111 protein-coding genes and 1 pseudogene (2 of these 112 running past the window's edge) are annotated in these 113,083 nt (G+C 69.1%); 63 read left to right on the top strand and 49 right to left on the bottom strand.

What is annotated here, in order from left to right; genetic code table 11:
- The 4 genes from ACIRG5_RS20780 to ACIRG5_RS20765 form a co-directional block, all read right to left on the bottom strand.
- On the bottom strand, positions 1-581 hold the 5' portion of the coding sequence (locus ACIRG5_RS20780; protein ID WP_402906796.1) for a universal stress protein. 271 nt of this gene lie to the left of the window's left edge; 581 of the gene's 852 nt are visible here — the first part of the coding sequence; the start codon lies at positions 579-581; the stop codon falls past the left edge of the window.
- Positions 582-641: 60 nt separating this feature from the next.
- Complete coding sequence (locus ACIRG5_RS20775; RefSeq protein ID WP_402906794.1) at positions 642-3,944, bottom strand: CARDB domain-containing protein; 3,303 nt, start codon at positions 3,942-3,944, stop codon at positions 642-644.
- Between the two features lie 52 nt (positions 3,945-3,996).
- On the bottom strand, positions 3,997-7,758 hold the full coding sequence (locus ACIRG5_RS20770) for a discoidin domain-containing protein (RefSeq protein WP_402907093.1): 3,762 nt from the start codon (positions 7,756-7,758) through the stop codon (positions 3,997-3,999).
- 365 nt (positions 7,759-8,123) lie between these two features.
- Positions 8,124-9,380, bottom strand: coding sequence for an alpha/beta hydrolase family protein (locus tag ACIRG5_RS20765; RefSeq protein WP_402906792.1), 1,257 nt, complete (start codon positions 9,378-9,380; stop codon positions 8,124-8,126).
- A 68-nt stretch (positions 9,381-9,448) separates the two neighbouring features.
- Between ACIRG5_RS20765 and ACIRG5_RS20760 the strand changes: the two genes are divergently transcribed.
- Complete coding sequence (locus ACIRG5_RS20760) at positions 9,449-9,736, top strand: hypothetical protein (protein WP_402906790.1); 288 nt, start codon at positions 9,449-9,451, stop codon at positions 9,734-9,736.
- Here the strand turns inward: ACIRG5_RS20760 and ACIRG5_RS20755 are convergent.
- Positions 9,733-12,810, bottom strand: coding sequence for a S8 family peptidase (locus tag ACIRG5_RS20755; protein ID WP_402906788.1), 3,078 nt, complete (start codon positions 12,808-12,810; stop codon positions 9,733-9,735). The two genes, ACIRG5_RS20760 and ACIRG5_RS20755, sit on opposite strands and share 4 nt — an antisense overlap.
- A 106-nt stretch (positions 12,811-12,916) precedes the next feature.
- Between ACIRG5_RS20755 and ACIRG5_RS20750 the strand changes: the two genes are divergently transcribed.
- Positions 12,917-13,507, top strand: coding sequence for a TetR/AcrR family transcriptional regulator (locus ACIRG5_RS20750; RefSeq protein ID WP_402906786.1), 591 nt, complete (start codon positions 12,917-12,919; stop codon positions 13,505-13,507).
- Here ACIRG5_RS20750 and ACIRG5_RS20745 read toward each other — a convergent pair.
- The gene (locus ACIRG5_RS20745) at positions 13,497-14,738 is read right to left on the bottom strand and encodes a cytochrome P450 (RefSeq protein WP_402906784.1); all 1,242 of its coding nucleotides are present in this window, start codon (positions 14,736-14,738) and stop codon (positions 13,497-13,499) included. The two genes, ACIRG5_RS20750 and ACIRG5_RS20745, sit on opposite strands and share 11 nt — an antisense overlap.
- Before the next feature lie 97 nt (positions 14,739-14,835).
- Positions 14,836-15,252 (bottom strand): VOC family protein, encoded by a 417-nt coding sequence (locus tag ACIRG5_RS20740; RefSeq protein ID WP_402906783.1) that lies wholly within the window; start codon positions 15,250-15,252, stop codon positions 14,836-14,838.
- Between the two features lie 50 nt (positions 15,253-15,302).
- On the opposite strand from ACIRG5_RS20740, the gene ACIRG5_RS20735 reads away from it, so the two are divergent.
- Positions 15,303-15,944 carry a GntR family transcriptional regulator gene (locus tag ACIRG5_RS20735; protein WP_402906781.1) on the top strand — a complete coding sequence of 214 codons (642 nt, stop codon included), beginning with the start codon at positions 15,303-15,305 and terminating at the stop codon, positions 15,942-15,944.
- A gap of 107 nt (positions 15,945-16,051) precedes the next feature.
- Entirely contained in the window at positions 16,052-17,134 is a 1,083-nt protein-coding gene (locus ACIRG5_RS20730) for an oxygenase MpaB family protein (protein ID WP_402906779.1), read from the top strand.
- Here ACIRG5_RS20730 and ACIRG5_RS20725 read toward each other — a convergent pair.
- The 4 genes from ACIRG5_RS20725 to ACIRG5_RS20710 all read right to left on the bottom strand — a co-directional run bounded on the left by ACIRG5_RS20725 (position 17,131) and on the right by ACIRG5_RS20710 (position 20,020).
- Complete coding sequence (locus ACIRG5_RS20725) at positions 17,131-17,736, bottom strand: DNA-binding response regulator (RefSeq protein ID WP_402906777.1); 606 nt, start codon at positions 17,734-17,736, stop codon at positions 17,131-17,133. The two genes, ACIRG5_RS20730 and ACIRG5_RS20725, sit on opposite strands and share 4 nt — an antisense overlap.
- Positions 17,733-18,794 carry a sensor histidine kinase gene (locus ACIRG5_RS20720; protein ID WP_402906775.1) on the bottom strand — a complete coding sequence of 354 codons (1,062 nt, stop codon included), beginning with the start codon at positions 18,792-18,794 and terminating at the stop codon, positions 17,733-17,735. Before ACIRG5_RS20720 ends, ACIRG5_RS20725 begins: the two co-directional genes overlap by 4 nt.
- Before the next feature lie 10 nt (positions 18,795-18,804).
- The gene (locus ACIRG5_RS20715; protein ID WP_402906774.1) at positions 18,805-19,509 is read right to left on the bottom strand and encodes a hypothetical protein; all 705 of its coding nucleotides are present in this window, start codon (positions 19,507-19,509) and stop codon (positions 18,805-18,807) included.
- Positions 19,510-19,624: 115 nt separating this feature from the next.
- Complete coding sequence (locus ACIRG5_RS20710; protein WP_402906773.1) at positions 19,625-20,020, bottom strand: ATP-binding protein; 396 nt, start codon at positions 20,018-20,020, stop codon at positions 19,625-19,627.
- Positions 20,021-20,110: 90 nt separating this feature from the next.
- Between ACIRG5_RS20710 and ACIRG5_RS20705 the strand changes: the two genes are divergently transcribed.
- From ACIRG5_RS20705 to ACIRG5_RS20695, 3 genes are all read left to right on the top strand, one after another.
- A complete protein-coding gene (locus tag ACIRG5_RS20705; protein WP_402906771.1) occupies positions 20,111-21,394 on the top strand; it encodes a hemolysin family protein in 1,284 nt (427 codons plus the stop codon).
- Between the two features lie 66 nt (positions 21,395-21,460).
- Complete coding sequence (locus ACIRG5_RS20700; RefSeq protein WP_402906769.1) at positions 21,461-22,399, top strand: RNA polymerase sigma factor RpoD/SigA; 939 nt, start codon at positions 21,461-21,463, stop codon at positions 22,397-22,399.
- Positions 22,400-22,561: 162 nt separating this feature from the next.
- The gene (locus ACIRG5_RS20695) at positions 22,562-24,379 is read left to right on the top strand and encodes a S8 family peptidase (protein ID WP_402906767.1); all 1,818 of its coding nucleotides are present in this window, start codon (positions 22,562-22,564) and stop codon (positions 24,377-24,379) included.
- On the opposite strand, the gene ACIRG5_RS20690 is transcribed toward ACIRG5_RS20695, so the two are convergent.
- Positions 24,376-24,669 carry a hypothetical protein gene (locus tag ACIRG5_RS20690; RefSeq protein WP_402906765.1) on the bottom strand — a complete coding sequence of 98 codons (294 nt, stop codon included), beginning with the start codon at positions 24,667-24,669 and terminating at the stop codon, positions 24,376-24,378. The genes ACIRG5_RS20695 and ACIRG5_RS20690 overlap by 4 nt on opposite strands.
- Between ACIRG5_RS20690 and ACIRG5_RS20685 the strand changes: the two genes are divergently transcribed.
- Positions 24,644-27,427, top strand: a complete 2,784-nt coding sequence (locus tag ACIRG5_RS20685; RefSeq protein WP_402906763.1) for an AAA domain-containing protein — start codon at positions 24,644-24,646, stop codon at positions 27,425-27,427. The two genes, ACIRG5_RS20690 and ACIRG5_RS20685, sit on opposite strands and share 26 nt — an antisense overlap.
- Here the strand turns inward: ACIRG5_RS20685 and ACIRG5_RS20680 are convergent.
- Positions 27,392-28,891 carry an alpha/beta hydrolase gene (locus ACIRG5_RS20680; RefSeq protein ID WP_402906761.1) on the bottom strand — a complete coding sequence of 500 codons (1,500 nt, stop codon included), beginning with the start codon at positions 28,889-28,891 and terminating at the stop codon, positions 27,392-27,394. The genes ACIRG5_RS20685 and ACIRG5_RS20680 overlap by 36 nt on opposite strands.
- A gap of 36 nt (positions 28,892-28,927) precedes the next feature.
- Complete coding sequence (locus tag ACIRG5_RS20675; protein WP_402906759.1) at positions 28,928-30,421, bottom strand: alpha/beta hydrolase; 1,494 nt, start codon at positions 30,419-30,421, stop codon at positions 28,928-28,930.
- Positions 30,422-30,846: 425 nt separating this feature from the next.
- Here ACIRG5_RS20675 and ACIRG5_RS20670 point away from each other — a divergent pair, with 425 nt between their 5' ends.
- The 7 genes from ACIRG5_RS20670 (at position 30,847) to ACIRG5_RS20640 (ending at position 37,664) form a co-directional block, all read left to right on the top strand.
- Positions 30,847-31,830 (top strand): ribose-phosphate diphosphokinase, encoded by a 984-nt coding sequence (locus tag ACIRG5_RS20670; RefSeq protein ID WP_402906757.1) that lies wholly within the window; start codon positions 30,847-30,849, stop codon positions 31,828-31,830.
- Between the two features lie 43 nt (positions 31,831-31,873).
- Positions 31,874-32,626: a DUF427 domain-containing protein gene (locus ACIRG5_RS20665; protein WP_402906756.1), complete on the top strand. Its 753-nt coding sequence runs from the start codon at positions 31,874-31,876 to the stop codon at positions 32,624-32,626.
- 73 nt (positions 32,627-32,699) lie between these two features.
- Positions 32,700-33,323 (top strand): TetR/AcrR family transcriptional regulator, encoded by a 624-nt coding sequence (locus ACIRG5_RS20660; RefSeq protein WP_402906754.1) that lies wholly within the window; start codon positions 32,700-32,702, stop codon positions 33,321-33,323.
- Positions 33,320-34,870 (top strand): MDR family MFS transporter, encoded by a 1,551-nt coding sequence (locus ACIRG5_RS20655; RefSeq protein ID WP_402906753.1) that lies wholly within the window; start codon positions 33,320-33,322, stop codon positions 34,868-34,870. The genes ACIRG5_RS20660 and ACIRG5_RS20655 overlap by 4 nt, the downstream gene beginning before the upstream one ends.
- A gap of 96 nt (positions 34,871-34,966) precedes the next feature.
- On the top strand, positions 34,967-36,178 hold the full coding sequence (locus ACIRG5_RS20650; protein ID WP_402906751.1) for a serine hydrolase domain-containing protein: 1,212 nt from the start codon (positions 34,967-34,969) through the stop codon (positions 36,176-36,178).
- Positions 36,175-37,038, top strand: a complete 864-nt coding sequence (locus ACIRG5_RS20645; protein ID WP_402906750.1) for a sensor histidine kinase — start codon at positions 36,175-36,177, stop codon at positions 37,036-37,038. The genes ACIRG5_RS20650 and ACIRG5_RS20645 overlap by 4 nt, the downstream gene beginning before the upstream one ends.
- The gene (locus tag ACIRG5_RS20640; protein ID WP_402906748.1) at positions 37,035-37,664 is read left to right on the top strand and encodes a response regulator; all 630 of its coding nucleotides are present in this window, start codon (positions 37,035-37,037) and stop codon (positions 37,662-37,664) included. The genes ACIRG5_RS20645 and ACIRG5_RS20640 overlap by 4 nt, the downstream gene beginning before the upstream one ends.
- On the opposite strand, the gene ACIRG5_RS20635 is transcribed toward ACIRG5_RS20640, so the two are convergent.
- Positions 37,665-39,110, bottom strand: a complete 1,446-nt coding sequence (locus tag ACIRG5_RS20635; protein ID WP_402906746.1) for an aldehyde dehydrogenase family protein — start codon at positions 39,108-39,110, stop codon at positions 37,665-37,667.
- A 30-nt stretch (positions 39,111-39,140) separates the two neighbouring features.
- Positions 39,141-39,902, bottom strand: coding sequence for an IclR family transcriptional regulator (locus tag ACIRG5_RS20630; protein ID WP_402906744.1), 762 nt, complete (start codon positions 39,900-39,902; stop codon positions 39,141-39,143).
- A 138-nt stretch (positions 39,903-40,040) separates the two neighbouring features.
- Between ACIRG5_RS20630 and ACIRG5_RS20625 the strand changes: the two genes are divergently transcribed.
- From ACIRG5_RS20625 to ACIRG5_RS20610, 4 genes are read left to right on the top strand one after another with little or no spacing between them, the layout of a single operon-like run.
- On the top strand, positions 40,041-40,898 hold the full coding sequence (locus ACIRG5_RS20625; RefSeq protein WP_402906742.1) for an aminoglycoside phosphotransferase family protein: 858 nt from the start codon (positions 40,041-40,043) through the stop codon (positions 40,896-40,898).
- Between the two features lie 34 nt (positions 40,899-40,932).
- The gene (locus tag ACIRG5_RS20620; protein ID WP_319979824.1) at positions 40,933-41,085 is read left to right on the top strand and encodes a hypothetical protein; all 153 of its coding nucleotides are present in this window, start codon (positions 40,933-40,935) and stop codon (positions 41,083-41,085) included.
- A gap of 16 nt (positions 41,086-41,101) precedes the next feature.
- Positions 41,102-41,269 carry a hypothetical protein gene (locus tag ACIRG5_RS20615; RefSeq protein WP_177320962.1) on the top strand — a complete coding sequence of 56 codons (168 nt, stop codon included), beginning with the start codon at positions 41,102-41,104 and terminating at the stop codon, positions 41,267-41,269.
- A 22-nt stretch (positions 41,270-41,291) separates the two neighbouring features.
- Positions 41,292-42,287, top strand: a complete 996-nt coding sequence (locus ACIRG5_RS20610; RefSeq protein WP_402906741.1) for a YdcF family protein — start codon at positions 41,292-41,294, stop codon at positions 42,285-42,287.
- On the opposite strand, the gene ACIRG5_RS20605 is transcribed toward ACIRG5_RS20610, so the two are convergent.
- Complete coding sequence (locus tag ACIRG5_RS20605; protein WP_402907091.1) at positions 42,284-42,781, bottom strand: DUF305 domain-containing protein; 498 nt, start codon at positions 42,779-42,781, stop codon at positions 42,284-42,286. The genes ACIRG5_RS20610 and ACIRG5_RS20605 overlap by 4 nt on opposite strands.
- Before the next feature lie 58 nt (positions 42,782-42,839).
- A complete protein-coding gene (locus ACIRG5_RS20600; RefSeq protein ID WP_402906740.1) occupies positions 42,840-43,172 on the bottom strand; it encodes a hypothetical protein in 333 nt (110 codons plus the stop codon).
- An 80-nt stretch (positions 43,173-43,252) separates the two neighbouring features.
- On the opposite strand from ACIRG5_RS20600, the gene ACIRG5_RS20595 reads away from it, so the two are divergent.
- Complete coding sequence (locus ACIRG5_RS20595) at positions 43,253-43,705, top strand: DUF4396 domain-containing protein (RefSeq protein WP_402906738.1); 453 nt, start codon at positions 43,253-43,255, stop codon at positions 43,703-43,705.
- Between the two features lie 35 nt (positions 43,706-43,740).
- Here the strand turns inward: ACIRG5_RS20595 and ACIRG5_RS20590 are convergent, their stop codons facing one another.
- Both ACIRG5_RS20590 and ACIRG5_RS20585 read right to left on the bottom strand, forming a co-directional pair.
- Positions 43,741-43,929 (bottom strand): hypothetical protein, encoded by a 189-nt coding sequence (locus ACIRG5_RS20590; protein ID WP_402906736.1) that lies wholly within the window; start codon positions 43,927-43,929, stop codon positions 43,741-43,743.
- Between the two features lie 70 nt (positions 43,930-43,999).
- Positions 44,000-44,446 (bottom strand): hypothetical protein, encoded by a 447-nt coding sequence (locus ACIRG5_RS20585; protein WP_402906734.1) that lies wholly within the window; start codon positions 44,444-44,446, stop codon positions 44,000-44,002.
- A 148-nt stretch (positions 44,447-44,594) separates the two neighbouring features.
- Here ACIRG5_RS20585 and ACIRG5_RS20580 point away from each other — a divergent pair, with 148 nt between their 5' ends.
- Genes ACIRG5_RS20580 through ACIRG5_RS20570 form a run of 3 tightly spaced genes read left to right on the top strand, consistent with a single transcriptional unit; the run spans position 44,595 to position 47,831 of the window.
- The gene (locus tag ACIRG5_RS20580; protein ID WP_402906732.1) at positions 44,595-46,913 is read left to right on the top strand and encodes a glycosyl hydrolase family 18 protein; all 2,319 of its coding nucleotides are present in this window, start codon (positions 44,595-44,597) and stop codon (positions 46,911-46,913) included.
- A gap of 50 nt (positions 46,914-46,963) precedes the next feature.
- Positions 46,964-47,398: a helix-turn-helix transcriptional regulator gene (locus ACIRG5_RS20575; RefSeq protein ID WP_319979819.1), complete on the top strand. Its 435-nt coding sequence runs from the start codon at positions 46,964-46,966 to the stop codon at positions 47,396-47,398.
- 10 nt (positions 47,399-47,408) lie between these two features.
- Positions 47,409-47,831 (top strand): VOC family protein, encoded by a 423-nt coding sequence (locus ACIRG5_RS20570; protein ID WP_402906730.1) that lies wholly within the window; start codon positions 47,409-47,411, stop codon positions 47,829-47,831.
- Here ACIRG5_RS20570 and ACIRG5_RS20565 read toward each other — a convergent pair.
- Positions 47,818-48,570, bottom strand: a complete 753-nt coding sequence (locus ACIRG5_RS20565; protein ID WP_402906728.1) for an MBL fold metallo-hydrolase — start codon at positions 48,568-48,570, stop codon at positions 47,818-47,820. The two genes, ACIRG5_RS20570 and ACIRG5_RS20565, sit on opposite strands and share 14 nt — an antisense overlap.
- Before the next feature lie 14 nt (positions 48,571-48,584).
- A complete protein-coding gene (locus ACIRG5_RS20560) occupies positions 48,585-49,820 on the bottom strand; it encodes an ABC transporter substrate-binding protein (protein ID WP_402906726.1) in 1,236 nt (411 codons plus the stop codon).
- A gap of 149 nt (positions 49,821-49,969) precedes the next feature.
- On the opposite strand from ACIRG5_RS20560, the gene ACIRG5_RS20555 reads away from it, so the two are divergent.
- The 4 genes from ACIRG5_RS20555 (at position 49,970) to ACIRG5_RS20540 (ending at position 53,932) form a co-directional block, all read left to right on the top strand.
- The gene (locus ACIRG5_RS20555; protein ID WP_402906725.1) at positions 49,970-51,232 is read left to right on the top strand and encodes a sensor histidine kinase; all 1,263 of its coding nucleotides are present in this window, start codon (positions 49,970-49,972) and stop codon (positions 51,230-51,232) included.
- The gene (locus ACIRG5_RS20550; RefSeq protein WP_319979814.1) at positions 51,229-51,876 is read left to right on the top strand and encodes a response regulator transcription factor; all 648 of its coding nucleotides are present in this window, start codon (positions 51,229-51,231) and stop codon (positions 51,874-51,876) included. The genes ACIRG5_RS20555 and ACIRG5_RS20550 overlap by 4 nt, the downstream gene beginning before the upstream one ends.
- A gap of 56 nt (positions 51,877-51,932) precedes the next feature.
- On the top strand, positions 51,933-53,261 hold the full coding sequence (locus ACIRG5_RS20545) for a ferric reductase-like transmembrane domain-containing protein (protein WP_402906723.1): 1,329 nt from the start codon (positions 51,933-51,935) through the stop codon (positions 53,259-53,261).
- A gap of 125 nt (positions 53,262-53,386) precedes the next feature.
- Positions 53,387-53,932: a hypothetical protein gene (locus ACIRG5_RS20540; RefSeq protein ID WP_402906721.1), complete on the top strand. Its 546-nt coding sequence runs from the start codon at positions 53,387-53,389 to the stop codon at positions 53,930-53,932.
- On the opposite strand, the gene ACIRG5_RS20535 is transcribed toward ACIRG5_RS20540, so the two are convergent.
- The 5 genes from ACIRG5_RS20535 to ACIRG5_RS20515 all read right to left on the bottom strand — a co-directional run bounded on the left by ACIRG5_RS20535 (position 53,882) and on the right by ACIRG5_RS20515 (position 56,576).
- Positions 53,882-54,055: an alpha/beta fold hydrolase gene (locus ACIRG5_RS20535; RefSeq protein WP_402906719.1), complete on the bottom strand. Its 174-nt coding sequence runs from the start codon at positions 54,053-54,055 to the stop codon at positions 53,882-53,884. The two genes, ACIRG5_RS20540 and ACIRG5_RS20535, sit on opposite strands and share 51 nt — an antisense overlap.
- Before the next feature lie 95 nt (positions 54,056-54,150).
- Positions 54,151-54,717 carry a GNAT family N-acetyltransferase gene (locus ACIRG5_RS20530; RefSeq protein ID WP_402906717.1) on the bottom strand — a complete coding sequence of 189 codons (567 nt, stop codon included), beginning with the start codon at positions 54,715-54,717 and terminating at the stop codon, positions 54,151-54,153.
- 10 nt (positions 54,718-54,727) lie between these two features.
- Positions 54,728-55,081: a VOC family protein gene (locus ACIRG5_RS20525; RefSeq protein WP_402906715.1), complete on the bottom strand. Its 354-nt coding sequence runs from the start codon at positions 55,079-55,081 to the stop codon at positions 54,728-54,730.
- A 9-nt stretch (positions 55,082-55,090) separates the two neighbouring features.
- The gene (locus ACIRG5_RS20520; RefSeq protein WP_402906713.1) at positions 55,091-56,029 is read right to left on the bottom strand and encodes an RNA polymerase subunit sigma-70; all 939 of its coding nucleotides are present in this window, start codon (positions 56,027-56,029) and stop codon (positions 55,091-55,093) included.
- Between the two features lie 10 nt (positions 56,030-56,039).
- Complete coding sequence (locus ACIRG5_RS20515; protein WP_402906711.1) at positions 56,040-56,576, bottom strand: RBBP9/YdeN family alpha/beta hydrolase; 537 nt, start codon at positions 56,574-56,576, stop codon at positions 56,040-56,042.
- Positions 56,577-56,636: 60 nt separating this feature from the next.
- On the opposite strand from ACIRG5_RS20515, the gene ACIRG5_RS20510 reads away from it, so the two are divergent.
- Positions 56,637-57,227 (top strand): maleylpyruvate isomerase family mycothiol-dependent enzyme, encoded by a 591-nt coding sequence (locus ACIRG5_RS20510; RefSeq protein WP_402906709.1) that lies wholly within the window; start codon positions 56,637-56,639, stop codon positions 57,225-57,227.
- On the opposite strand, the gene ACIRG5_RS20505 is transcribed toward ACIRG5_RS20510, so the two are convergent.
- Entirely contained in the window at positions 57,220-57,663 is a 444-nt protein-coding gene (locus tag ACIRG5_RS20505) for a MarR family winged helix-turn-helix transcriptional regulator (protein ID WP_402906708.1), read from the bottom strand. The genes ACIRG5_RS20510 and ACIRG5_RS20505 overlap by 8 nt on opposite strands.
- Positions 57,664-57,718: 55 nt before the next feature.
- Between ACIRG5_RS20505 and ACIRG5_RS20500 the strand changes: the two genes are divergently transcribed.
- The 3 genes from ACIRG5_RS20500 (at position 57,719) to ACIRG5_RS20490 (ending at position 61,842) form a co-directional block, all read left to right on the top strand.
- Positions 57,719-59,695 (top strand): MMPL family transporter, encoded by a 1,977-nt coding sequence (locus ACIRG5_RS20500; protein WP_402906706.1) that lies wholly within the window; start codon positions 57,719-57,721, stop codon positions 59,693-59,695.
- 15 nt (positions 59,696-59,710) lie between these two features.
- The gene (locus ACIRG5_RS20495; protein WP_402906705.1) at positions 59,711-60,814 is read left to right on the top strand and encodes a winged helix DNA-binding domain-containing protein; all 1,104 of its coding nucleotides are present in this window, start codon (positions 59,711-59,713) and stop codon (positions 60,812-60,814) included.
- A gap of 68 nt (positions 60,815-60,882) precedes the next feature.
- On the top strand, positions 60,883-61,842 hold the full coding sequence (locus tag ACIRG5_RS20490; RefSeq protein WP_402906703.1) for a zinc metalloprotease: 960 nt from the start codon (positions 60,883-60,885) through the stop codon (positions 61,840-61,842).
- On the opposite strand, the gene ACIRG5_RS20485 is transcribed toward ACIRG5_RS20490, so the two are convergent.
- Entirely contained in the window at positions 61,824-62,666 is an 843-nt protein-coding gene (locus ACIRG5_RS20485; RefSeq protein WP_330276761.1) for a helix-turn-helix transcriptional regulator, read from the bottom strand. The genes ACIRG5_RS20490 and ACIRG5_RS20485 overlap by 19 nt on opposite strands.
- A 101-nt stretch (positions 62,667-62,767) precedes the next feature.
- Between ACIRG5_RS20485 and ACIRG5_RS20480 the strand changes: the two genes are divergently transcribed.
- The gene (locus ACIRG5_RS20480; RefSeq protein ID WP_402906701.1) at positions 62,768-63,613 is read left to right on the top strand and encodes an alpha/beta hydrolase; all 846 of its coding nucleotides are present in this window, start codon (positions 62,768-62,770) and stop codon (positions 63,611-63,613) included.
- Here ACIRG5_RS20480 and ACIRG5_RS20475 read toward each other — a convergent pair.
- Both ACIRG5_RS20475 and ACIRG5_RS20470 read right to left on the bottom strand, forming a co-directional pair.
- Positions 63,610-65,124, bottom strand: a complete 1,515-nt coding sequence (locus tag ACIRG5_RS20475) for a hypothetical protein (protein WP_402906700.1) — start codon at positions 65,122-65,124, stop codon at positions 63,610-63,612. The genes ACIRG5_RS20480 and ACIRG5_RS20475 overlap by 4 nt on opposite strands.
- Entirely contained in the window at positions 65,121-65,741 is a 621-nt protein-coding gene (locus ACIRG5_RS20470) for a uridine kinase (protein ID WP_402906698.1), read from the bottom strand. Before ACIRG5_RS20470 ends, ACIRG5_RS20475 begins: the two co-directional genes overlap by 4 nt.
- Positions 65,742-65,881: 140 nt before the next feature.
- On the opposite strand from ACIRG5_RS20470, the gene ACIRG5_RS20465 reads away from it, so the two are divergent.
- The 12 genes from ACIRG5_RS20465 to ACIRG5_RS20410 all read left to right on the top strand — a co-directional run bounded on the left by ACIRG5_RS20465 (position 65,882) and on the right by ACIRG5_RS20410 (position 78,216).
- Entirely contained in the window at positions 65,882-66,019 is a 138-nt protein-coding gene (locus tag ACIRG5_RS20465) for a hypothetical protein (RefSeq protein WP_402906696.1), read from the top strand.
- Positions 66,016-66,114, top strand: coding sequence for a K(+)-transporting ATPase subunit F (gene kdpF, locus ACIRG5_RS20460; protein ID WP_319979798.1), 99 nt, complete (start codon positions 66,016-66,018; stop codon positions 66,112-66,114). Before ACIRG5_RS20465 ends, kdpF begins: the two co-directional genes overlap by 4 nt.
- Positions 66,114-67,736 carry a potassium-transporting ATPase subunit KdpA gene (gene kdpA, locus ACIRG5_RS20455; RefSeq protein ID WP_402906694.1) on the top strand — a complete coding sequence of 541 codons (1,623 nt, stop codon included), beginning with the start codon at positions 66,114-66,116 and terminating at the stop codon, positions 67,734-67,736. Before kdpF ends, kdpA begins: the two co-directional genes overlap by 1 nt.
- 23 nt (positions 67,737-67,759) lie before the next feature.
- Positions 67,760-69,724, top strand: a complete 1,965-nt coding sequence (gene kdpB, locus ACIRG5_RS20450; protein WP_402907089.1) for a potassium-transporting ATPase subunit KdpB — start codon at positions 67,760-67,762, stop codon at positions 69,722-69,724.
- Between the two features lie 4 nt (positions 69,725-69,728).
- Entirely contained in the window at positions 69,729-70,256 is a 528-nt protein-coding gene (locus tag ACIRG5_RS20445; RefSeq protein WP_402906693.1) for a potassium-transporting ATPase subunit C, read from the top strand.
- Complete coding sequence (locus ACIRG5_RS20440; RefSeq protein ID WP_402906691.1) at positions 70,234-72,750, top strand: DUF4118 domain-containing protein; 2,517 nt, start codon at positions 70,234-70,236, stop codon at positions 72,748-72,750. Before ACIRG5_RS20445 ends, ACIRG5_RS20440 begins: the two co-directional genes overlap by 23 nt.
- A complete protein-coding gene (locus tag ACIRG5_RS20435; protein ID WP_402906690.1) occupies positions 72,747-73,436 on the top strand; it encodes a response regulator in 690 nt (229 codons plus the stop codon). Before ACIRG5_RS20440 ends, ACIRG5_RS20435 begins: the two co-directional genes overlap by 4 nt.
- Before the next feature lie 54 nt (positions 73,437-73,490).
- Entirely contained in the window at positions 73,491-74,405 is a 915-nt protein-coding gene (locus tag ACIRG5_RS20430; protein ID WP_402906688.1) for a glycoside hydrolase family 16 protein, read from the top strand.
- An 80-nt stretch (positions 74,406-74,485) separates the two neighbouring features.
- Positions 74,486-75,973: an amidohydrolase family protein gene (locus ACIRG5_RS20425; RefSeq protein ID WP_402906686.1), complete on the top strand. Its 1,488-nt coding sequence runs from the start codon at positions 74,486-74,488 to the stop codon at positions 75,971-75,973.
- Positions 75,974-76,083: 110 nt separating this feature from the next.
- The gene (gene lysA, locus ACIRG5_RS20420; protein ID WP_402906684.1) at positions 76,084-77,394 is read left to right on the top strand and encodes a diaminopimelate decarboxylase; all 1,311 of its coding nucleotides are present in this window, start codon (positions 76,084-76,086) and stop codon (positions 77,392-77,394) included.
- A gap of 25 nt (positions 77,395-77,419) precedes the next feature.
- Positions 77,420-77,875, top strand: coding sequence for a hypothetical protein (locus tag ACIRG5_RS20415; protein ID WP_402906682.1), 456 nt, complete (start codon positions 77,420-77,422; stop codon positions 77,873-77,875).
- 5 nt (positions 77,876-77,880) lie between these two features.
- The gene (locus ACIRG5_RS20410) at positions 77,881-78,216 is read left to right on the top strand and encodes a DUF6968 family protein (protein WP_402906680.1); all 336 of its coding nucleotides are present in this window, start codon (positions 77,881-77,883) and stop codon (positions 78,214-78,216) included.
- Here the strand turns inward: ACIRG5_RS20410 and sph are convergent.
- The 3 genes from sph to ACIRG5_RS20395 all read right to left on the bottom strand — a co-directional run bounded on the left by sph (position 78,176) and on the right by ACIRG5_RS20395 (position 81,394).
- Positions 78,176-79,102, bottom strand: coding sequence for a sphingomyelin phosphodiesterase (gene sph / locus ACIRG5_RS20405; protein ID WP_402906678.1), 927 nt, complete (start codon positions 79,100-79,102; stop codon positions 78,176-78,178). The genes ACIRG5_RS20410 and sph overlap by 41 nt on opposite strands.
- 152 nt (positions 79,103-79,254) lie before the next feature.
- Positions 79,255-80,568 carry an alpha-lytic protease prodomain-containing protein gene (locus ACIRG5_RS20400; protein WP_402906677.1) on the bottom strand — a complete coding sequence of 438 codons (1,314 nt, stop codon included), beginning with the start codon at positions 80,566-80,568 and terminating at the stop codon, positions 79,255-79,257.
- A gap of 136 nt (positions 80,569-80,704) precedes the next feature.
- Positions 80,705-81,394: a FadR/GntR family transcriptional regulator gene (locus ACIRG5_RS20395; RefSeq protein WP_402906675.1), complete on the bottom strand. Its 690-nt coding sequence runs from the start codon at positions 81,392-81,394 to the stop codon at positions 80,705-80,707.
- Positions 81,395-81,471: 77 nt separating this feature from the next.
- Here ACIRG5_RS20395 and ACIRG5_RS20390 point away from each other — a divergent pair, with 77 nt between their 5' ends.
- From ACIRG5_RS20390 to ACIRG5_RS20365, 6 genes are read left to right on the top strand one after another with little or no spacing between them, the layout of a single operon-like run.
- Positions 81,472-82,734 (top strand): ABC transporter substrate-binding protein, encoded by a 1,263-nt coding sequence (locus ACIRG5_RS20390; protein ID WP_402906674.1) that lies wholly within the window; start codon positions 81,472-81,474, stop codon positions 82,732-82,734.
- A gap of 10 nt (positions 82,735-82,744) precedes the next feature.
- The gene (locus ACIRG5_RS20385) at positions 82,745-83,581 is read left to right on the top strand and encodes a carbohydrate ABC transporter permease (RefSeq protein ID WP_402906672.1); all 837 of its coding nucleotides are present in this window, start codon (positions 82,745-82,747) and stop codon (positions 83,579-83,581) included.
- 1 nt (position 83,582) lies between these two features.
- The gene (locus tag ACIRG5_RS20380) at positions 83,583-84,407 is read left to right on the top strand and encodes a carbohydrate ABC transporter permease (RefSeq protein ID WP_402906670.1); all 825 of its coding nucleotides are present in this window, start codon (positions 83,583-83,585) and stop codon (positions 84,405-84,407) included.
- Positions 84,404-86,365, top strand: a complete 1,962-nt coding sequence (locus tag ACIRG5_RS20375; protein ID WP_402906668.1) for an alpha-galactosidase — start codon at positions 84,404-84,406, stop codon at positions 86,363-86,365. Before ACIRG5_RS20380 ends, ACIRG5_RS20375 begins: the two co-directional genes overlap by 4 nt.
- Positions 86,366-86,400: 35 nt before the next feature.
- Positions 86,401-87,105, top strand: coding sequence for a hypothetical protein (locus tag ACIRG5_RS20370; protein ID WP_402906666.1), 705 nt, complete (start codon positions 86,401-86,403; stop codon positions 87,103-87,105).
- Positions 87,106-87,122: 17 nt separating this feature from the next.
- Entirely contained in the window at positions 87,123-87,305 is a 183-nt protein-coding gene (locus tag ACIRG5_RS20365; protein ID WP_402906664.1) for a hypothetical protein, read from the top strand.
- Here ACIRG5_RS20365 and ACIRG5_RS20360 read toward each other — a convergent pair.
- On the bottom strand, positions 87,291-87,881 hold the full coding sequence (locus tag ACIRG5_RS20360; protein ID WP_402906662.1) for a bifunctional 4-hydroxy-2-oxoglutarate aldolase/2-dehydro-3-deoxy-phosphogluconate aldolase: 591 nt from the start codon (positions 87,879-87,881) through the stop codon (positions 87,291-87,293). The two genes, ACIRG5_RS20365 and ACIRG5_RS20360, sit on opposite strands and share 15 nt — an antisense overlap.
- Positions 87,882-87,955: 74 nt before the next feature.
- Between ACIRG5_RS20360 and ACIRG5_RS20355 the strand changes: the two genes are divergently transcribed.
- The 6 genes from ACIRG5_RS20355 to ACIRG5_RS20330 all read left to right on the top strand — a co-directional run bounded on the left by ACIRG5_RS20355 (position 87,956) and on the right by ACIRG5_RS20330 (position 94,384).
- On the top strand, positions 87,956-89,971 hold the full coding sequence (locus ACIRG5_RS20355; RefSeq protein ID WP_402906660.1) for a hypothetical protein: 2,016 nt from the start codon (positions 87,956-87,958) through the stop codon (positions 89,969-89,971).
- Positions 89,972-89,981: 10 nt separating this feature from the next.
- On the top strand, positions 89,982-90,662 hold the full coding sequence (locus ACIRG5_RS20350) for an SDR family NAD(P)-dependent oxidoreductase (protein ID WP_402906659.1): 681 nt from the start codon (positions 89,982-89,984) through the stop codon (positions 90,660-90,662).
- Complete coding sequence (dgoD, locus tag ACIRG5_RS20345; RefSeq protein ID WP_402906658.1) at positions 90,659-91,801, top strand: galactonate dehydratase; 1,143 nt, start codon at positions 90,659-90,661, stop codon at positions 91,799-91,801. Before ACIRG5_RS20350 ends, dgoD begins: the two co-directional genes overlap by 4 nt.
- A gap of 107 nt (positions 91,802-91,908) precedes the next feature.
- Positions 91,909-92,976, top strand: coding sequence for an FAD-dependent oxidoreductase (locus tag ACIRG5_RS20340; RefSeq protein WP_402906656.1), 1,068 nt, complete (start codon positions 91,909-91,911; stop codon positions 92,974-92,976).
- 10 nt (positions 92,977-92,986) lie between these two features.
- On the top strand, positions 92,987-93,556 hold the full coding sequence (locus tag ACIRG5_RS20335; RefSeq protein ID WP_402906654.1) for a helix-turn-helix domain-containing protein: 570 nt from the start codon (positions 92,987-92,989) through the stop codon (positions 93,554-93,556).
- Positions 93,557-93,646: 90 nt separating this feature from the next.
- A complete protein-coding gene (locus tag ACIRG5_RS20330) occupies positions 93,647-94,384 on the top strand; it encodes a class I SAM-dependent methyltransferase (protein WP_402906652.1) in 738 nt (245 codons plus the stop codon).
- A 1-nt stretch (position 94,385) separates the two neighbouring features.
- Here the strand turns inward: ACIRG5_RS20330 and ACIRG5_RS20325 are convergent, their stop codons facing one another.
- Complete coding sequence (locus tag ACIRG5_RS20325; protein WP_402906650.1) at positions 94,386-95,453, bottom strand: ROK family protein; 1,068 nt, start codon at positions 95,451-95,453, stop codon at positions 94,386-94,388.
- A gap of 88 nt (positions 95,454-95,541) precedes the next feature.
- Here ACIRG5_RS20325 and ACIRG5_RS20320 point away from each other — a divergent pair, with 88 nt between their 5' ends.
- On the top strand, positions 95,542-96,726 hold the full coding sequence (locus ACIRG5_RS20320; RefSeq protein ID WP_402906648.1) for a YbiU family protein: 1,185 nt from the start codon (positions 95,542-95,544) through the stop codon (positions 96,724-96,726).
- On the opposite strand, the gene ACIRG5_RS20315 is transcribed toward ACIRG5_RS20320, so the two are convergent.
- From ACIRG5_RS20315 to ACIRG5_RS20290, 6 genes are read right to left on the bottom strand one after another with little or no spacing between them, the layout of a single operon-like run.
- Positions 96,712-97,962: a sensor histidine kinase gene (locus tag ACIRG5_RS20315; protein ID WP_402906646.1), complete on the bottom strand. Its 1,251-nt coding sequence runs from the start codon at positions 97,960-97,962 to the stop codon at positions 96,712-96,714. The two genes, ACIRG5_RS20320 and ACIRG5_RS20315, sit on opposite strands and share 15 nt — an antisense overlap.
- Positions 97,959-98,651 (bottom strand): response regulator transcription factor, encoded by a 693-nt coding sequence (locus tag ACIRG5_RS20310; RefSeq protein WP_402906644.1) that lies wholly within the window; start codon positions 98,649-98,651, stop codon positions 97,959-97,961. Before ACIRG5_RS20310 ends, ACIRG5_RS20315 begins: the two co-directional genes overlap by 4 nt.
- Positions 98,651-99,148, bottom strand: coding sequence for a hypothetical protein (locus tag ACIRG5_RS20305; protein WP_402906643.1), 498 nt, complete (start codon positions 99,146-99,148; stop codon positions 98,651-98,653). The genes ACIRG5_RS20310 and ACIRG5_RS20305 overlap by 1 nt, the downstream gene beginning before the upstream one ends.
- Before the next feature lie 12 nt (positions 99,149-99,160).
- On the bottom strand, positions 99,161-100,351 hold the full coding sequence (locus tag ACIRG5_RS20300) for an ABC transporter permease (protein WP_402906641.1): 1,191 nt from the start codon (positions 100,349-100,351) through the stop codon (positions 99,161-99,163).
- Positions 100,348-101,028, bottom strand: a complete 681-nt coding sequence (locus tag ACIRG5_RS20295; protein ID WP_402906639.1) for an ABC transporter ATP-binding protein — start codon at positions 101,026-101,028, stop codon at positions 100,348-100,350. Before ACIRG5_RS20295 ends, ACIRG5_RS20300 begins: the two co-directional genes overlap by 4 nt.
- A complete protein-coding gene (locus ACIRG5_RS20290; RefSeq protein WP_402906637.1) occupies positions 101,025-102,158 on the bottom strand; it encodes an efflux RND transporter periplasmic adaptor subunit in 1,134 nt (377 codons plus the stop codon). The genes ACIRG5_RS20295 and ACIRG5_RS20290 overlap by 4 nt, the downstream gene beginning before the upstream one ends.
- Positions 102,159-102,288: 130 nt before the next feature.
- Here ACIRG5_RS20290 and ACIRG5_RS20285 point away from each other — a divergent pair, with 130 nt between their 5' ends.
- The 6 genes from ACIRG5_RS20285 (at position 102,289) to ACIRG5_RS20260 (ending at position 107,034) form a co-directional block, all read left to right on the top strand.
- On the top strand, positions 102,289-103,137 hold the full coding sequence (locus ACIRG5_RS20285) for a helix-turn-helix domain-containing protein (protein WP_402906636.1): 849 nt from the start codon (positions 102,289-102,291) through the stop codon (positions 103,135-103,137).
- Complete coding sequence (locus ACIRG5_RS20280; protein WP_402906635.1) at positions 103,052-103,285, top strand: DUF397 domain-containing protein; 234 nt, start codon at positions 103,052-103,054, stop codon at positions 103,283-103,285. The genes ACIRG5_RS20285 and ACIRG5_RS20280 overlap by 86 nt, the downstream gene beginning before the upstream one ends.
- Before the next feature lie 58 nt (positions 103,286-103,343).
- Positions 103,344-104,921: a hypothetical protein gene (locus tag ACIRG5_RS20275; RefSeq protein ID WP_402906634.1), complete on the top strand. Its 1,578-nt coding sequence runs from the start codon at positions 103,344-103,346 to the stop codon at positions 104,919-104,921.
- Between the two features lie 62 nt (positions 104,922-104,983).
- Entirely contained in the window at positions 104,984-105,409 is a 426-nt protein-coding gene (locus tag ACIRG5_RS20270) for a MarR family winged helix-turn-helix transcriptional regulator (protein ID WP_402906632.1), read from the top strand.
- A gap of 91 nt (positions 105,410-105,500) precedes the next feature.
- Positions 105,501-106,415 (top strand): NmrA/HSCARG family protein, encoded by a 915-nt coding sequence (locus ACIRG5_RS20265; RefSeq protein ID WP_402906631.1) that lies wholly within the window; start codon positions 105,501-105,503, stop codon positions 106,413-106,415.
- A 94-nt stretch (positions 106,416-106,509) separates the two neighbouring features.
- Positions 106,510-107,034 carry a hypothetical protein gene (locus tag ACIRG5_RS20260; RefSeq protein ID WP_402906629.1) on the top strand — a complete coding sequence of 175 codons (525 nt, stop codon included), beginning with the start codon at positions 106,510-106,512 and terminating at the stop codon, positions 107,032-107,034.
- On the opposite strand, the gene ACIRG5_RS20255 is transcribed toward ACIRG5_RS20260, so the two are convergent.
- From ACIRG5_RS20255 to ACIRG5_RS20225, 7 genes and pseudogenes are all read right to left on the bottom strand, one after another.
- Complete coding sequence (locus ACIRG5_RS20255; RefSeq protein ID WP_402906627.1) at positions 107,031-107,234, bottom strand: hypothetical protein; 204 nt, start codon at positions 107,232-107,234, stop codon at positions 107,031-107,033. The two genes, ACIRG5_RS20260 and ACIRG5_RS20255, sit on opposite strands and share 4 nt — an antisense overlap.
- 19 nt (positions 107,235-107,253) lie before the next feature.
- On the bottom strand, positions 107,254-108,837 hold the full coding sequence (locus tag ACIRG5_RS20250; protein WP_402906625.1) for a Na+/H+ antiporter: 1,584 nt from the start codon (positions 108,835-108,837) through the stop codon (positions 107,254-107,256).
- A 19-nt stretch (positions 108,838-108,856) separates the two neighbouring features.
- On the bottom strand, positions 108,857-109,165 hold the full coding sequence (trxA, locus tag ACIRG5_RS20245) for a thioredoxin (protein ID WP_319979757.1): 309 nt from the start codon (positions 109,163-109,165) through the stop codon (positions 108,857-108,859).
- Positions 109,156-109,536 carry a MerR family transcriptional regulator gene (locus ACIRG5_RS20240; protein WP_319979756.1) on the bottom strand — a complete coding sequence of 127 codons (381 nt, stop codon included), beginning with the start codon at positions 109,534-109,536 and terminating at the stop codon, positions 109,156-109,158. Before ACIRG5_RS20240 ends, trxA begins: the two co-directional genes overlap by 10 nt.
- Before the next feature lie 45 nt (positions 109,537-109,581).
- Positions 109,582-109,974 carry a hypothetical protein gene (locus tag ACIRG5_RS20235; RefSeq protein ID WP_402906623.1) on the bottom strand — a complete coding sequence of 131 codons (393 nt, stop codon included), beginning with the start codon at positions 109,972-109,974 and terminating at the stop codon, positions 109,582-109,584.
- 7 nt (positions 109,975-109,981) lie between these two features.
- A complete protein-coding gene (locus ACIRG5_RS20230; RefSeq protein WP_402906621.1) occupies positions 109,982-110,992 on the bottom strand; it encodes a DUF6745 domain-containing protein in 1,011 nt (336 codons plus the stop codon).
- Between the two features lie 262 nt (positions 110,993-111,254).
- Positions 111,255-113,083 (bottom strand): annotated as a pseudogene (locus ACIRG5_RS20225) (SDR family NAD(P)-dependent oxidoreductase); its annotated part runs 3,295 nt beyond the window's last position; the annotation flags it as partial.

Genomic DNA, 113,083 nt, shown 5'->3' with positions numbered 1-113,083 from the left:
TCGGGCAGCTCTGCCCAGCCGACGTCGTTCCACGCGTAGATGGCGAGCAGGTCGCGGCCGTGGCGGGCGGCGTACTCGAAGGCGAACGCGATCGCGTCCGTGGAGGTGTCGGAGCCGTCGACGCCGACGACCACGCGGCCGTCGACAGGGCCGGACCGCGTCACGATCACGGGGCGCCCGCCGGTCGACACGAGTTCGACGGCGGTGGAGCCCAGGAACATCTCCGCGATGCCGGTGCGGCCGGACGAGCCGAGCACGAGCAGGTCGCCGGGTTCGGCGGCGAGAACGTCGACCGGACGGCCGATGCGCACGTGCGTGGCTACCTGGAGGTCGGGCCAGCGTTCCTCGAGCTCTGTCGCGAGCTCGGCGAGGTGGTCCTCGGCGGCCTTGGACATCGTCTCCTCGGTGACGAACTCCGGCACCGGGATGGACATCGGTGTGAACACGGGCTCCGGCAGGGGAGCGCGCACGGCGTGCACGACCTGCAAGGCACCGCCGCAGCGGGAAGCTTCTTCCGCACCGAAGAGCACTGCGCGCCTGGCCAGGTCGGAACCGTCGAACCCCACAACGACCGTGGACATGAAAAACCACCTCCGACCGGGGCATACCCGGCCGGAGGTGGTTCTAAAGGTGATCCAGAACTAGTTGACGACGAACTGCGAACCCGGCTCGATGGTGATGTCGCCGTCCCGCGAGTTGGTGATCGTCACGTTCGTCAGCTTCGCCGAACCGCGGGCCTGGGCCATCGCGAGGATGCCGGAGCCGTTGTTCGACCTGTCGATGCGGACGTTGGTGATCTGCACGTCCGGCATGCCGCTGCCGCCGCCCTTGAACTGGATTCCGTCGTACGTGGAGTCCAGGATCTCGGTGTCGCGGATGACGACGCCGGGGATCGGCAGGTTCTGCGAGAACAGCGTGATGGCGCCGAACTCCTGCGCCTCACCCCAGAACGCGCCGCCCGTGCGGTACAGGGCGTTGTTGGCGAGCGTCGTCGTACCGCCGAACGGCAGCGGGTCGTGGTCGGTCGCCAGCATGATGCCCGGGTAGTTCGCCGTGTCGGAGATGATGTTGTTCTCCGCGCGGTTGTTCGAGCCACCGTAGATCGCGATCCCGTTGGCACGCCACGGCAGTGCGATCGTGTTGTTGAGGAACGCGTTGCCGCTGCCGACATCCACGTTCTGGTCCTTCACGTACTTCGACGCCCACACCGCCAGCGCGTCGTCGCCCGTGGTGCGGAACGACGAGTTGAACACCGTGGAGTTGCGCGTGCCGTTGGTGAAGTTGATGCCGTCGGCGTAGGTGTCGCGGATGCGCATGCCGCTGAACTGCAGGCCGTCACCGGGGTTCCAGCGGTCGGGCAGGTTGGTGTAGTCGCGGCCGACCCAGACACCGACGTTGGCGTGCTCGATCCACACGTTGCTGATCTTCGTGTTCTTGCCGAAGCGGCCGGTCATGCCGACGCCGCCCTCGGCGTTGCCGTCACCGCCGCGGATCCGGCCGGAACCGAAGATCGCGATGTCGGAGATCTGCGTGTTGTCGTCGATGTCGAACCCGAAGTTGCCCTCGTGCGGGTGGTTGATCGTGCCGGCGTCCTGCGGCTGGATCAGCGAGAACAGCTGCGAGTGCCACATGCCGGCGCCGCGGATCGTGACGTTGCGGATGCCGACCTGGTTGTACTGACCGGAGTTGAACAGCGTCAGGATCTTCTTCTCCTGGCGGAACCTGCCCTCCGGGATCCAGACGCAGGGGATCTCCCCGTTCTGGTCGGCCGTCACGGCGCGCTGCAGCGCGTCCGCGTCGTCCGTCTGGTCGTTCGGCGTGGCACCGTACTGCGTGATCGAGACGCAGTCCGCGGGCTTCTGCGCGGCCGGTGCGACCTGCTCCAGGTCGATCAGGTCGATGTAGTAGAACTGGGCGTTGTCACCGGAGTCGCGCTGCAGCTTGAACTTCGTGCCCGCCGGGTAGGAGCTCGCGAGCAGCTGCGAGGTCTCGTCGAACAGCCTGCGGGCGTCGCCGCCAGGACGGTTCGTGAGGCCCTCGGGGTCGTCCGTCGTGCCGTAGAGCCAGCTGTGCCGCGACGACAGGGTCAGCTTCTGCACGAACTGGTCGTTCGCGTAGAGGCTGATCGTCGCCTCCTGGCCACCGCCCGCGGCGGCGTCCGGGATCGAGTTGCGCACGACGATCGAGTTGGTGCTGACCGTCGAGGTGACCTCCACGAACTGACCCTGCGCGTCCAGCCGCACCGACTTGCGGCCCGAGGACTCCGAGCCGAAGTTGGTGTGCCCGAACGTGCGCTCCGCGTCGGCCTGCACCAGCGTGCCCTGGTAGCGGCCCGCTTCCGCCTCGTACGAGGTGAACGGCACGGACGCGCCGCGTCCGACCACAATGGACTGGGTCGCGGTGTTGTTGGTCTCGTTGGTCTCCGCGACCACGTTGGTCGCGTCCGCCGTCGCGGTGGCCGTGGCGCCGCCGTTGGTGGCGGTCCAGGAGCCGACGTTGACCGTGACGGTCTGACCGGCGTTGATCGCACCGGTGTTGGCGTTCAACGTGCTGCCGCCGACGGCCACACGGGTCACCGAAGCGCCCGCCGCCGACGTGCCGCGGTTGTTGACCTGCACGGCGAACGTCACCTGCTGGCCCGCGGCCGGAGACGACGGGTTCGGCGTGACGCCGGTGATCTGCAGGTCCGGTCCCGGTGCCTGGCCGACGACCAGGGGAGAGCCGGAGGTGAAGGTGTTGTTGCCCTCGTTGGTCTCCGCGACCTGGTTGGCCGGGTCCACCGTGGCCGCGGCCGCGTAGGACCCGGCACCCCGACGGCCCGCGTCGACGTTGACGGTGGCCGTGGCTCCAGGGGCGAGCCCGCCGACCGCGGCGGAACCCGCGACGGTGCCGCCGAGCGTGGCGTTCAGCGTGGTCGCGCCGGACGCCACGGTGCCCCCGTTGCGCACGGTGGCGGTGAGCCTGATCGCGTCGGCCTCGCTGGGGCTGGCCGGCGTCCACGTCAGGTTCGTGACGGTCAAATCGGGAGCCGGAGCGGAGGCGCCGAACACCTGGAACTCGGCGACCTGGCCGCCGGGCGCGCCGGTGTTCGAGTAGAAGTGCAGCCGCACGTCCGACGCCCGGCCGGAGACCGGGATGGTGACGGTGTTGCCGGTGGCCGGGTCGAACCGGTAGTCGGCGCGGGCCTTCAGGGTCCCGAACGCCGTCGCGCTCGCCTCACGTCCGAGCACCTCGAAGTTCTGCGTGCGGGCACCCCAGTCACCACCGGGGTTGAGCTTGACGACGACCGACGTGACGTCGGCGTTGGAGCCCAGCTTCACGGTCAGGTTGCCGGGAAGTCCGTTGGACTCCCAGTACGTGCCGGTGTTGCCGTCGACGGCGTTGCCCGGCACGAAGTTGTGCACGTGCCCGGACTCCTCGACCGGCTTGCCGGCCGCCAGGTCGTCGCCGGCGGGCGGGGGGTCGACCGGTCCGGACTCGCCGTGCACCTCGAACTCGCTGAGCTGCGCGGCGGGCCAGCCGCTGTTCGCGGTGACCGTCACGCGGACGTACCGGACGCTGGTCGCGGTGAAGTCCAGCGTCACCGTGTTGTTCGAGCCCGGCGCGAACGCACGCGCACCGGAGCCGACGAGGTCGCTGAACTGCGATCCGTTCGAACTTCCTTGCGCGGCAAGCGTTTGCGAGCGCTGCTCCCAGTTCGAGGGCAGGCGCAGCACGACCTTGCTGACGCTCTTCGCGGCGCCGAGGTCGGCTTGGAGCCACTGCGGGAACGAGTTGTTCGTGCTCTCCCAGTAGCTGCCCTGGTTGCCGTCACCGGCGTTCCCGGGGCCGTACGGGCCGTTGCTGCTGGACGCGGTCAGGTTCGCGGACAGCCTGACGACCGCTGCTCCTGCCGTGGGTGTCAATCCGAACAGTGCGAGGGCGCTGACCAGGGCAGCACTCACCGCACGCCTCATTAGCGTGTTTCTCATTGAATTGTCCTTCGCGGCAGGGGTATCAGTTGTTGATGTTGATCTTGAAGGTGGACGTGGTGTTCCTGATGTCCTGGAAGTTGTTGCTGAACCTGAGGCCGTTGAAGGTGACCTCACCGACGGCGGGACCCTGGTTGGGCTCCGGCATCTCGTTCGCCCACAACCCGAACCCGGACTTGGCGTCGAACGCGTCGCCGCTCTTGCGCGCACCCGAGATGCTCACGTTGGACAGCACCGTGTCCTGGAAGACGTTCTCGGCCGCACCGTTGTACTTGGTCTGGAACATGATTCCGCTGTACGTCGGATCGATGATCTCGACGTCGCTCACCCGGATCCCGGTGTACTTCTTGGAGGCGGAGAACATCCAGATCGCGCCGAACGTCTGCGCGCCCCAGAAGTGGCCGCCGGAGCGCACCAGGGTGAGGCCGCTGAACGTCGTCGGCTCGGGCCCGAAGTCCTCCATCGGGTACCCGAAGTCGAGCGAGCTGATCGTCACCGCGGAGTAGGTGAGCGTGTCCGCGACGTAGATGTTGCGGAACGTGTTGAGCTTGCCGCCGTAGACCGCGAGACCGGCCGCACGCCACGGGGTCGTCACCGAGAGGTTCTCGAAGACGTTGTTCTGCTGGCCGCTGCCACCGCCGTCGGTGGCGGCGAACAACGCGAACGCGTCGTCACCGGTCGAGCGGGCCTCGATGTTCGCGATCCGGTTGCCCGCCGACCCGTTGGTCAGGTTGAGGCCGTCCGCGTACATGTCGCGGATGCGGCTGTCCCTGATCACGTTGTTGTCGACGTTGTTGCCCCAGAACAGGCACATCATGTGCTCGACCCAGATGTTCTCGATGGTCATGTTCTGGACACCGGCGAAGTCGAACACCTTGCCCGGCCCGTTGATGCGCGCGGTGTAGTTGCCGAACACCGCGAACCCGCTGAACGTCGACCCGCTCGCGGACGACTGCGCGCTGAAGCCGATGTCGGTGTTCTCCTGCGCGAGCGGGGCCTGGAACCGGGTGAACCAGGGTCCCGCGCCGACCACCCGGATCGCCTTGCCGTAGACGTTGAACTTCTGCGCCGTCTGGTAGGTGCCCGCGGGCAGGTAGACGCCGGTCAGGGTGCCGGTCGTGTCCATCCGGACGCGGTCGAGCGCGTTCTGCACGTCCTGGTGGGTGAACCCGGCGGGCACGGCATAGCGGGCCGCGTCAGGGTTTCCGGCCGCCGTCACCTGTTCGAAGTTCACGAAGTCGATCGCGTAGTTCGTGGTGTTGGCCGCGTCCTTCTGCAGCTTGATCTTCGTGCCCGCCGGGAACGTCGAGTTGAGCATCACGTTCGCCTCGTCGTAGATGTGGCGCGGCCCGCCCGCTCCCGGCGAGTTGCCGGGCTCGGCCTCGTTGCCGTACTGCCACATGTACTTCGACGTCAGGTCGATGGCCTTGTGGAACTGGCCGTTGACGTAGACGTTGAGGTTCGAGGTGATGCCGCCGCCACCGGAGCTGTCCGGGATGGAGAAGCGGGTGACGAGGGTGTTGGTCGGTCCGGACGTCGTGAACTCGACCGACTGGCCGTTGCCGTTCAGCGTGACGGCGCGGCGGCCGGACGCCTCACCGGCGAGGTCGCCGATCGTCCTGTTCGGACTGAGGACCTGCGCGCCGCCGCCGACGGTGGCGTCCTCGGCCTCGACGTGCTGCCACGGAACGCTCGCGCCGCGGCCGATGAACAGCGACTGCTCGCCGGTGTTGTTGCCCTGCTTGGCGGGGATCTCGTTGGCGTCGCCCGCGATCACCGTGCGGACGGTGTACCGGCCGTCGGCGGCGGGCCACGTGCCGAGGCTGACCGCGGCGGTCGTGGCGCCGGCGTTGATCACGCCGTTGTGGCTGCCGGTCAGCGTGCGGACGGTCTGGCCGCTGCTGTTCAGGATCGTGACCGTGATGCCGTGGGCTCCGGCCGCGGACGCGATGGTGCCCTGGTTCTTGATCGCGACGGAGAACGTGGTGCTCTGGCCGCTGCTCGGGTTGCTCGGCGACCAGCTCGGCACCGCGACCAGGTCCGAGCTCGGGACCGGGGTCACGACCAGCGGGTCCGGGTGGACGCGGGCGTTGTTGGTCTCGTTCTGCTCCGCCACCTTCTTGGTCTCGTCGACCTTGGCGGTGTACTCGTAGCTGCCCGACGGACGGGCGGCGATCGTGGTGCCGACGTTCGCCTGCGCACCGGCCGCGAGGGCGCCGACCTGGGCCGTGCCGACGCTGGTGGTGCCGAGGAAGAACGTCACGTCGGTGGCTCCGGACGCCGCGGTTCCGGCGTTGCGGACAGTGGCGTTCAGCGTGACCTGGTCGGTCTCCACGGGGCTCGTCGGCGTGAACGACGTCGCGGTGACGGTGAGATCGGGATTCGGGGCAGGGGTGCCGAACACCTGGATCTCCGCCACCTGGGCGCCGGGCGCACCGGTGTTGGACGTGACGCGCAGTTGGAGGTCGGCGACCCTGGCAGCCGCGTTGATCGTGACGGCGTTGCCGGTCGCCGGGTCGAAGCGGTAGTCGCGGCCCGCGACGAGGCTCGTGAAGCCGGTGGCGTTCTGCTCGCGGCCGAGGACCTCGACGTTCTGCGTGCGGGCGCCCCAGGCCGAGTCCGGGTTGAGCTTGACCGCGACCGAGCTGACGTCCGCGTTCGATCCCAGTTGGACGGTCAGCGTGCCGGGGAACCCGTTGGACTCCCAGTAGGTGGCCAGGTTCGAGTCGTTGGCGTTGGCGGCGACGAAGTTGTGCACGTTGTTGTTCGCCGTGACGGGCTTGCCCTGTGCCAGGTTCGTGCCGGTGGCGCCTTCGCGCGTCACGGTGTTGCTGGCGGGGGACTGGTTGCCGGCCGCGTCCTTCGCGATCACGTGGTAGCTCACGCGCAGGCCGTCGGGCTGGCTGTCGGTGTAGGTCGTGCCGGTGACCGTGGTGCGCAGGGTGCCGTTGGCGTAGACGTCGTAGGCGGTGACGCCGACGTTGTCCGTGCTCGCGTTCCAGGTCAGCCGGATCTGCCCGGCCTGCGGCTGCGTGAAGGCGAGGTTCGACGGCGCCGCCGGAGCCTGCGTGTCACCGCTCGTCGGGCCCTGGACCTCGAACTCGCTGAGCTGGGCCGCAGGCCAGCCGGTGTTCCCGGTGATCCGCAGCCGGACGTACCGCGTGGTGGCCGCGGTGAAGTCGATGGTGACGGTGTTGGCCGTGGCCGGGTTGAAGTCGTATCCCCTGGACGCCACGAGATCGGTGAAGTTGCTGCCGTCCGTGCTGCCCTGGATCGCGAGGGTCTGGGTGCGAGCGCCCCAGCCGTCGGCCGGAAGCTTCAGCACGACCCGGTCGGCCTTCACCGCGGCACCGAGATCGGCCTGGATCCACTGCGGGAACGCGTTGTTCGCGCTCTCCCAGTACGTCCCCTGGTTGCCGTCGCCGGCGTTGCCCGGTCCGTAGCTCTGGTTCGTGCTGCTCGCGCTGTAGGTGGCCTGCAACTGGGCGCTGACCGCGGCCTCGTGGACTTCGAGCTTCGCGGTGGTCTTGGTGGCGCGGACGTGCCGGACCAGCGTCGGGTCGACTTTGAAGGTGACCTTGCGGTCCTGGAACGTGTGCGGCTGTTCCGCGACCAGCGTCGACCAGCCTCTGCCGTCGAGACTCGTCTGCACGGCGAAGGATTCGGTGCTGTTGCGGGAAGAAGTGAGCGTGACCTGGTCGATGCGGGTCTGCTTGGCGAGGTCGAGGCTCACCGGTGCGGCCTGGGCGGCGGGGGAGACCGTCAGGGTGGCCGCGGCGGTGATCACTGCGATCAAGGGGGCTAGCAGGGAGCGAGCGCGTGTCGTCGATGACATGGCGTGCTTGGCCCTTCTCGGTGGGGACGCGAGGGGGTGTGGCGCGCCTCACCGTAGAAGTGTCCAGCAGATTACCGCAATATCTCGACGTGATTGCGCAAATTTGCGACATAGCGCTCTGAACAGGAAAGACGGGTGCTCGTTCCAGTATCCGACCGGTGTCTCAGCGTGCGCAAGGGCGATCACCAGCGGCAGGATGAACAGCGTTGCGGGAGGTTCGGGCCCGAACCTGCCCAGAAAATTGATTTGATCGCGATGTGCTGGCTTGCGGTGACTTGCTCACAGTTTGCCGATCTTGCGTAAGGTTTGCGCAAGTTTCAGAGCTTCGCGAACAACCTTCTGGTTCGGTTCAGCAGATCCAGCCTGTGCTCACGCTGCCGGAGCGAGTGCCCCTCGCCGGGATAGACGACGAGTTCTGAGTGCCTCACCGCGCGGTGCAGGAGCTCTGCTTGCTCGACCGGCACGTTGGTGTCGTTCTCACCGTGCACGATCAACATCGGCGTGCGGATCCGGTCCGCGTAGGTGAGAGGGCTGTGTTCGGCGCTGTCGCCCAGCGCCGCCTCGAACGTGCCCCACTCGCCGGTGGCGATGAGCCGCGGCCAGTCCGAGATGCCCGCGCCCACCAGCGCCGCCTTGAACCGGTCGGTCCTGGTCGTGGCCCAGGCGGCCATGAACCCGCCGTGGCTCCAGCCCGCGATGCCGAGCCGGTCGGGGTCCGCGATCCCTTGCGCGACGAGGAGATCGATGCCGGTCTCGATGTCGTGCCACTCCTCCTGGCCGACCTTCTTCGCCACGGCCGCCGCGAACTCGTGGCCGTGCCCCTGCCCGCCCCTGGGGTTGGGCAGGAAGGCCGCGATCCCCTGGTGCGCGAACCACTGCGCCGACGGCACCCAGTGCAGTTGCAGTTCGTCGGTCCAGCGGTCGTAGGGACCGCCGTGGACGATCGTGACGAGAGGAAGAGGTCCGTCGCGCCTGGTCCTGCCCGGAGGCAGCACCAGCAGGCCGTCGAGGTCGAGCCCGTCCCGCGCCTGGTACTGGAGGCGTTCCTGAGTGCCCCAGGGAATGCCGTCGAGGTCGCGATAACGCGGCGGCAGGTGCGATCCCCTGACGCAGCCGAGGAAACGGCCGTCCAGGCGGTGGAACTCGGTGTCCAGGCCGGTCGCGACGACCATGATCGGCGCGTCGCCGTCGTCCTGGACGAGATCGATCGGGCAGGCGCGCATGTCTTCGGTGAGGTTGCGGTGCCGCTGGTCGAAGACGGCGTTGCCGCCCTGCAGGTGCGGCGGGGTCAGCGCCAGGTAACAGACCTCGTCGCCCCACCACACCGGCGAACCGGCGTCCGCGGGTGTCGCGCCGAGGTCCGTGACGCTGCCGTCGGTCTCCACGACGTGCAGCGCTGGAGTGAGCAGGCCGGGGTCGATCTTCGGCGACGACCACGTGATGACCGCGAGCCGGCCGTCCGGGTGCCGCGCGACCTCGGCGACGTGCCGGCCCGGGATGCTCACCCCGGTCGGCGCTTGCTTGGCAGGCGGCGGGCAGTGGCCGGCCGCGATTTCGTCGGTCAGTTCCCGCACGGTTCCCAAGCTACGCGACGGGGCGTGGGCTTGATCTCCAGATAACTGGAGGTCTTACGGTCGAGCCGATGACGATTCTCGTGACGGGGGCGACCGGGAACGCCGGACGTCAGGTGGTGCGTGAGCCGTTCGCGTACGCGCGGAGTGCGCTCGTGCACGAAGGCGACATCGGCGCGGTGGCGGCCGCCGTGCTCGTGAGGGGTGGGCACGGCGGCCGTGCGTGCACGTTGACGGGGCCCGAGGCGTTGTCCGTGCCGGAACAGGTGGCGGTGGTCGGCAGCGTCGAGGACGTGCTGGGAAGGCCCGCGCGCTCGCGAGCCCACCGGGCGAACGAGCACGCGGGCGCGTTCCGTTAGCGGAGCAGGTACGCGTCGATGATGGTCTGCTCGACGGTCTGGCCGCTGCCGGACGCCTTGGCGCGCAAGGAGACCGACTTGGCGTCCTTCGGGTGTGCCAGCAGGACGCGGCCGGCCGTGATCTGCTGGCGCTTCCACGTGGTGCCGCCGTCGTAGGAGACCTCGACGGACGTCACGCGCACCGAGTCCACCTGCGACTGGGTCGAGATCGGCACCGAGAGCATCTGGCCGGCGCGGCCGTGGCCGTTGTCGTCCAGCTGCGGGGTGAAGCGGATGACCGACAGGGGGAGCGCGGTCTGCTTCGCCGTGGTGTCGCTGCGGAACGTCCACACGCCGGACACCTTGGAGCTCAGGGCGGTGTCGCGCACGGCGGAGGTTTCCACGCGGTAGTGCGCGGCGCCCGGCTGGACGTCCAGCATCGCCCAGCCCGCCTCGGCGGTCTCGACTGCCTTGACGTTGTCGCGGTACACGGTCGTGCGCGCTTCGGTCACGGGGCTGTAGCCCTCGTTGCCCGCGTTGTCGCCGTAGAGCGGGATCGTGACGCGGACGAAGTCGCCGGTGCGGAACGAGTGGGGGACGCCCCGGGTCTCGGGCAGCGCCGGGCCGAACACCGCGCGGTTGAACGGTTCCACGTAGGACCTGCCCGGCCGGTAGTGCCGCAGCGGGGTCACGAGCGCGCCGATGTTCCCGGTCTCGTCGAACAGGTTGAACCTGCGCGACCAGTCCCCGCCTTCGCCGCCGTAGTACTCGGTGCGCTGGCCGGAGGTGTAGTTGTCCAGCGAGCCGTAGGTCCAGTCGGCGCGGCCCGCGGGTGAGGAGGTGTGGCCGATCGAGGCGCTCTGACCCGGCTTGAGTGCGGGCATGTCGACCTTGACGGTGGCGAGGTCCTTCCTGGCGATCGTCTTGGTGAGGCCGTTGGGAGCGTGCCCCTTCTGGTACCAGGCGAGTCCGTAGAAGTCCTGGCCCGCGTTCCAGAACGTGGCGATCTTGCCGGTGACCTCGTTCGAGTCGGGGCCGAGGCTCGCGACGCCGAGGTGGTCGATCGAACCGCCGACCGAGAAGTTGCCGATGGTGTAGGCGGTGCCGTTGACGACCCGTTCGAAACCGGTCTGCAGCAACGAGAGCTGCGCGGTCACGGGCAGCGTCACCTTGACCGGCTTGGCCTGGCGCGCGTCGAGGTTGATCGTCGTGGCGCCGGAGACGGTCAGGTTCGGGTAGTTGATGACGTCGTGCGTCCAGGCACCGGTGGACGACAGCACGCTGCCGGAAAGGATGTAGCGGCCCTTGGCGACGCGCGCGACGCCGGTCGTGCTGTCCGGCCAGACGCGGGCGCCGGTGTCGACGTTGATCAGGAACGCGAAGGTCGACGCCGTCGTGACGCCGGACCGTTCGACACCGGTGATCGTGACGTCGTAGCTCTCCACCTCCAGGTCGGCGACGACCGCGGTGCGCACGCCGCTCGCGACGATCGCGCCGCCGAACACGCCGCCCGCGGGCTGTTTCGCGATGTCCGCGGTGACCGTGGCCGTCGCGGTGCCGCCCGCCGGAACCGTGAGCTTGGCGGGAGAGACGCTGAACAGGGTGCCGCCGGTGTCCGTGGCGAGGTCGAGCGTGACCGGCTCGGATCCCGCGTTGGAGTACGTGATCTCCTTGGACAGCGCGGGTTCGCCGGTGTGCGGCCACTGGTGCGCGCCGAAGCTGATGCTCGTCGGGGAGGACGTCACGTTCTGCTTGATCAGCTTGGCGACGTCGACGCGGCCGGAGCCCTGTTCGAACGGGGTCAGCTTCGCGGTGGGCGTGGTGCTGCCGGTGAGTCGGGCCTTCAGCGCGGCGCCGCCCAGGTCCGGGTGCTGCTGGCGCAGCAGTGCCGCCGCGCCCGCGACGTGCGGGGTGGCCATCGAGGTGCCGTCGAGCGAGGTGTAGCCGTCGGCGACCGGGGCGCCGATCCTGCCGTCGGAGTGCAGGGCGGCGACGATGCCGACGCCGGGTGCGGTGAGGTCGGGCTTCAGGGTTCCGGCCTGCGTCGGGCCGCGGCTCGAGAACTCCGCGATCTCGTTCTGGTCGTCGACCGCGCCGACGGTCAGTGCCGCGTCGGCGGTTCCGGGGGAGCCGACCGTGCGCGCGTTGGGGCCGCTGTTGCTGGCTGCGATCACGAACAGCGTGCCCTTGTCGGCGCTGAGGCGGTTCACGGCCTCTTCGAGAGGCTCGATCTCGGGGGTGTCGTAGCCGCCGAGGCTCATGTTGATGATCTGGGCGCCCTGCTCGACCGCCCACTCCATGCCGGCGATGATCCCGCTGTCCTGGCCGGAACCGTTGTCGCCCAGCACCTTCACGTCGAGGATGCTCGCGTCCGGTGCCACGCCGTGGTACTTGCCGCCGCTCTTCGCGCCGGTGCCCGCGATGATCGACGCGACGTGCGTGCCGTGGCCGTAGTGGTCGCCGTTGTCCGCGGAGCCCGAGAAGTTGCGTTCGCCGATCTCGCGGTCGGCCAGGTCCGGGTGGGTGTTGTCGACGCCCGTGTCGAGGACGGCGACCGTGGTGCCCTTGCCGGTGAGTCCCGCCGCGTAGGCCGCGGGGGCGTTGATCTGCGCGACGCTGCGGTCGAGGTTCGCCTTGCGCCTGGCGTCGAGCCAGATCTTCTTCGCGCCGGACGTGGACAGGGTGCCGGCGAGCGGCGTCCTGGCCGCGTCGAACGCCACGCCGTTGATGCTGCGCAGCTGGAGGCCGGACTGCGCGCTCAGGGTGCCTTCGGGGTAGGTGACGATCACCGGCAGGGCGCCGCCGTACGTGGCGAGCTCGGTGATGTCGAAGAGCCGCTCGTCGAGGCGGCCGTCCGCGATCATCGGGATGGCGTCGTGCGGCACCACGTACTCGTGGCCCTGCGCGGTGTAGGTGGAGAACAGGACTCGTTCACGGCCGGGCGCCGGTCTGACCGCCCGTTGCCCGGTGAGCACCTGGTCCCCGGTGATCAGCGTGACGGTCGGCGCCGTTGTCGCGGCACGTGGGGGAGAGGCATGGGCCTGGCCCGCGGTGAACACGGCCCCGGCCAGGACGACGACTCCGAGTAGGCGCACCCGGTCCTCCGAAGGTCTTGTGAGAGCGTTCTCACGGACCGTAGTGAGGTGCTCGCCTGGGTGACAAGGTCTACACCAATTTCCGGGACGCTTTAATCTTTGCGCCATGACGGGCCTGCGTGAACGCAAGAAGGCGGCGACCAGGGAAGCACTGGGTGACGCCGCCTGGAGCCTGTGCGTGGAGCACGGCCTCGACCGGGTGACCGTGGAGCAGATCGCGCGGGCCGCCGGGGTGTCGCTGCGGACGTTCTTCAACTACTTCTCCTCGAAGGAGGAAGCGGTCGTCGCCGGCGACACGGCCACGGCTCTCGCGTTGGTGGAGGAGTTCGCCGCACGGCCCGCGGGCGAACCGGTGCTGGTCGCGTTGCGCGAGGCGCTGCGGTCGATCTATCCGCGCTACGTCGACCTCGACCGGCTCCGCCAGTTGCGTCAGCTCCGGCAGCACCCCGCACTGCTGCCGCACTTCTTCGCCGCCTACTCCGCCCGTGAGCAGGCGTTGACGGCGGCGATCGCGGTGCGCTGCGGGGTGGACCCCCAGGCGGACCCCTATCCGGCGGTGACGGCGTCGACGATCCTCGCGTCGATGCGCGCGGTCGTGCAGTGGTGGCTCGACACACCCCAGGCCACGGACAGGTTCGAGGTCACCGAGCTGGTCGGCCGGATGATCGACCAGCTCGGTGCCGGATTCACCAGGTGACCGGGAGCGAGTGCACGCCGTAGATCGACATGTCGGTCCGCAGCGGCACCTCGCCGGCGGGAACGGCGAGCTTCAGCGCCGGCAACCTCTTCAGCAGTTCGGTGAAGCCGACCGTCATCTCCACACGCGCCAGCTGCTGCCCGAGGCACTGGTGGATGCCGTGCCCGAACGCCACGTGGTGGCCGCGCGGCCGGTCGACCAGCAGGGCGTGCGGGTCGTCGTACTGGCTGTCGTCGCGGTTGACCGCCGGCACCGACACCACGACGGTCTCACCGGCGCGGATGGTGGCGCCGCCGATCTCGACGTCCTCCTTGGCGTGCCGGGAGACGCCCATGCTGATGATCGACAGGTACCGCAGCAGCTCCTCGACCGCGTTCTCGGTCAGCTCCGGCTCGTCGCGCAGCTTCGCGAACTGGTCGGGGTGCTCCAGCAGCGCGAACGTGCCGAGCGCCAGCATGTTCGCCGTGGTCTCGTGGCCCGCGATGAGCAGCAGGTTCGCGATGCCGGTGAGCTCGTCGTCGGTGAGGTCGGTGTCGCGGACCAGCCCGGACAGCAGGTCGTCGCCGGGACTGCGCCGCTTGGCGTCGACCAGTCCCCGCATGAACTTGCGCAGCTCGACCGTGTTCTTGATCTGCTCGTCGATCGTGGTGTTCAGGCTGAGCAGCTTGGCCGTGCGGCGCTGGAACTCGTCGCGGTCGCCGTAGTCGACGCCCAGCAGCTCGCAGATCACGAGTGACGGCACCGGCAGCGCGAAGTCGTGCACGAGATCAGCAGGCGGTCCCTTCTCGATCATCGCGTCTAGGCTGTCCGTGACGATCTCGTGGATGCGCGGCGTGAGATCCCGCATCCTGCGCACGGTGAACTGGCCGGTCAGCAGCCTGCGGAAGCGGGTGTGCTCAGGGGCGTCCATGAAGATGAACGACCCGGCCTGGCGCTCGGGCGGGAACAGCTCCGCGTGCAGTTCCGGCGAGATCAGGGCCCTCGCCCGCGGGCTGTTGATCCGGTCAGAGCTCATCTGCGGCGCGGCGAGCACCGCCCGTGCCTCGTCGTGCCCGGTGACGAGCCAGACGGTGTCGCCGTTGTGCTCGATCCTGTGGATCCGCCCCTGCCCGCTCAGCTCGGTCAGCCCATTCGACGGGTCGAACGGGCACCCGTCGCGGTTGGTGAGTTCGGCGGGCAACTGCGGGCGGATGAGCTGTTGAGCGCTGCGCTGCCGCTCGGCCGTGGTCATGGCCTCTCCCTGTCTGACCCGGTGTGACCGGGTCGTGGCTCGGCGTCACTCCCACGCTACCGAAACTTGCGCGTTGTGCAAGATTTTTTGGTTTTCTTTAGACTGCGAACACCTGCGCGTCGTCCGCGAACGCCTTGAACTCGAGCGCGTTGCCCGCCGGGTCCAGCAGGAACATCGTCCACTGCTCGCCGGGCTCGCCCTGGAACCGCACGTACGGCTCGATGACGAACTTCGTGCCGGCGTCGGTGAGCTTGGCCGCGAGCGTCTGGAACTCGTCGACGGTCAGGACCAGCCCGAAGTGGGGGACCGGCACGTCGTGGCCGTCGACCGGGTTGCTGACGCGCTCGGTCCTCGGCGCCACGTGGGTGACGAACTGGTGGCCGTGCAGGTTCCAGTCGACCCAGGTGTCGGAGCTGCGACCCTGCTCCAGGCCGAGGGTCTCGCCGTAGAAGCGGCGGGCGGCGGCGAGGTCGTCGACGGGCATGGCGAGGTGGAAACGAGGGATGTTCGGCATGTCCAGATGTTAACATTCCGACAAGATGTCTCCTTGTTAACATTGCTCACATGACGGTGGGTCCGGCGCGACGCCGAGGTCTGGGCAGCGAGGTCGCGGACATGATCCGCGAGGCCATCTTCGACGGCGGCTACCCGCCGGGCAGTGCCCTGCGCGAGGTGGAGCTGTCCGAGGCGCTGCGGGTGAGCCGCGGCCCGGTCCGCGACGCGCTGCGCTTGCTGGAACGAGAAGGTCTCGTGCGCGCCGAGTGGCACCGCGGCGCCACGGTGGCCGAGCTGTCCCTTCAGGACGTCGCCGAACTGGACAGCCTGCGCGGCGCCCTGGAGGTGCTGGCCGTCCAGCGCGTCGTGGCCACGGGCGCCTCACTGGAGGAGATCTCCGCGGCGGCCGTGGAGATGGAACGCGCCTCGACGCCGCACGAGATGGTGCGGTGCGACATCGCGTTCCACGACGCCGTGTACGCCGCCGCCGGCCACTCGCGACTGACCCAGGCCTGGGAGGCGATCCGGTCCCAGGTGCACCTGTTCCTGATCACGCGGGTGCGGCTGAGCACCGACGGGTACCTGGAGCAGATCCGGGAGGAGCACCGGGACCTGGTGGCGGCGCTGCGGCTGGGGAACGTGGAAGGGGCGCTGACACTGTTCGCGGAGCACCGCAGGCACGCGTTCGACGTGCTCACCTCAGGTTCGTAGCGGGATCGAGCCGTCCGAACGGCCCGCACACACGATCGCGTGGATTCGCTGGGCCGAAGAGGTGATCAGCCCGATCAACGGCCTGAACGGGCCCATACGCTCGGCCGGTGGACCTGCACGCGCTGAAGTACGAGGGCGACCCGCTCGCCGACGCCGTGATCGCGCATCTGATCGAGAGCGGCAGCCTGACCGAGGTCAATCGGGTCCTCGCGGAGTTCCGCGGCAACGACGAGCCGATCCCGGAACACCTGCCGCCCGTGGTCCGCGACTACCTCGTGGCCACCGACGATCCGCCGGAGTGGATGGACGAGGAGCGCGTCGCCCGCGCGCACGACTTCTTCATCGACGACGGAGTGCACGTGGCGTCGGTGCTGTCGTTCGGCGCGATGGTCAACTGCTACGCGCAACCCCGGCCGTCGAAGGTCCTCACGCTCACGCACCGGCTCAACCAGCCGCACCGCAGGCTGTCGGAGACGTCGCAGTTCGTGCTGAACATGATGGAGCCCAACGCTTTCGGCACGGGTGGCTCGTTCGTGCCGACCATCCAGAAGACCCGGCTCATCCACGCGGCGGTCCGCTACTTCGTCGGCCGCTCACCGGAGTGGGACCACGCGGCAGACGGCGTTCCGGTGTGCCAGCAGGACCTGCTCGGCGCGTTGCTGATCTTCTCCGTGCAGGTGATCGAAGGCATGCGCCGCATCGGCGTCTCGGTCACCGACACGGAGGCCGAGGACTACTACCACGTCTGGCGCGTCGCGGGCGCGGTGCTCGGCATCCGCCCGGACACGATGCCGGAAACGGTGGAAGAAGCGGAAGAACTCAGCAACACCATGGTCCGGGCCTCCTACGCGCCGTCGGCCGAAGGCGTCGAACTGACCAGGAACCTCGTGGAGCTGTACGAGAAGTTCGTGCCTGGCAGGGCCTTCGACGGCGTGGTCGCGGCGATGGTGCGGCAGGTCGTCGACGCCGAGGTCGCGGACTGGCTGGAGGTGCCGCACTCGAAGGGCTGGACGCGGACGGTCAACGCCGGCGCCAGGGTCATGCGCGTATTCGAACGCGGCGAGGACCGCAGCCGGGTCGCTCGCGCCGTGCTGGACAAGGCGGGCGACCTGTTGCTGGGCGCGAGCGTCCGCACGCTCACCGACGGCCGGCCGACCACCCTCACCGTGCCGGCCTGCCTCAGGACCTAAAGCCACCCGTGGTCGTGCGCGACCGAGAACGCCTCGCCACGGCTTCCGACTCCGAGCTTCGCGACCGCGGCCGACAGGTGGTTCCGGACGGTCCCGGCGGACAACGACGTGCGCGCCGCGATCTCGGCGACCGGGGTGCCGAACTCGCTGAGCCGCAACACTTCCAGCTCGCGCTGCGTCAGCGGGCACGGGGGAGCGGCGAGCGCGTCGGCGGCCAGTGCGGGATCGACCCAGCGCGAACCGGCGTGCACGCGGCGGATCACGTCCGCGAGCGTGCCGCCGGGCGATCCCTTGGGCAGGAAGCCTTTCGCCCCCGCGTGCAGCGCCTGCTGCAGGTGCGGCGGACGGCCACGGCCGGTCAGGATCACGACAGCGCACGACGGCAGCACGCGCGCCAGTTCCTCGGTTACCTCCAGGCCGTCCAGCTCGGGCATCTGCAGGTCCACCACGGCCACGTCCGGACGGTGCGCCCGCGCGGCCTCGACGGCGGCCCGGCCGTCCCCCGCGCGGGCCACCACCTCCAGATCCGGCTCCAGGTCGAGGAGCGCCGCGAGGGCGTCGCGGATCAGCTCCTCGTCGTCGGCCAGCAGCACCCTGATCACGCGGGCACCACGACCTGCAGCGTGAACACGTCGCCCGACTTCTCCGCCGACACCTGACCGCCCACGGCCGCAAGTCGTTCGCGCAGACCGCGAAGCCCGTTGCCCTCGCTCGAAGGCTTCTCGGTGCCGTCGTTCGTGACGGTCATCCGCGCCTCCTCCTCGGCGACAGCGACGTCGATCATGCACCACGTCGCGTGGCTGTGCCGCAGTACGTTGGTGCAGGCCTCCCGCAACGCCAGCGCGAGCTGCGTCGCGTGTTCGCCCTGCACCGGAACGTCCGAGACGGTGCAGCGAATACCGGCTTCCTGCAACACGTTCCGCACGGCCTCAAGCTGTTCGGGCAGGTTCACCGCGCGATAGCCGTGCACGGCGTCACGCACCTCTTCCAACGCCGAGGACGCCAGTCGTTGCGCCTCGAACGCCTCCGCCGCCGACCGCTCGGGATCGGTCGAAGCGAGGCGTCCGGCCAGTTCGGACTTCAGCGCGATCACGGTCAGCCGATGCCCCAGCAGGTCGTGCACGTCGCGGGCGAACCGCAGCCGTTCCTCGCTCACCGCCAGCTCCGCCTGCGCCTCACGCCCTGCCCGCGCCTGCCCCAGCAGCCCGGCGAACCACATCGGCAGCCCGGCCATCGCTATGATCGTCAGCCCGACCGAGACCGCGATCATCTGGTACCTCGTGTGGTCGCCGTGGTGAGCGGCCCCGACGAGGCCCGCGACCACCACTGCGCAGATGGCCGCCAGCCACCGCCACGGCCCGGTCAGCAGCAACGGCGCGAACCCAGCCGCCGCGCCGCCGATCCACGCCCACGTCGACAGTTCGTCCGGCCCGACCGGCGCCACCAGCGGAATCGTCACCAGGGTCGCGACCACGAGCACCCACAGCGGCCCGCCTCGCAACGTCACCGCGTACGCCACGGCCAGCACCAGCAGGCCCAGCACCCCGAGCCAGCGGGTGGCGGACGGCTCGCGCAGCACCGAGATCAGCGGCACGACGAGCGACCCCATCCACAGCAGGTGGAGAGTGCCGCGCAACGCGGTGTGCGGAAGGTCGTTCATCGCCATCAGCCTAGAACCACGCGATCAGGATCGTGACGGCGATGACCAGGTCGAACACGCCGCAGAACTCCGACCACCAGCGCGGCACGACAGCGTTGCGCACGTGGTGCACGAGATCCCAGACGGCATGCGCGCCCCACCCGAACGCGATCAGCAGCACTCCGGCCGAGGACGACACCGTGATCACCGCCACGGCCAGCGCCGCGTACAGGCTGAACACCGCGAGCTGCACCCGAGGCGCGCGCCGTCCCCAGAAGAGATACGCCGCCTGGCACAGCAACAGGGTCCACACAGGAGGCACCACGTGCTCCTGCCAGAAGTCGAACGAGACCGCCAGCGCGATCACCGCGGGCCAGTGATCACCCAGCATCCGGATCACCGGGTTCGTGCTGGGCTGTCCGTGGTCGTGCCGTCCCAGGACCAGCACAACGGCCATCGCGGGCAGCATCAGCAGGTGCCCGCCCATCTCGACCGCGTCGCCGTCCAGCAGCCCGAACCAGTGCGGCACCAGCAGCACGAGATACGGCACGAACATCGCCGCGCACATCTCGACGATCCGGCCGTGACCTCGGTAGCGCATCCACAGCGCCATCGGCACGGACATCGACGCCGCCATCCACAGGGCGGCCAGGTCGGCCCGTTCCGGCGTCCACAGGGGCCCGAGCAGGGCCATCCCTGCCAGCATCGCCACGAGCATCTCTGCTCCGTGACGCATCAGCGGTCGAACCGCCGGCGAGACCGTAATCGTCATGCATCGAGAGTCGAAGAAACTCGACGCAAGTCCCATCCGTGCGGTGTCACGACTTGTCTGTGCGAAACGCACAGACGACCTATGCGTTCACCTCGGCCCAGATGGTCTTCCCGCCGGCGAACTCGAGCGTGCCCCAGCAGCGGGAGAGCTGGGCGATCAAGATCAGTCCACGGCCTCGGGTGTCACCGAGCCGTGAGGTACCCAGGTTCGGAAGCTCGGCCGGTGTGTGGTCGTCGACCTCCACCCGGATGAAGTCGGTATGTCGTTGCACTCGCACGGCGCGTGGTCCTTCGGCGTGTTCGTACGCATTGCTGGCGAGTTCCGTGCACACGAGGAGAACGTCGAGGCTGACGTCCTCCGGTAGATCTCCCAACAGACTGCAGACCCACGCGCGCATCGCGGCGAGGTCCGGCTCGTCCTCCGGCAGGGTGTGCAAGGTCCTCGCGGAGGCGCTCAGCACCTCTGGGGTGTCCATCTCATCCCACCTCGTTCGGCTGAAGCCCTCCTGGCTGCTCAAGACGGCCGTCAGGGTGCGAAATACCACCGCGCGTGCTACCCCAAACGCGTGGATGGCTATGGCTTCGACCTCGCGCTGGTCGCGATCCTGGTGTTGCTCAACGCGGCTTTCGCCGGCAGCGAGATGGCGTTCGTGTCGCTGCGCGAAGGTCAACTGCGCTCGCTGGAACGCGAAGGGCATCGCCGGCTGGTCCGGCTGGCACGCGATCCGAACAGGTATTTCGCGACCGTTCAGATCGGCATCACGCTGTCTGGATTCCTGGCGTCGGCCACGGCCGCGGTCTCGCTCGCCGCGCCGATCGTGCCGCTGCTGAGCTTCCTCGGAGCAGCCGCGAACGGTGTCGCGATCGCGCTCGTGACCGTGGTGCTGACGTTCGTCACACTGGTCTTCGGTGAACTGGCGCCCAAACGCCTCGCGATGCAGTACGCCGTCCGCTGGGCGAAGATCGTCGCCAGCGCGCTCGACCTGCTCTCGACCATCTCCCGGCCCGCGGTGTGGTTGCTCAGCAAGTCGACCGACCTGGTGGTGCGGATCTTCGGCGGCGACCCGAACGCCGACGAGGCGCCGATGTCGCAGGAGGAGCTGCGCGATCTCGTTGAGGTGCAACATCACCTGAACCCGGAGCAGCGCACGATCATGACCGGCGCGCTGGAGATCCACGAACGACGGCTGCGCGCGGTCCTGGTGCCCCGAATGCAGGTGACGATCCTCGAATCAGGTTTGGACACGGCCACCGCCAGGGAAGTCCTGGCCAGGTCCGGACATTCCCGGGCGCCGGTGACCAAGGACGGTCATCTGGACGACGTGGTCGGTGTGGTGCACCTGCGAGACCTGCTCGACGACACCGTGTCCCTCGTGGACGTGGCACGAGCGCCGATGGTGCTGCCGGACTCGGTACGCGTCACCGACGCGTTGCGGCGCATGAAGGCGGAGCACGAGCAACTGGCGCTGGTGGTGGACGAGCATGGCGCCGTCGACGGCATCGTGACGCTGGAGGACCTCCTCGAGGAGATCGTCGGCGAGATCTACGACGAGACCGACGCGGACGTGATCTCGGTGCGCACCGAGGCGGACGGGTCGATCGAGCTGCCCGGCACGTTCCCGGTGCACGACCTGGTGGACGTCGGCGTCGAGCTGCGCGACGCGCCTGCCGGGCAGTACGCGACGGTAGCCGGGCTGGTGCTGCTGATCCTCGGCCGCATCCCCGAGGAGCCTGGAGACGTGGTGGAAGTTTCCGACTGGAAGATCGAGGTCCTGGCCGTGGAACACCACGCGATCACGCAGGTGAGGCTGAGGTCACAGCCGAAACCGCGGAATGAAGTGGACCTCTGAACCGTTACACACGAGTGCAGCCACTTCTGGCTGCCACACCTGCCGACGGAAACGGGGGGATTTGTCATGCCTGCAGATCTGAAGAACCGCGCATCCGGGCAGCAGGACGCGGACCTGGTGGGCCAGTACCTGCGTGAGGTCGGGCGCACACCGCTGCTCACCGCCTCCGAGGAGGTCGACCTGTCCCGGCGCATCGAGGCCGGTGTCTACGCCGCTCACCTGCTCCAGACCGGTGACAGGACGCGCGAGCCGCGGCTGCTGCGCCGGATCGTCGCCGAGGGCGAGCGAGCCAAGGACCACATGATCCGCGCGAACCTGCGCCTGGTCGTGTCGGTCGCGAAGAAGCACTCGTTCCGCGGACTGCCGTTCGGGGACGTGATCCAGGAGGGCAACCTCGGCCTGATCCGCGCCGTCGAGAAGTTCGACTACGCCAAGGGCTACAAGTTCTCCACCTACGCCATGTGGTGGATCCGCCAGGCGATCGAACGCGGTCTGGCAGAACAGACCCGCACCGTCCGCCTGCCGGTGCACGTGGTGGAAGAGGTCAACAAGCTCAAGAAGATCGGGCAGAAGCTGTCCACGGCTCTCGGCCGTGAGGCGACGATCGAGGAGATCGCCGCCGAGGCCAAGTGCTCGCCCACTCGCGTGCAGGACATGCGCGACGCGGCCCGCACCTGCGTGTCGCTGGAGACGCCGGTCGGGGACGAGGGCGACTCGGTGCTGGGCGACCTGATCCAGGACACCGACGGCGTGTCGGCCCCGGATCTCCTGGAACAGCAGGAGTTCACCGAGGGTGTGCGCTCCCTGCTGAACGTCCTGCCCGAGCGGCAGAGCCGGATCATGCGCCTGCGCTTCGGCCTGGAGGACGGGCGTGCCCGCACCCTTCAGGAGGTCGCGGAGGAGCTCGGCCTGACCCGTGAGCGCATCCGCCAGCTCGAGAAGCAGTCGCTCGCCCAGCTCAAGCAGTCGGGCGACCGGGACGATCTTTTCGCGCTCGCCGGCTGACAACAGACGAAAGTCGCTTGTTCTGCTCCTTGTCGCAACTAAAGACTCATCACGTCCGATAACGGACTGAAGCTGTTTCGCAACCGCGTGTGAACGCATCTGTAGGGCCGTCGAGGGCCGGCCCAGCGTTCGCACGCGGTTCCCTGCGAATGAGGAGCAGTGATGAGACAACACACCCTGCGCACGTTCGGTGTGGCGGCGATCGCCGTCGCTGGAACCGTGTTAGCGCTCCCACAGGCTGCCGCCGCGCAGCCCGAGGGACCGATCGTCGCGGAGAGCGCGCCGAACGCGGTCCAGGACAGCTACATCGTGGTGCTCAAGGACAACACCATGGCGCGGTCGGAGGTCAGCGGTCGCGTCGACGGCCTGGCGTCCCGCTACGGTGCCAAGATCGGCTTCACCTACAAGGCCGCGTTCAAGGGCTTCTCGGCCACGCTGTCGAAGCAGCAGGCCAAGCGCCTGGCCGCCGACCCGGCCGTGTCCTACGTGGAGCAGGACCGCACCGTGCAGGTGCTGACCGACCAGCTCAACCCGCCGTCGTGGGGCCTTGACCGCGTCGACCAGGCGAGCCTGCCGCTCGACAGCAAGTACAGCTACAGCACGGGCGCGTCGAACGTGACGGCGTACGTGATCGACACCGGCATCAACTACAACCATGCCGACTTCGGTGGCCGCGCGTCGTTCGGCTTCGACGCGTTCACCGACGGCCAGAACGGCAAGGACTGCCAGGGCCACGGCACGCACGTGTCCGGCACCGTCGGCGGCGCGACCTACGGCGTGGCGAAGGAAGTCAAGCTCAAGGCCGTCCGCGTGCTCAACTGCGCCGGTGGCGGCTCCGTCGCCACCGAGGCGGCGGGCGTCGACTGGGTCACCGCGAACGCCGTCCTTCCGGCCGTGGCGAACATGAGCCTCTACACCGGCACGGCGAACGAGCCGAGCCGTGTGCTCGACGACGCCGTGCGCGCGTCGATCGGCCGCGGCGTCACGTACGTCGTGGCGGCGGGCAACTTCAACGACGACTCCTGCAAGTACTCGCCGCAGCGCGTCACCGAGACCATCAACGTCATGGCGGCGGCCCGCACCGACGCCCGCGCGTCGTTCTCGTCCTTCGGCACGTGCAGCGACCTGTTCGCTCCCGGCCAGGACATCGTCTCCGCCTCGTACAACAACAACACCGGCTCGGCCACGATGAGCGGCACGTCGATGGCGTCCCCGCACGTCGCGGGCGCGGCGGCGCTCTACCTCGCGGACAACCCGGCCAAGACCCCGGCCGAGGTGCACGCGGCGATCCTCGCCCAGGCCACCCCGAACAAGATCACCAACCCCGGTACCGGCTCGGCGAACCTGTTGCTGCGCACCAACACCGGCGGCGTTCCCGGCGTCTCCGTGACCAACCCGGGCAACCAGACCACCGCGCTGAACGGCACGGCGAACCTGCAGCTGTCCGCGTCGGGCGGCACCGCGCCGTACACGTGGTCGGCCACCGGTCTGCCGACCGGGCTGTCGATCGGTTCCTCGAACGGTCTCGTCACGGGCACTGCCACGGTCGCCGGCACGTACAACGTGACCGTCACGGCGACGGCGTCCGCGGGTGGTTCGGGCAGCACGTCGTTCACCTGGACGGTCGGCACGGCCACCTGTGCCAAGCAGACCAACGGCACGGACGTCGCGATCCCGGACAACACGACCGTGACCAGCACGATCGTGTTCAGCGGCTGCACCGGCACGGCGTCGGCGACCAGCCAGGTCGAGGTGCACATCAAGCACACCTACAAGGGAGACCTGATCGTCGACCTGGTCGCGCCGGACGGTTCGGTCTACAACCTGCACAACCGTGCGGGTGGCAGCGCCGACAACATCGACCAGACCTTCACGACGAACCTGTCGTCGGAGACGCGCAACGGCACCTGGACTCTCCGGGTCCGTGACGCGGCCACCGCTGACGTCGGCACCCTCGACACGTGGAGCCTGACGCTCTAAAGGCTTTTGAGCGTTTCGGTGAAGTAGTGCAACGTGAGCTCCGCGTCCCGCGACTGTTCGTGCGGGGCGCGGAGCGACACGGCGAAGTCCGCGATGTCGTTGACGGCCCAGCGCAGTGAGCAGAAGGCGCTGTCACCGCCGATCAACCAGAGATCGCGTTCCGGCGGAGCCAGTCCGACGGTGTCCCAGTCGATCAGGCGCAGTCCAGCCGGAAGATCCTCCACGGTCCACGAAGCCACTGCCTCGGATGGCACGATGTCGTGCGTGAACGTCTCTGCGGTCTTGCGCACCCTTGCCCGGCTCAGTGCCGCTGAGCAGCCGCAGAAGCTCCAACTGGACCTCACCAAATCCGCCGGCCTGCTGTGGCTCGGCGACCACGAACCGTCCTGGCGGGCGATCACGCTCCTCCAGGAGGGTCCGCATTGGACGCCGGTCTCGTGGACCGCGCCCAAACAGGCCCGCGACGAGGTCACGCACCTCGCCGCGTACGACGCGTTGCACCAGGAAGACCGGCTGCTGCGACTGGGCTGGGCGTTCCTCGCCGGACCCGCGCAGATCGGCGGGCAACGGCGCCGGGTCTGCCTGCCGCTGGTGTCGCGGCCGGTGCGCCTGCACCACGGGATCGGGCTCGGCTACGCCTTCCACGTCGCCGGTGACGCCGGGGTGTTCCCGCTGATCGACGACTGGGCCAAGACCGCCGAACGGGAGGCCGCGCTCGCGCCGTCCGAGGAGTGGATCACCGAGACGCTGCGGCAGGCCGGGTTCGAGAACGTGCCGATCGTGCACGACGACCCCAGGCGGTTCATCTCCGGCAACGAACTCGTCGTGGCGATGGGGGCCGGGCTGCACGCGGGCGAACCAGTCGTGAAGACCGAGCACGGCACGGCGCTGTTCGACTGGTCGGGCAAGAAGGGCCTCGACGGCACGGCGTTCGCGGCGTTGTACGGGGCCGCTACCGAGCCAGACGCGCACGACGAGCCGATCAGTTCGGCGTTGCCGCTGAGCCACAGCCAGATGCGCGCGGTCGAGCATGCCCGCCGTGCGCGGATCACGGTCGTGGGCGGGCCCCCTGGCGCCGGCAAGACACACACCCTCGCCGCGCTGGCTCTCGATGCGGTGGCGGCGGGCAAGTCCGTGCTTCTCGCGAGCCGCACCCGCAACGCCGCCGACGTGCTCGGCGCCGCGCTGCGCAAGGCGGGCGGGCCGGTGCCGGTGTTGTTCGGTGACTCCGAACTGCGCCAGGAGATGGCGCGCGAACTGAGCGACGGGCTGTCCGCGACGAGCGATCCAAGCCGGCTCGGTGAGCTCGACCGGGTCCGGCGCGCGGCCGCCGCGGCGGTTCAGCGGGTCGAACGCACGGCGGACGGCTCGCTCACGGACGAAAAGCTGGCGGCAGAAGGAAAGAAGCACCAAGCGTTGATGCCGGCGCATCGGGCGGTGGCGCCGAAGGTGTTCGACGCGGGCGTGGACTTCGCCGAACTGCATGGACTCCTCCGGCCGCGCACGGGGTTCCTCGGCGGGCTGCGCACCGGGTGGGCGCTGAAGAAGGCACGAAACCTGGCCGGTGCGGACGAGGTCTCCGTCGAGGATCTGACCGCGGCGATCGAGGCGGCCGAACAGACCGCGGCCTCCATCCGGATCGGGACGAGCGGCGGCACGGCGTTCGGTGAGTTGCGGCCGTTGCTGGCCGAGCAGGACGTCGCGAGCCGGACCGCCACCGCCGCCTGGCTCAAGGAGTACTCGGTCAGCCGCCGGGGTGCGGGCGCGCGCCGTGCGGTGGCGGCGCTGGCGAAGGCGTTGAGGTCAGGCCGTGCGGCCAGAAGGCGTGGACTCGCGGAGATCGACAGCGCGGATCTGGTGGCGGCACTGCCCTTGTGGGTCGGCACGCTGTCCGATGTGGAGGACATCCTCCCGCCGGTGCCCGGCATGTTCGACCTGGTGATCATCGACGAGGCCAGTCACGTCGACCAGCCACTGGCCGCGCCCGCGTTGCTGCGTGGCCGGTCCGCGGTGATCGGCGGCGATCCCCGGCAGTTGCGGCACGTGTCGTTCGTCAGCGACCAGGCCGTGCAGGCGGCGGTCGACGCGGAGGGCACGCAGGACCTGCGCGACCGGCTGGACGTGCCGAAGGTGAGCCTGTTCGACGCGGGCGCGGCGACCACGGGGGTGCACTGGCTGGACGAGCACCACCGCTGCGCGCCGCACCTGATCGGGTTCGCCGCGGCCAAGTTCTACGACGGCAAGATCGCGCTGCTCACCACGCACCCGTCGATCGCCGACGTCGACTGCATCGACACCGAACACGTCTCCGGCGAACGCACCACGAAGGGCGCGAACCAGGCCGAGGTGGACGCCGTGCTCGCCCACGTCCGCAAACGGGTGGCCGCCGGGGTGCGCTCGATCGGCGTCGTGACCCCGTTCCGGGCCCAGGCCGACGCCCTGGAGGAGGCACTGCTCGGCGAACTGACGCTGGACGAGATCACCACCGGCGGCGTCCGGGCGGGCACCGTCCACGGCGTGCAGGGCAGCGAGTTCGACGAGGTCGTGATCAGTCTCGCCGCCGACGAGAAGCCGGGCGCGTGGCGGTTCGTCAACGACCGCAACCTGCTGGCCGTCCTCACCACCCGTGCCCGCCGTCAGGTGCACGTGATCACGTCGGCGGCCGAACCGCCCGGCCTGATCGGCGAGTACCTGCGGCACGCGGACATCGCGCCGACGGAGACCGCCGGGACCGAACCCGAGGACGCCTGGACCGCGAGCCTCGCGGCCGAGCTGCGGACCGCCGGACTGACCGTGCGCACCGGCTACCCGGTGGGGCAGTGGCGCGTGGACCTCGTGGTGGGGGAGAAGGACGACGCCGTCGCGGTGGAGACGCGCCCGCACCCGGAAGGGGTGCGAGCGCATCTGGCCCGCTGGCGTGCGCTCACCCACGCGGGGTGGCGCGTGCACGACGCGTTCGGCAGCCGGTTCGGTGACGACCCGGCCCGCGCCGCTGTCGAGCTGGCCCAGGAGCTACCTGCGGCTGGGCTTGAACAACGGCTCCGCTGACGCGACCGACGGCAGGAACGGGTTCGGGTTCGCCGGGCACACCGTCCCGACCGGCGGCAACGTGCCGTTCAGCAGGTACGCGTTCGTGTGGTCGGTCGCGCACTTGCTCACCTGGTATGCCGTGTGGCCCCAACCCGCGTACGCCAGCAAACGGCTGCCGGCGATCTGACGGTTGGCCGCCTGCGCGCCACGGAAGTCCGTGACACCGTCGAAGTAGTTGCCCACCACGAGAACCGGCGCGTTGGTGCGGGTGCGCCACGGGCCGGTGAACCGGTCGGGGTTGGTCGGCCAGTTCGCGCACGCCGCGTTGCCCCACCACCAGGCGGGGCCGAACTCCGAACCCGCCTCCGCGTAACGGGCGGTCGACCGGTAGGAGTGGAAGTCGCGCGGGAACTCGATGTCCGCGCACACGTTGCCGTTGTAGGCGTCGAACCCGTTGTCGTAGTCCGGTTCCGGCGCAACGGACACCGAGGCGACCCCGGCTGCCGCGTCGGACAGCTGGTCGAACAGCGCGGCGGCGTCCGGCCAGTCGCGCGGCGAGTACATCGCGCCGAGCGCGGAGTTGATCACCGCGTCGTAGGTGAAGACCTCGCCGCCCAGCTCGATGGGCTTGGCGCGCACCGACTTCAGCAACGCGTCCCAGCGCTTCTCCGACTGGGGCCCGAAGACGCACTGGGCCTCGTCGCAGGTGCGCAGGAACTCGCGGAACTCCTCCTTGGTCGCGATCCGGTCGGACTTGACCTGCTGCCCGCTCGACCACAGCGCCGGGTTCAGCACGCCGTCGATGACGAGCGCGCGGATGTTGTTCGGGAACAGGTTCGCGTAGGTCGCGCCGAGGAACGAGCCGTACGAGAAGCCCAGGTAGCTGATCTTGCGGTCACCGACGGCGCGGCGCAGCAGGTCCATGTCCCGCGCCACGTCGGCGGTGCTCATGTGCCGGGCGATCGGCTGGTCGTCGAGGCACTCCGGACCGAGCGAGCGGTAGCGGTCGAAGTACGGCCGTTCCTGTGCGGCCTGGTACGGGAAGCCGGGAATTCCCTCGAAGAACTTGCCGAGGTCCTCCTCGCTGGAGAAGCAGTGCAGCGGATCGGACTTGCCGATGCCGCGCGGGTCGAACCCGACGATGTCGAACCGGCCCTGCAGGTTCGCCGACAGCCTGTTCCCGGCGCCGAGCGCGAAGTCCACGCCCGAACCGCCGGGACCGCCGGGGTTGAGGAACAGCGACCCGATCCGGCGCGCCTTGTCCGTCGCGGGCTTGCGCGCCAGCGCCACCGACGTGGTGGCGCCGCGCGGGTTGTCGTAGTCCAGCGGCACCTTCACGGAGGCGCACTCGAAGCCGGGGTGCTCGGGTCCGCAGGCCGCCCAGTCGATCTTCGGGACCTGCGCGCCACCACCCGAGGCCTGTACGGCGGGCGTGCCGGTGATCATGAGCGCGGCCGCGGCGGCCAGCACGGTGAATCGCATCGACAAGCTCCCCTCTTGTCCGCAGAAGCGCTCTTCCTACCTGCTCGCGACCGGCCCCGTCGACCGCCGAAAGTCGTGACCGGCCAGTTGGGACGCCGTGTCGAGGAACGGGTTCGGGTTCGCCGGGCACAGCGTTCCCGCCGCGGGCAGCGAGCCGTTCAGCAGGTAGGAGTGGATGTGATCGATGGCGCACTGGCTGCGCCGGTACGCGATGTGCCCCCAGCCCGCGTACTCCAGCAGCCGGCTGTTGGGCAGCTGCTTCGCCACGGCCTGCGCGCCCCGGAAGTCCGTGGAGCCGTCGAACCGGTTGCCCACCACCAGAACCGGCGCGGACGTGCGGGCCCGCCACGGCCCGGTGTAGCGGTCTTCGTTCACAGGCCAGTTCGCGCACGCGCTGGTGCTCCACCACCAGTAGGGGCCGAACTCCGACCCGGCCTCCGCGTAACGGGAGACCGCCCGGTACTCGCCGAAGGTGCGCGGGAACTCGGTGTCCGCGCACATCGTGCCCAGGTTGGCGTCGAAGAAGTTGTCGTAGACCGGGGCCGACGCCGTCGACAGGCTTGTGGCCGCGTCGGAGAGTTGGTCCAGCACCGCCGCGACGTCCGTCCAGCTCTCCGAGGCGAACCCGGCGAACAACGCCCACTGGATCACCGCGTCGTAGGTCCACACCTCGGTGCCGAGCGTGATCGGCTTGGCGCGCACCGAGTCCAGCAGCGCCTGCCACCGTTGCTCCGAGTTCGGTCCGAACGCGCACGAGGCCTCGTCGCAGAGCCGGAAGAACTCGTCGAGCACCTCTCGGGTGGCGATCCGATCGGACTCGATCTGCCGTCCGCTCGACCAGAGTTCGGGGTTCAGCACGCCGTCGATCGCGAGGGCGCGGACGTTGTCCGGGAACATGTTCGCGTAGGTCGTGCCGATGTACGAGCCGTACGAGGTGCCGAAGTAGGTGAGCTTGCGGTCGCCCAGCGCGCGTCGCAGCAGGTCGAGGTCGCGTACGACGTCGGCGGTGCTCATGTGCCTTGCGATCGGCTGGTCGCACTTGGCCGCCAGCGAGCGGTAGTGGTCGAAGAACGGCCGTTCCTGCGCCCGCTCGTACGGGAAGATCGGGCCCACGGCCAGGAACTCCGCCCGCTCCTCGGCGGAGGCGAAGCAGCGCAGCGGGTTCGACCGGCCGATGCCGCGCGGGTCGAAGCCGACGACGTCGAACCGGCCCCGCAGCCCGGCCGCCATCTTCTCGCCCCACGCCCACACGTAGTCGATCCCCGACGCGCCGGGCCCGCCGGGGTTGAAGAGCAACGAGCCGATGCGTCCTGCCCGGTCGGTGGCGGGTTTGCGGGTCAGCGCCACCGTCGTGGTCGCGCCGCGCGGGTCGTCGTGGTCGAGCGGCACGGTGACCGTGGCGCACTCGAATCCGGGGCGTGCGGGCTCGCACGCGCTCCAGGCGATCGGCGACGCGGCGGGCGCGGCCTGAGCCGGTGGCACGAGGACGACCACGAGCGCCACCACGGCGCCGAGCACGGAGAGACGCATGGAGCGTTCATAGCCGCGCCTAGTCAGGCCGTCGATGCTTTTGGCGAACTCCCAGGTGGTCGGCGATCTGGTCGTGGATGGGCGTGCCCATCACGATCGGGTTCGCGGGGGGAGCCTGGGTTGTTGGTCCAGGTGCTTCCTGGGTCTCCGGCATGGGGGGAGCGTAGGCATGGTCATTGACACCTCAAGGACGCTGATCAAGAAATCACCATGGTCATACCCCAAGAGGTGAATCCGGTTCCCCCGATCTATACCGAGCGTGGGACAAGAAGGCTGCTACGTGACCACCTGTGGGTGGTACCGATCGAGTGAATCAGCATTCCTCTGCAACGTGGAATCTCATCGGCCGGACACGGAGTTTGCGTGATCTCGCGGAGATGCTGAACGATCGGGTTTCAGGGTCGGACGAGCGTGGAGCGTGGGCGATGGTCAGCGGTAAGCCGGGCATCGCCAAGCGGCAGCTCATCCTGCTCACCGGCAGGGCGCACCCGGAACTGGCCGAGGCCGTGGCCAAGCACCTCGGTGTCGCCATCACGCCACAGGCCGCCTACGACTTCGCCAACGGCGAGATCTTCGTGCGCTTCGAGGAGTCGGTGCGCGGCGCGGACGCGTTCGTCATGCAGAGCCACAGCGCGCCGGTCAACGACTCGCTGATGGAGCAGCTGCTGATGGTGGACGCGCTGAAACGCGCCTCGGCCAAGCGCATCACCGCCGTCGTGCCGTCGTATCCGTACGCGCGCCAGGACCGCAAGTACGCCGGACGTGAACCCGTGTCGGCACGGCTGGTCGCGGACATGTTCAAGACCGCGGGCGCCGACCGGATCGTGACGGTCGACCTGCACACCGCGCAGGCCCAGGGCTTCTTCGACGGCCCGGTCGACCACCTGCACGCGATGTGGCTGCTCTGCGAGCACGTCCGCGGCCGCTACCAGGGCGAGGACCTCACGATCGTCTCCCCGGACGCCGGCCGCACCAGGCTCGCCGAGAAGTGGGCCGACCTGCTCGGCGGCTGCCCGATCGCGTTCATTCACAAGACGCGCGACCCGTTGCGCCCCAACGAGATCACGTCCAACCGCGTCGTCGGCGACGTCGAGGGCCGCACCTGCGTCGTGGTCGACGACATGATCGACACGGCGATGACGAGCACGACGGCGGCCCGGCAGCTGCTGGAGCAGGGCGCGAAGGACGTCGTCCTCGTGGCCACGCACGGCGTGCTGTCCGGTGAGGCCCACGACCGGCTCATCGCGAGCAAGGCCCGCGAGGTGATCCTCACCGACACGCTGCCGATCCCGCACGAGAAGCGGTTCCCCGGCCTGACCGTGCTGAGCATCGCGCCGCTGCTGGCGCGGGCGATCGGCGAGGTCTTCGAGGACGGCTCGGTGACGTCGCTGTTCGAAGGCAACGCCTGACTTTTCGGGAAGCTCGCTCGCCCGTCCCGTGTTGGTATGGGGCATGGGCGACAACGAGCGTGGCCGGGTGCGGGTCGAGCAGTCGGCGAAGCGGGTCCGTGCGTACTTCGGTGGCGAACTGGTCGTGGACACGACCTCGCCGCGCCTGGTCTGGGAGATTCCGTACTACCCGGCCTACTACCTGCCGCTGTCCTCCGTGCGCGCCGAACTGAAGCCGACGGGGGAGACGAAGCACTCGCCGAGCAGGGGCGATGGAATCGTGCACGACGTCATCACGGCCGGCGGCACGGCCTCTGGCGCGGCGCTGACCTACCCGGACTCGCCGATCGAGGAGTTGCGGGACCTCGTCCGGTTCGAGTTCGCGGCCATGGACGAGTGGCTGGAAGAGGACGAGCCGATCTACGTCCACCCGCGTGACCCGTACAAGCGGGTCGACGTCCTGAGCAGCTCACGGCACGTGCGGGTCGCAGTGGACGGGGTGACGCTGGCGGCGTCGTCGCAGCCGCGGATCCTGTTCGAGACGAGCCTTCCACCGCGCTACTACCTGCCGTTGAGCGACGTTCGATTCGATCTGCTCAGGCCGTCGGACACGCGGACGCAGTGCCCGTACAAGGGGACCGCCGCGTACTGGTCGGTCGAGGTGAACGGCGTGACCCACGAGGACCTCGTCTGGATCTACCGGGAGCCGCTGCCGGAGAGCCAGAAGGTCGCCGGAATGGCGTGCTTCTACAGCGAGAAGGTCGACCTCTTCGTCGACGGCGAGCTTCAGGAGAAGCCGAAGACTCCCTGGTCATAGCTACTGACAGCGAGTCTCACTTCACACTCTGCAAACTTGCAGTGACTGCAAAAATATCCGTACCCTCAACCTCGTGAACCAGTCGGGGGAGAGCCTGCGCGACCGCAAGAAGCGCCGCACGCGTGCCGCGCTCGAGCGGGCGACCGTGCGTCTCGCCGCCGAGCGGGGCTACGACCACGTCACGGTGGAGGAGATCGCCGCCGAGGCCGACGTCTCGGTGCGCACGTTCTTCAACTACTTCGCGAGCAAGGACGAGGCGCTCATCGGCGCGGACCCCGAGGCGGGCCCGCGCATCGCCGAGCGCATCCTGGCCTTTCCCGGCGAGGTCTCGCCGTTCGACGCGTACCGGCGCTCGATCCTCGCGGAGATCACCGACGAGCTGAACAACGCACGCGACCTGTGGCTGCTGCGCAAGGAAGTCCTGATGCAGCGGCCGGACCTGCTGGTCCGCGCGTTCGCCAACAGCGCGGAGTCCGAGCAACTGCTCGCGAACGCCGTGGGACAGCGGGCGGGGCTGCCCGAGTCCCACGTGTACCCGCGGCTGCTGGTCGCCGCCGGGAGCGCCGCTTTCCGTTGCGCCGTGACGCGATGGGCCCTGGACGACAGCGTCGCACTGGGCGAGCTGGTCGGCGAGGCGCTCGGCCTGTTCGGCACCGGGCTGGCTCACGTACCGCACCACCACGAAGGGGGATCATGAGCACCGAGGCAGAAGCAACACCGGTCCACAGCAAACGGGAAGTCGTCCAGGCCATGTGGGGCCTGATGCTCGGCATGTTCGTGGCCATCCTCGCCGGCACCGTCGTCTCGAACGCGTTGCCGCGCATCGTCTCCGAGCTCGAAGGCTCGCAGTCGATCTTCGCGTGGATCGTGACGACCGAGCTGCTCGCGATGACCGCGACCGTGCCGCTGTGGGGCAAGCTCGCCGACCTGTACAGCCGCAAGCTGCTCATCCAGGCGTCGCTGAGCCTGTTCGTCGTCGGCTCGCTGATCGCGGGCTTCTCGCAGAACATCGAGATGCTCATCATCAGCCGCGTGGTGCAGGGCCTGGGCGCCGGTGGCGTCACGGCACTCGCGACGATCGTGATGGCCGCGATGATCCCGCCGCGCGAGCTCGGCAAGTACTCCGGCATGTTCGGCGCGGTGTTCGGCGTCGGCACCGTCGCGGGCCCGCTGATCGGCGGCGTCCTGGTCGACACCTCGTGGCTCGGCTGGCGCTGGTGCTTCTTCATCGGCATCCCGTTCACCCTCGCCGCGATCTACATGCTGCAGCGCACCCTGCACCTGCCGGTCGTGCGCAACGAGAAGACGAAGATCGACTACCTGGGCGCGTTCCTGATCGTGTCCGGCGTCTCGACCCTGCTGATCTGGTCCTCGCTCGCCGGTCAGAAGTTCGAGTGGGCGTCGGGCTGGACCGCCGGCCTGGTGTCGCTGGGCGTGCTGTTGCTCGTGGCCGCCGTCCGCGTGGAGGCCACCGCGCACGACCCGATCGTGCCGCTGTCGATCTTCCGCAACCGCACCGTCTCGCTGGCGACCATCGCCAGTGCCCTGGTCGGCATCGCGATGTTCGGCGGCACGGTGTTCCTGTCGCAGTACTTCCAGCTCTCGCTGGGCAAGACGCCGACCCAGGCCGGCCTGCTCGGCCTGCCGCTGATCTTCGGCCTGCTCGTCTCGTCCACCGTCGCCGGCCAGCTGATCACGAAGTTCGGCAGGTGGAAGGCCTTCCTGGTCGCCGGCGGCGTGTTCATGGTCGGCGGCATGCTGCTGCTGTCCACGATCACCGCGCAGACGACCGTGTTCATGGTGTCCGTGCACATGTTCGTGCTCGGCGTCGGCGTGGGCCTGATGATGCAGAACCTGGTCCTGGCCGCGCAGAACGACGTGCCGGCTCGCGACCTCGGCGCCACCACGTCCACCCTGACGTTCTTCCGCTCGCTGGGAGGCGCGATCGGCGTCTCGGCGCTGGGCGCGGTGCTCGCGAGCAAGGTCTCGTCCCTGGCCGCCGAGAAGTTCGGCGCGATGGGCGGCACCGGCGGCGAGAACAAGGTGCCGGACATCTCGGTGCTGCCGCCCGAGATCAAGGCCGTGATCGCCGACATCTACGCGACGGCGACCGCGGAGATCTTCCTGGTGGGCGCGCCGTTCGCACTGCTCGCGCTGCTCGCGGTGGCGTTCATCAAGGAGAAGCCGCTCAAGGAGACGAGCGGCGACGACCGGCTGGCGGCGGAGATGGCCGCGGGTCACTGATTCGCTTCGCCGGGAGCGGACCCCTGACTTTCGTCGGGGGTCCGCTCTGTCTTTCAGGTCGGGTTTTCAGCTTCGGCGCTCCCTACGTTCTGTCCCATGAACATCTGGGGTGCGGCGCTCACGCTGCTCGTTTCCACGTACATGGGTGAGGCCTCCTGTCCGGGAGTCGCCGTCGCGATCACCAAGGGGGACCAGGTGGTCGCGGTCCAGGGCTTCGGGCACGACTCCACCGGCGCCCCGATCACCGAGAACACGAAGATGGCGATCGCCTCGGCCAGCAAGTCGTTCACGGCGCTGGCGGTCCGGCAGCTCGCGGACGCCGGCAGGATCGACCTCGACCGGCCGGTGTTCGACTCTCGCGTCACGGCGCGTCAGCTGCTCGCCCACAAGTCGGGGATCAGCGACCGGACGTTGCCGGAGAAGAGCCTGAAACAGCCCAGTAGTCCGGCCGAGGCGGTGGAACGGGCGCGGGAAGCGCTCCAGCAAGCCGTGCCGGACAACGAGTTCCGTTACACCAACACCAACTACCACCTTGCCGCGCGGCTGGTCGAGGTGGCGTCGGGCGAGAACTTCAACGCCTATCTGAAGAAGCACGTCTTCGAACCCCTGAACATGAAGGACACCGTCGCGATCGACGTGACGCCACGCGATCTGCCGCCGGACTACCGCAAGGGCTACGGCTACGCCTACGGGTTCTCGATCTCGCTGACCGAACCGGACAGGTTCGTCACGGGCTCGGACGGCGTGATCACCACAGCCGCCGACATGGCGAAGTGGCTGGCCGCGCAACCGAAGCTGGCTCCGCAGGACGGCATGGGCTGGGAGGCCGACCAGCAGGGACGGTTGCGGCACAGCGGGATCTGGTTCACCGGCACGGCCGGGCAGCTGCTGACGGTGTCCGGGTACGGCATCGCGGTCATGGCGAACAGCGGGGTCACACTCGGCAACGAAGGCACGTACGGGTTGGAGAACGGGATCGCCGACGTCGTCGAGGGCAGGACGCCGCCGGAGCCGGAGTCGTACCGGCTGCTGACCGATCTGGTGCTGGCCGCGCTCACGCTGTTGTCGGTGGGGCTGGGGATTCGGGCACTGAGGAGGCCCCGGAGGTTCCACAAGGCGTGGCAGGTGCTCAGGTTCGTGCCGCTGGGCATCCTGCTGGCGTTGCCGACGTTGCTCGGGCTGCTGTACGGCGGCGGGCGCGACATCACGTTCTTCCAACTGGCGCACTATTCGCTGCCGCTTGTGGTGTGGTTGGGCGTGTCCAGCGTGATGAACCTGAGTGTTGCGGTCGCGAGGTGGCGGCGATGAGAACGGCTGCGCTCGCAGGGTGTGTGGCGGCGGCGGTTGCGGTGTCGTTCGCGATGCAGACCAGCGTTCCACCGTGGACGGTCGCGGTGTGGGGGCCGTTGTTCGTGATCTCGTTCCTGCTCGGGCGCCGCACCGAGTCCGGCTGGACGGCGCTGGTGCTGCTGGGGGCGGTCGCCGGCGGGCTGATGGCGTTGGCGGTGGTGGGGCTGTCGGTCGCGTTGCCGTGGTTCCTCGGGCGGGTCGCGCACCAGCAGGCCGCGTTGGCCGCCGCCACCGTCGAGGCCGCTCACCTGCGCGAACGCACCCGGATCGCGCACGAGGTCCACGACCGGCTCGGGCACGAACTGAGTCTGCTGGCGTTGCGAGCCGGTGCGCTGGAGATGACGCTGCCCGCCGCGCACCAGGCCGCCGCCGCGCAGCTCCGGGAGACGGCGGCCGACGCCACGGAACGGTTGTCGGAACTGGTGTTCCTGCTGCGCGACGGTGAGCCGCCGCCGGACCACGACCTCCAGGACCTCGTCGACCGCGCCACCAAGGCCGGGATGCGCGTCGAGTTCTCGACGGAGGGCCCGATTCCGTCCACAGTGGAACGGACGGTGCACAGGGTGGTGCAGGAGGCGCTGACGAACGCCGCGAAGCACGCGCCGAAGTCGTTGCTGCGGCTGAGCATCACCACCGACGAAGCCGCGACCGTGGTCGAGGCGGGCAACGACGCCGGACGGCGGCGCGGCGCGGGTAGCCGGTTGGGGCTGGTCGCGTTGCGCGAACGGGTGCGGCTCGCCGGGGGTAGCCTGCGCGTCAGTCGTGGCGGCGGCCGGTTCGAGCTGGTCGCCGTGCTACCGCACTCGGGGGACTCGTGATTCGCGTACTGCTCGCCGACGACGAGATGATGGTGCGCGCGGGCGTGCGCGCCATCCTCGGCTCCGACCCCGAACTGGACGTCGTCGCGGAGGCGTCGGACGGACGCGAGGCGATCGACCTCGCGTTGAAACACCGGCCCGACGTCGTGCTGCTGGACATCCGGATGCCGCGCCTCGACGGACTGGAAGCCGCGACGGAACTGGCACGGCTGGGGTTCGGCGTCGCGATGCTCACGACGTTCAACGACGACGGCTACCTGGAACGGGCGCTGGACGGTGGCGCGCGCGGATTCCTGCTGAAGTCAGGCGATCCGCGCGAACTGATCGCGGGCGTGCACGCGCTCGCGTCCGGCGGCGCCTACCTGGCGCCGAAGGTGGCGGCCCGGATGATCAGCCGGTTCCGCGGCGGCCGGATCGGGCAGGCGCGCACACGGGTCGAGACGCTGACCGCACGGGAACGCGACGTGCTGGCGTTGCTCGGCCAGGGCCTGTCGAACGCGCAGATCGCCCGCCGCCTCGACCTGGTCGAGGGCACGGTGAAGGGGCACGTGAGCGCGATCCTGAGCCGCCTGGGCGCGGAGAACCGGGTCCAGGCGGCGATCGTCGCCCACGAAGCGGGCCTCTAATTAGAACGGGAAGTGGCCGTGCTCGCTGGCGACGGTGACCCAGCGGGTCGCGGAGAACGCCTCGATGCCCCACCGGCCGCCGAACCTGCCGTAGCCGCTGGACTTCACACCACCGAACGGCGCCTGCGGCTCGTCGTCCACCGTCTGGTTGCCGACGTGCACGATGCCGGTGCGGATCCGTTGCGCGAGAGCGAGACCGCGCCGCGAGTCCTCGGTGAGGATGCCCGCGGTGAGACCGTGCTCGGTGTCGTTCGCGATGGCCACGGCCTCGTCGTCGTCGGCGACGGGCACTACGACGACGGCCGGGCCGAAGATCTCCTCCTGGAAGACGCGCATCGCCGGAGTCACGCCGTCGAGCACGGTCGCGCCTCCGTTGCCACCGGCCCGCACGGTAGCGCCGGCCTCGACCGCCTCGGCCACCAGCGCGGCGACGCGGGAGGCGGACCGCTGGTTGATCACCGGGCCGATCACCGTGCCGGGGTCGGTGGGGTCGCCGTGCGGCAGCGAGCCGACCTTGGCCGCGAGCTTCGCGGTGAACTCCTCGGCGACCGACCGGTGCACGAGGATGCGGTCGGTCGACATGCAGATCTGGCCGGCGTTGTGGAACGCGCCGAACGTCGCCGCGTCGACCGCGTGGTCGAGATCGGCGTCGTCGAGCACCAGCAACGAGTTCTTGCCGCCGAGCTCCAGCACGGCGGGCTTGAGGTGTTGCGCGGCAAGTGTTCCGACGATCCGGCCGACCTCGGTGGACCCGGTGAAGTTCACAGCGCGTACACGCGAGTCGGTGATCAACGCCTCGGCGACCGCGGCGGCGTCGGCGGGAGCGTTCGTCACGACGTTGAGCACGCCCGCCGGCAACCCGGCTTCGCGCAACACGTCGGCGATGAACAGCCCGGCCGCGATCGGCGCGTCCTCGCTGGGCTTGAGCACCACGGTGTTCCCGGCGGCGAGCGGCGCCGCGACGGCCCGCGCGCTCAGGATGACCGGCGCGTTCCACGGCGCGAACGCCGCGACCACGCCGAGCGGTTCCCGGACGGCGAGAGACAGCTGGCCGGGCACCTCCGTCGTCAGCACCTCGCCGACGGGCTGGGTGACCGCCGCGGCCGCCTCGCGCAAGATGTTGGCCGCCAGCATGACGTTGAACCCGGCCCATCCGCCGACACCGCCGACCTCGGCGGCCATGACCGCGACGACCTCGGCCGTCCTGGCCTCCAGTCCGTCCGCCGCTCGCAGCAGGATCCCGCGCTTGACCGAGGGCGCGGTCGCCGCCCACTCCGCGAAGGCCGCCTGAGCCGCGTCAACGGCCCGCGTGACGTCCGCGGGCCCGGCTGCCGCCACAACGGCGTAGACCTCGCCGGTGAAGGGGTTGAGGTCGTCGGTGGTGCGGCCGTCCAGCGCGGGAACGCTGTCGCCGCCGATGAGGAGCTCACGCTTGTCGCTTGCCACAGTTGAGGATTCAACCGTCAGACAGGCTGATCATCCAAGTCCGGCTTCCGGTGGGTGGAAACTGGGCTCCAACATCCGGGCGATGCCCCGTGCCGCCACCTGCAACGCGGCCACCAGTCGCGCCCGCACGTTGCGCAGGTCAGGCACCACGATCCCAAGCGCCGCGACGACGTGCCCCTCCACCTCGACCGGCACCGCCACGCTGCACGCCCCGAGCGTCATCTCCTCGAACGTCTGCGCGTACCCGTCGCGCCGGATCCGGTGCAGCTGCGCCCGCATCCGGCCGGGTTCCGTGACCGTGAACGCCGTGATCCGCGTCAGCCCGTGCGTGAGCACCTCTTCCTGAATCTCCGCGGGCGCGTGCGCGAGCAACACCTTCCCGACCCCGGTGGAGTGCAACGGCAACCGGCTGCCGGTCGAGCTCACGATCGGCACCGACGCGTGCCCCGACACCCGATCGAGGTACAGCACCTCCGTGCCCTCGCGCACGGCCAGGTGCACCACCGCCCGCGTCGCCGCGTGGATGTCGTGCAGGAACGGCTCCGCGACCCGGCTCAGCTCCACCTCGCCGGCCGCGAGCAACCCGAGCCGCCAGATCCGCCGCCCGATCACGTACTCGCCCGAGTCCAGCCGCCGCACCGCGCCCCACTCCGCGAGCTCGGCCAGCAGCCGGTGCGTGGTGCTGATCGGCAACCCGCAGCGCCGCGCGATGCCGCTCAGGGTCTGCCGTCGATGCCGGCCGTCGAACGTGCCGAGCAGCGACAGCAGCTTGGAGGAGACGGTGGCGGCCACCTGAGGGATTCTGCACGGTCCAACCCGGCACGGCCGCTCCGACGCACATCGGTGATCACCTCACCAAGATCGGCTCGGTGGCCGCGACACCAGACCGCGCGCCGCACCAGGTGCTTGCCGCGCGTCACGGACAGCCTCATGGACGAGTCGCGTGCGTTGCTGATCCGCGCGCGGATCACCGGCTCCGTCCACACGGCACGCGAGGCCCTGGCCGGCGCGGCAGGCGAAAGTCGCTTCGGAAGCGCGCGAGTTGCTGGTAGCACTGGGCACATGACGTACCTCGGTGAAGGCTGGGACAGCACCGCGTTCCTGGTCGGCGGGCGCTGGGTGGAACGACGGCCGCGCCGTCCCGAGATCGAGCCGCAGCTCGTGCGCGAGACGGTGGTGATGCCGTGGCTCGCACCCGTGCTGCCGCTGCCCGTCCCGGTGCCGGAGATCGTGTCCGAGGAGCCGCTGGTGGTGCGGCACGAGTGGGTGCGGGGCGAGGAACTGACCCGGTTCGACGCCGCTCAGGGCCGGCAGCTGGGGGAGTTCCTGCTGGCGCTGCACGCGGTGCCCGTGGCAGAGGCGGAGCGACGAGGTGTCGGCCCGATGCCGTTGCCCGTCGACCGCTTCCGGGCCGAGGTGCGGGTGCCCGGCGGCGGCGAGTTGCTGGCCGGGATCGACGGCCTGCCCGCCGACACGCTGGTGCACGGCGACCTCGGCACCGAACACGTGCTCGGCGGCGACGGCGTGCTGACCGGCGTGATCGACTTCGGTGACCTGCACATCGGTGACGCGGCGATCGACCTCGCGTGGGCGCTGCACTCCACGTCCCCCGAGTTCGCCCAGGCCTTCGCCGAGACCTACGGGGTCACGCCGGAACTGCGTGAGCGGGCCTTGTTCTGGCACCGGCTCGGGCCCTGGCACGAGGTCCTGCGCGGCAACGACACCGACGACGCCGAGATGACGAGGATTGGGCTGGCTGGAGTACTCGAAAGGCTGAGAACCGGGTAACCGGAGGCAGACAGCCACGATCGAGGAGGACGACATGCCCTGGGTTCGCCGCCACCGCCGCAGCGCCCCGTACAGCTTCTTCCGCAGCACCACGGTCCGCAGCCACTACCGCAGGCCGGCGGGTTCGATGTGGATTCCGATCGTCGTCGCGATCGCCGTGATCATCCTGCTCATCGCCTTGTTCTGAGGGTAGTGTCGAAGGCATGGGACAGTTGGGCGAGTTGTTCCCGGGCCCCAAGGTCCGCCGCGAGGCGACGGACGCGGGCACCGGCGAGGACTACGAGGAGACCGGACCGCTCGATCTGACGGCGGGCGCGGTGCGCTTGAGGCCGCGCCCGAAGCCGGTTCCGGCGCCCGAGAGCGACGAGTGATCACCGGTACTACCCTTGGCCGGTGCTAGCCGGCCTGCTCTTCCTCATCCCCGCCCTCTTCTTCGTCATCGGGATGGTGCGTGACCGCCGCAGGCTGAGCAACGCCGTGTGGCTCGGCATCTCGCTGTTGATGCTGCTGCTGTTGCTCGCGGAGGCCGGGCGGGACAACCCGGTGCTGAGCCTGCCGTTGCTGCTCGCGTTCATGCTGGCCGTGCTCGGCCTGCTGCTGCTTCCGCTGGCGTTGCTGGCCAACGGCCTGGTGATGGTTCGCCGCGAGGGCCGGTCGCTGGGCAACCTGCTGTCGTTGCTCGCGGGCCTGGCCCTGCTCGGCGAGATGATCTACTTCTTCTGGGGCATCGCCCAGCCCAACGACTGGATCCGCGGTATCGCGATCGGGTTGTTCCTGACGTCGGCGTACATCGCGTTCTTGTTCGTGAGCCTGCTGCTGTACTCGGTGATCTACGGCCGCACGGGCCGCCGCCACGGGTTCGACGGCATCGTGGTGCTCGGCGCGGGCCTGATCGGGTCCCGCGTGCCGAAGCTGCTGGCGAACCGGCTCGACCGCGCGATGCGGCTCTACCACCGCGACCGCGAGGCCGGCCGGTCACCCGTGCTCGTCGTGTCAGGCGGGCGGGGCTCGGACGAGGACGTCTCCGAGGCCTTCGCGATGCGCGAGTACCTCCTCGAACGCGGCGTGCCCGACGCCGACGTCGTGATGGAGGACCAGGCGACCACGACCGAGGAGAACCTGCGCTACAGCAAGGCTTTGCTCGCCGAACGAGGTCTCAACGGCCGGGTCGTCGCGGTCACGAACAACTACCACGTGTTCCGCACCGCCGTGCTCTCCCGCAAGCAGGGCCTGCGGCTGCAGGTCATCGGCGCGCCCACGGCCTGGTACTTCGTGCCGAGCGCGTTCCTGCGGGAGTTCGTGGCGCTCCTGGTCCGCAACCCCGTCGTGCACGGCCTGGCGTGCGCTGTGCTGATGGCCGGCGGGCTCGCGCTGACCCAGATCGGTTAGCCCAGGAGTGCCTTCATCTCGGTGATCTCCTGCTGCTGGCCGTCGATGACGGCCTGCGCGAGCTTCTTCGCTTTGTCGTCCTGGCCCTGGGCGAGTTCGGTCTTCGCCATCTCGACGGCACCTTCGTGGTGCCTGATCATCATGTCGAGCCACATCCGGTCGAACTCGGCGCCGCTGGACTTCTCCAGCTCCGCCATGTCGTCCTGGCCCATCATCCCGGTCATGTCATGACCTTCGTGATCCTGCTTGGCTCCCCACTGCTGTAGCCACTCGTTCATCTGGGCGATCTCCGGGCCCTGCGCCTTCTCGATGCGGGAGGCGAGGTCGCGGACCTTGTCGTCGCTGCTGCGCGACGGCACGAGCTTCGCCATCTCCAGCGCCTGCTCGTGGTGGGGGACCATGCCTTGCGCGAACGTGACATCGGCAGCCGTGTTCGCGGGACCGCCGCAGGCGCTCAGAACGAGCATGCCGACGACAGCCCCGATGAGGAACATCTTCAAGGGATTCTTCTTCTCTCTGCGTTTGTGGACAGTGCTGAACGGACTGACGAACTCAGTTCCGCAGCACGCAGAGAGTCGTGAGGAGCTGTCTTCCGCCCGGTGGCGGATGTTGCGGGGTGCTCAGCGGCGGTTCGGCGGGAAGGGCCGCGAGCCGGGGGAGGGCCGTCCGGACCAGGAACCAGCCCAGCAGCACCACGGCCGCGGCGACCAGCACCGCGAGGCACAGGTGCAGCAGGTCGTGCTCGTGCGGCTGTTCAGGTTCCTGCTGGTGGGACATCGTGTGGTCGGCGTGCGGAGTCTCCGCCGTTGCGACATGGTGCATACCGACGACCGAGAAGACGAGAGCGCACAGCAACACCCACTGGGTGAGCCGGCGCCTCGTCATGTGACACACCCTACGGGGGTATGGCTTGATACGCATACCCCCTAGGGGTATCATTCGGCGCGACGCTGAAGGAGGAGGAGATGGACCACACTCCCGCGAGTCTGACCAGGCAGGCGATCTCCGCGACACTGCACTGCCTCACCGGTTGTGCGATCGGCGAGGTGCTCGGCATGGTCATCGGCACGGCGCTGGGCTGGGGCAACCTCGCCACGGTCGTGCTGTCCGTGGTGCTCGCGTTCGTGTTCGGCTACTCGCTGACGATCCGTCCGGTGCTGCGCTCGGGCCTCGCGTTCAAAGCGGCCATCGGGGTGGCGCTGGCCGCGGACACCGTGTCGATCGCGGTCATGGAGATCGTCGACAACGCGGTGATGCTGCTCGTGCCCGGCGCGATGAACGCCGGCCTCGCGAACTGGGTGTTCTGGGCCGCGCTGGTGTTCTCGCTGGCCGTCGCGTTCGTGGTGACGGTGCCGGTGAACCGCTGGATGATCGCGCGCGGCAAGGGCCACGCCGTCGTCCACCAGCACCACCACTGACAGAAAGGCCGGGGCGGGTGCCCCGGCCTTTCCCGTCACTGCTCCTTGCCGCCGGGCTGCACGACGAGCGTCGGCGGTTTCGTGGCGTCGGCGTGCTCGGACGTCACCCGCGTGCCGTCCGTGCCCAGGTCGCGGTTGTCCTCCGCGGCCGCCGCCGCGCCGATTCCCAGCACGAGTGCGGCCGCCGCGAGCGCCAGTGCGCCCGCGGTCTTCCTTCCCACCATGGAACCTCCCCAGTTCGGTGTGAGACCCCAGGATGCCGACCTGGGCATGGCGGAACCTTGAACGCGCTGGTCAGGCGCGGCTGAAGGTCATCACCCAGTTCGTCTCCCAGGTCTCGCCGCCGTCGTAGGAGAACTGCTGCTGCCAGACCGGCTCGGTGCCCACGGTCCAGTCGAACCGCACCTTCACCGCGTGCCCGCCGACCACGTCGTCACCGAAGAACACCCCGTGCCCGTCGTCGAACCGTCCCTCCAGCGGCGGGTCGAGGTGTCCGGGAGCACGGGTGGAGGCCCACCAGATGCGCCAGACGTCGCCGGCCGGGTCGTACTGGCGCAGCGTCATCCCCTCCCAGTCCTCCGCGAAGACGCTGTCGATGATCGCCGCGCCACCCAGGAGGGGTCTGGCTTCGGCCCGCGTCTCGAACTCGACCCACTCGGTGCCGCGGCCGACGATGTCGGCGATCTTGCGGTTGGCCACCCGCCACCGGCCGTGCAGGAAGTTGAAATCGTTCTCACTCATGGAAAAGACGCTAAACCGATTCACTGACACCTTTTGTCAGTGATCGAGTATTGACGCAAAGGTCTGGACCATTTTACCGTTCCGGGCAGTGGCCGCCGCCCTAGCCAGGAGGTCCTTTCCCTTGCGACTGCTCGCCAGAGTGGTCCCGGTGCTAGCTCTGCTAGCCGGGACCGTGATAGCCGTGACCAACGCGCCCACCGCAGCCGCAGCCCACGAGGACTGCCGGCCGGACGGGCTGTACAAGACGCCGGGGGTCGAATCGCCGTACTGCACGGTCTACGACACCGCCGGCCGCGAGAACCTGGGGGACAAGTCCAGACGTGTCATCGGGTACTTCACCAGCTGGCGGACCGGCAAGAACGGTCAGCCGGGGTACCTCGCCAAGGACATCCCCTGGAACAAGGTCACGCACCTGAACTACGCGTTCGCGCACATCGACGCCCAGAACAAGATCTCGGTCGGCGCGAACGACGCGAACAACTCGTCCATCGGCATGGAGTGGCCGGGCGTCGCCGGCGCCGAGATGGACCCGTCGCTGCCCTACAAGGGGCACTTCAACCAGCTCACGAAGTTCAAGAAGCAGAACCCGAACGTCAAGACGCTGATCTCGGTCGGCGGCTGGGCGGAGACCGGCGGCTTCTTCAACGCCGACGGCACGCGCAACGCGTCGGGCGGCTTCTACAAGCTCGGCCAGAACCAGGCCGCGATCGACACCTTCGCCGACAGCACCGTGGAGTTCCTGCGCAAGTACGGCTTCAACGGCGCTGACATCGACTACGAGTACGCGACGTCGAACAACCACGCCGGCAACCCGGACGACTTCTGGATCTCCAACGCCAACCGCGGCACGCTGTGGGCCGGCTACCAGGCGATCATGAAGACGTTGCGCGAGAAGCTCGACCGCGCCGGTGCCGCCGACGGCAAGCACTACCTGCTGACCGCCGCCGTGCCCGCCTCGGGCTGGCTGCTGCGCGGCCAGGAGGCCTACCAGGTCACCAAGTACCTCGACTACCTCAACGTCATGAGCTACGACCTGCACGGCTCGTGGAACCAGTTCGTCGGCCCGAACGCCGCTCTCTACGACGACGGCAAGGACGGCGAACTCTCGGCCGGTGGCGTGTACACGGCGCCGCAGTACGAGGGCATGGGATACCTGAACACCGACTGGTCCTACCACTACTACCGCGGCGCCATGCAGGCCGGACGCATCAACATCGGCGTGCCGTTCTACTCGCGCGGCTGGCAGGGCGTCACCGGTGGCACGAACGGGTTGTGGGGCAAGGCTCCGCTGCCGAACCAGTCGCAGTGCCCGCCCGGCACCGGTTCGTCGGTCGGCTCGACCACGCCGTGCGGCAACGGCGCGGCCGGCATCGACAACCTCTGGCACGACGTCACCGCGGGTGGCGCCGAGGTTCCGTCCGGTGTGAACCCGTTGTGGCACACCAAGAACCTGGAAGCCAAGATCACCGGTTCGTACTCCGCGCAGTACGGCCTGGACCCGGTCAACGACCCGACCGACCGCCTCACCGGCACGTATGCGCCGTACTACGACTCGACGCTGAAGTCGCCGTGGCTGTGGAACAACGACAAGAAGGTGTTCCTCTCCACCGAGACCGAGCAGTCGATCGCGGAGAAGGCCAAGTACGTCAAGGACAAGGGCCTCGGCGGCATCATGATCTGGGAGCTCGCCGGCGACTACAGGTTCGACTCGGCGAAGAACGAGTACTTCATGGGTGACACGCTGCTGTCGACCATCAACACCGGCCTCAACGGCGCCGCACCCTACGGCGCGCAGAAGGCCACGACGCAGCAGACCCAGTCTCTGGCGGTCGACGTGGACGTCTACGGCTTCGCGTTGGGCGACAACAACTACCCGATCACGCCGAAGATCAAGTTCACGAACCGTTCCACCGTCACCATCCCCGGTGGCACGAAGATCGCGTTCGACTACGGCACCAGTGCGCCGGGCAGCATGGCCGACCAGTCCGGCTTCGGGCTGAAGATCGTGTCGAAGGGACACAGCGGGTCCAACGTCGGCGGCCTGAAGGGCGACTTCCAGAAGGCCGAGCTCACGCTGCCGTCATGGCAGTCGCTCGCGCCGGGCGCGTCGATCGACGTGACCGTCAGCTATCAGCTGCCGATCTCGACGCCGTCGAACTTCGTGTTCACGTTCGGCGGCCAGTCGTACGCGATCACCGCGGACTACCCGCGCGTCGGTGGCGGCAACCCGCCGACGTCCACCACCACGTCCACGACGACCACTACGACGTCCACGACCACCACTACGACGACCACCACGAACCCGCCGGCCTGCTTGTTGCCCGCGTGGGAACGCGGCAAGGTCTACACCGGTGGCAACGAGGTGGCGCACAACGGCCGCAAGTGGCGTGCCCAGTGGTGGACCACGGGCGAGGAGCCCGGCACCACGGGTGAGTGGGGCGTCTGGCGTGACCAGGGCGCCTGCTAGCTCTCACTGAAGTCAGGAAACTGTCAGGCGCGGGGCTTAGGCTGTTCATCGTGACCGCCCAAGACCCGCGCCTGCAGGAACTCCTGCTGCTCCGCAAGGTTCGCGACCGGATCGATCGCGAGTACCGGCAACCGCTGGACGTCGCGGCGCTGGCTCGCGGCGTGCACCTGTCCGCGGGGCACCTGTCGCGAGCGTTCCGCGCGGCGTTCGGCGAGTCGCCCTACAGCTACCTGATGACCCGCCGCATCGAGCGGGCCATGGCGTTGCTGCGCCGGGGCGACATGTCCGTCACCGACGTCTGCTTCGAGGTCGGCTGCACCTCGCTCGGCACGTTCAGCACCCGCTTCTCCGAACTGGTCGGCATGTCCCCGAGCCAGTACAGGAAGGTCGCCGGCGAGGACGGGCAGGGCATCCCGAACTGCCTGGCCAAGGCCGTGATGCGGCCGATCAGGAATCGAGAAGCGGCGACCGGTCCGTCCGATTAGGTTGACCGGCATGTCAGTCATCATCGCCGCGGCGTTCCTGCCCGCAGACGACCCCGAGAAGTCGCTCGGCTTCTTCCGCGACGCGCTCGGCTTCGAGGTCCGCCAGGACGTCGGCCAGGGCACCATGCGCTGGATCACCGTCGGTCCGCCCGATCAGCCGCAGACCGGCATCGTGCTGCACCCGCCCGCCGCCGACCCCGGCGTGAGCGACGAGGAACGCCGCACCATCGCCGTGCTCATGGCGAAGGGCGTCTACACCGCACTTTCGCTCGCCACCAAGGACCTGCAGGGCACTTTCGACCGTGCGCGCGCATGGGTCGAGAAGTCAGGTGCGGGCGAGGTGTTGCAGGAGCCCGAGGACCAGCCGTGGGGCGTGCGGGACTGCTCGTTCCGCGACCCGGCTGGCAACCTGGTCCGCATCAACCAACTCTGAACGTGGTGCCGGGCGCGGCGTAGTCGACCTGCCCCGCGTACCGGGCCGAGGCACGGGCGACCGCTTCCTGAGGGCTCAGGAAGCGGCCCACGTGCGTGACGACCAACCGTCCCGCGCCAGCTTGGGATGCCGTCTCACCTGCGTCTTCTGGTGTGTGGTGGGCCATGTCCGGTGTCTTCTCGGCGCTCTCGGCCTCGCACAGCAGCGCGTCGGTGCCGCGGGCCAGTTCGACGAGCCCAGGGCACGCCGCGGTGTCGCCGGAGTAGGTCAGTGAGCGGCCCTCCGCCTCGAAGCGCACGCCGAACGCGGGGATGCCGTGCTCGACCGCCGCCGTGGTCAGCCGCAGCGAGCCGGCCGTCGCCTGGTGGCCGTCGTGCAGTTCGGTGATCGCGAACGCGTCCTCGATCGGGCTGCGCACCGGCCCGTTGGTGAGGAACCCGGCGAGGCGGTCGGCGATGCCGGGCGGGCCGTACAGCGGGACCGGCTCGCGTTCGACGTCCGCGAACAGCAGGGCGTAGTAGGCGGTGAGCAGGTCCGCGCTGTGGTCGGCGTGCAGGTGCGAGATCCAGATCGCGTCCAGGTCCTCCAGCCGCGTGTGGCGCTGCAACGGGCCGAGCGTGCCGGTGCCGGCGTCCATCCACACGCGAGTGTCGCCGTGTGACACCAGATAGCCCGAACACGGGTTGTCCGTGCTCGGGTACGGCGTCGCGCACCCGAGCACGGTCAGGCTGAGGTCCATCGGTCAACCGTAGATCAACGGGCCCGCGTTCCCTTGAGCTTCACCAGTTCCGACTCGAAGAGGTTCTGCTCGACCTTCAGCGTGCCGGGCGTCGCCACGTCCGGCCGGCTCATGTACGACTGCGTCGCGGAAGGTCGTCCCACCAACGAGAACCGCAGTTGACCGGTGAGACCCAACGTGTCGATGGCGTTGGTCTCGTGGAACGCCCGGAGCACGCCGTCGCGCGTGAGGTCCTTCTTCTCGCACGCCTTCTCCAGCACGGCCACGTACGCCATCGCGACCGTGTAGCCGTGCACGGTGTTCAGCGAGCCTGGTTCGCCCGGCCACCGTTGCTGATAGCCGTCGCGGAGTTCACGGACGCCCTGCGCGTCGGCATTCCACGGCGCGACCGGCGACGTGAGCAGGACCTGCTGGGCGAAGACGGGTGCCACCGGAGACTGCATGATCGCCGGGTCGTAGCTGACGGCGCTCGACAGGATCGGCACCGTCCAGCCGAGCTGTGCGGCGATGCCCACGGCCGCGGCCGTCTGCGGTGGGGTCAGGCTGAGCACGAGCACCTTGGCGTCGGCGGCCTTCAGGGCGGCGATCTGCGTGGCCAGGTTCGCGGTCGTCTCCGTGACCGCCTGCTCCGAGATCCTCAGGTCCCAGTTCTCAGCCACGAACCGGCTGCCCTCCAGCGCGTTGTCGCCGAAGCTGCCGCGCAGGTGGAGGTGACCGATCATGTCGCCGGTGTTCAGCGAGCCCTTGCGCTTGTAGAAGTCGAGGCCGTTGATGATGTCGAGGTCGTAGGTGGTGCCGACGATCATCATGTGCGGGTTGCCGAGCAGCGACGCCGCCCACGAGCTCGGCACGGTCAGCGCTCGCGTCTGTATCAGGTCGGGCTCGATGGCCGCGGTCATCGGCTGACCCGTCACGTCCATGAAACCGAGCACCTGCGGTTCGAGCTCGAAATAGCCGTCCAGCGCTTTCTGAACGTCGTAGGCGTGGTCCTTCTGCTTCAACTCGACACGTCGCCCGCACACGCCGCCGCGTTTGTTGGCCTGGTCAAGATAAAGTTCATAACCGCGAATTCTGAGAACCGAGGTTCCTTTGAACGGGCCGGTCATGTCGGTGAGCACGCCGAGCGCAATCGATTCAGTGGACACGCCCGGACCAGTGCGAACAGGCTTGTCGGCCGGGTCGTCGGAAGCGCAAGCGGTGAGCGCGCCGAGTAGCAGGACGGTGGTCGAAAATAGGTGACGAATAGACATTCCAGGCCCTGTCGCAGATGATCTCGGTCGGCGGTGAGGCGCAGTATTGAGTAGCGCGTCAGCTTTCGTCCAATTTTGTGGCACGAAACACTCTCGGAGGCGAACAGCTTCGATTATCGATGGAAAGTGGCGCCAGGTACCTTGATCCGGTGGAAGAGCCCGTGTGGAACGAGTGGCGGCGGCCAGGCCCGACGCCCGCGCAGCGGCGGCGGGACATCGGCATCGCCGTGATCGTGCTGCTGTGCGCCGTCGAGGTCACCACGCTGGTCAACAGCATGGGCGCCTACGTCTTCCGGGATCCACCTGGTCTGCTCGCGCAACTCGTCTGGGTGCTCGCGTTGTCGTTGCCGCTGGTCGTGCGCCGCCGCTACCCGCTGGCGGTCATGCTCGTGGTGTCGGCCCTGTTCATCGCCGCGCAGGTGAACCGCGCCGGCGACACCCTCGTGCCCTCCGCGATCCTGTTCCTGGCGATCTACACGGTCGGCGCGTGGGAACAGAACCGCCGTCTCGCGCGCTGGTCCCGCATCGGCGTGATCGGCGCGATGTTCCTGTGGCTCGGGTTCAGCCTCGTGCGGTCCCTGCTCGGTCCCAAAGGCGACTTCAAGGACGCCGCCGGACCGATGGACCCGGTGCTCGCCTCCGTCCTCTACGGACTGGAGTTCAACATCTTCTTCTTCATGCTCGCCTACGTGGTGGGGGAGATGGCCTGGTCCGGAGCGCGGCGCCGGGCCCAGTTGGAGTTCCAGGCGGAGGAACTGCGCCGCTCGCAGGAGCAGAACACCCGTGGCGCCATCGCGGCCGAACGCATGCGCATCGCCCGCGACCTGCACGACGTCGTGGCGCACCACGTGTCCGTCATGGGCATCCAGGCCGGTGCCGCGCGCCGCGTCCTCGACTCCGATCCCGTCATGGCCCGTGACGCCCTGCAGACCGTCGAACAGACCGCCCGCACCGCGATCAGTGAACTGCGCGGCCTGCTGGGCGTGCTGCGGGCGGACGCGGAGACCGACCTGAAGGCGGCGCCCGGCCTGGACGACCTGCCGGAACTGTTCGACAGCGCTCGCGCGGCCGGCCTTGATGTCTCGCACGGCGTGTACGGCTCACCTCGCGACGTGCCACCCGGTGTCGCGTTGTCGGCGTATCGCGTCGTGCAGGAAGCACTCACGAACGTGGTGAAGCACGCCGACGCGCAGCACGTCGACGTGCGGATGCGGTTCCTGGACAGCGCTCTGGAACTGGAGATCACCGACGACGGCCGTGGCCGCGCCGTCTCCACAAGTCCGGGTTTCGGGCTTGTCGGGATGCGCGAACGTCTTGCCGTGCACGGCGGTTCGCTGGAAGTAGGACCACGGCGTGATGCGGGCTATCTGGTCCGTGCGTCGCTGCCGACCGTGTTGGAGGAGAAGGCGTGAGTTTGCGAGTCGTGCTGGCCGACGACCAGGACCTGGTCCGCGCCGGATTCCGGGTCATCCTCGGCACCGAGCCCGGCATCGAGGTCGTGGGCGAGGCGGGCGACGGCGCCCAGGCCGTGGAACTCGTCGCGTCGCTGCGCCCCGACGTCGTGCTGATGGACGTCCAGATGCCGCGCATGGACGGCCTCGAAGCCACCCGTCACATCCTTTCCGCGGGTCACGGCACCCGAGTCGTCATCCTGACCACGTTCGACCGCGAGGACTACCTCTTCGAGGCGCTGCAGGCGGGTGCGAGCGGGTTCCTCTTGAAGAACGCCTCGCCGGAAGACCTCGTGGAGTCCGTGCGGGTCGTCGCGCGCGGGGACGCGTTGCTCTCGCCCGAAGTGACACGACGGGTGATCGCCCGCTTCAGCACGGCCCCAAGGGAACGCACGAGGCCGCCCGAGCTCACCGACCGCGAGTTCGAGGTGCTGGTGGAACTGGCCAAGGGCGCGTCCAACGCGGAGATCGCCGCTACGTTGTTCCTGGGGGAGACCACTGTGAAGACGCATGTTTCCCGTGTGCTGACCAAACTCGGTCTGCGCGACCGCACGCACGCGGTGGTGTTCGCATACGAGAGAGGGATCGTCACGCCTGGCGGCTAGAGCCGTCTGGAACCCATACTGTCCCGGCTTCGCATAGCCGTGAGAGGTGGCCTCAGGTGACGACGAACTCACGCCGCAACGGTCTGGCCCCGGTCACTCAGGCGCGGTTGGCGCTGTGGGCGTTCGTCATCGTCAACGTGGCGATCGTCGAGTTCCTGTTCCTGACCGCGGGCAAGGGCAAGAACGAGGTTCTCACCGTCGCCAAGTTCTTCGGCCTGCACGCCGCGCTGATCATGATGTTCCAGTTGCTGCTGGTGGCCCGGCTGCCGTGGCTGGACCGGCGCATCGGCATGGACCGCCTGACGGTGTGGCACCGGTGGGTCGGCTTCACACTGCTGTGGACGGTGCTCACGCACGCCACGATCGTCGTTCTGGGGTACGCGACGCTGGACGACGTGTCGATGGGGAGGACGTTCCTCGCGCTGGCGGGTGTTCCCGCCTCGTTGCTGGGCATGCTCGCGGCGACCACCATCCTGGTGATCGGGGTCGTTTCGACGCGGGCGATCCGGCGGCGGCTGCAGTACGAGACCTGGCACGGCCTGCACCTGCTGCTGTACGTGGCGCTCGGGCTGGCGTTCGTGCACCAGTTGCTGGAGACCACGACGTTCAAGTCGTCGGTCTTCGCGATGGTCTACTGGTGGGCGCTGTGGCTGTTCGCCTTCGGTTCGCTGGTCGCCGGGCGGATCGTGACGCCGCTGATCGTCAACGCCCGCCACCAGTTCCGGGTCGCGGCCGTGGTGCCGGAGTCGCCCGACGCGGTGTCGGTGTACGTGACCGGACAGGGTCTCGACCGGCTGGCCGCCAAGTCCGGCCAGTTCTGCATCTGGCGGTTCCCCGGACACCGCCACTGGTGGCTGGCGAACCCGTTCTCCCTGTCGGCCGAGCCCGACGGCCGCACGCTGCGGCTGACCGCCAAGGCCGTCGGCAAGGGCAGCGCGGGCCTGCGAACCCTGCGGGTCGGGACGCGTGTGTTCGTCGAAGGTCCGTACGGGGCGTTCACCTCACTGCACCGAACCCGGCCGGGCGTGCTGCTGATCGCGGGCGGCGTCGGTGTCACCCCCATCCGGGCTCTGCTGCAGGAGCACGTCCCGGGCGACTTCGTCGTGCTCTACCGGGTGCGCGACGAGCGCGAGGCCGTGCTGCTGGGCGAGTTGCGCCAACTCGTCGCCGCCCGCCGTGGCCGGCTGCACCTGCTCACCGGCCGGACCGGCCAGGGCGCCCGGCCGTTCGAACCGGGTGCCCTGCGGCAGCTGGTACCCGACGTCGTGGCTCGCGACGTGTACGTCTGCGGTCCGCCCGCGATGACCGCGGCCGTGCTGAGCGGACTCCGGGCGCTGAACGTGCCTCGCGGCCAGGTGCACGCCGAGAAGTTCGGCCTGGCCTGACGATCCGCTCTGCCGCTCAGCGCCGGCGTACGCAATCTGACGTACGCGAGATCAGAACGTGAGCGGATGATGCGCCCCCTCCTGGTGACGAGCATGGATCTCGACACCGCGAGAGAGGGAGAACAATGGCTACCACCCGCAAGCTCAGCGGCCGCGCCCGCAAGGCCGTGCTGCTCGTGCACGTCCTGTCGGCGGCGGCGTGGCTCGGCATCGACCTCGCACTGGGGATCCTCGTCGTGATCGCACTGTCCACTGAGGACGCCGGCACCGCGGGCGTCGCGATCCAGGCGGTCGACCTCTTCGCGATCTGGCCGATGTTCGGCGCCAGCGTCGTCTGCATGATCTCCGGCGTGGTGCTCGGCGTCGGCAGCAAGTACGGCCTGGTCAGGTACTGGTGGGTCGCGATCAAGCTGGTGCTGAACGTCGGCATGTCCCTGCTCATCGCGTTCGCGCTGCGCCCCGGCGTGGCGGAGGCCGCGCGGATCGGCGAGCGGATGCTGGCGGGCGACCCGGCCGCGGTGATCCCGAGCGACATCCTGCACCCGGTCGTGGTCGCGCCGACGCTGCTGCTGTTCGCCTACGTCCTGTCCGTGTTCAAGCCGTGGGGCCGGATCCGCAAGTCAGCCCAGCCAGTCAAGGGCCGGCGCCGCGACCTCGTCGGTGCTGTCTAACTGCGGGAAGTGCCCGCCGCCCGCCACGATCTCGACCCGCGAACCGGGCGCGAGACCCGTGGCGGCGCCGGCGTAGTTGTCGGGCGTGACGCACCCGTCGTCCGCGCCCGCCAGCACCAGCATCGGGACCTCCGCGGGCCTCTCGGACAGCTCGGCGAGGTCGGCCGGCGCCGGAAGGTCGGCCCGCTCGGTCCGGATGACGATCTCGCCGAACCGCGTCAGAAGTCCACCCTCATCACGAACCGCCGCTTCGTCGGGTGCGTCACCTGCACGAACCCGGCCTCCTCGAACACCTGCCGCGCACCGACGTGCATCTCGCCCCACGTGACGTTCTGCCCAGGCGCGGCGATCATCGGATACGCCTCGACGGCCCGAGCCCCGTGCTCGCGCGCGTGCTCCACGGTCGCCGCCGCCAGCTCGTAGGTGAGCCCCTGTTTGCGGAACCCCTTGCGCACCACGAAACACGTCACGGCCCACACGCCGTCGTCGTCCTTGTCCTCGGTGCGCCCCTTCCACGGAATGGGCATGTCGAGCAGCTTCGCGTAGTCACACCGCGGCTCGACCGCCACCCACGCGGCGGGCTGATCGTCCACATAGGCCACCAGACCGCTGCCGCGCGCGGACTGCTCCTCGTGCGCGGCGACGCGCTCGTCGTGCGTCGAGTCGCGCCAGAACCAGCCCTTCACCTTGTACCGCTGGCAGTGGCACTTGCCGGGCTCGGAGCCGTCGAAGATCGCCTCGACGTCCTCCCACGGCACCTCGTCCGACGACACGATCCGGATCATGTCAGCCAGACTAGAGCTCCTGGGCCAGGTTGACCGGGTTTCCGTCCGGGTCGAACACGTGCGCCACACGTTGTCCCCAAGGCATGTCGTTCGGGGGACCCTGCACGCGGCCGCCCGCACCCTCGACCAGCGGCAGCAGTGCGTCGACGTCGGCCACGTCGATGCTCAGCGCGATGCGCGGCGGCGCGGACAGGTCGGCCGGCTCGGAGACGAGCCCGAGTTCCGCGTCACCGATCTTCAGCGTCCGGTAGAACACCGGACCGTCCGGCGGGTACGAATGCACCTCGCTCGCACCGAGAACCTGCTCGTAGAACGCCTGTACCCGGTCCAGGTCCGGTGTCACGATGATGGGCTGGATGGCCATGAAATCCTCCTAGTCGTCCACAGGGATACGGGACGACTGCCCGGAACTCATCGGTGAACCGAACAAGGGCAGCAACTCCTCCACGTTCAGGAACGTCGTGCTGCCGGTGACCAGCCCATCCCGCACGTCGAGGAACACCAGCCCGAACGGCCGATCCATCCCCGGCCGCATCTGCCAGTACGCGGGCGACCCGTTGGCCCGCACCGGCACCAGCCACGCGCCGGCGCAGGCAGCCTCGGGATCGCTCAAAGCCACCGAGATCGGCCCACGCCCGCGCAGCCACCAGTTGAACGGCGGCATCGACATCGTCGCGTCCTCGTGCAGCAAAGCCACCAGGGTCTTCACGTCGTGCCGCTCGAACGCCTCGCAGTACCGGCTCAGCAGCGACTTCTGCACGGGATCGGAAGGAGTGAACGGCTCACCGGCGTCGACGACCGGTAACGTCGCCCGCGCCCGTTGCAAAGCGCTGTTCGCCGCCGCCACCGAGATGTCCAGCAGCGAGGCGACCTCGGAAGCCTGCCACGCCAGCACATCACGCAGGATCAGCACGGCGCGCTGACGCGGTGGCAGGTGTTGCAACGCGGCCACGAACGCCAGCCGGACGGTCTCGCGGCGAATCGCCTGGTCCTCCGGCAGCACCAGCGCGTCCGGCACGGGCTGCACGAAGGCGTTCTCCAGCAACGGGGCGCCGATGTCCCCGCCCGCTGGTCCGAGGCCGACGGCCAGGGCGCGCCGCTGGGCGCTGCGCTGCATGTCGATGCAGATGTTCGTGGCGATGCGGTAGAGCCAGGTCCGCAGCGACGCGCGTGACGAGTCGTAGCTCTCGTGCGCCTTCCATGCGCGCAGGAGCGTTTCCTGCGCGGCGTCCTCGGCCTCGAAGCCGGAGCCGAGCATGCGGTAGCAGTAGCCGGTCAGCTCGACCCGGAACGGCTCCAGCGCCTCGATCACGCGAAGAACCCTAGTCGATGAGGCGGTCGACCAGGTCGAACGTGGGGTAGGACTGGTTCTCGTCGCCGAAGTGGCCGTCGTCGCGGACGATCTGGGTGCCGCCCGCCCGCTCGAACATCGCGCGGCCCCGGAGGTCGTCGCAGCCGTAGGGGTCGTTGCGGGAGTTGATGAAGTAGAGGTCGCGGACGTGTGCCCTGATCGCGGCCCAGTCGTAGTCGTCCTGAAGGACGGGCTCGTCGTTGGTGTTGGGCTTGGTGGAGTAGCCGGCGACGAGAACTGCCTTGCTGACCGGCGTGTCGATGTGCTGGAGGACGGCGAGCAGCAGGGCGGCTCCGCCGGAGTGGCCGATCAGGACGGTGTCCTCGTCGAAGGTGTGACCGGCCAGCACCTTCGGCAGGAAAGTGGCGATCGGCTCGACGTTGAGAGTGGGGTAGTGCGGCGCCTCCACGGTGTACCCGCGCTTGGTCAGCTGATCGCGGAGCCAGGGGAGCCACACGACGTCCGGATGGGCGCCGGTGCCGTGGAAGATGATGGCCTTGCGGTTCATGTCGTGGTCCTCAAGCCGGATGACCGATGAGTTCTCGTCGGCCGGAACGTAATTACGACCATGACAGCAGACATCCGCGCCGCGGTGGCGGCGGAACGACGTGATCAGGCCGAGTTTCTGAGCGGCCTCACCGAGGAGCAGTGGAACGCGCCCAGCCTGTGCGAAGGCTGGACGGTGAAGCACGTCGTCGCGCACACGACACTGCCGTTCCACTCCTCGGGCAAGCGAGTGGTTCTGGAGATCCTGAAGTCGGCCGGCCGCTTCAACCACGCCTCCGACCGCATGGCCCGCAAGGACGCCCGGCTACCGACAAGCGACCTGCTCGACGCTTTGAAGAACAACATCGACCACCCGTGGACGCCACCCGGCAGCGGTCCCGCGGGCGCGCTCTCCCACGACGTCATCCACGGCCTCGACATCACGACCGCGCTGGGCGTCGACCGCGAAGTCCCGCACGAACGGTTGAAAATCGTCCTGGACGGCATGAAGCCCAGCAACGTCAAGTACTTCGGCGCGGACCTCGACGGCAAACGCCTGGAGGCCACCGACATGGACTGGACGTTCGGCGAGGGGAAACCGGTCAGGGGACTGGCCCAGGACCTGTTGCTGCTGGTCTGCGGGCGCACGCTGCCGCCGGGAAGACTCAGCTGACCGCCCTGCGCACGCGGGCCGTCGCCTCGGCCGTCGCCACCAGGAAACGGGCGACGACCTGACGGTCCGCGTCGCTCATCTCGCCCCACACCGCGGCGTACTCGCGGGCCAGCGGCTGGAAGAACGTCGCCGCCAGCGCCGTCGCCCGGTCGAGCACCTGGAGCTCGACCCGGCGACGGTCGTCCGGATCGCGCTCGCGCGTCAGGTGACCGGCCTTCTCCAGCCGGTCCAGCACGGACGTCGTCGCCGACGCGCTGAGGTTCAGCGCCTTCGCCAGCGTGCCGGGTGTCATCGGTTCGGTCATGATGAGGTTCAGCGCTGTCATGTCCGTGGGATGCAACTCGTGGGCCGCGCTGAAGATCTCCAGGAACCTGTTCGACTCCATCACCAGCGCGCGCACCATCATGCTCAGGTCGTAGTCGGTTGCATCGCTCACGATCACAGCTTACTATTTCGGTCATCGAAACTTTTGACGATCGAAGGAATATCTGATGCGAGTCCTTGCCGGCGTCCTGCTCGTCGTCTGGCTGGCCCTGGGCGGCTTCACCGGACCGTATGCGGGCAAGCTGTCGGAGGTCGCGGAGAACGACAGCAGTGCGTTCCTGCCCAACTCGGCCGAGTCCACCCAGGTCGCCGAGCTGCAGAAGAAGTTCCAGCGCGAGAACGCGATCCCGGCGATCGTCGTGATCGAACGGTCCGGCGGACTGACCGAAGAGGACAAGCGCTACCTCGCCGACGAGGTGAAGGGCTTCCAGGCGTCCCCGGTGATCCCCTCGCCGAACGACGACCAGGCCGCGCAGGTCGTCGTGCTGCTCGACCCGGCGAAGGACGTCAAGGACTCGGTCTTCGAGCTGCGAGACGGCACACGCAGCGCTCCCCAAGGGCTGACGGTGCTGGTCACGGGCCCGGCCGCGCAGGTAGCGGACCTCGTCGAGGCGTTCGGCGGGATCGACGGACTGCTGCTGATCGTCGCGGGCGCCGTGGTCGCGTTGATCCTGCTGGTGGTCTACCGAAGTCCGCTGCTGCCGCTCGTCGTGCTGGTGTCGGCGGTGTTCGCGCTCGGCCTGGCCAGCTTCGTCGTGTACCTGCTCGCGAAGAACGACGTGCTGGCGTTGAACGGCCAAAGCCAGGGCATTCTCTCGATCCTGGTCTTCGGCGCCGCGACGGACTACGCGTTGCTGCTGGTGTCGAGGTTCCGCGAGCAACTGCGTGACACGCAGGACAAGTACGAGTCCATCCGCACGGCCTGGCGCGGCACGATCGAACCCATCGCGGCCTCGGCCGGCACGGTCATCCTGGGCGTGCTGTGCCTGCTGTTCAGCGACCTCGACTCGAACAAGGGCCTCGGCCCGGTCGCGGCCATCGGCATCGGCGCCGCGCTGCTGACCACGATGACGTTCCTGCCCGCGACGCTGGCCCTGCTCGGACGTGGCGCCTTCTGGCCGTTCGCACCGAAGTTCGGCTCGAAGCACCCCGAGACCAGCGGGCTCTGGGGCCGCGTCGCGAACCTGGTGCGGCGCAGGCCTCGCGCGATCTGGATCGTCACGTCGCTCGTGCTGCTCGCGGGCGCCGCGTTCCTGCCGCAGCTCAAGGCGTCCGGCACCGCGCAGTCCGACGTGTTCCTGACGCCGGTCGAATCCGTTGCGGGCCAGGAGGTGCTGTCGCGGCACTTCCCCGGCGGCACCGGCTCACCGACCGTGATCATCACCGCCGAGAGCAGCACGGCCGAGGTCGTGCAGAAGTCCAAGGTGGACGGTGTCGCGGACGTGCGGCCCTCCGGAACGGCCGACGGGCTCGTGCGCATCGAGGCCACGCTGAAGGACGCGCCGGACTCCGATGCCGCGGTCGAGACCGTGCAACGGCTTCGTGCGGCCGTGGACGGCATCGACGGAACGAAGGTGGGCGGGCCGACGGCGACGTTGCTCGACACCAGGACGACGTCCGAGCACGACCGGGCGCTGATCATCCCGATCGTGCTGCTCGTGATCTTCCTGATCCTGGCCCTGCTGCTGCGGTCGTTGCTGGCGCCGTTGCTGCTGATCGCGACCGTCGTGCTGTCGTTCGCGGCCACGATGGGCGTCTCGGCGCTGGTGTTCAACCACGTCTTCGACTTCCCCGGCGCCGATCCCGTGGTGCCGTTGTTCGGGTTCGTGTTCCTCGTGGCGCTGGGCATCGACTACAACATCTTCCTGATGACCCGCGTCCGCGAGGAGACCCAGCAGCTCGGCACGGTCGAGGGCACGCTCAGGGGTCTCAGCCTGACCGGTGGCGTGATCACGTCGGCGGGTGTGGTGCTGGCGGCCACGTTCGCGGCGCTGGCCGTGCTGCCGATCCTGTTCCTGACGCAGATCGCGTTCATCGTGGCGTTCGGCGTCCTGCTGGACACGTTACTGGTGCGGTCCTTGCTCGTGCCGGCGCTGTCGGTCGACATCGGCGGGCGAATCTGGTGGCCGTCGAAGCTGCGGTGAGTCAGGATTCCCGGCATGACCTTCACGGCTCGTCAGCTCAACCGCGCCACGCTCGACCGGCAGATGCTGCGGGGGCGCGAACCGGTTGACCTGCTGACGGCCGTGGACCGGGTCGTGGCGATCCAGGCTCAGGAACCCGCGTCGCCCTACATCGCGCTGTGGAACCGGATCGAGGGCTTCGACCCCGCGGATCTGGACGAGGCGTTCGCGAGCGGGGTGGTCCGCAAGGCATCGCTGATGCGGATCACCCTGCACGCGGTCACGGCCGCGGACCACGAGGTGTTCCACCACGCGATGCTGCCCGCCCTGAGGGCGTCACGGCTGTACGACAAGCGGTTCAAGGCCATGAACGTCACGATCGAACAGGCCGACGCGCTGCTGGAGCACCTGCTGGAGTTCGCGGCGACGCCCCGGCAGAAGGCGGAGATCGAGGAACTGCTGCACTCGCACGTCGGCGACGTCGGTGAGCCCGGCGTGTGGTGGGCGCTGCGGACCTACGGCGGTCTCGTGCACGCGCCGACGGGCGGGCCGTGGTCGTTCGGGCTGCGGCCGTCCTATCTGGCCGTGGCGGCCGAGCCCCGCGAACGGATGGCGGCCGTCGCGGAGATGCTGCGGCGCTACCTCACCGGGTTCGGGCCCGCGACCGTCCTCGACATGAACCAGTTCAGCATGCTGCCGCGCACCACGATCCGGGAAGCGCTGGCGTTGCTGGATCTGGTGAAGCACGGCGATCACTACGACATTCCGAATCGGACAATCCCGGACGAAGACACCCCGGCGCCGCCACGACTGATGGCCATGTGGGACAGCACGTTGCTGGCCTACGCCGACCGCAGCCGGATCATTCCGAATGAATATCGCAAGCTCGTCATCCGAAACAACGGTGACACGCTGCCGACACTTCTCGTCGACGGCCACGTGGCCGGAGTGTGGCGTCCCACCGAGGACGGAGGCGTGGAGGCGACCGCGTTCCACGCCCTTGACGAGGAACAATGGGCCGGACTGGCGGAGGAGGCCGCGGCACTGCGCAAGCTCCTCGGTGATCGCGAACCGCAGGTGTACAAACGTTACGCACGGTGGTGGAGCGGCCTTCCGGCTCACGACGTTCGTACTGTGTGAATACGTCAAGATCCACAAAGGACCGTGCGTGAGTCACTATTCCTCCACCCTGCATGGAGGAAAGTTCAATGTCTCTCACGAGAATGCGCGTGCTGCCGGCGTTCGCCGCCGGTCTGCTCGCCGCCGGCGCGATCACCCTGCTCGGCGGCACCCCTGCCGCGACCGCCGTCGGTTCGGCCGAGTGCGTCGACACGCACGCTGACGAGCACTCGGCTGCTCGCGGCAGGCCCGGCAGCACCGGCCACGACCGCAACGAGATCTCCGACGCCCAGGCCGCCCAGATGAACGCGGACCTGCGCGCGAAGATCTCCAAGAACAACTCGCTCGGCGAGTTCAGCGCGCTGGCGGGCGGCACGATCAACGTGGTCTTCCACGTCGTGACCACCTCGGCGGGCAAGGGCGCGATCACCGACGCCACCCTCACCAAGCAGCTCAAGGTCCTCAACGACGGCTTCGCGGGCGTGGAGTCGAGCGCGGCGGCGAAGACGGGCTTCAAGTTCGTGCTGCAGCAGACCAAGCGCTACACGAACAACACCTGGTTCAACGGTGGCGCGGACAACGCCGGCACCGAGCGTCAGATGAAGACCCAGACCCGCGTCGGCACGGCCGCGACGCTCAACATCTGGTTCACCGACATCGACGGCTTCGGCTTCGCGACGTTCCCGAGCTGGTACAAGGGCGACCCGAAGATGGACGGCGTCGTCGTCGACTACGCCACCGTTCCCGGCGGCTCCGAGGTCAACTTCAACCTCGGCAAGACCGTGACGCACGAGGTCGGCCACTGGATGGGCCTCTGGCACACCTTCCAGGGCGGCTGCACCGCGACCAACGACGAGGTCGCGGACACCCCGGCGCAGACCAGCTCCACCTCGGGCTGCCCGGAAGGCCGCGACTCCTGCTCGCGGACGGGCCTGGACCCGATCCACAACTACATGGACTACTCCTTCGACGACTGCTACAACCAGTTCACCCCTGGTCAGAACACCCGCATGCAGAGCGCCTGGACGGCCTACCGCGCCGGCAAGTGATCTGACGGGAGGGCCTGCGCCGACAGCAGAAGGAAGCGCAGGCCCTCCCGTGACGCGTCGTTCGCCGCGGTGTACGCGACGAGCAGCTGGTCGGGATGAGTGTCCACGGTGAACTGCTGCACGTCGAGGGTCAGCGTGCCGGCCACCGGGTGGTGGTAGGTCTTCACGAGCTGACGCGGCCCGCGCACCTGATGCGTCGCCCACCACGTGCGGAAGTCCAGGTCCTTCACGCTCAGTTCGCCCACCAGCGACGCGAGCGCGCGATCGTGCGGGGTGCGGCCCGCCTCCATCCGAAGCACCGCAACACATTCCTGCGCCGAGCGTTCCCAGTCGCCGTACAGAGCGCGGAACGCCGGGTCGAGGAACGTCAGCCGGATCAGGTTGCGTTCCGGCGCGGGCAGAGCGCCGAAGTCCGTCAGAAGCGCGGACGCCGCGCTGTTCCAGGCGAGAACGTCCATGCGGCGGTGCAGGACCATCGCCGGGATGTCCGGCATGCCGTCCAGCAGCTGCTGCAACCGCCCGGCGACCTCAGGAGCGGCGTCCTGCCTGGCAGGGGCGACATCGGCGAGCGTGAACAGGTAGTCGCGTTCGTCCGCGGCCAGCTGGAGCGCGTCGGCCAGTGCGTCGAGGACGGTGCGGGACACCCGGTTGGTGCGGCCCTGTTCCAGCCGGACGACGTAGTCGACGCTCACGTGCGCGAGCTGGGCCAGTTCCTCGCGGCGCAGCCCCGGGACGCGGCGGGTCCTGCCGTCGTCGGGGAAGCCCGCGCGTCGCGGGTCGGCCGCGGCACGGCGGGTGCGGAGGAAGTCGCCCAGGTCGGTCATGCCTCCAGTGTCCGTGTTTGCGGGGACGTGTGCCTGGTACTGGTGTGCATAGGCTGGGGCGTCCCTGGTTGTGCCGGTCTCGCGGGACGACCGTGGTGGACATGGACAACGTGACCTTCCCCAGCAACGGACTCGAGATCGCCGGCCACCTCCACCGGCCGGAAGGCGCTCCGCGCGGAGCGATCGTCGTCGGGCACCCCGGCACCGGCGTCAAGGAGCAGACCGCGGGACTGTACGCACAGCAGCTCGCTGAACAGGGCTTTCTCGCGTTGGCGTTCGACGCCGCCTACCAGGGCGAGAGCGCGGGAGAGCCGCGCGGCCTGGAGGACCCGTTCCAACGGGTCGAGGACATCCGTGCGGCCGCGAAGTTCCTCGGCGAGGAGGACGAACGCGTGGGCGTGCTCGGCATCTGCGCGTCCGGCGGGTACGGGGTGGCGGCCGCCGGGACCGATCACCGGATCAGGGCGATCGCCACCGTCAGCCTGGCCGACATCGCCCGCCAGTTCCGGTTCGGCGCCGACGGCACCCAGGATCCCGCCGTGCTGCAGGGGATGCTGGACCAGGTGCGGGACGGCGGCTTCACGCTGTTCCCGGAGACCGGTGAGCAGGCCCGCGCCGGTGGCCCGCACTCGTACGAGGGCTGGGAGTACTACTGCACACCGCGTGGTGAGCACCCGCGCTCAGCCAAGACGGTGACGTGGAGCAGCGTCGGCAGGATCGCCGCGTTCGACGCGTTCCGCGCCGTCGACCTGATCGCGCCGCGGCCCTTGCTGCTGGTGGCCGGGCGCGAGGCGGTCACGTCGTGGATGAGCGTGGAGGCCTACCAGAAAGCGGGCGGCCCCAAGGAGTTCCACTGGGTCGACGGCGCGACGCACGTCGACCTGTACGACAGGTACGTGCCCCAGGTCGTCGAGCGGGTCACCGAGTTCTTCGCGAAGAACCTCTAGATCCGGGTGGCGACCGACCGGGCTCGGTCCAGTTCACGCCGGTAGCGGCCGGGGTTGTGCGCGGCGAGTTCCTCGTACGCCGCAAGGGATTCGCTGATCGCCGCCCCGGCCTCGGCATGTTCCGAGCGCAGGCCGCGGATCAGCGCGTGGTCGCACAGCGCGTCGGCCAGCAGGTAGCCGTACTCGTACGGGTCGCGGGCGTGCTGTTCCCGGTAGTGGGCCACCGACCGGAGTGACGCCTCCAGCGCGAGGTCGAGATCGCCCGCGTGCGCCGAGGCCAGCGCGAAGGTGTTGCGCGCCATGGCTTTGCCGTCCGCCGTCTGGTACAGCTCGATGCTCTTCGCGGCGGCCTCCGCGGCTTCGGCGCACGAGCGGCGCGTGATCAGGAGGCTCGCCCGGTTGTTCCACGCACGCGCGAGCGTCTGGCGGCCGAGCTCGCGGTCCTCGTGCTTGGTCGCGAGGGAGATGGCCTCGTCGCTGGCGGCCAGCGACTCGTCGAGCCTGCTGGCGTCGTGCAGCCTGCTGCCCAGACTGACGAGCGCGACCGAGAGCCGCAGCTCCGCCCTCATCACCATGGCACGGCCTTCGGTGGCCGCGAGCATCTCGCGGTAACGGTCGGCCGACTCCTGGGCGGCCTCCAGCGCCTCGGCGAGGAAACCCAGGTCGCGCAGGCGGTTGGCGTGGTTGTGGAGTCCTCCGGCGAGGTCGTCGAGCGACTGCCGGTCGCCCTCTTCCTCCGCGTGCTCCCGCAGAACGGCCACGGCCTCGTCGGCGGACACGCGTGCCTCCTCGAACCGGCCCAGGCGCACCTGCAGAAGGCCGAGCTCCTCGAAAGCGGCGTGGCCGTTGATGTTCCGACCCGGACCGCGGTGCCGCCAGAACGCCGCGCTGAGCGCGGTCCACTCCGCCGCCTGCTCGTAGTCGCCGATCGTCGCGAGACGGTGCGCGTACTCCAGCCACGCGTGCGCGAGGTCGTAGCCCGGCAGCCGGTGCGGTACCAACTCCTGGCCGTCTAGCTCGGCGACGGCCTCGCGGGCGTTCTCTGCGGCTTCGGCGTGCCTGCCGAGCCTGCCGAGGAGGTTGGTGACCCAGTACCTGGCCGTGTTGGCGATCCCCGTGCTGCTGTGACCCGGCACGGCCAGGAGCAGCGCCAGCGGCAGTTCCTCCTGCGTGACCTCCAGCGCCTCCTCATACCGCTCCTGCCGCATGAGGTTGTCGCGCATCAACGTCAGGACGCGCCGCAGCTTCTCGGCGTCACCGGCCTCCCGGCGGAACTCCAGCACCTCGTGGTGCGTCCGCAACGCGAAGTCGTCCCAGCCGCACTCCTCGAACCACTCCGCCAGCTCCACCAGGGCTTCCGTCAACGCGTCCGGACTGGGCCAGTCCTCGCGAGGCCTGCTCCGCAACTCCTCGACGACAGGCCAGACGTACCCGAGCATCTTCAAGGGGTCCGGATGGCCGCCTCTGGCAGGGCGGTGCCACGTCTCGTTGCGGCTCACAGGGTTGATCACGCGCGAGTGGATATCACGTCCCGGTGGTCGATCAGCAGCCTCGCCCGCGCCACCGGGTCGCACTGCGCCAGGTACAGGCGCTGCCCCTCGACGTAGCGGCGGTTGCGGGGGTCGTCCGGATCGGGCGGGCTGCCGTCGCGCACGGCCATCCGCGCCACCGACACCGCGAAGCCGACGTCCAGGAACACCGAGAAGTCCCAGTGCCGCACGAGCTCGTCGCGGTGCAGGAAGATGCCGTCCACCAGCAGGAGCGCGGACGGCGGCGCGACCTCGGCCGACGCGTCCACGTACTCGTCGGTCTCCAGGTCGTGACTCGCCCGCCGGAACGGCTGCCCGGCCGCGAACGGCGCGAGCAGGAGGCCGGTGAAGCGCTCGTAGTCGTAGCTGTCCAGGAAGAACCCTTCCGGTGACGCCCGCCCGCGCTGCCAGCGAATCGCGCGCGGGTGGTGGAAGTCGTCCACGGATGCGCGCACCACCTCGCGGCCCCTGGAGCGCAGCACCTGAGCCAGGTCGTCGCAGAACGTCGTCTTGCCCGCGCCGTCGACCCCGTCGACCCCGACCAGGCCTCGGGAAGGCAGCAGATCGGCGACTTCGCCGAGCGTTTCCGCGCGCGTCATGGCATCGACGTTCTCACACATCGTGACCGCCACAGGCCCTATCGGATGAGACCCAGGTCTCCCCGGCCTCAAGAACGCGTAAAAGCCGGGCCCGACCCCGTAAGGACGCTGTCAGGCACCCCCTGATCAGGCATTTCGTGATGCACGCTTCCGAGCGTCATCAAGAATCCTTTGTCGTTGAAGGGAGCGGCGTCATGGCCGACCTGGCCTACGCGTTGCTGCTGATCGGGAGTTTCGTCGTGCTGGGCCTGACGGTGCGTGGACTGGAGAAGTTGTGAGCACGGGACTCGTCGCGAACGCCGTCGCCGGTGTGATCGCGCTCGCGCTGATCGTCTACCTGTTCATCGCACTCGTCAGGCCGGAGAAGTTCTGATGTCACCTCTCGTGGCCGGCCTCCTGCAGGTCGGCATCCTCGTCGCGGCCCTCGCGGTCGTGTACCGGCCCCTCGGCGACTACATGGCCCGCGTGTTCACCGCGAAGAGCCACTCAAGAGCCGAGAAGGCCATCTACCGGTTCGCGCGGATCAACCCGGACGCCGAGCAGAAGTGGAGCACCTACGCGTACGGCGTGCTGGGCTTCTCGTTCGTCGGCATCGTGTTCCTGTACGTGATCCAGCGGATCCAGTCCGTGCTGCCGTTCAACTTCGACCGCGGCAACGTGCCGGAGGGCATGGCGTTCAACACGGCGATCAGCTTCGTGACGAACACGAACTGGCAGTCGTACGTGCCGGAAGCCGTCATGGGTCACACGGTCCAGATGATCGGTCTGACGGTGCAGAACTTCGTGTCGGCCGCGGTCGGTCTGGCGGTCGCCGTCGCCCTGGTCCGCGGTTTCGTGCGCAGCCAGACCGACCGGCTCGGCAACTTCTGGGTCGACCTCGTCCGCGGCACGATCCGGATCCTGCTGCCGATCGCGTTCATCGCGGCGATCGTGTTGGTGATCACGGGCGTCACGATGAGCCTCAAGTCCGGTGTGGACGTTGACGGCCAAGCGATCGCGAACGCGCCGGTGGCGTCCCAGGAGGCAATCAAGGAGCTCGGCACCAACGGTGGCGGTGTGCTCAACGCGAACTCGTCGCACCCGTTCGAGAACCCGAACGAGTGGTCGAACCTGATCGAGATCTTCCTGCTCCTGATGATCCCGGTGGCGCTCACCCGCACGTTCGGTCAGCTGGTCGGCAACAAGAAGCAGGGGTACGTCCTGCTCGGCGTCATGGGCGTCATCTGGACGGCCATGCTCGGGATCATCTGGGCCGCGGAGGCGAACGGCCTACGGCCCCTGGAGGGCAAGGAACTCCGGTTCGGCATCCCGGCCAGCGCGCTGTTCGCCAACTCCACGACGGGCACGTCGACCGGCGCGGTCAACTCGTTGCACGACAGCTACACGGGGCTCGGCGGCGGCGCGGCGATGCTGAACATGCTGTTCGGCGAGATGACGCCGGGCGGTGTCGGCACCGGGCTCTACAGCATCCTGGTGATGGCGATCATCGCGATGTTCCTGGCGGGCCTGATGGTCGGCCGCACGCCCGAGTACCTGGGCAAGAAGCTGGGGCGCAAGGAGGTCACGGCCGCCGCGGTGTCGATCCTCGCGATGCCGACCGTGCTGCTGATCGGCGCGGGCATCGCCGCGATCCTGCCGAGCACCCAAGGCGCGCTGAACAACCCGGGAGAGCACGGGCTGTCGGAGATCCTCTACGCCTACGCGTCGGCGTCGAACAACAACGGGTCGGCTTTCGCCGGCATCACCGTGACGAACGACTGGTTCCAGTCGTCGCTCGGCCTGTGCATGCTGTTCGGCCGGTTCATCCCGATCGTCGCGGTGCTGGCGCTCGCCGGATCCCTTGCGGCGCAGAAGAAGGTGCCGGTGACGGCGGGCACGCTGCCCACCACCGGGCCGTTGTTCGCGACGCTGCTGACCGGCGCGATCGTCCTGGTCGCCGCGCTGACGTTCGTTCCCGCTCTCGCCCTCGGTCCCATCGCGGAGGCACTGCTGTGACCACCACCCTTCAGAAACCGGCTGTGGCACAGGAGAAGACACCTGCCAAGCCCAGCATCGCCGCGGCGATCCCGGAGGCGTTGCGCAAGCTCCACCCGCGCCACCAGTTGCGCAGCCCCGTCATGTTCGTGGTCTGGGTGGGGTCGCTGCTGGTCACCGTGTTCGCGGCGACCGACCCGAGCGTGTTCACCGTCGCGGTGGCGCTGTGGCTGTGGTTCACCGTGCTGTTCGCGAACCTCGCCGAGGCCGTCGCGGAAGGGCGCGGCAAGGCACAGGCAGACTCGCTGCGCAGGACCAAGAAGGATGCCGTCGCCCGCATGCTCAACGGCGACGTCGTGGCCGGTACCGAGCTCAAGATCGGCGACCTGGTGGTCGTGGAGGCCGGCGAGGTCATCCCCGGCGACGGTGACGTGGTCGAGGGCATCGCGACCGTCGACGAGTCGGCGATCACCGGCGAGTCCGCGCCCGTCATCCGCGAGTCCGGCGGCGACCGGTGCGCGGTCACGGGCGGCACGACCGTGCTGTCGGACCGGATCGTCGTCAGGATCACGACGAAGCCCGGCGAGTCCTTCGTGGACCGCATGATCGCGTTGGTCGAAGGCGCGGAACGGCAGAAGACGCCGAACGAGATCGCGCTGACGATCCTGCTGTCCACGCTGACGATCATCTTCGTGCTCGCGGTGGTGGCGCTGCAGCCGTTCGCGATCTACTCCGGCGGCGAGCAGTCGGTGGTCGTGCTGACCGCGTTGCTGGTCTGCCTGATCCCCACGACGATCGGCGCGCTTCTCAGTGCGATCGGCATCGCGGGCATGGACCGGCTGGTGCAGCGCAACGTCCTCGCGACGTCCGGCAAGGCGGTCGAGGCAGCGGGCGACATCGACACGTTGCTGCTCGACAAGACCGGCACGATCACCTGGGGCAACCGGCGCGCGACCGAGTTCATCCCGGTCGGTCCGACCTCCCACGAGACGCTCGTGGCGGCCGCCCGGCTGGCGAGCCTGGCCGACGACACCCCGGAAGGCCGCAGCATCCTCGAACTCGCGGGCGGCCAACCGGCCAGTGAGCACGAGAGGACCGGCGAGTTCGTGCCGTTCACCGCGCAGACCCGCATGTCCGGCATCGACCTCGGCGACCGCAGCATCCGCAAGGGCGCCGCGTCCGCGTTCGAGCTGACCGACACGGCCCGCGAGATCGTGGACGAGATCAGCGGTCAGGGCGGCACTCCGCTCGTCGTGGCGGAGAACGGCCGGGTCCTCGGCGTCATCAGGCTGTCCGACGTCGTGAAGCCCGGCATGAAGGAACGCTTCGCCGAGCTGCGCGCGATGGGCATCCGCACGGTCATGGTCACCGGCGACAACCCGTTGACCGCCAAGGCCATCGCGTCCGAGGCCGGTGTGGACGACTTCCTCGCCGAGGCCAAGCCCGAGGACAAGATGGCCCTGATCCGCAAGGAACAGGAGGGCGGGCGCCTGGTCGCGATGACCGGTGACGGCACGAACGACGCGCCCGCACTGGCCCAGGCGGACGTGGGCGTCGCGATGAACACCGGCACGTCGGCCGCGAAGGAGGCCGGCAACATGGTCGACCTCGACTCGGACCCGACCAAGCTCATCGAGATCGTGGAGATCGGCAAGCAGTTGCTGATCACCCGCGGTGCGCTGACGACGTTCTCCGTGGCGAACGACCTCGCGAAGTACTTCGCGATCCTGCCGGCGATGTTCGCGGCGATCTACCCGGCGCTGGACAAGCTGAACATCATGCACCTGGCCACGCCCCAGTCCGCGATCCTGTCGGCGGTGATCTTCAACGCGCTGATCATCGTGGCGCTGATCCCGCTGGCGCTGAAGGGCGTGCGCTACCGGCCGTCCAGCGCGTCGGCGCTGCTGCGGCGCAACCTGCTGATCTACGGCCTGGGCGGCGTCGTGACGCCGTTCGCCGGGATCTGGCTGATCGACCTGCTCGTGCGACTCATTCCCGGGATCGGCTGAACCAATGGACAACTTTCTGAAGCAGTCGTGGGCGGGTCTGCGGATCCTGCTCGCACTCACGGTGCTCCTCGGGGTGCTCTACCCGCTGTCGGTGTGGGGTGTGTCGCGGCTCCCCGGCCTGCACGCCAACGCGGAGGCCACCGACACGACGCTGGTCGCCGTCACCCGCGAAGGGGACCAGTACTTCGTGCCACGTCCGTCCGCGGCCACGTTGCCCGCGTCCGGCGGGTCGAACAAGGGCGAGCTGAACGAGGACTACACCTTGGTCGTCGCCGAGCGCAGGACCGAGATCGCGCAACGCGAAGGCGTGCCCGAGAGCCAGGTTCCGCAGGACGCCGTCACGGCGTCGGCTTCCGGCCTCGACCCGCACATCAGCCCGGAGTACGCGGCGTTGCAGGTGCCCCGCGTGGCGCGCGCGTCCGGGCTGCCGGTGGAGAAGGTGCGTGAGCTGGTCGCCGCCAACACTCACGGCACCTTCACCACCACCGTCAACGTGACTGCGCTGAACCGTGCCATCGACAGCGCCAGTTGACGGTCGCCGGGGAGAGCTGAGGATCTACCTCGGCGCCGCTCCCGGCGTCGGCAAGACCTTCGCCATGCTCGGCGAGGCCCACCGGCGCCGGGAGCGCGGCACGGAGGTGGTCGTCGGACTCGTGGAGACCCACGGCCGCGACAAGACCGCTTCCCTGCTCAAGGACCTGGAAGTGCTGCCGCGCAGGGTGATCCGGCACCGCGACCTCGAAGTCGAGGAGATGGACGTCGACGCGATCCTGGCGCGCAAGCCCGAGGTCGCGGTGATCGACGAGCTCGCGCACACCAACGCGCCGGGCTCGCGCAACGAGAAGCGGTGGCAGGACGTCGAGGAACTGCTCGAAGCGGGCATCGACGTCCTGTCCACGGTCAACGTCCAGCACCTGGAGTCGTTGAACGACGTCGTGGAACGGATCACCGGTGTGCGGCAACGGGAGACGGTGCCGGACGAGGTGGTCCGCCGCGCCGAGCAGGTCGAGCTGATCGACCTCACGCCCGAGGCGTTGCGCAGGCGTTTGGCGCACGGCAACATTTATCCGGCGCACCGGATCGATGCCGCACTGGGCAACTACTTCCGGCTCGGCAACCTGACGGCGTTGCGCGAACTGGCGTTGCTGTGGGTGGCGGACCAGGTCGACGTCGCGTTGCAGCGCTACCGCAGCGAGAAGGAGATCACCGACACCTGGGAGACCAGGGAACGGGTCGTCGCCTCGATCACCGGTGGGCCGGAGAGCGAGACGCTGATCCGCCGGGCACGCAGGATCGCGGTGCGGGCGGGCGCGGAACTCCTCGTGGTGCACGTGATGCGTGGCGACGGGCTGTCCGGCGCGACGCCCGAGCACATCGCCCGGTCCCGCAAGATCACCGAGGACGTCGGCGCTACTTTCCACTCGGTCGTCGGCGACGACGTGCCGACGGCGTTGCTGGAGTTCGCCCGCGGCGTCAACGCCACCCAGCTCGTGCTCGGGACTTCGCGCAGGTCACGGGTCGCGCGAGCGTTCGACGAGGGCATCGGCGCGGCCGTCGTGCAGGAGTCCGGCGCGATCGACGTGCACATGGTCACGCACGACGAGTCGCGGCGCGGTCTGCGGTGGAAGGTCACCACCGACCCGTTGTCGTTGAAACGACGTCTGATCGGCTGGGGCCTGTCGCTCGTGCTGCCGGCCGCCGTCACGGGGCTCGGCATGCTGTGGCGCGACGAGCTGGACCTCTCGACCGATCTGGTGGCGTTCCTGCTGGTCACGTGCGTGGTGGCGATCGCGGGCGGGCTGGGTCCCGCGCTGTTCTGCGCGGTCCTCGGCGCCGGGCTGCTGAACTTCTTCTTCACCGAGCCCTACTACAGCCTGGCCGTGCGGTCGCCGGAGAACGTGATCACGCTGGCAGCCATGGTGATCGTCGCGACGGTCGTGGCGCTGACCGTCGACCGGGCGGCACGGCTGGGGGAGCAGGGCGCACGGGCCCGGACCGAGGCCGCGTTGCTCGCTTCCTACTCCCGCACCGTGCTCACGTCGCCCTATCCGCTGGCGCGGCTGCTGGAGAAGATCCGGGAGAACTTCGGTCTGGAGTCGGTAGCGCTGCTCGAACGCCGTGGCGGCGGCTGGGAACGCGTCGCATGCGTGGGACCGCGGCCGTGCGACGAACCGGATGACGCCGACGCGGACGTGATGGTGACGTCCGACATCCACCTGGCACTCCGCGGCCGGGTGTTGCCCGCGAGCGACCAGCGCGTGCTGGAGGCGGCCGCCGGGCAGGCGTTGATGGCGTTGCGGCAGCAGCGAATGGCCGACGAGACGCGTGACGCGCACCGCAAGGTCGAGACCTCGGAACTGCGCACGGCACTGCTGTCGGCGGTGGGGCACGACCTCCGCACACCGCTGACGTCGATCAAGGCCGCGATCGGCAGCCTGCGCGACGAGTCGCTGCCACTGTCCACTGAGGACGTGTCGGAGCTGATGGCGACTGTGGAGGAGTCCGCGGACCGGTTGACCGGCCTGGTGGACAACCTGCTGGACTCCTCGCGGCTCGCCACCGGGTCGGTGGAGCCGGTGCTGCGGCCCGTCAGCTACTACGAGGCGGTGGCGCGGGCGTTGGCCGGTCTCGACGAACGGCACGCCGTCTCCGTCGTGGTGGACGAGCACCTGCCACCGGTGCTCGCGGACCTCGGGCTGCTGGAGCGAGTGGTGGCGAACGTCGTGGACAACGCGGTGCGGCACGGCGGATCCGAGGTGGCTGTCCGGGCCAGCGCGCACGGTTCCTCCGTCGAACTGCGGATCGTCGACCACGGCCCCGGACTGCCGAAGAAGGCGGGACACAAGGTGTTCGCGCCGTTCCAACGCCTCGGAGACCGCTCGGCCACACCGGGCGTCGGGCTCGGCCTGAGCGTCGCGAAGGGCTTCACCGCGGCCATGGGCGGCGAGATCAGCGCCGAGGACACCCCGGGCGGCGGCCTGACCGTGGTCATTTCCCTGCCCGCCTACGAGGAGGCTTCCGGATGACGTCAGTGCTGGTAGTGGACGACGAACCGCAGATCGTGCGGGCGTTGAGGATCAACCTCAGCGCGCGCGGATACGACGTGATGACGGCCTACGACGGCAAATCCGCGCTCGGCGTGGCCGTCGAGGGCAAGCCGGACGTGGTCGTGCTCGACCTCGGCCTGCCCGACATCGACGGCGTGGACGTGATCGCCGGTCTGCGCGGCTGGTCCACGATCCCGATCATCGTGCTGTCCGCGCGCACCGACTCGTCGGCCAAGGTCGAGGCCCTGGACGCGGGCGCCGACGACTACGTCACCAAGCCGTTCGGGATGGACGAGCTGCTGGCCCGGTTGCGCGCGGCCGTGCGCCGCAACCTCGCCCGGGAGGCGGGCGATCCGGTGGTCGAGACGTCGTCGTTCGTCGTGGACCTGGCGGTGAAGAAGGTCCGCCGCGACGGCCGTGAGGTGCATCTGACGCCGACCGAGTGGGGCCTGGTCGAGATCCTGGCGCGCAACCCCGGCCGGCTCGTGTCGCAGAAACAGCTGTTGCAGGAGGTATGGGGGCCGATGCACGTCAACGAGTCCCAGTACCTGCGTGTCTACTTCGCCCAGTTGCGGCGCAAGCTGGAGGACGATCCGGCTCACCCGCGGCACCTGATCACTGAGCCCGGAATGGGATACCGCCTCGAGGTTGACGGGCGGGCGTGAGAGCGCTTCCATGGAACTCCGCTGCCGTGCGATCGTGACAGAGAGGTCATCATCGTGGCTCGAAAACTCACGCGCGCCCTGCTGGGACTGGTACTCGTCCTCCCGCTCTCCGGCACCGCGCAGGCAGCGGTTCCACCGACCCCGACAGGCTGGTCTCTCGCCTGGTCGGACGACTTCACCGGCGCGAACAACACCGCGCCGAACGGCACCAACTGGATCGTCGACACCGGGCACGGCTACCCCGGCGGCCCCGGAAACTGGGGCACCGGCGAGATCCAGCGCTACACCAACGACCGCGCCAACCTGGCTCTCGACGGCGGCGGCAACCTGCGCATCACCCCGTTGCGCGCGGCGAACGGCGAATGGACTTCGGCCCGCATCGAGACCCGTCGTTCGAACTTCAAGGCACCGGCTGGCGGCATCCTGCGCATCGAGGGCCGCATCCAGATGCCGAACGTGACCGGCGCGGCCGCGTTGGGCTACTGGCCGGCGTTCTGGGCGCTGGGCTCGCCGTACCGCGGCAACTACTGGAACTGGCCGGGCATCGGTGAGTTCGACGTGATGGAGAACGTCAACGGCATCAACAGCGTCTGGGGCGTGCTGCACTGCGGCGTCAACCCCGGCGGCCCGTGCAACGAGACGAACGGCCTCGGCGCGTCCCGCGCCTGCCCCGGCAGCACCTGCCAGTCGGCGTTCCACACCTACCGCTTCGAGTGGGACCGCTCGGTCAGCCCGAACCAGCTGCGGTGGTACGTCGACGGCCAGCAGTTCCACGTCGTGCGGCAGAACCAGATGGACGCCACGTCGTGGAACAACATGACCTCGCACCAGGGCTACTTCATCCTGCTGAACGTGGCGATGGGCGGCGCGTTCCCGAACGGCGTGGCGGGACGGGCGACGCCGACCGCGCAGACCACGCCGGGCAGGCCGATGCTGGTCGACTACGTGGCGGTGTGGACCCGGCCGTAGAACCTATGGCCAGCCCTACTGCTCCACCTCCCCGAAGTCGCTAGCTTGGACGGCAGCGGACTTCGGGGGAAGGTGGAGCGGTGGGGGATCTGGCGCGCCGGGACGTGCTGTCCTGGCTGGGGAAGGGCGCACTCGGAGCGGTCGCGCTGGGTGCCGTGGGGCAACCCGCGATGGCGGCGACCGGCGTGACCGTGCTGCGTGGAGCGACGCTCATCGACGGCACCGGCCGCGCGCCCGTCCGGGACGCGACCATCGTGCTGGCCGGCGACCGGATTCTGGCCGCCGGCCGCCACCGTGACGTCCCGCGTGGCGTGCGGGTGATCGACGTGGCCGGGAAGTACGTGATCCCCGGCCTGTGGGACATGCACACCCACGCGACGTTCCTGGAGAACACCGTCGCACCGCTGCACGTCGTCCAAGGCGTTACGGGCATCCGCGAGATGTGGGGCCAGTCCGAAACGCACGACACCCGTCGCCGCATCGAGTCCGGCGAGATCCTCGGACCCCGCATGGTGATCGCCAGCGCGATCGTCGACGGCCCCGGTTCCATCTGGCCCGGTGCGGACATCGTCCGCACCCCGCAGGAGGCCCGCGCCGCCGTGCGCAGGGCCAAGGACGGGGGAGCGGACTTCGTCAAGGTGTACTCGTTCCTGTCCCCGGAGTGCTACGCCGCCATCGCCGCGGAGGCTCGCAGGCTGCGGATCCCCTTCGCAGGCCACGTTCCCGCCCGCGTGCCGGTGCAGGACGCGCTCGCGCAGCACACCCACGAACACATGTACAACCTGTTCACGTCCACTTCGGACAACGCCGACGACCTCTACGCCCAGCTCCGCGCCATGCCCGACGACCCGGCCGACCCGAACTGGTGGGGACGGCACGGAGGTCGCATCGAACGGGCCGCCGTCGCCACCCACTCACCGGCCCGAGCCCGCAAGCTGTTCGCGGCCATGGTCGAGCGGGGCACCTGGCAGTCGCCGACGCTCTTCGTCGAACGGAACATGTCCCGCTCACCCGAGACCATCGCGAACGACCCGGTGGCCCTCGAACGGATGCGCTACGTCCCGGTGGCGTTGCGCGCGCAATGGCAGACGATCATGTCCGGTCGTCCGGCGCGCACGCCCGAGCAGGTCGCGGAACTGCTGAAGTTCGGCGACGCCCGCATGCGTTTGCTGCGAGAGATGCACGAGGCAGGGGTCGGCGTCGTCGCGGGCACGGACGCGGGGTTCGCCTACGTCTTCCCCGGCTTCTCCCTGCACGACGAACTCGTGCTCCTGGTGCGGGCCGGACTCACACCGGGCCAGGCCCTCCGGTCGGCCACCAGCGAGGCCGCGCGCTGCCTCGGCCTGGAGCACGAGACGGGCACGGCCACGCCCGGCAAGCAGGCGGACCTGGTCGTGCTGGACGCGGACCCGTTGCGGGACATCACGAACGTCAGCCGCGTGCACGCCGTCGTCAGCCGAGGCCGTTACCTCGGCCCGGCCGACCGAGCGCGAATCCTCCGGGAGATCGAGGCCGCCGCGCGGGAACCGGTCGAGGTGCGGGCGACGATGGGGTGTTGCGTGCACTGATGTGGTCCCCGCCACCGTGATCGTCAGGATCGCGTCAAGGTGGCGGCCACCCGTGTCAGGGTCTCGTCCGGGATCTGGGCACGGACCGCCGCCAGGCGTGTGCTGGACGCATGACACTCGCCGAGTTGTTGCCCAGCATCGGATGCGCCACCGAACCGGTGCTGGAAGACGGTCTCTGGCCGGACGGCACGCACCTCGCCGGCCAGGACCTGGTCATCGGTGGATTCCCGGCCACGCAGCTCGCGGCCCGGTTCGGCACCCCGTGCCAGGTCCTGGACGAACGGACGGTCCGGGCCAGGGCACAGGCCTTCCGCAACGCCCTGCCGCGAGCGGAGGTCGTGTTCGCGGGCAAGTCGTTGCCCTGCCCCGAGGTCTACCGGTGGATGGCGCAGGAAGGCCTGTCCCTCGACGTGTCCTCGGCAGGGGAACTCGCGCTGGCCAAGGCGGCGGGCTTTCCGGCGCAGCGGATCATCATGCACGGCAACGTGAAGACCGCCGAGGACCTGAAAGCCGCGCTGGAGTACGGAGTCTCGCGGATCGTCGTCGACTCGCTCGACGAGATCGCCCAGCTGGGTGCGTTGGCGACGCACGGCCAGGAGGTCATGATCCGGGTGACGCCCGGCGTCGACGCCCACACGCACGCCAAGATCGCGACCGGTGTCGAGGACCAGAAGTTCGGTTTCTCGCTGGCGTCGGGCGCCGCCCTGGAAGCGATCCTGCGGGTCGTCGAGCAGCCGTCGCTGAAACTCGTGGGCCTGCACTGTCACATCGGTTCGCAGGTCAGGCACGTCGCGAGCTACGAGGAGACCGTGCGGCGGATGGTCGGCCTCATCGCGTCCTGCGGCACCAGGATCGAACAGCTCGACCTCGGCGGCGGCTTCTGCGCCCCGTACCTGCAGGGGGACGAGGAGTTCGACCTCGCGGGGTTCGCGCACCGGATCACCGGCGCCCTCAACTACGAGTGCACGCTTCACCGCGTGCCACCGCCGCGCGTGCTCGTCGAGCCCGGACGGTCGATCGTCGCGAACGCCGGTGTGACCCTGTACCGGGTGTGCGCGGTCAAAACCTCAGCTCGGACGTTCGTGGCCGTGGACGGCGGCATGAGCGACAACCCGCGCCCTGCCCTGTACGGCGCCAAGTACGCGGTCCGCCTGGTCGGTCGCGGCGGCAAACCCAGGCCGGTGACGGTCGTCGGCAGGCACTGCGAGGCCGGCGACGTGCTGGCCGAGAACGTGTTGCTGCCCCACGACGTGCACGCGGGCGACCTGCTCGCCGTCCCCGCCACGGGCGCCTACCACCACGCGCTGGCCTCGAACTACAACCAGGTGTGCCGGCCGCCGATCATCGCCGTCAAGGACGGAGTCGCGAGGCCGATCGTGCGCAGGGAGACCGAGGAGGACCTGCTGCGCCGCTACCTTTGATCAAACCGCCGCCGAGTCGAACGCGTTGCTCCCGGCACTCGCCGAGACGCAGGGCCCGATCGGCGTCGCCACGCACCTGGCGCTCGCGTACGGACTCGGTGCCGAGGCGACGGTCGGCCGCGCCCACGCCGTCGACGCGTTGCTGATCCTCGCCGCCCGCGACCAGTTCGACGGCAAGGCACTGGGCGAGATCGTCGGCCTGCTGCTGGAATGCGGTGACCTCGCGCTGAACCGCGTGGTCCCGTGCCTGCGCGACACGGCCCGGTCCGGCGCCGCGGCCCAGATCTGGAACCTGCTGACGACCGCGCTCCCGAAGGCCTGGTCGCACAACAGGGTCGCGGACCTGGTCGAGCTCGCGGTCGAACTGGCCCAGCAACTCAAGCCGGGCGGCACCGTCGACGGCCTCGCGGAGGTGGCGGCCCGCAAGGGCTCCAGCAAGTCCGTCGTGCAGGCGCGCAGGTTGGTGAGCGCACTAGGCTGACTTCCATGGACCTGGGCACAGTCATCGCCGAACGGCAGATCGAGGGCAAGGCACCGGACGGATCATCCTTCGAGGTGGTGATCCGGTTCGGTGCTCCGCGCCCGGACCCGTTGAGCGACAACGGCGACTGGGAGTGTCCACATCAGATCGGCGACGACGAGGTCGCTGCCGCGTACGGCGTCGACTCGGTGCAAGCCCTGTTGCTCAGCGTTCACGCCGTGCGGATCAAGCTGGCCGAGTCGGGCGCCACCCTGGACTGGCTGGGAATGCCCGAACTCGGCTTGACCGTCGCGCCGCCGCTCAGCCAGCGAACACGGGATAGTGGTCGGACAGGTCGTTGAAGGTGTACTTGCGCCCCCACGACCAGATCGACCACTCAGGACTCTTCACGCGCCGGGTCTCGTTGCGCAGCAAAGGTCCCTGGATCGTCAGCACGTAGTCGAGATGCTCCGACGCGTACTCGGGCCCGTACTGGTCGCGGCAGACGCTGTTGTCCGCGCAGTCCCACGAGAACGGGTGCCCACCCACCTCAGGTGTCTGCGCACCCAGGTCGGCGACCATCTGCGGGAACTCGGTGCTCGCCTTGATCACGTTCATGTCACCCGCCACGTACACGGGCTCGGCCGCGGGGATGTTCCGCGCGGCCAGGAACGCCTTGATCTCGGCCCGCTGCTTCGCCCGGTAGCCGCCCGGCGCGCTGGTGCAGGTCGAGTCCTCGGCCTGCATGTGCGTCCCGATGACGTGCAACGGCCCGGTCGGCGCCTCGATCCGCACATACGCGAACCCCTTGTTGGAGAACCAGTCCGCGCCGCAGCCGTCCCGGTAGACGTGCTGGACCCGCGTGGTGATCGGCCACCGGCTCAGCACCGCGACACCGCCGTCCTCCGGCGTCGAGTCGCTGTACCTGCCGCTCGTCACGTCCCACCCGGCCTTGCTGCGGCCCAGTACCGGCGTCTGGTGCGGGTAGGTGTCGCGCAGGTTCGCCAGCAGCCGGTCCGAGGCGGCGTTGTCGAAGGCCTCGTTGAGCACGACGACGTCCTGGCCGTTCAGCACGCCGGTGCTGTCGATCAGGTCGGCGCGGGCGACCTGTCCCCAGTTCGGGTAGAGGTTCCGCGACAGCATGAACACGTTGTAGGTGGCGATCTTCGGGGCGGAGGGGGCCGCGACCGCCGGGGTGGCGACCGAGATCGTCAGCGCGACGGCGGCGGCGAGCGTGATCAGGCGCATGAGTCCCGATGGTGACGGACATGAAAGTCTTTCACAACTACTGCGGGTGGCCCGAAGGTGTCGTATCGATCAAGAACTCTCGACCAGGCAGACCAGAAGCCGCCCCCCGGCGGCGGCAGCCGCCGGGGGACGGGTGGAGGAGGGTGTTGCCGTCAGAGTCGCTGCCAGAGGGCAGGGGTGTTCGGCGGCTCCCATCCGGGGACGGACGTGTGTGGCTGGATGATGCGGTAGGACGCGCCGCCGTAGGTGACCTCGGCGCCGTCGCCGTAGTTGGTGTACGGAGCCCACGAGCCGCCACCGCCGGGGGGCGTGGTCGTGGTCGTGCTGGTCGGCGGGGTGGTCGTGGTCGGGCCGGCGGAGGTCATCAGGCGCAGGTTGTAGGCCTGCAGGATCTCGGTCACCGGCTGGAAGTAGATGGTGCCGCCGCTCTGGCAGTTGCCGGACCCGCCGGAGGTGACGCCCTGGGCCTGGTCGCCGGTCAGCCACGAGCCGCCGGAGTCGCCGGGCTCGGCGCAGGCGTTGGTGCGGGTCAGGCCGGTGATGGTGCCCTCGGGGTAGGTGACCGAGGCGTTCTTCTGCTGGATGGTGCCGCAGCGCCAGCCGGTGGTGGAGCCGGAGCGGCAGACCGAAGAGCCGACCGGGGCCTCCTGGGAACCCGCGACCGGAACGGTGCCCGGGTAGCGGTTGACCAGGGCGCGCGGGGTGTTGCCCGCGTCGGTGCGGACCCAGGCGTAGTCGTTGCCGGGGAAGCTGCTGCCCTGGATGGTGCCGCCGGGGTTGGAGGTGCGGCCGCCCGCGGCTCCGCAGTGGCCCGCGGTGACGAAGCCGCCCTCGACGGGGAAGCCGATGGAGCAGCGGCCGCCGCCGGGGAGGCCGTAGGCGTTGCCGCCGACGACGTCGATCAGCGGCTTCGGGTTCTCCGTGCTGGCCTCGAAGGCGACCATGTCGCCGCGCAGGCCTGCCTCGGCCGTCCACGCCCTGGCCTGCGTCTCGCCGCCGGCGCGGGCGAGCACGACGATCTTGTTGGTGCGCACGTCGACGTACCAGCCGGGGACGGCGTCGGGTGCGGTGGTGGCCTTGGCGTCCAGCTTGATCTTCGCGCTGTCCAGAGCGGACGCACTGTGCTTCGCCGCGGTGACGACGGCGCCGCGCGAGCGCACCGCGTTCGCCAGCGCCGGGTCGGTGACCGCGACTGTGAGGGTGTGGCCGGTGCTGTCCAGCCAGGACCCGGCGTACGCCGGGCCGAGACGCGACTTCAGCGCGGCGTCGGTCTGGCCCGCGACCTTCTCGGCGTCGAGGCGTTCACGCGCCTGCTCCGAGGAGATGCCGAGGTCTCGGGCCATCGCGACCAGCAGGGCAGGGTCAGCCGTGTCGGCCGCGGTGGCGCTGGATGTCAGCGCCACCGCGATGGTCAGCCCGGCCGCTGTGACCGCCGCTGTGGCGGCGGCGATGAGCTTGCGGTTCATGTCCGCTCCTTGCACGCAGGGTGATTGCGCGCAAACCGTAAGCGGGGATCACGCCAAGTGGTACATACCAATTGGCCATAAGGTGGAGCGTCTGGTCGTCGTCGAACCGCTCACGGGCGACCGGGGCGGCCGCCGCTCAACGCAGCCGGTCGAGGTCTGCCCCGGACTTGTCGACCAGCGCCCGCATGGCCTCGTAGGCGGCGTCGGGATCACGGGCCGAGATCGCGTCCAGTACAGCGCGGTGCGACGGCACGGGATCGTCGTCCACGCTCCCGTGCACGAGCTTGTCCCGCTCCGCCAACCCGATCGCGATGATCCGCTCGACCTGGGTGAGGAACGCGTTGTGCGTGGCCGCCATCAGCAGCCGGTGGAACTCGAGGTCTGCCCGGACGGTCGCGGCGAGGTCGCGCGCGGACGCCATCCGGTCCACGGCTCCACCCAGGGCCTCGATGTCGGCGGCCGAGGCGCGTTCTGCGGCCAGGCGGGCGGCGGCGGGCTCGACGATCACGCGCATCTCGGTGAGTTCGTCGAACAGGCTGTGGTCGGTGTTGGTGGCCTGGGTCTGCCAGCGCATCACGTCGGTGTCGAGCAGGTTCCACGACGAGCGCGGCTGCACGAACGTGCCGCGCTTCTGCCTCGCGTCGATCATGCCCTTGGCGGACAGCACCTTCAGGGCCTCGCGCAGCGCGGTCAGCGACACGTCGAGTTCCTCGCGCAGTGCCGGGAGGTCGAGGGTGTCGCCCTCGCCGATCTCGCCGGCCAGGATCCGGCCCGCCAGCGCCTCGACGGTCTGGCCGTGCACGCCACGAAGCCGCTTCTCGCTCATGAGGTCAGAGCATACGGCACATCATAAATTATGAATTATTCTTGACATGATCATGACCTGCGCGCAATCTGTCCGCCATGGACAGGCGTCACTTCCTCCGCGTCACCGCTGCCGCGGGAGCCGGGTTGCTGGTCAGCGGCACGGCTTCCTGCGCCACCTCGGCGTCCTCCGGCCCCGTCACCCAGGCCGCGGGCACGGCCACGATCCAGTCGAACCTCTCGGCGCCTGCTGCCAAAGCGGCGATCGACGCACTGGTGAAGGCGTTCAACGACAGGAAAGGCGCGCAGGCCTCGGTCAACACCGTGGCCTCCGAGACTTTCCGGACCCAGCTCCCGAGCTACCTCACCTCAGCCAACCCTCCCGACCTCTTCACCTGGTACCCCGGCGCACTGCTCAAGGGGTACGAGGAAAAGGGGCTGCTGCTCGACATCAGCGACGTCTGGCAGACCATGGGCGACTACCCGCAGTCGTTCAAGACGTTGAGCGGCAGGGTGTTCGTGCCGACGACGTACTACTGGTGGGGCTTCTTCTACCGCAAGTCCAACTTCGTCAAGTGGGGCGTCACCTCGCCGAAGACCTGGACCGAGTTCGTCGACCTGTGCAGGACGTTGCAGGGCAAGGGGGTGATCCCGCTCGGCATGGGCGCGGGATCGGACTCGCCGTGGACCGCGTCGAGCTGGTTCGACTACTTCAACATCCGCGTCAACGGAGCAGGGTTCCACCGCGAACTCCTCGCGGGCAAGCAGAAGTTCGACGACCCCAAGGTGAAGGCCATCTTCACGCCGTGGCGCGAAGTCCTGCCCTACACCGACCCCAACGGCACCGCGATCGGCTTCCAGGAAGCCACGACCGCGATGCTTCAAGGCCGCACGGGCATGCTGCTCACCGGGGCGTTCTTCGCCGACGCGGCACCGAAGGACGCGATCGACGACATCGACTTCTTCCGGTTCCCGATCATCGACCCGGCCGTGCCGCTGGCGGAGGAGGGCCCGACCGACGGCTTCTTCGCGAGCGCCAAGTCACCGCACGTCAAGGAACTGAAGGAGTTCCTGACCTACGCGGCGACGGCGGAGGGCCAGGAGGCCTACATCAAGGCCTCGTCCGGCACGGTCCTGCCGACGCACCCGAACGCCAAGGACTCCGGCACGCCCCTCGTCACGAAGGGTCGCCAGCACCTCAAGGAGGCCGCGGAGATCACCCAGTTCTTCAACCGCGACTCCAGCGACGCCCTGCAGCCCACCGCGGACGCCGCGCTGATCAAGTTCCTCCAGCAGCCCGACCAGCTGGACACGATCCTGACGACGTGGCAGAAGGCCGCCGAGCAGGTGTGGTCGTCCTGACATGACCAGCATGACCAGAAGCTTCACCCGAGTCCCTCCGATCCTGCTGTTGTTCGTGCTCGTCCCGTTGCTCGTGGAGGGGTTCTGGGTCTTCTGGCCCGCGCTGCAAGGGTTCTGGCTCGCGCTGACGAACTGGGACGGCGTCTCGCCGCCCCGGTTCGTCGGGCTCGGCAACTACGCCAGGATGATCGACGACCCGGTCTTCCACACCGCCGTCACCAACACCGCGATCTGGCTCGTGCTCTTCGGCGGGCTGTCCGCGGTCGGCGGCCTCGGCATGGCCGTGCTGCTGCAGAAGGAACGCCGCGGCGTCGGCGTCTACCGGGCCGCGCTGTTCGTGCCGGTGGTGTTCTCGCTGGTCGCCACCTCGCTGATCTGGCAGGTGCTCTACCAGCCGGGCGGGATCTTCGACAGCAGCCCGCTGGCCGACCCGGACACGGCGCTCTACGCGGCGCTGGTGCCGGCGCTGTGGCGGCAGGTCGGCTACGTGATGGTGCTGTACCTGGCGGGCCTCAAGGGCATCGACCCCGGGCTGTACGAGGCGGCCACTTTGGACGGTGCCACGGCCTGGCAGAGGTTCCGGCACATCACCTGGCCGCAGCTCGGTTCGGTCAACTCGGTGGTGCTGTCGGTGATCGTGATCGACTCGCTGCGGTCGTTCGACGTGGTGTGGTCGATGACGCGCGGCGGTCCCTACCACTCGTCCGAGCTGCTCAGCACCTACATGTACTCGACCGCGTTCCAGTCGCTCAAGCTCGGTTACGCGAGCGCGCTCGCCGTCGTCATCTTCGTGCTGGCGTTCGGCGTGATCGTGACCTACCTCGTCCGCGCGTTCCGGGAGAACTGAGATGTCGAGTAGCACCTCTTCTGGCCGCGTCTTCCACGCCGTGGCGGGCACGATCTCCGTGCTCTGGCTGCTGCCGATCGTCGCCGTGCTCGTCACGGCGGTCCGAAGCTTCGACGACATCGCCGCCAACGGCCTCGCGTCGGTGCCCCGGTCGTTCACGTTCGCCGGGTTCGCCGACGCGTGGACCAACGGCGGCGCGGGCGCCATGTGGAACAGCGTCCTCGTCACGGTGCCGACGGTGTTCCTCTCGCTCGCACTGAGCGCGGCGGCGGCGTACGCGTTGAGCCGCTTCGAGATTCCCGGCCGGCGCTCGATCATCCTGCTGATGCTCGCGGGCAACCTGCTGCCTCCGCAGATCCTGTTGGTGCCGGTGTCGAAGCTGACCGAGCTGCTCGGCATCCACGACACGTTGTTCGCGCTGATCGTGGTGCAGGTCGGCTTCGGGCTCGGCTTCTACACGTTCGTGCTGCAGGGCTTCATGCGCGCCATGCCGAACGAGGTGCAGGAGGCCGCCACCATCGACGGTGCCGGTCCCGTGCAGATCTTCTGGCGGATCGTGCTGCCGATGACCAGGCCCGCACTGGCCGCCTTGGCCGCGCTGGCGTTCACCTGGATCTTCAACGACCTGCTGTGGGCGATCACCGTGCTGCGGTCCTCCGCCGTGATGCCGGTGACCCCCGCACTGCTCGCGTTGCAGGGCCAGTACGTCTCCAACTGGAACGTGATCGCGGCAGGGTCGGTGATCGCGGCGATCCCGACCGTGGCGGTGTTCCTGCGGTTCCAGCGGCACTTCATCTCCGGACTCGCTGTGGGAGCAGTCAAATGACCGCGGTTCAGAGCCAGTGGACCCTCCGGATGGCCACCACCTCCTACACGGTGGCCGTCGAACCGGGCGGCCGCTGGGCCGAGCTCGTGGCCTGGGGCCCGCACGGCGTCGAGACCGGCCCGTCGCCGTTGAAGAACCTCGGCGACATCCACTTCATCACCGAGGCCGACGCGGCGCCGATCGAGTACGCGCCGCGCGGCGAGCGTCCGTTCACCGGCGCCGACCTCGAACTGGACGGCGACTCGTGGTTCACGTTCGAGGGCGCCTCCCAGGAAGAGGACGTGCTGCGCCTGGCTTTCGTCGACGAAGTGGCCGGCCTCCGAACGGTGCTCTGCTACCGGCCCGAACCGACCGTCGACGTGCTGTCGCGGTGGGTCGAGGTGGCCAACCTGCGAGACGAACCGGTCCGTCTCACCAGGATCGGATCGGCGGGGGTGTGCCTGCCCGTCCGGGAGCCCCGACTGTCCTTTCTGCACGGCGAGTGGGCTCGCGAGTTCCAGCTGGACCACGTTTCCCTGCCCGCGGGCGGGTTCCGAATCGGCAGCTCCTACGGCGTTCCCGGGCACAACTACGCGCCCTGGTTGTCCGTGGACGACACGTGGGGCGTGTCGCTGGCGTGGTCCGGTTCCTGGGAGATCACGGCCGAGGTCGAGCCGTCCGGACTCACGCGCGTGCGCGCCGGAATGCTCGGCCCGGTCGTGATTGAACCGGGGGAGACGTTCACGACCCCGGAACTGGCGCTGGCGTACTCGGCGGACGGCCTGGCCCGCGTCTGGCACGCCTACGACCGGCTGCGTTCCAGGCCTGCCCGCAAGCCCGTGCTCTACAACTCCTGGGAGGCGACGGGCTTCGAGGTCGAGCTGCCGAAGCAGCTCGAACTGGCCCGCATCGCCGCCGACCTGGGCGTCGAGCTGTTCGTGGTCGACGACGGCTGGTTCACCGGCCGCCACGACGACACCGGCGGCCTCGGCGACTGGTACCCGGAGTCGCCGGACTTCGGCGCGTTCGTCGAGGACGTGCGCGGGATGGGCCTGGAGTTCGGCCTGTGGGTCGAACCGGAGGCCGTGAGCCCGAAGTCGCGGCTCTACGCCGAGCACCCGGACTGGGTCTACCGCGCCGAGGGCCGCGAGCCCACGCTGATCCGCAATCAGATGCTGCTCAACCTGGGCCTGCCCGAGGTCTTCGAGTTCGTGACATCCACTTTGGACAGGTTGCTGACCGCCCACCGGATCAGCTACCTGAAGTGGGACATGAACCGCCCCGCCACCGAACGCCCTCTCGACCAGGACGACGCTCACGTCCGCAACTACTGGCGCGTGCTCGACCACCTGCGCGAGAACCACCCGCACGTGCTGGTCGAGGGCTGCGCGGGCGGCGGCGGCCGGACGGACCTCGCGACCACCGGCAAGGTGGACGTGGTGTGGCCCAGCGACAACACCGCCCCGCTCGACCGGTTGAAGATCCAGCACGGCTTCCTGCACATGCACGCGCCGCACCTGATGTCGTCGTGGGTCACGGACGCCCCCGGCTTCTTCGACACGCGCCCGCGTTCGCTGAAGTTCCGGTTCGTCCTGGCCATGGCCGGTGTGCTCGGCATCGGCGCGGATCTGCGGCAGTGGTCGGCTGACGAACGCGAGGAGGCCGCAGCGCTGGTCATCCTCTACAAGGACGTCCGCGACGTCGTGCACAACGGCGAAGCGCACCTGCTGAACGACGCGATCCAGTACTCCGGTGAGGACCGGATCGTCGTGCTGGCCTGGAACACGGGCTCGCTGACCGGGGTCCCGATGGTGCCCGGCCAGTTCTCGCGGGTGAAGCTGAGGGGTCTGACCGGCGAGTCCTACGTGGACGATGACGGCCAGGTCTACTCGGCGGCGCACCTGACCCATGTCGGGCTGCCGTTCCGGTGGACCGCCACGAACGACTCTGACCTGGTGGTGCTGAAGCCGGTAGGCTGAACCCTGAGCTGGGGGTTCACGTGGAGTACTTCGCCGTGGGGAAAGAGTTGTGTCGTCGCCGGCCGGACGAGAGCGGGACCACGCTGGACGAGATCTACGTCCACGGGAGTTCCTGGCAACCGTCGGGCGCGCTGCGTGAGCCGGGAACGGCCGTCGTGCGGCGGATCCCGGAGGAGGACGCTGGGCGGTTTCTGGAGCGGTACCGCGCTCAGCTGCTCCACCCCCGTGAGAACGGGCCCGTGTACGCCTACTTCGCCTGGGTGGACGAGGGTTGGACCGTCACCGAGCCGGCTGCCGTGATCAGGAACTGGATCGGCCACAGCGGGTATGAGCGGGAGGAGAGCTGCACGCCCGGCTCGGGGTGGCAGGGGAGCGACCTGCGCGACGACTGGCATCGGGGAAAGATCGACGGCCGGTTCGAGCCCATCACCGAACAGGCCGCGGAGCATTTCATGACGTCGGTGGGGTACTTCGCCGTGCTGGAGAAGAACGACGGGCGCGGCCCCGTCCTGTGTCGCCGGTGGATCGATCCGGCCGGGGTCACGCACGACGAGGTGTACCACCAGTGGCTCTTGTGGTGCCCGTCCGGCACGTCGCGCGAACGGGGCCACCATTCGGTGCGCCGGATCTCGTCAGTCGAGGCCGAGCACCTTCAGGACCTCCACCGCAAACGCATGGCCGAGAACGATCCGGACAACGGCAAGTACGCTACCTGGCGTGGCTGGACGGCGGTTCGTTGAACGATCCGGACGGTCTGTTGCGAACGATCCGCACTCCCACAGGGCTCTACGGCGGGGAAAAGCGGTACTTGCCCGGTGCGGGGTGGCGGGACAGCTACCTCCAGGAGGACTGGAGCAGGGGCCGGTGCGACGGTGAGTTCGTGCCGATCTCCCCGTCCGACGCCACCCGGATCATCGAACGCTGGTCAGCGCCGCAGTAGCGCCTTGATCTCGTCGATCGGCGTGCGGGCGAGGGCCGACCCGACCCCGCACGCCACCGCCCCGGCCTCCAGCCACGCCGGGACATCGGCCGGCGCGACGCCACCGGTGGGCACGAGCGGCGCGTAGGGCAGCACGGCGAGCACGTCGCGCACCCACTGGGGCGTCGGCGCGGGGAACACCTTCACCGCGTCCGCCCCGGCCTCCAACGCCTGCACGACCTCGGAAACCGACCCGGCGCCGGGAAGAACGGCGGCGCCGTACCGATGCCCGGCCTGGATCACGGCCACGTTCAGGTTGGGCGCCACCAGGAACTGCGCCCCGGCATGCACCGCGGCGACGGCGGAGGTCTCGTCCAGCACGGAACCGGCGCCGATGACCGCCGACGGGTAGTCCGCGCGCAGTTGCCGGATCGCCTCCAGCGCACCGGGGTTCGTCAACGGCAGCTCGAGGGACGTGAGACCCGCGTCCAGCAACGGAACGGAGGCCTCGACGGCGGTGGCGGCGGACGCGGTGCGAACGATCGCGATGACGCCCTGCCGCACGACTGCCTGGGTGATCTCGTAGCGGTAGCTCACGCCCGCCAGCCTACTACACATAAATTACGAATTATTCTTGACACCTGTAACAGGCGCGGGGGAGGCTCACGGGCATGCCGGTTCGCAGAGTCGCGTTGGCCATCGCCTTGATGTCGCTGGTGGCGGCACCCGCTCACGCAGGTGATGACCAAGGAGCGCCCACCTACTACGACAGCGGTGTCGCCAAAACCCCGTACATGGGCTGGAACACGTACTACGGCCTGGGCGCGCCGACCGAGAAGGACGTGCGCGGTGTCGCCGACTTCCTGGTGAGCAGCGGGATGCGCGACGCCGGGTACAAGATCGTGTGGATCGACGGCGGCTGGACCGCGCCGACCCCGCGTGACGCCAGGGGCAACCTGGTCGAGGATCCGGCGAAGTTTCCCGGCGGCCTCCCGAAGCTGGTCGAGGACCTGCACGCCCAGGGCCTCAAGGCGGGCATCTACACCGACGCGGGCCCGTCCGACGGCAAGAACTGCGCGGTCGGCAGCGGCGGCGGTTACTACGAGAAGGACGCGAAGCGGTTCGCTGACTGGAAGTTCGACGCCGTGAAGGTCGACTTCCTGTGCGGCATCTTCGCGAACCTCAAGCCCGCGCAGGCGTTCACGGACTTCAGCAAGGCTCTCGCCAAAGCAGGCCGGCCGATGATCCTCAACATCTGCAACCCGGTCACCGGCGAGTGGGGCGTTCCGCACGAGCCCGACCAGACCGCCGACATCTCGTACACGTTCGGCCCGCTCGCCGGCGACTCGTGGCGCACCAGCACCGACATCGCGTTCGGCACGCCGTACGAGGGCATCTGGCGCGACGTGCTGCGCAACATGGACCGCAACGCCGCGCACCCCGAGTCGAACGGCCCCGGCCACTACAACGACCCGGACTACCTGATCCCGATGCGCAGGACGCAGCAGGGCACCTACGAGCTCAACGAGGAGGAGTCGACCTCGCAGTTCGCGATGTGGGCGCAGATGTCCTCGCCGTTGATCGTCGGTTCCGACCCGCGCACGCTGCCGCCGTCGATGGTGAACACGCTCAAGAACCCCGAGATCCTCGCGGTCAACCAGGACCCGCTCGCCGTCCAGGGCGTCCGGGTCGCCTCGACCGGTGACACCGATGTTTACAGCAAGGTGTTGTCCCGCAAGGGCGAGCGCTCGGTCGTGCTGCTCAACCGCCGTGACGTGCCCGCCGAGATGACGGTGAACGTCGCCCAGGCCGGCCTCAAGGGCAACGTTTCGGTGCGTGACCTGCGGGCCCGCGTCGACCGCGGCACGACGACCGACAAGTACACGGTGACGGTTCCTCCGCACGGCACCGCGATGCTCAAGCTGCGCGGCACGGACCTCGTCCCCGGTGAGGCCATCGGCTCCAACGCCACCGCCTCACCCGCGATCGCACGGGTCGGCGACGAAGCGCTGGTGTTCAGCCGCAGCACGGGCGGCGAGCTGAAGATGCTGCGCGGCGGCCAGTGGTCGAGCCTGGGCAAGGCGATCCAGGGCCAGCCCGCCGTCCGCACCGTCGGCTCCGACGTCGAGGTCACGGTTCGCGGCAACGACGACCGGGCCTGGCAGCGCACCCTCCACAACGGACACTGGAGCTCGTGGAAGTCGCTGGGCGGCAAGCTCACCGACGCCCCTTCGGTCTCGGCCGACGGCACGATCGTGGCCCGAGGCGAGGACGGCAGGGTCTGGCTCTACAAGAGCGGCTCGTGGACTTCACTCGGTGCCCCCGGTGACGCCCCGATCTACGGCAGGCCCAGCGTCGCCGGCGGCCAGGTCGCCGTCCGCACCGCCGCCGACGCTGTCTGGGTTCGCCCGGTCAGCGGAGGCCAGTGGACGTCACTCGGAGGCGTGATCTCCGGCAGCCCGACCCTGGTCGAGTTCCAGGACCGGATCTACCTGTTCGCACGGGCCGGCGACTACACGCTCTGGCAGATCAACTCCTCCGCGGGTGTCTGGGGTGGCTGGTTCAACCGTCCGGAGTTCCGGAGCAACTCGCTCGTCGGCGCCGTCGGTGCTACTGCTGGTCCGGACGGCTCCGCGTGGACTGTGGTGCGCGGGCCGGACAACAGGGTCTACCGGCAGAAGCTCTAGGAGAACGTGCATGAAGTGCGCGGTGGTGTCGGGTGCGGGAGCCGGAATCGGTGCCGCGACGGCGAAACACCTGACGGACAACGGCTACCGGGTCGTCGGGATCGACCTGCTCGGTGATGTGGCCGTGCGGGGAGATGTCAGCGATCCGGAGACCTGGCAGCGGGCGATCGAGCTGTGTGACGGCGGCGTGGACGCGTTGGTGAGCAACGCCTACACGGTCGCGGTCAAGCCGTTGGACGCGACGACGCCGGCCGAGTGGGAACGCCAACTCGCGGTCAACCTCGGCGGCACGTTCCACGGCGTCCAGGCCTGCCTGCCGTCGTTGCGTGAACGCAAGGGCTCGGTCGTGCTCGTGTCGTCGGTGCACGCGCACTTCGGCATTCCCGGCCACGGCGCGTACGCGACCACCAAGGGCGGGTTGGTCGCACTGACCCGCCAGCTCGCCGTCGAGTACGCGCCGGACGTCCGGTTCAACGCGGTGCTGCCCGGTCCCGTCCTGACAGCGGCCTGGGACCGGGTCTCCGCCGAGGATCGGGAACGCAGTGCCCGAGCCACCCCAGCCGGGCGCCTCGGCGACCCGGCGGAGGTGGCCTCGGTGATCGGTTTCCTCCTGTCTCCGGCGGCGTCGTTCGTGACGGGCGCGGAGCTTCTGGTCGACGGCGGCTGGTCCGCGGCAAAGGACAGCTCATGAAGGTGACGGCGGTCGAGACGTTCCTGGTCGAGCCCCGCTGGCTGTTCCTCAAGGTGAGCACCGACGAGGGGGTGAGCGGCTGGGGCGAGCCGGTCGTGGAGGGCAGGGCGGAGACGGTCCGCGCCGCCGTCCACGAACTGTCCGACCTGGTCATCGGCCAGGACCCGCTGCGCGTCGAGGACCTGTGGCAGGTCCTGCGCCGCGGCGGCTTCTACCGCGGCGGCCCCGTCCTGTCGTCCGCTCTCTCCGGCTACGACCACGCGTTCTGGGACATCGCCGGCAAAGCACGCGGGTTACCGGTCCACGAACTGCTCGGCGGCCCGGTGCGCGACCGGGTGCGCGCGTACTCGTGGGTGGGCGGCGACCGCCCGGACGACATCTTCGACGCGGTGTCACGGCAGGTCGCGGCAGGGTTCAGCGCCGTGAAGATGAACGCCACCGCGGAGATGCGCCCGATCGCCTCGCCCGCCGAAGCCGACGCCGTGCTGAAGCGCGCTCGTGACGCGCGGGAAGCCCTTGGCCCACAAGGAGATCTCGCGATCGACTTCCACGGCCGCGTCTCGCCCGCGATGGCGCGCAGGCTCGTGCGGATGCTCGAAGAGGTGCAGCCGATGTTCGTCGAGGAACCGGTGCTGCCCGAACTGCCCGCCGAGGTGCTGGCGTCGGTGGTGCAGGCGTCGACGGTGCCGATCGCGACGGGGGAGCGGCTGTTCTCGCGCTGGGAGTTCAAGCCCGTCCTCGACGCCGGTGTCGCGGTCGTGCAGCCCGACCCGTCGCACGCGGGCGGCATCTCGGAACTGCGCCGGATCGGGGCGCTGGCCGAGGTCTACGGTGCGTCGATCGCGCCGCACTGTCCACTCGGGCCGATCTCGCTCGCGGCGTCGTTGCAGGTCGCGTTCACCACGCCGAACTTCCTGATCCAGGAACAGAGCGCGGGCATGCACTACAACGGCTCCGACCCGTCGTATCTGGTGGACACGGCGCCGGTGCGGGTCGTGGACGGCTGGATCGCCCGGCCGACCGGCCCCGGCCTGGGCGTCGAGGTCGACGAGGCGGCGGTGCGCAGGGCGGCCGAGTCCGGGCACGCGTGGCGGTCGCCGATCTGGCGGCACGACGACGGCAGCTTCGCCGAGTGGTGACAGGGCCTGTCAGCGGCTGCCAGTGACGTGTGCGTCGGCTGTCAGCGCGCCGGGTGAACCTGGTCGTGCCGTCAGGGAGGCGGCACGATCTCCAGGGGAGCCCATCAATGCACGTCACGATCATCGGTGCCGGTCTCGGCGGTCTCACGCTCGCCCGTGTGCTGCACGTCAACGGCATCCCGTCCACCGTCTACGAGGCGGAGGAGTCGCCGACGGCACGGACGCAGGGCGGCATGCTCGACATCCACGACTACAACGGCCAGATCGCCGTCGAGGCGGCCGGGCTGATGGACGAGTTCCAGAGCCTGGTCCTGCCGGGCCGACAGGCCATCCGCGTGCTGGAGTCCGACGGCAAGGTCCTGCACGAGCAGGGCGACGACGGCACGGGCGGCCGTCCCGAGGTGCAGCGCGCCGACCTGCGGCAGATGCTGCTCGACTCGCTCCCGGCAGGCACGGTCCGGTGGGGCTGCAAGGTGACCGGCGTCCAGGGTAGGACGGTGACGTTCGAAGACGGCGGCACCGTCGACGCCGACGTGCTGGTCGGTGCTGACGGCGCGTGGTCGCGGGTGCGGGCGTTGGTCTCCGACGCCAAGCCCGAGTACACCGGCATGTCGTTCGTCGAGACCTACCTCCACGACGCCGAAACGCGGCACCCGGAGATCGCGAAGGTGGTCGGTGGCGGCTCGATGTTCGCCCCCGGCCAGGGCAAGGGGATCTTCGCTCACCGGGAGGCCGGCGACACGCTGCACGCGTACGTGGAGTTCAGCCGGCCGCTGGACTGGTTCGACGACCTCGCCAAGATCGTCGGTGAGTTCGAGGGCTGGGCACCCGAGCTCACCGCGTTGATCACCGAGTCCGACACCGAACCGGTGTTCCGCCCGCACTACACCCTGCCGACCGGGCACCGCTGGGAACGGGTGCCGCGGGTGACCCTGGTCGGCGACGCCGCGCACCTCATGCCGCCCAACGGCGAGGGCGCCAACCTCGCCATGCTGGACGCCGCCGAACTCGGCCGGGCGCTCGCCACGAAGGACGTGGAGACCGCGCTCACCGAGTACGAGGAGGCGATGTTCGTGCGCGCCGCCCACACCGCGGAGGACTCCGAGGAGATGCTCCAGAGCCTGTTCGGCGACGAGCCCCCGCAGAAGCTGCTCGACCTGCTCATCGACGCCTAGCATCGGGCCCATGATCCAAGAGGATGGCGACCTGGACGGCCTGGTGCGCAAACGGATCCGCGCGCTCCGGGTCGCCCAGGGCTGGTCACTCGACGAGCTGGCCGGCCGCGCCAGGCTCAGTCCGTCGTCGCTCAGCCGCATCGAGAACGGCCGGCGCCGCCTCGCCCTCGACCAGCTCGTCACGCTCGCCCGCGCCCTCGACACGACGCTCGACCAGCTGGTCGAGACCGACACCGACGACGTGATCGTCAGCCCGATGCTCGACGGCGCGCACGGCACCATGCGCTGGCCGATCAAGGCGGAGCCGGGCATGACCGTCATGCGCCAGCGGATGACCACCCCGCCGCCCGACAACCCCGCTTCACTCCGCGCGCACTCCGGCCGCGAATGGCTGGTGGTGCTGTCGGGCACGGCGGTGTTGCTGCTGGGCAACCGGCGGTTCCGGGTGGAGACGAACCAGGCAGCCGAGTTCCCCACGATGCTGCCGCACGCCATCGGCACGGCGGGTGGTCCGTGCGAGATCCTCGGGATCTTCGACCGGGAGGCGCGGCGCGGCCACAACGCCGACAAGAAGGCGTGATCTTGCGCGGTCGGCACCGGACGGGCCGATCTTCTTGCGTCTTGCGCAAGCAGCCGTGCATCTAGCGCACGGCGGACCTACGTTGACCGCATGAGCGACGAACGACACGGTCACGGACATGGCCACGGGCACGGGCACGGGCACGACCAGGCCGAGATCCTCGACCTCGACGCCGAACTCCTCGCCACCCACACCGCCGACATCATCGACTGGCTGCCCACCTCGAACCCCCGCCACATCGTCGACCTGGGCAGCGGCACGGGCGCGGGCACGTTCGCCCTCCTGGCCCGCTACCCGGAAGCCCACATCACCGCGGTCGACTCCTCACTGGACCACCTCCAGCGACTGCGCGAGAAAGCAGGCGGACGAGGCCTGGCCGACCGGGTCCACACGGTCCTGGCCGACCTCGACTCCGACTGGCCGGACCTCGGCACCCCGGACCTCATCTGGGCGTCGGCCTCCCTGCACCACATGGCCGACCCGGCCCACACCCTCGGCCAACTCCACAAGACCCTCGCCCCCGCGGGCCTGCTGGCCGTCGTCGAACTCGCCGGCATGCCGCAGTTCTTCCCCGAACAGGCCCCGGACGCCCACGACGAACGCCTGCCCCACCGAGGCGCGGACTGGGGTCCGAAGCTGACCGAGGCCGGGTTCACCGTCGAAGGCGAACGCACGGTCACCGTCCACATCGAACGGTCCGAAGCAGTGGAACGCTACGCGCACATCGTTCTGCGCAGGCAGTTCGGCCCCGAGGCGGCCGACGAAGCAGTGCGTCGCGAGGACCTCTTCCTGCGCACCGAACGCACTGTGTGGGCGGCGAGGAAATGACCTAACGCGACGCGGTGACGAGCGCCGTTCGCAGCAGGTCGAGAGCGGCCGCCCGCGCACCGGTCATTGACGGAGACGCCACGGACGCCGCGACCACGTCGACCTGACGCGGCAACCGCGAACACTCGGCCTTGATCGCACCGAGCAACGACGGTCCCCAAGAACCGCCGATCACGACGACCTCGGGATCGGCCAGCGTCACCAACGCCATGACGACACCACCGACGGCCCGCGCGAGCACGACAGGATCCGACGTCCGCAGCCGCGCCACGTCGATCGCGGTCGTCCCCGGCCGGCGTAGCCCGAGTTCGCCGAACACCTCGATGAACGGCGTCGCGCCGGACGGCCCCGCCGTGATCAGGTGCGAGATCTCACCGGCCAGCCCCGAGTGCCCGCGCCGCACCTCGCCGTCGGAGACGACCGCACAACCCAGGCCCTCGCCCAAGAAGAGATAGGCGAAGTCCGCGACACCCAGCGCCGCGTGTTCGGCCTGCGCCGCCCAGTTCACGTCGTTGTCCACCACGACCGGCCCGTGCAGCAACGGCCCCAGCACCGCGACGGGATCCAGTTCTCCCACCAGGAACGGCGAGTCGGGCAACTGCACGAGCCTGCCGGTGCGCCGGTCGACGGGATCGGCCGCGCTCACCGTGCACAGTCGGACGTTGTGCGCCGCAACGGTTTCCGCCGCGACCGACGGCAGCGCGGCGGCCACTTCGGCCGGGTCGGCGATCGGGTGGTGGGTGCGGCCGACAATGTCTCCGTAGGCGTCGACGCACTCGGCGGTCACGCCGTCCGGTGCGATCGTCATGACCAGCGCGACGCCGATGTCCTCGGCCAGGCTGTAGAAGGAGCCGACCCGGCCCTTGCCGCGGCCGCCCGGCGTGCGTTCACCGGTGTCCGCGACCAGGCCCTGGTCCACGAGACGGCGGACGCTCTCGCTCACCGTCGGCTTCGACAGCCCGGTCTCCACCGCCAGTTCCGCCCGCGTGAGCTTGCGGGCGGACATCAACGAGCGCAGCACGTGCTCGTCCGAGATCGAGCGCAGCAACTCCTGGGACGGCCTGGTCACGCGCAGCACTCTAGTTAGGGGTCTTGCCCACAAAGGTCCGACACGCCTATGGTTCTAAGTTAGGAGGCTTTACTGGAAGGAGTCGCACGTGCTGCCGAACTGGGAGACAACGCCCGCTGACCTGCTGAAAGCCATCCGGGAGGTGAAGAAGGCGATCCGGGCGAACATCGAGGCGTCCGGCCGCAGCGTCGAGGAGGTGTTCGCGGTCGTCGAGCAGCAGATCCGGCGCGAGGTCGACGACGTCAAAGCCGGTCAGGCCTGGCCGGTGATCGACTACGCCGACATCGAGGCGGGCACGGCGAGCACCGATCTGGTGCGCCGCCGAGGCTGCCTGGTCGTGCGGAACCACTTCGACCGCGAGCAGGCCCTGGCCTGGGACAAGTCCGTTGTGGACTACGTCGAGGGCAACGACTTCTTCGAGAACTACCACGGCCCCGGCGACGACTTCTTCGGCAGCGTCGGCTCGAAGCCCGAGATCTACCCGATCTACTGGTCCGAGGCGCAGGCCCAAGCCAGGCGACACCAGCGCATGGCGACGGTCCAGCAGTTCCTGAACGGCCTGTGGCACCACGAAGGCTGGTTCGACCCGGCGAAGGACGTCGGCTACCCGGACCGCATCCGCCGCCGCCCGCCCGGCGCCGACTCGGACGGCCTGGGCACCCACCTCGACCCCGGCACGCTCGACCTGTGGATGACGCGCGAGTACCAGCAGGCGTTCCGGCACCTGTTCAACGGCACGCCCGAGCAGTACGACCCGTGGGACGCCGCCCACCGCACCACCGGCCCGCAGTACCCCGGAACGACGATGTGCTCGGTGTTCCGCACCTTCCAGGGCTGGACCGCACTGTCTGACATGGCCCACGACCAGGGCGTCCTGCACACCGTCCCGATCCCCGCCGCCATGGCGTACCTGATGCTGCGCCCGCTGCTCGACGACGTCCCGGACGACGACATGTGCGGCGTCACGGTCAACCAGGTCTTCCCGGTCAACGAGAAGTACCACGCACTCCTGATCGAGGCGCTGAGCGGCATCCCGGACGTCCAGGCGGGCGACTCGGTCTGGTGGCACTGCGACATGATCCACAGCGTCGCGCCCGTCACCGATCAGCAGGGCTGGGGCAACGTCATGTACATCCCGGCCGCGCCCTCATGTCCCCGGAACGACCGCTACGCCAGGGAAATCCAGCACGCCTACGCAACGGGTTCCAGCCCGAGCGACTTCCCGGAAGAGCACTACGAACGCGACTGGCCGAACCGCTCACGCCCCGAGTAGCACCCGGAACACCGCGCCCTCACCCGGCGCGGTGTCCAGTTCGATCCGCCACCCGTGCGCCGCGACCAGCGCCGCCACGATCGCCAGCCCCAGCCCACTCCCGCCAGGCCCACGAGCGGGATCAACGCGGTAGAAGCGTTCGAACACCCGCGAAGCCTGCTCGGCGCTCATCCCAGGCCCGTGATCAGCGACGGAGAACTCGCCCGCGCCCAGCCGGACCTCGATCGGCGACCCGGCGGGCGTGTGGATCAAAGCGTTGTCCAGCAGGTTCGTCAGCACCTGCCGCACGCGAGCCTCGTCGGCCTCCACGAGCACCGGTCCCGCGGACAGCACCAACGAGACGGACCGGTCCGCGTCCCGCATCCGTGCCTCGACCACGGCATCGCTCACCAGCACCACCAGGTCCACAGTGGACAACGTCAGCGGCTGCTCGGAGTCGAGCCGCGCCAACTGCAGCAGGTCCTCGACCAGCAACCCCATCCGCTCCGCCTGGTCCTCGATCCGCTTCAACACCTCGGAGGCATCCGTTGCCGCACCCTGCCGGTAAAGCTCGGCGTACCCCCGAATCGACGTCAACGGCGTCCGCAACTCGTGCGACGCGTCGGCGACGAACTGCCGCATCCGGTTCTCCGAGCTCACCCGCACCGCGAACGCCTGCTCGATCTGCCCCAGCATCGTGTTCAACGCCGACGCCAGCCGCCCGACCTCCGAACCGGGCTGCCGCACCGGAACCCGTTGCGACAGATCACCGGCCGCGATCTCCCCGGCGACCTGCTCGACCTCCTCCAACGCCCGAGTCGAAGCCCTGACCAGCGCATACCCGGCCATCCCGACGAGGATCAACGCGCCGAGGCTGATCAGCAGGAACGCCAGCCGCAGATCGTCGACCGCCCGATCCACCTCCGACTGGTCGGTTACCACGACGAGCTCGGCACCGTCGACCTGCCGCATCACCAGCCGATGCGAGCCCACCGTGACGTGCTCGCCGGGCGTCAACGTCCCGTACGCGGGCAGGCCTTCGAAGGCCGTCCCGGACAGCACCCCGCCCGCATCGCGCAGGATCATGTTGTCGCGCATCGGAAACACCCGCGACACCGACGCCGCCCGGTCCAGCCGCGCGTCGAGCTGGCCGAGCAGATAGCGCTCCATCACCTGCGACCCGATCAGCCACGTGCCGAACAGGCCCGCGGCCACCAGGGCGACGAGCACGACCACCAGCCGCACGCGCAACGTCATCTGCGGATCATGTACCCCAGGCCGCGAACCGTGTGGATCAGCCGGGGCTCGACGGCGTCCACCTTGCGCCGCAGGTACGAGATGTACGACTCGACCACCCCGACGTCACCGTCGAAGTCGTGCGACCACACCTGATCCAGGATCTGCGCCTTCGACAGCACCCGTCCGCTGTTGCGCATCAGGTAGTGCAGCAACCGGAACTCCGTCGGCGACAGCTCCACGACCCGCGCCCCGCGCCGGACCACGTGACTTTCCACGTCCAACGACAGATCCCCGCAGGTCAGCTGCTCGCTCTGCACGCCGGGCCGGGTGCGGCGCAGCACCGCGGTCACCCGCGCGATGACCTCCTCCAGACTGAACGGCTTGGTGATGTACCCGTCGCCGCCGATCGTGAGACCGGTGATGCGGTCGTCCGTGCTGTCCCGCGCGGTCAGGTACAGCACCGGCACCCGCACCCCGCTGGAACGCAGCCGCCGCACGACTTCGAAGCCGTCCCGGTCGGGCAGCATCACGTCGAGCAACACCAGATCGGGCGTGTCGGACTGAGCCGCCGTCAACGCCTCGGAGCCGGTCGCCGCGCTCGACACGGTGAACCCCGCGAACCGCAGGCTGGCGCACAGCAGTTCGCGGATGCTGGGTTCGTCCTCGACGACGAGCAACCGGCCCCGTTCCACGCGTGAATCCTGCATCACCCGGTGGTCGGCCGCTGGGTGATGGTCTGCCCGCTCACGGTGCCGTCCGACCCCGCCTGACCCTGCACGACGACCTGCTGACCGGCCTTGAGATCAGCGAGCTTGCCCTCCGACGTGACCTCCACCTTCGTGGTGTCCGAAGTGGACACCTTGACGACCTGGCCGTTCTGCGTCTTCACGTACACGGTCGTGCCGTCGACGTGGTCGATCGTGCCGACGGTGCCCCGACCGAACTGGCCGCCGCCCTGCCGGTTCGTGCCGGACGGGGGAGTACCACCACCGTTGCCACCGGGGAACTGCCGCCCGGCCGCGTTCGTACGAGTCGGCGTCTCGCTGGCACCGAAGGACTTCTGCACGAACACCCCGCCGACGAACGCCACGATGGCGAGCACCGCGACCCCGAGGATCACCGTCGTCTTGCCGAAGCCCGTCTTGCGTTCCTTCAGCTCGGCCGAGATGTCGTTCTCGAGCGGCTGATCGAGTGGGTTGGTCACGTCGAAAACTCCCTATTCATGCCTGAGGGCTTCGATGGGGCGGAGCTTCGCCGCCCGCGACGCCGGGTAACTGCCGAAGAAGAGGCCGATCAACGCCGACACCGCGAACGCGAGCAGCACCGACGACGGCACGAGCACGGGCTGGATGCCCGCGATGGTGAACTGGCTGCCGATCATCCCCGCCGCCACGCCCAGCGCCCCGCCGAACAGGCTCAGCAGCGTCGCCTCGATCAGGAACTGCCCGAGGATCGAGGATCGTGGCGCGCCAACGGCTTTGCGGATGCCGATCTCGCGGATCCGCTCGGTGACGGTGACCAGCATGATGTTCGTGATGCCGATTCCGCCCACCAGCAACGAGATCGCGGCCACCGACGCCAGCAGCACGGTGAACGTCTCCGTCGTCGCGGTCCGCGCGGTCAGCAGCTGGTCCTGGCTCAGGATCCGGTAGTCGGCGGTCTGGGTGATCTTGTGCCGGCCGTTGAGGATCGTCGTCACCTGGGCCTGCGCGTTCGGCAACGCGTCGGCCGACTGCGCCTGCACCACGATCTGGGTGAGACTGCCGTAGCCGGTCAACGCGTTCTGCGTGGTCGACAGCGGCGCCACGGCCATGTCGTCGGCGTCCTGCAACCCGCTGGAACCCTTGGCCGCCAGCACCCCCACGACCGTGAACGGGATGTTGTTGACCAGCATGGACTTCCCGACCGGATCAGTGCCCGGGAACAACTCGGTGGCCACCGTCGCGCCGATCACGACGACCTTGCGCGCCTGCTGGACGTCGTTGTCGGAGAACAGGTTCCCCTGCGCGACCGAACTGTTCGTGGTGTCGAAGTAGCGCGGGTCCGAGCCGATGAACTGCCCGATGTCGTGCGTCGTGTCCCCGTAGCCGGCGGTCGCCTGTGCCGAGACGACCGGCGACGCGTACTTGACGTCGGGGGAGTCCTGGCCCACCAACGCCGCCGCGTCCGCCGTGGTCAGCGGCTTGGCCGTGCTGCCGGGCTGGGCGCGCTGCGGGCTGATCGTCAGGATGTTCGTGCCGAGCCCGGCGATGCTCTGCTGCACCGCGCTCGACGCGCCGTTGCCGACCGCGATCAGCAGGATCACCGACGCGACACCGATCAGGATGCCCAGCGTGGTGAGCCCCGACCGCATCTTGTTCGCGGTCAGGCCTCTCACCGCGAACGCGGCGATCTCGAAGATCCTCACACCAGCACCCCCGCGACCTTCCCGTCGACCACGCGGACCGTGCGCATGGCGTGCGACGCGACCTCGTCCTCGTGCGTGATCAGCACGACGGTTCGCCCGCTCGCGTTGAGCCGGTCGAGAATGCCGAGCACCTCGCGGCTCGACTCGGTGTCGAGGTTGCCGGTCGGTTCGTCGGCCAGCACGATCGCGGGCGACGTCACCAGTGCCCGCGCGATCGCGACACGTTGTTGCTGGCCACCGGAAAGCTCGTTCGGCCGGTGATGCGTGCGGTCTTTCAAACCAACGAGATCGAGCGCCGCCAGCGCCCTCTCTCGACGTTGGGCACGTCGAACTCCCGCGTACACCAGCGGGAGCTCGACGTTGGCGAGTGCCGTGGTCCGCGGCACCAGGTTGAAGGACTGGAAGACGAACCCGATCTTCCTGTTGCGCAGCAACGAGAGCTGCTCCTCGTCGAACTCGCCCGTGTCGATCCCGTCCAGCAGGTACTGGCCGGAGGACGCGATGTCGAGGCAGCCGAGGATGTTGAGCAGCGTCGACTTGCCGGAACCCGACGCGCCCATGATCGCGATGTACTCGCCCTTCTGGACGGTGAGGTCGAGGCCCCGCAACGCATGCACGGCTGTATCGCCGCTGCCGTACGTCTTGCGGAGGTCACGAACCTCGATGACCGGGCTCATCGACCGGTCCCGGTGAGGCCGCCGCCGTTGCGCTGCCCGCCACCGGTGCCGGGGAACTGCCCGGTGCCCGGCTGCTGCTGACGGTTGGTGCTGTTCGACGTGCTCACCTGCGGCAGCACGACCTCCTCGCCGGCGGTCAACCCCGACTTGATCTCCACGTACTGGTCACCGCGCACCCCGACCTCGACCGTCTTGCGCGATTCGACGCCGTTCTCCACGACCTGCACCGAACTCGCGCCGCTGACGGTCTGCACGGCCGCCGCGGGCACGGCGAGGACACCTTGCGCCGACGCGACGGTGATCTCGACGCTCGCCGACTGACCCGGCTTCAACTCGGCCGGCGGCTGCGTCAGCGCGAGGCTCACGCCGTACTGCACAACGTTGTTCGCGGTAGTGGGGGTGAGGTCGACGGTGGTGACCTTGGCCTGCACCGGCGTCCCGGCCATCGCGTTGACCGTCACGGTCGCCGCCTGGTCGGTCTTGAGCTTGCTGACGTCGGACTCGGAGACGTTCGCCTTCACCACGAGGTTCTTCAGGTCGGTGACGACCACGAACCCGGACGCCGCCGTGGTGGCGCTGGTCGTACTGGAAGTGGAGCTGCTGCTGGAAGTGCCGCCACTGCCGACCTTCTGCCCGACGGCACCGGTCACCGACGTGATCGTGCCGTCACCGGGAGCCGTCAGCACGGTCGCGGCGAGGTTGTCCTTGGCCTGCTGGAGCGCGAGCTGCGTCTGCCGGTACGCGGTGAGCAGCGCGTTCGTGCCGGTGCCCTTCTCCAGGGCCGCGTTCAGGTTGCCCTGCGCGATGTCCACCTGCAGCTGCGCCTGCGTCGGATCGAGCTTCGCGAGCTGCTGCCCCTTGGTCACCGCGTCGCCGACCTTGACGTTGATCTCGGTGACCGTGCCGCTCGCCCCGAACGACGCGGCGGCGCTGAACGAGCTCTGCACCGTCCCCGAAGCCGTCACCACCTCGCTGACATCGCGGTTCGCGGCGGCGGCCGTGCGGGCGGCGGTGGTGGACTGGGCATTGCCGGAGGAACCGAAGAACACCAGGTAGCCGGCCACACCGGCCCCGAGGAGCACCACCACCAGCAGTCCGTTGATCAACAAGGATCTGCGACGTCGAGTCATGGCTCGGGATCGTCGTCCGGCAAGCTGTGTCAGGGCTGCGAGTTTCCTGGCAACGAGCTGAAGATCAGCCTGACCGTTTTCACCCGAATGAGCCCCTTGTTGCTTTTCGAGCAAGCCCTACGGTCGGACTATGGCCACGAGTACTCCATCCACCGCATACAGCCGGGATCTGGGCGACGAACTGCGCAAAGTCCGCGAGACGTCGTCCGAACTCACGGGCGCCGCACTGGCCGTCCGCCTGGGCTGGGATCCCAGCAAGGTCTCCACCCTGGAGAACGGCAAGTACCGCCCCAGCGAGATCGACCTCGTGCAGTACCTCTCGATGCTGGGCAAGGACATCGACTTCTTCGAGGACTTCAAACGCCGCTTCCGGTACGCGTTCGAGGAGTACATCGTCCAGGTCTCGGACAACCTCCGCACCCTGGCCATGGCCGAGTCGACCGCCACGAAGATGATGCGGTACGACACGCAGGCGGTGTCGGGCCTCATTCAGACTCCGGAGTACGCCGATGGCCTGTACCGGATGACCGGTTTCGTGACGGAGGAACGAATCCCCGCGCTGGTGCAGTCCCGGATCGATCGTCAGTCGATCTTGAAACGCCACAACCGGCCGACCTGCCTGTTCTACATCCACGAGCACGCGTTGCAGACCCAGGTCGGCGACGAGCGGATCATGGAGGACCAGTACCTCCAGCTGATGTTCAACGTGCACATGGTCCGGATCGTCCCGGCGGACGCCCCCGTGATCGCGTCCAGCTGCACGCTCTGGGAGTACGAGAAGGCGATGCCGGTGACGTTCATCGAGGCGGACCTGGTGAACGTGTTCGTGCAGGATCCGGGCGCGATCATTCGTACCCGAATGCTGTTCGACCGCTTGGCTGAAGTCGCCTTGGATGCGGAACAATCGCGGAGCAAGCTGGCGGAGTACGTCGGCCAACCGCGAGGGGACCTCAATGGCGCAGGAACGCGTATGGCGTAAGAGCAGCTACAGCGGCGGCACCGAGGATGGTGACTGCGTCGAGGTGTCGCTCGCCCACGACGCTCTCGTCCGGGACTCGAAGAACCCCTCCGGAGGTGTCCTGACCTTCAGCTTCACCGCTTGGGAAAATTTCCTCGAATCTCGTTGAACCGTTGCCCGTCTCACCACGTGTTCCCGCCGTACAACGGGAACGAGGGGGATGGGCCATGGCTGACGAGAAGACGGTGTTGATCGGCCGCTGCGGCCCGACGGTGCTGCTGCCGAAGCAGGGCAGCAAGATCGTTCCGCTGCGCAGGTCCACCCCACTGCGGGTGGACGTGGCGGGTGGCGGCCCGGTCGGCCTCGCCTTCGCGTGCACCATCAAGTCTCTGCTGGGGGACCAGGTCGCGGTCCGCGTCCACGACCGCCGCTGGATGCGCCAGGGCGACCGCGTCGTGTGGCGTGGCCAGGCCGAGGGCAACAACCGGCGCGAGCAGGTCGTGACGCTGCAGAGCAACGTCTGGGCGGCCCTGCCGTCCGCCGTGCAGCAGCGCCTCTTCACGCCCGGCAAGTTCTCCGAGATGTGGCCGCTCGGCCCCGACTCGCCGGCGTCCAAGGGCCGTCCGCGCAACATCAAGATCCGCTGGATCGAGGACTGCCTGCTCGACACGGCGCAGGACGTCTACGGCATCGAGGTGATCCCCGCCGCCTACACCGCGCCCACCAAGTTCGACGGTCTGCACGTCCTGGCCATCGCGGACGGCGCCCGTTCCGCCACGCGCGACGCGTTCTCGGCCCAGTTCGGCACCCCGAGCCGCGAACTGTTCTCAGTGGACGGTTCGCCGCTCGACGAGCGAGTCCTGGGCATCCGCGTCACCGCGAAGTCGCCCGACGAGCACACCGTCCCGCTGACCGTGGCGCAGAACAGGTTCCTCTTCAACTCGCTCGGTGGCGGCTTCATCAACATGCGCCTGACCGCGGAAGAAGCCTCCGAGATCGTCGCACTGGGCGAGAGCGGCCCGGTCTCGTGCATCGGCAAGTTCGGCTGCTCGATGCGCCCTGCTCCGAACGGCCGCTTCGTCTGCGACCGCCACCGCGCGGTCTTCAAGCCGTCCGTGGACAAGCTTTCGTACCTGTGGCCCCGAATCCTCGACGGCCTGCGCTTCTTCGGCGTGGGCGTGGCGGACGTGGTCGGCATCAACTCGTTCACCCTCGGCATGCAGCAGATGTCGAAGTTCACCGCCCAACTGGCACCCGACACGTTCGGCTTCCTGCTCGGCGACGCCGCCAATTCCCTGCACTTCTGGCCGGGCCGAGGCCTGAACACGGGTCTGAAGAGCGCGTTGTCGTTGGCTGTGAACCTGCAGAAGCGCTGGCGCGGCAAGGCTTTCCGTGCCGCCGACTTCGCCCAGCACGAGGGCATCATGCAGCAACTCCAGTACCGCGAGAAGTCCCGAGCCTGGACCACCATGCTCATGCCGGACTCCGAAGGCACCCCGCGCGGCATCGAAGACCGAATCCGCGAGGGCCTCCAGGGCCCCTACGACCGCGCCGCCCTCGTGAAGACGTTGTTCGAGCGCGTCCTCGACATCAAGAAGCGCCTGGGCGACCGCATGGGCTCGCTGGCCACCGACGAGTGGTACTACGGCCGTGTCAACGCCCTCGACACCCGCACCCTGAAGGTCATGGTGGAGTCGGGCGCGTGGATCACCCGCGAGATCGGCGGCGAAGAGGTCGAGATCCCGTCGGCCGAGGTCAAGGCTCCCGAACAGCCCTCGCGCCGCAACCTCTCCCTCGTCAGCTAGCGGCTGGTTCCCGGTCCACGACGGTAGAGTGGGCACGCGGTACCGGACGAGGGCAGGCGGCAATGGACTACGGCGACAAGCTCTTCTGGCTCTCGGTCCTGATCCAGCGCAAGTACGCGGAGATCTGCGCGGAGCTCGACCTGACCCCCATGCAGGCCACGCTGTTGTGCGCGATCAAGGACGAGCCGCGGCGGATGACGTACCTCGCCGCCTCGATGGGCATGACCAAGAACGCGTTGAGTCAGCTCGTCGACCGCACCGAGCGGCGCGACCTGGTGAACCGGGTGAGCTCCGAACAGGACCGCCGGGTCATCATGCTCGGCGTCACGCCCGCGGGGAAGGTGCTCGCGGAGTCGGTGTACGCCGAGACCGCCAAGCGCCTGCCGTCCATTGCGGACGGCCTCAGCGCCGACGACCAGCGAGACCTCGAACGTGTGGCCACCGCCGTCGTGGCCGCGTCCGGCGTCCGGGCGTCCACCTCGTCCTGACCTGTTGCTCGTCCCTGCCTGCCGTGCGGTGCCCTGGTGGCACACGTGGGCCTTGTGGTGGTTCATGCCGTGAACTAATGTGGTTCACGACATGAACCAATCGAGGGTGGGCGACTTGAACACGCAGGGCAGCGGCACGATCGTGGTCTTCGGTGCGACGGGACAGCAGGGCGGGGCGGTCGTCGACGCGCTCCTGGCCAGAGGAGCGCGGGTGCGGGCCCTCGTTCGCACGCCCGAGTCCGACCGGGCGCGGGCGCTGGCCGCCCGAGGCGTCGAGCTGGCGACCTTCCGGATCGACGACCCGGCGTCGACGGTCGCCGCGCTGGAGGCGGTCGATGCGTTCTACTTCATGACCCCGGAGGCGAACAGCCTCGAGGAGATCGAGGAGGAGGTCCGGGTGGGCACCGCCCTCGTCGATGCGGCGGCCGCGGCGCGCGTGCCACACGTCGTGTTCAACTCGGTCAGCGGGGCGGATCGCGAAACGGGCGTGCCGCACCACGACTCGAAGCACCGGATCGAGGAATACCTGAAGCTTTCAGGTCTGAGGGCCACGATGGTTCGTGCGACCGCCTTCATGGAGAACTTCGCGACCGTGATGGCGCCGAGCCTGGAGGACGGAACGATCGTGCTGAGGCTGCCGCTGCCGGACGACATCGCCCTGAAGATGATCTCGATCAGGGACATCGGCCAAGTCGCCGCCGCGATCCTGCTCGACACCGCGGACGTGCCCGGCGGAGCCATCGAGGTCGTCGGCGACGAGCCGACAGGCCCCCAGATCGCCGCCGCGTTCGGCGCGCACGCCGGGCTACCGTCACGCTACGAGGCCCTGCCAGTGAGCGTCCTCGGCAACGACCTCGACAAGGCGATGTTCCGCCAGTTCGCCAAGGGGTCCGAACACCCGTCAGACCTCGCGGCCGTGAAGGCGATCGAGCCGACGGTCTGGGACCTGCCCGAATGGATCCGTTCCTCCGGCTGGACCGTGCCTGCGGACGGCGGGCGCCGCTGAGCTGACGCGGCACCGGGTTCGCCGCACTTCGTTGTGGCGGAACCGGTCCGCGCCCGGTGGTCACCAGCCTAGAATCGCGTTCCGGGGGGAACGCATGAGAGTCACGCGGTACGTGCTGGGAGCGCTCGCGGTCGTCACCGGGCTGGCTCTCGCCCGCGACATGGCGGGCGCTGCCGCCATTCCTGGGACACCGACCCCGCTGTCGGTCGAGTCGATGCGCGTCCTCGCCGACGACGGCTGCAAGCGGCCACCCGGATTCCGGCTCAACACCCTGCAGATGCTGAACAACAGCGTCCTGGAGGTGGGCGTCACCGACAGCCAGTTCGTCGTGTGCACCGTCGACCCCCAGTCATGGGGCACCTCGACAGCCGAGGTCGGTCGGCCTGGTGCCGAGTACTTCGCCGGCCGCCTGGGCCTGGTCGGCGACGACTGGACCGTCGAGCTGGGGCGGGTCGGCCCCGAGGTCGCCGCCCTCGAGATCGTGCTGCCCAGCGGAGAGATCTTCAAGGCCGAGTTGTACGGCGAGACCTACCTCTGCCGCCTTCCGCACCACGTCAAGGTCGTGCACGTCCGGGCCTACGACGCGGGCGGCCAGCTCCTGCGCGACGCGGACATCTAGCCGATCCGGAGCAACACGGGGTTGGCCACGTCCTCGTTCCCCACCACGACAGAAGCACGGCCCGCGGGCTCGACCTCGTCCCATTCCAGCTTCCGTTGAAGGAAGCTCCCGTCCACCGCCACCCGCAACGGATGTCCCGGAAACCGGCCACACAGGTGATCGGCGATCCGGCCCAGCACGCGCCCTCGCGGAGTGATCATGCGAGCAATCTTTGCAAACTCAGTCCTCGTCGACCTCGCGCCGAGACAACCGCACTTCCTCCACGTCGAGCTTCCGCTGGATCGTGCGCAACACGATGTCGTCGATCGCGGCCTCGTCGCGCAACCGCACCACCGTCGCCCGCTTGTGCGCGATCAGTTCCAGCCGCAGTGCCGCGTACTCGACCTCCGACTGTGCCACCTCCTCGTCACCGGCCTCCTTCGCCCGCACGACCTCCAGGTGGTGCTCGTACTCCGCCAGCACCCGCTTGTAGACGACGTCCGAGACGCCCACCTTGTCGGCCAGCCGCGGGAGTGCCTCGTACGCCTCCTCGGACGCCGTGGACTGGGCGAGTCGCAGCTCCTCGTCCAATGCCGTGTCCTCGGGCAACTGCGAGAAACGGATGATCGAGGGCAGCATCACCGCCTGCACGATCAGCGTCAGCACGACGACGCCGGAGGTGATGAGGATGATCTCGTCGCGGAACGGGAACGGCCCGCCTCCCACCACCGTCTCGGGTACGGCGAGGGCGGCGGCCAGCGACACCGCGCCGCGGAACCCGGCGGCCGACGACACCAGCCTTTGCCGGGCGCCCACGCGCCGCAACCGTTGCTGAGGCCGGCGGTCCAGTGCCCTGATCACGTACGGAGTCGTGTAGCTCCACAACAACCGCGTGCCGGCCACGGTGAGGGAGACGAGTCCGATGGCGCCGAACGTCGCGAGGGTCTCCGAACCGTTCAGCGAGCGGATGGCGCTGTGCGCCTGGAGTCCGATCAGGACGAACAGCGCGCCGTTCAGCACGAACGTCGCGATGCCCCAGAACGCATAGCTCACCTGGCGGGTGTCGGCACGCACGATCCGAGGACCGACCCGCGCCAGCGTCAGGCCGCACGTCACGACGGCGATCACGCCAGAGCCGTGCACCGTCTCGGCTGCCAGGAACGCCGCGAACGGCGTCAGGATGCTGACTACGCTCTCGTGCAACGGGCTGTCGAGCCGCTTGCGCACCTGCACCGCGAGCCACGCCACCAGTAACCCGGCCGCCGCACCGCCCGCGTACGACAGCAGCAGCTGCAGGCCGACGCGTCCGGTGCTGAACTCCTGCTCGCCGATGGTGATCGAGATGGCGATCGCGTAGATCACCAGCGCCGTGCCGTCGTTGATCAACGACTCCGCGCGCAGGATCGTCGTGGTGCGGCGCGGCATGCCCCGCGCGATGGCCGAGACGGCGGTCGCGTCGGTAGGAGCCAAAGCGGCTCCGAGCACCCACGCGGGACCCCAGTCGAGGCCGAGCGCGTGGGCGACGGCCGCGACCGCCGCGGCGGTCGCGAGGACGAGCAGCGTGCTGAGCAGCACGATCGGGCGCAGGTTGCTGCGGATCTCCCGCAACGACGTGTTGAGGCTCTCCCAGTACAGCAACGCCGGAAGGAAGATCAGCAGCATCGCCTCCGGCGGCAGACTGACCTCCTGCAGGGCGGGCACGAAGCCGAGCACGGCACCGCAGACGACCAGCAGAACCGGGGCGGCGACGCGCAACCGTCCCGACACGACACTGCTCGCCAGGATGCACACGCCCAGCACCACTACGAGTTCGAGACCGAGCATGCGCTAAAAGATAGGCGGCTCAGGCGCTGAGCGCGTCATCCAATTCAGCCAGCAGACGGCCCTTGGGCCGCGCTCCCACGATCTGACGGATCGGCACGCCGTCGCGGAACAACAGCATCGTGGGCAGTGACATGACCTGGTAGTCGCGGGCGGTGGCGGTGTTCTCGTCGGCGTTGATCTTGAGCACGGTCAGGTCGTCGCGCTCGCGGTCGATCTCGTCCAGAACGGGCGAGAGCATGTGGCACGGCCCGCACCACTGCGCCCAGAACTCCACGAGAACGGTGCCCGTCCGGGTCTTGTCGGCGAACGTGGCGTCGGTCAGCTGCACTGGATCTCCTCGGGTACGAGACACGGGTCCTGGAAGGCGAGTCTGGCCAGCAGGAACTCCCGGACGGCGCCCAGCCGGTCCAGGCAGGCGTCCACCTCGGCGAGCTTGCGCCGGTAGACCTCCCGCGAGTCCGGGCACGAGTCACCGGACTCGTGCCCCGCGCGCAGGCAGGCGACGAACGGCCGGGTGTCCTCCAGGGACAGTCCGACCGCCTGCAGCGACTGGATCTCGCGCACCAGCCGCAGGTCGTGCTCGCCGTACTCGCGGTAGCCGTTGGGCGTGCGCTGCGCTTCGAGGAGCCCCTCGGACTCGTAGAAGCGCAGCGCACGGGTGGTGGTGCCGGCTCGCTTGGCCAGTTCGCCGATCCTCATGAAGGGAACGCTAAACCTTGACGCGCACGTCAAGGCAACCCTTTCTCAGTCCGCGACCAGGCCCGCCGCCGACCACTGCCGGCGGATCAGCCACCGGCCCGCGGCGATACCGGTGCCGCCGTGTTCGGGGTGCAGGAGGTAGACGGGGGCGGTGTTCTCGACGACGGCCAGGTCCCGGCCGGTGGACCAGCGGCAGGTGCCGGGGTCCGCGACGAGGACGTGCGGGTTGCCGCCGTTCAGGCCGGCGACGAGGTGGACGCCCTCGGGAGGCACGTCGCGGTCCGGAACGTCGTCCGGCGGCGAGTCGAGCATCGAGAACGGGATGACGATCAGGTCGCCCTGGGCCTGCAGGCCGTCGACGACGGGGACGGTGGACTGTCGCTCGAGGTGGTCGAGCGCGTCGACGCTGGTGCGGTCGACGAGTTCTGCGAGATTCATGTGTTTTTCAGGTGCGTCGTAGGAGTTGGGCGTACTGGTCGGCCCGCAACCCGTAGGTCGTGGCCGCGGCGTCGAGCGGGTCGCGCTGCCAGCGGTGCGTCCGCAGGCCGTAGCGGCGCCGGGTGCCGTCGCGCTCGACCGAGCCGTTGACGACGAGCAGCAGGTTGACCTGGCCCCACAGGTCGTAAAGGCGCAGGTCGTGGCCGGGATTGCCGGGGTCTGGGGCCGTGGCGATCAACGGCGTCGTGGCCTGGTCGACGTAGGTCTCCCAGCCGAGGCGTTCGGCGGCGGCGAAACGCAGCTCCAGACGGCGTTCGGTCATGATCCGGACGACGTCCGGCTCTTCGATCACCCACCTCGGCACGGCGGTGCCGTGCCACGCGTGGGCGTGGGTGCCGTCGGCGAACGTGATGGCCGGGCCGTCGTCGTTGTGCAGCAACGAGTTCGCATCCACGTGTACTGCCGTCGGCCGCTCGGCCATCACGCAGAATCCGTCACGTGGCCACCACCACCCGGTCGACCGGGCGAGGGTCACCCACTCGTCGAGCAGTGCCAGGTCGGGCGCGTCGACGTCCGCCAGCCAGTCGGCCTCGTGCTGGCCTGTCCAGCCGATGCCGAGCGAGCCCGGCATCGTGGAGTTGATCGCGGGGACCAGGCTTTCGCGGACGATTCGGCGCAGGTCGCCGCCCCGGCGGCTCGGAGCTCCCTGCCAGTCACCGCGTTGCCGCAGCCGCTGACGCAGATCCGAGACCAGCGCGGCGATCTGCGCCTCGACGGTCTGCCAGTTGTCGTGGTAGCGGAAGACTTCCTTGGCTGGCAACACAGTCGCCGCCTCGGCGGGCGAACGCACCCAGGCGAACTCCGGTGGTGGCCTGCCGGTGGCCGCGTACAGCAGTGCCACGGCCTCTTCGGCCGTCGGACGATCAGCGGGTGCATTGCTCAGCGCGTGGGCGAGCCAGTCTTCGCGGAGCGGGGAACGATCGGTGGAGCGGGCCTCAAGCCCGCTCGGTGCGCTCACAGCGCGAGGGCGCGCACGCCCTTTCGAGTCGTCATGCGGAAGATCGTGACACCAACCCGTCGCGATCCGCAAGCACGAAAAATCCCGCCGCGGCCGGAAGTCGCACCCAGTGGCCGCCCCGGCGCGACCCTTCCGCGCGGATCCGGCGGAGGCTCGGTGACGTGATCCAGACCGTCCGCGGCGCCGGACGGCGGGTTGCACGCCGTTGTTCGACGTGACGGTCCCGCCGGCCGGGCCGCTGCCGTTCGAGAAGCCCTGCTCGTCAGGACGTGACGGGGTGGAAGGCTTTGAGCCAGTCCTCCATCACCTCGGCGGTGAGGTGGGCGTCCTCCTTCACCATCGCCATGTGGTCGGTGGCCACGAGCCGGATGTCGTCCGCGGGCACCGAGACGTCCTGGTTCGTGGTCACCAGATCCGTGCCCCTCACCTCGTTCGCACATCGGACCAGCAGTTTCGGCACGGTCGTGTGGATGCCGGTGTCGATGATGCGCGGGAACCAGTGGGCCATGGCGGACAGTCGCGCGCTGTTCATGTTGACCGCGGGGGAGTCCATCGTGTTGAAGTAGTTGCTGGTGACGGACTCGAAGTCCATGCCCTCGCGGTTGTCGTAGTTGAGGCTCAGCGTGTCGAGCATGATCACGCCGTCCGGTTTGATGCCCCACGTCTCCTCGATGACGCCCGCGGCGAGGTAGGCGAGGGTGCCGCCGGAGGAGTGGCCGACGAGCACGAACGGGTCGCCGTCGCTCGCGTGCAGCACCGCCTCGGCCACCCACCGGTTGACCGCGGCGGCGTCCTTCGGCAGTGGTTCCCCGGCGCCGAACCCGACCAGCGGGAGCGCGCTGACCTGCCGTTTGCCTCGCAGGTGAGCCGCGAGCCGCGCGTACATGTGCACGCCCGCCGTCGCGCCGGGCGCGCTGATGCAGATGAGCTTGGGCAGCTTCGGTCCGTCCGCGAGCGTGACGGCCTCGGGCAGGTCGTCGAGTTCGGCGGGGGAGGAGAACATCGGGCGCAGGTTCGCGACGCCCTTGAGCATCTGCAGGCCGGCGGCGACGTTGCCCTTCGTGACGGCCTCCATGAAGAGCCCGAACACCGTGTCCTCCGCCGCCACCTCGACACCGTTGCCCGTGCTACCTCCACTGTGGAGGGTGCCGAGTTCGGTGACGAGGTGCTGGGCCAGGTTCGCCGGGGTCTTGTGGTCGAAGACGACACTTCCGGCGAGCTTGAGGCTGAGGAGTTCGTTGAGCTGGTTGCGCAGTTCGACGGCGATGAGGCTGTCGAAGCCGAGTTCGAGGAAGTCCTTGTGCGGGTCGACCGCGCTCGGGTCGGGGTGGCCCAGGAGTGCCGCGCTCGTGCCGGTGACGAGGTCGCGGACCATGACCTCGCGTTCTGCCGGTGGGGCCTTGCGCAGCCGGTCCAGCACCGTGACGGCGGCCTTCTCCTGCGGCTGTTCCGCGTTACCTCCCAGCAGTTTGGAGACCGGGCCTCGCTGGGCGGCGACGTGGATAGGGACCAGCAGGGGCTTGCGGTGCGCGAGTGCCGCGTCGAACAGCGCGAGGCCCTGCTCGACGGCCAGCGGTGGCATGCCCGACCGTTGCATCCGGTCCAGCGCGGCCTGGCTGAGCCCGGCCGTCATGCCGGAGTCCTGCGCCCACGGCCCCCACGCGAGGCTGATGGTGTTCTCGGTGCTCAGGGCGAGGGCGTCGAGGTAGGAGTTGGCGGCCGCGTAGTTGCCCTGTCCCGCCGCACCCATCACGCCCGAGACCGAGCTGTAGAGGACGAGCGGGACGTCCGTGGCGTTGCGCAGGTGCCAGGCAGCGTCGACCTTGGGCGTGAGGACGTTCGTGACGCTCTCCGGCGTGAGCGCGTCGATCAGCCCGTCCTCCAGCACACCCGCCGTGTGAATGATGGCCTGCAACGGTTTCTGCGCGGCGCTGAGGAGGCTGGTGACGTCGTCGGCCTTCGAGACGTCGGCCGCCGCGATCGTGACCGTCGCGCCCTGTGCTTCGAGCTGCTGACGCAGTTCGGTGGCCTTCGGCGACTCCTCGCCACGACGGCTGGCGAGGAGCAGGTGCTTGACCTTGTGCCTGGTGA

The organism is Lentzea sp. NPDC102401, assembly GCF_044765805.1.
Taxonomy (GTDB): Bacteria; Actinomycetota; Actinomycetes; order Mycobacteriales; family Pseudonocardiaceae; genus Lentzea; species Lentzea sokolovensis.
This window is presented reverse-complemented; position numbering and strand designations above follow the sequence as displayed.

Coding starts and splice junctions, on each gene's coding strand:
- ACIRG5_RS20445 (WP_402906693.1), top strand. CDS start 69,729: ATGGACAACTTTCTGAAGCAGTCGTGGGCGGGTCTGCGGATCCTGCTC.
- ACIRG5_RS20495 (WP_402906705.1), top strand. CDS start 59,711: ATGACCTTCACGGCTCGTCAGCTCAACCGCGCCACGCTCGACCGGCAG.
- ACIRG5_RS20400 (WP_402906677.1), bottom strand. CDS start 80,568: ATGAACCGCAAGCTCATCGCCGCCGCCACAGCGGCGGTCACAGCGGCC.
- ACIRG5_RS20670 (WP_402906757.1), top strand. CDS start 30,847: ATGGTCAGCGGTAAGCCGGGCATCGCCAAGCGGCAGCTCATCCTGCTC.
- ACIRG5_RS20385 (WP_402906672.1), top strand. CDS start 82,745: ATGACCAGAAGCTTCACCCGAGTCCCTCCGATCCTGCTGTTGTTCGTG.
- ACIRG5_RS20540 (WP_402906721.1), top strand. CDS start 53,387: ATGGCTACCACCCGCAAGCTCAGCGGCCGCGCCCGCAAGGCCGTGCTG.
- ACIRG5_RS20510 (WP_402906709.1), top strand. CDS start 56,637: ATGACAGCAGACATCCGCGCCGCGGTGGCGGCGGAACGACGTGATCAG.
- ACIRG5_RS20250 (WP_402906625.1), bottom strand. CDS start 108,837: ATGCTCGGTCTCGAACTCGTAGTGGTGCTGGGCGTGTGCATCCTGGCG.
- ACIRG5_RS20745 (WP_402906784.1), bottom strand. CDS start 14,738: ATGACCACGGCCGAGCGGCAGCGCAGCGCTCAACAGCTCATCCGCCCG.
- ACIRG5_RS20485 (WP_330276761.1), bottom strand. CDS start 62,666: ATGACCGACCTGGGCGACTTCCTCCGCACCCGCCGTGCCGCGGCCGAC.
- ACIRG5_RS20695 (WP_402906767.1), top strand. CDS start 22,562: ATGAGACAACACACCCTGCGCACGTTCGGTGTGGCGGCGATCGCCGTC.
- ACIRG5_RS20740 (WP_402906783.1), bottom strand. CDS start 15,252: ATGCCGAACATCCCTCGTTTCCACCTCGCCATGCCCGTCGACGACCTC.
- ACIRG5_RS20290 (WP_402906637.1), bottom strand. CDS start 102,158: ATGACTCGACGTCGCAGATCCTTGTTGATCAACGGACTGCTGGTGGTG.
- ACIRG5_RS20655 (WP_402906753.1), top strand. CDS start 33,320: ATGAGCACCGAGGCAGAAGCAACACCGGTCCACAGCAAACGGGAAGTC.
- ACIRG5_RS20560 (WP_402906726.1), bottom strand. CDS start 49,820: ATGTCTATTCGTCACCTATTTTCGACCACCGTCCTGCTACTCGGCGCG.
- ACIRG5_RS20435 (WP_402906690.1), top strand. CDS start 72,747: ATGACGTCAGTGCTGGTAGTGGACGACGAACCGCAGATCGTGCGGGCG.
- ACIRG5_RS20270 (WP_402906632.1), top strand. CDS start 104,984: ATGGACTACGGCGACAAGCTCTTCTGGCTCTCGGTCCTGATCCAGCGC.
- ACIRG5_RS20530 (WP_402906717.1), bottom strand. CDS start 54,717: ATGATCCGGATCGTGTCGTCGGACGAGGTGCCGTGGGAGGACGTCGAG.
- ACIRG5_RS20760 (WP_402906790.1), top strand. CDS start 9,449: ATGACGATTCTCGTGACGGGGGCGACCGGGAACGCCGGACGTCAGGTG.
- ACIRG5_RS20585 (WP_402906734.1), bottom strand. CDS start 44,446: ATGAGTGAGAACGATTTCAACTTCCTGCACGGCCGGTGGCGGGTGGCC.
- ACIRG5_RS20665 (WP_402906756.1), top strand. CDS start 31,874: ATGGGCGACAACGAGCGTGGCCGGGTGCGGGTCGAGCAGTCGGCGAAG.
- ACIRG5_RS20275 (WP_402906634.1), top strand. CDS start 103,344: ATGGCTGACGAGAAGACGGTGTTGATCGGCCGCTGCGGCCCGACGGTG.
- ACIRG5_RS20565 (WP_402906728.1), bottom strand. CDS start 48,570: ATGGACCTCAGCCTGACCGTGCTCGGGTGCGCGACGCCGTACCCGAGC.
- ACIRG5_RS20535 (WP_402906719.1), bottom strand. CDS start 54,055: ATGCTGGTGCTGGCGGGCGCGGACGACGGGTGCGTCACGCCCGACAAC.
- ACIRG5_RS20600 (WP_402906740.1), bottom strand. CDS start 43,172: ATGACGAGGCGCCGGCTCACCCAGTGGGTGTTGCTGTGCGCTCTCGTC.
- ACIRG5_RS20375 (WP_402906668.1), top strand. CDS start 84,404: ATGACCGCGGTTCAGAGCCAGTGGACCCTCCGGATGGCCACCACCTCC.
- ACIRG5_RS20330 (WP_402906652.1), top strand. CDS start 93,647: ATGAGCGACGAACGACACGGTCACGGACATGGCCACGGGCACGGGCAC.
- ACIRG5_RS20410 (WP_402906680.1), top strand. CDS start 77,881: ATGGACCTGGGCACAGTCATCGCCGAACGGCAGATCGAGGGCAAGGCA.
- ACIRG5_RS20710 (WP_402906773.1), bottom strand. CDS start 20,020: ATGGACACCCCAGAGGTGCTGAGCGCCTCCGCGAGGACCTTGCACACC.
- ACIRG5_RS20480 (WP_402906701.1), top strand. CDS start 62,768: ATGGACAACGTGACCTTCCCCAGCAACGGACTCGAGATCGCCGGCCAC.
- ACIRG5_RS20750 (WP_402906786.1), top strand. CDS start 12,917: ATGACGGGCCTGCGTGAACGCAAGAAGGCGGCGACCAGGGAAGCACTG.
- ACIRG5_RS20490 (WP_402906703.1), top strand. CDS start 60,883: ATGTCTCTCACGAGAATGCGCGTGCTGCCGGCGTTCGCCGCCGGTCTG.
- ACIRG5_RS20350 (WP_402906659.1), top strand. CDS start 89,982: ATGAAGTGCGCGGTGGTGTCGGGTGCGGGAGCCGGAATCGGTGCCGCG.
- ACIRG5_RS20735 (WP_402906781.1), top strand. CDS start 15,303: ATGACGGTGGGTCCGGCGCGACGCCGAGGTCTGGGCAGCGAGGTCGCG.
- ACIRG5_RS20620 (WP_319979824.1), top strand. CDS start 40,933: ATGCCCTGGGTTCGCCGCCACCGCCGCAGCGCCCCGTACAGCTTCTTC.
- ACIRG5_RS20380 (WP_402906670.1), top strand. CDS start 83,583: ATGTCGAGTAGCACCTCTTCTGGCCGCGTCTTCCACGCCGTGGCGGGC.
- ACIRG5_RS20335 (WP_402906654.1), top strand. CDS start 92,987: ATGATCCAAGAGGATGGCGACCTGGACGGCCTGGTGCGCAAACGGATC.
- ACIRG5_RS20680 (WP_402906761.1), bottom strand. CDS start 28,891: ATGCGATTCACCGTGCTGGCCGCCGCGGCCGCGCTCATGATCACCGGC.
- sph (WP_402906678.1), bottom strand. CDS start 79,102: ATGCGCCTGATCACGCTCGCCGCCGCCGTCGCGCTGACGATCTCGGTC.
- kdpA (WP_402906694.1), top strand. CDS start 66,114: ATGTCACCTCTCGTGGCCGGCCTCCTGCAGGTCGGCATCCTCGTCGCG.
- ACIRG5_RS20260 (WP_402906629.1), top strand. CDS start 106,510: ATGAGAGTCACGCGGTACGTGCTGGGAGCGCTCGCGGTCGTCACCGGG.
- ACIRG5_RS20470 (WP_402906698.1), bottom strand. CDS start 65,741: ATGACGCGCGCGGAAACGCTCGGCGAAGTCGCCGATCTGCTGCCTTCC.
- ACIRG5_RS20615 (WP_177320962.1), top strand. CDS start 41,102: ATGGGACAGTTGGGCGAGTTGTTCCCGGGCCCCAAGGTCCGCCGCGAG.
- ACIRG5_RS20625 (WP_402906742.1), top strand. CDS start 40,041: ATGGACGAGTCGCGTGCGTTGCTGATCCGCGCGCGGATCACCGGCTCC.
- ACIRG5_RS20525 (WP_402906715.1), bottom strand. CDS start 55,081: ATGGCCATCCAGCCCATCATCGTGACACCGGACCTGGACCGGGTACAG.
- ACIRG5_RS20720 (WP_402906775.1), bottom strand. CDS start 18,794: ATGAACGACCTTCCGCACACCGCGTTGCGCGGCACTCTCCACCTGCTG.
- ACIRG5_RS20675 (WP_402906759.1), bottom strand. CDS start 30,421: ATGCGTCTCTCCGTGCTCGGCGCCGTGGTGGCGCTCGTGGTCGTCCTC.
- ACIRG5_RS20355 (WP_402906660.1), top strand. CDS start 87,956: ATGCCGGTTCGCAGAGTCGCGTTGGCCATCGCCTTGATGTCGCTGGTG.
- ACIRG5_RS20715 (WP_402906774.1), bottom strand. CDS start 19,509: ATGCGTCACGGAGCAGAGATGCTCGTGGCGATGCTGGCAGGGATGGCC.
- ACIRG5_RS20315 (WP_402906646.1), bottom strand. CDS start 97,962: ATGACGTTGCGCGTGCGGCTGGTGGTCGTGCTCGTCGCCCTGGTGGCC.
- ACIRG5_RS20310 (WP_402906644.1), bottom strand. CDS start 98,651: ATGCAGGATTCACGCGTGGAACGGGGCCGGTTGCTCGTCGTCGAGGAC.
- ACIRG5_RS20590 (WP_402906736.1), bottom strand. CDS start 43,929: ATGGTGGGAAGGAAGACCGCGGGCGCACTGGCGCTCGCGGCGGCCGCA.
- ACIRG5_RS20500 (WP_402906706.1), top strand. CDS start 57,719: ATGCGAGTCCTTGCCGGCGTCCTGCTCGTCGTCTGGCTGGCCCTGGGC.
- ACIRG5_RS20340 (WP_402906656.1), top strand. CDS start 91,909: ATGCACGTCACGATCATCGGTGCCGGTCTCGGCGGTCTCACGCTCGCC.
- ACIRG5_RS20235 (WP_402906623.1), bottom strand. CDS start 109,974: ATGAATCTCGCAGAACTCGTCGACCGCACCAGCGTCGACGCGCTCGAC.
- ACIRG5_RS20295 (WP_402906639.1), bottom strand. CDS start 101,028: ATGAGCCCGGTCATCGAGGTTCGTGACCTCCGCAAGACGTACGGCAGC.
- dgoD (WP_402906658.1), top strand. CDS start 90,659: ATGAAGGTGACGGCGGTCGAGACGTTCCTGGTCGAGCCCCGCTGGCTG.
- ACIRG5_RS20700 (WP_402906769.1), top strand. CDS start 21,461: ATGCCTGCAGATCTGAAGAACCGCGCATCCGGGCAGCAGGACGCGGAC.
- ACIRG5_RS20240 (WP_319979756.1), bottom strand. CDS start 109,536: ATGAGGATCGGCGAACTGGCCAAGCGAGCCGGCACCACCACCCGTGCG.
- ACIRG5_RS20265 (WP_402906631.1), top strand. CDS start 105,501: ATGAACCAATCGAGGGTGGGCGACTTGAACACGCAGGGCAGCGGCACG.
- ACIRG5_RS20570 (WP_402906730.1), top strand. CDS start 47,409: ATGTCAGTCATCATCGCCGCGGCGTTCCTGCCCGCAGACGACCCCGAG.
- ACIRG5_RS20390 (WP_402906674.1), top strand. CDS start 81,472: ATGGACAGGCGTCACTTCCTCCGCGTCACCGCTGCCGCGGGAGCCGGG.
- ACIRG5_RS20280 (WP_402906635.1), top strand. CDS start 103,052: ATGCGGAACAATCGCGGAGCAAGCTGGCGGAGTACGTCGGCCAACCGC.
- ACIRG5_RS20395 (WP_402906675.1), bottom strand. CDS start 81,394: ATGAGCGAGAAGCGGCTTCGTGGCGTGCACGGCCAGACCGTCGAGGCG.
- ACIRG5_RS20255 (WP_402906627.1), bottom strand. CDS start 107,234: ATGATCACTCCGCGAGGGCGCGTGCTGGGCCGGATCGCCGATCACCTG.
- ACIRG5_RS20650 (WP_402906751.1), top strand. CDS start 34,967: ATGAACATCTGGGGTGCGGCGCTCACGCTGCTCGTTTCCACGTACATG.
- ACIRG5_RS20595 (WP_402906738.1), top strand. CDS start 43,253: ATGGACCACACTCCCGCGAGTCTGACCAGGCAGGCGATCTCCGCGACA.
- ACIRG5_RS20285 (WP_402906636.1), top strand. CDS start 102,289: ATGGCCACGAGTACTCCATCCACCGCATACAGCCGGGATCTGGGCGAC.
- ACIRG5_RS20465 (WP_402906696.1), top strand. CDS start 65,882: ATGCACGCTTCCGAGCGTCATCAAGAATCCTTTGTCGTTGAAGGGAGC.
- ACIRG5_RS20515 (WP_402906711.1), bottom strand. CDS start 56,576: ATGAACCGCAAGGCCATCATCTTCCACGGCACCGGCGCCCATCCGGAC.
- lysA (WP_402906684.1), top strand. CDS start 76,084: ATGACACTCGCCGAGTTGTTGCCCAGCATCGGATGCGCCACCGAACCG.
- ACIRG5_RS20605 (WP_402907091.1), bottom strand. CDS start 42,781: ATGTTCCTCATCGGGGCTGTCGTCGGCATGCTCGTTCTGAGCGCCTGC.
- ACIRG5_RS20645 (WP_402906750.1), top strand. CDS start 36,175: ATGAGAACGGCTGCGCTCGCAGGGTGTGTGGCGGCGGCGGTTGCGGTG.